Below are 87,887 nucleotides of genomic sequence, written 5' to 3'. Positions count from 1 at the left end.
GTGACGTCGGCCGCTGAGGCGTCCGACGTCACGGACATGTCCGCGACGTATCTGACCAGCTCAGGAGCGTTATGAATTCCTTGACGGTCGGTAAGCTGGAGCAGGACTACCTACGCCGGGTCGTGCTGCGCGAGCACGGCACCACCAGCACCCCGACGATGGCGCCCGGGTTCATCACCACGATGGTACGCGCCGCTCTGGCAGCGGGCTATCACGTCGTCCTGGAAGGGATCCTGCACACCGGCCAGTACGGGGCACTCTTACGGGAGCTGATCGCCGAGCATCCCGGACGCTCCGCCGTGTTCTGGATGGACGTGCCCTTCGACGCGACCGTGCGCCGGCATGCCGGCCGCCCCGGCATGGCCCACATCAGCGCGCAGACGATGGCGTCCTGGTACGTCGCCGACGACCTGCTCGGCGTCGACGGGGAGCAGAGGATCGCGCAAGAGTCCACCGTCGAGCAGAGCGTAGCGGCGATCCTGCACTGCAGCGGCCTGGCCGACGCCGCTGCCCTGACCCCCTGCCCCAGGTTGTGTCGACGCTGCGCCGAGAAACGCGACGCCGTCGACATCCCCGGCTCCGGGAAGGGATCTGGCGCCGTGACAACCGTCCAACGCACAGATCCACCGGGCGAGCGAACCGGCGGGGACGATGGTGATCCGGACGCGGAGATCTGGGCGGCGATCGCGGCGTCCCGGGCGTGGCTGGACGAGCACAACGGCACGGCAGAACCGGAACTGGGTCTACGGATCCTGAAGATCGTCGAGGAAGCCGGCGAAGCCGCCGCGGCGTGGATCGGCACCGTCGGCCAGAACCCCCGCAAAGGCGTCACCCACGATCGGCAGGACGTGGCCGACGAGCTCGGCGACGTGGCGGTCACCGCCTTGGTCGCCGCAGCCAGCCTCGGCTTCGACCCCCGCACCGTTCTCGCCGGGGTCGCGGCGAAAGTCGTCGGCCGGCTCGACCGGCCGTCGGCCGGGGAACCGGTCGATTCGATATGACCGGCGTCAGCCCAGCTCCAGCCATACCCGGTCAGGCGCCGCAGGCTGCCCTTAGCCGTAGCCAGGCGGGTAGGGCCGGTGAGCGTCGCTGCTGGGCGGCGTACGCCATCAGCGCGCTCGGCAGTGGCATCGGTTCGGGCGCGCTGCCGCTGGTGGCCATCCTGATGCTCGGTGCCTCGGACTGGCAGGTGTCGCTGCTGGCGGTGCTGGCCGGCCTCGCCGGGGCGGCCCTGGCCGTGCCGTTGGGGCCCTTCATCGAGTTCCACCACAAGCGACCCGTGATGATCAGCGCCGACCTGATCCGGTTCGCCGCCTTGGCCAGCGTCCCGATCACCGCCTGGGCGGGCATGCTGAGCTACGGGCAGCTGTGCGTGGTCGCCGTGGTGCAGACCGCCGCGACGATCGCGGCGAACGCCGCCGCCCAGCCCTACCTCAAGACCCTCGTCCCCGCGCCCGAGCGGGCCCGTGTGAACAGCCACCTGGAGACCACCACCTGGACCACCGGCGCGCTGGGCCCTCCGGTCGGTGGCCTGCTCGTCTCCGCCACCAGCCCGATCGCCTCGATCGGGATCGACGCGGTCAGCTACCTGCTCGCCGCTTGCGGCTGGCGGCGCATCCGCCACCACGAACCGCCACCACCACAACACAATGCCAGGCGGCGGCGGTGGCTGGCCGACACCGTCGCCGGCTGGCAGTACATCTACGCCCACCCCGGCCTGCGGCAGCTGTTCGCCAACGCGATGCTGTTCGGCGGGGTCATCATGGCTTCCTCCCCGTTGATCGCCGTGTACTTGCTGCGTGAGCTGCACTTCAGCCCGCTGCAGTACGGGATCGCGCTTGGCGTGCCTTGTGCCGCCGGGGTAGCTGGCTCACTGCTGGCCCCGGCTCTGATTCGCCGCGCCGGCCTGGGCCGGACCCTGCTGTACGCCGGAGTCGCCCGCTGCCTGTGGATGGCGCCGATCCTGCTCGCCCCACCCGCCACCGCCGGGCTCGTGCTGATCATCGCCTCCGACAGCGCGCTGCTGCTGTGCGCCGGGATCTTCAACCCGGCCTTCGCCACCTACCGCATGAACGTCACCGCCGACACCCACCTGTCCCGCGTCGTCGGCGCTTGGGCGATGTCCAGCAAACTCGTGCAGCCGGCCTGCATCGCCGCCGCCGGACTGCTCGCCGCCACCACAGGCATCCGCACGGCCATCGCTGTGCTGGCAGTCGTGCTGCTGGCTTGCCCGGTGCTGGTGCCCTGGACGGCACTGCGCCCGGCCAGCCGCCCCGCTTCCGGCCACAGCGAGGGTGACGCGCGATGACCACAGCACCCTTGGAGGTACTGACCGGCGAGCACGTCGTGGTGCGCCCGCCTGCGGCCGGCGACGAGCGCGCGCTGGTGGAGATGGCCATCGACCCGTTAGTGCGTCGCTATCTGGGTGGCCCCAAGGATCAGGCGACGGCTGAGGCCGACGCCGCCCGAAAGGTCAGCCAAGCGCGATGGGGTCAGTTCGTGATCGTCGACCGGGCCGCCGGCGTGGTGGCCGGCAGCGGCAGCGTGGCCCGCAAACGCGGGCCCTGGGAGATCTCCTACCAGCTACGCCGCGAGTTCTGGGGCCGCGGGCTGGCCAGTGAGGCCGTGGCGCTGGTCCGCGACTGGTTCTTCGCCACCTGCGAGGAGGACGTGCTGATCGCCACGACGCAGCAGGCAAACCTGGCCTCACAGCGCCTGCTCGAGCGCCTCGGCGCGGTCCGGGCGGGCAGCTTCGAGCAATACGGCCTGACCCAGCTGCGGTTCGACTTTCACCGACCAGGCCACCGCGTTCCCTGAGCACCGCTGCCGTGACCTCAAGGCCTGGCCGCCCAACCTCTGAGGAGATCGTCGTGACCGACTACACCGCGAGCCTGCCGCGCAAACGCATGGGCGCCGGCGTCGTGTTCACCAACCAGGACGGACACGTCCTGCTCGTCGAGCCGACCTACAAACCGAGCTGGGAGATCCCCGGCGGCGCAGTCGAGGCCGACGAATCACCGCGCACCACGGCGATCCGCGAGATCGAGGAAGAACTCGGACTCGACGTCACGCCCGGCCGGCTCCTGGTCGTTGACTGGGTACCTGCCCAGCACGGCCGCACCGAAGGGCTCATGCTGCTGTTCGACGGCGGCCACCTCACCCCGGAGCAAACCAGCACGATACGGCTGCCCGGCGAGGAGCTACGCAGCTGGGCCTGGTGCGACCCATCGCAGGCCCAGCAGCGGTTGTCCGGTCTGCTCGCCCGCCGCATCGCCATCGCGCTCGAGGTCCGCACCACCGGGATGACCGCCTTCCTGGAAAACGGATATCGGCAACGCGTCGAATGACGCCGCCGCGAGCAGGACTAACAGGAAACCGTCGCCGGAGCCAAAACCACCTCTTATGACGAATGGGTGACTTGCATTGCAGCGGATCGCGATTCTTGGTGCCAGCGGCGCCGGCAAGACCATCTTGGCCCGCACACTGGGCGCCCTGCTCGACCTGCCGGTCACCCACCTCGACCAGTTGCGCTACGACACCGACTGGAACGTAACCCCCGAACCGGACTTCGTCGCCGCACAACACCGGCTCGTGGCCGGCACGCGGTGGATCGCCGACGGCAACAGCCTGGCCAGCCTCCCCGTCCGCGCGGCCGCCGCAGACACGATCATCCTGCTCGACCCGCACCCACTGCGCTGCCTCACCGGGATCGCCTTACGACGGCTGCGCTACCGCGGCGGCCAGCACGCCGACGGGGTCTACGACCGGATCACCCTCGACGTCCTGCGATATGCGGCCACGTACCGCGCCCGACACCTGCCCAAAGTCCAGGACTGCCTGCGCGAGCACGCCACCCACGCGACGGTCGTGCATCTGCGCAGCCGCCGCGCCGTTACCCGCTACGTGACCCAGGTCCGCGCCGCCACCGGCAGGTCACGATGACCGACCTGCACCGCTACCTCGACGATCCGGCCTTCGCCACCACCCGATTCGTGATCATCGATTTCGAGGGAACAACGCCTGCGGGTTGCCCGGCCGAGCCGATCGAGGTCGGCGCCGTGATCCTGCGTCCCACCCCGCGCCGTATGGAGTGTGTCAGCCGGTTCGAGGCGCTGATCCGGCCTCCCGCGCACGCCCCGTTGACCGAGGCGGACACCCGGCAGACCGGGATCACCGCGCGAATGCTCGACGACCGGCCCGCCGCCCCTGCCGTCCTGGCAGGCCTGGACCCTCTGCTGACCGACCCGCCGTACCTGCTGGTCGCGCATCACGCCGCCACCGAGGCCGGCATCCTGCGCCGCTACGCGCACGCCTGCCCGAGTACCGCCGCCCCGATGCTCGATACCCTCGCCCTGGCCAAACGGTGCAGGCCCGGCCTGGCGTCCTACGCCCTCGACGCCCTGCTGACCTTTTATGGCATGGCGATCCCCGCGGGTCGGCATCGCGCACTCGCGGACGCGGAGGTGACCGGCCACTTGCAGATCCGGCTGTTGGCCGACGGTGCCCGAGCGCACCGCTGGTGCCGACTGGACCAGCTACGAGATCTCGCTGGCGAACCACCGGCCGCCGACCCGCACGCGCAGGAGTTCCTGTTCTGACCGCCGTGGTGACGCCTGCCAGTAGCCCGGCGTCCGAGGGGCAACCTCTCCGAACGGTGCACGGCAAAGACGCCGTACGTGAACGAGGGCGTCCTCACCGATGTGCAGCGAAGCCGTGACGGCCGCCATGGCCCCGCGACCGGCCAACCTCACCACTGTGAACAGGGAGAACCGTGAACCTGAGCGACGACACGATCGGCCGGGTGCCCGCCGACGTCTACCTGCACGACGCCCGGCGGGGGCCGACGCTGCACTTTTCCGACCCGGCCGCGATTCACCGGGACCTGGCCGCGTTGGACGTCCCCGACGGCGCCCGCGTCCTCGAGATCGGCACGGGCACGGGCTATTCGAGCGCGCTGCTGGCCGAGCTGGTCGGCCCGGCCGGGCACATCGTCAGCGTGGACGTCGACAGTCACCTGGTCGAAGCAGCGGCCCGGCTGCACCACGAACGCGGGATCCGCACCGTCACCTGCCATACCGCAGACGGCCTCGCCGGGCACCCACCCGGCGCCCCCTACGACCGGATCGTCGCCTGGCTCTGCCCGCCCCGGCTCCCGGCCGCATGGGTGCAGCAGCTGGCGCCCGGCGGCCGGATTGTGACCTGCCTACCGGTCGCCGAGCTGCCCTCAGCCAACATCATCACCACGATCACCGTGCACGCCGGCCAGCCGCACGCCGAACAGTTGGCCTTCGGTGGTTACGCCCAAAGCCACCAGGCCCCGATCGGCGACGTGCACACCATCCCGCCCCGCTGGGTCGACGCCACCACCGGCCAGCACGAGGCGTCCTGGATCGCGATCAGCTGGCGCGCCAGCGACCCGCACCGCGCCGGCGCCCGCGCCGCCCTCCGCCAGCTCCTGCACCCCGGCCACACCGACACGTACGGGCGTGCACCGCTGGGCTGGCGGTCCCTGACTGCCTTCACCGCCGCGCTCGCCGACCCGCACCTGACCGCTGTCTCCCTGCACGGCCACGGCCGCGGTATCGGGCACACCACACTGACGTCGGCCGCGGTCATCCTCACCGACGGCTCCATCCTCGCCGACGACCCACAATCGGTGTCCCTTCGGACGCTGCATACCTGGCTGCGGCGATGGGAACGTGCCACCCGGCCAGGCCCCGACGACTACACCACTACCCTGACCGCAGCTGAGCACAATGATCTGCCCGGCTGGGAGCTGCGGCTCCGGATCGGGCCGGCCCATACCCGTCAGGCGGTCCGACGATGAGGGTGCAGGCGAGTTCACAGGTGGAACGGTCCACCGCGCGGCCTGCCCCGCCGACAGTGCAGGAGGAGGGCGCTTGACATGGCGGTAGCCGATGACATCGCGGACTTCGTCGACGCCTCGGCGCCGGGGTTGGACCGAGCCGACCTGATCTTCGTGTTCGGCTCGACCCTGCCGGACGCCATCGCCCCTGCTGCCCGAGCATTCCACGACGGGCTGGCCCCACTGATCGTCCTGACCGGCGGCCCGAACCGCCGCAACCCCACGATCGTGGAAAGCGACGCGCACGCACGGCTGCTGCAAGCACAGGGGATCCCGCCGGACCGGATGCTCATCGAACGACGCTCCCAAACTTCCCGAGAGAATGTCCTGTTCGCCCGTCCTCTTATCGAGGAACGTTGTGACGCGCCGCGGACGGTGATCGCCGTGGTGAAGTGGTGGCAACGTCGGCAGATACACCAATTGGCAGCAGGACTGCCGTGCGTCGAACGCATCTACGCCGCCACGTGGAATCCACCCGCCCGCGCCGACGGGCGCGCCTACGACCGGATCACCTGGGCGTCCAGTTCCGACCGGCCACGCATCGAGGCCGAGTTCGACTACCTGACAAAGCTGCTGAGCGGTGGCGAGTTGCCTCCGCTCGACCGTACGGAAGCGGGCTGGACCTCGACGGCGCCGGACGCCCGCTGTTGGTCTTAGTCGTCCAGGTCGGTGAGGTACGCCCTGACGAAGAAGTCCCGGACCATCGCGCGGTGCAGGTGGCCGGCCGCGATGAGGTCCTCCCCGGCGAGGGTGACGTGGACGTGGACTTCTCCGTCGACGACTTCACCCGTTCCGGTGAGCTCGAAGGGCTGGTCGTAGGAGCGGAGTAGATCGTGTTGGGCGTCGTCTTTGCGCATCACCGAGACGGTGCATTCGTGGACGGCGCCGATGAGCGTCAGGCATCCGTGGCTGACCGGGGAGAGCTTGACCAGCTCGCGGAGCTTTTCCATGACTTCTTCGCCCGGATCCACCTGTAAGAGGTAGGTCGACATGAGATTTCCTAGAGGTTGATCGGGTTGACGCCGGCCAGCGCGGCGCCGATGATCCGCAGGTTCTCCCGGCTTGGTTCGGTGCGCAGCGCGGCGAGCAGAGCTGAGGTGGCTGCCGGCTCTCGATGACTGCGGGCGAGCATCAGCGCCGAGCAGTAGCGGGCCCCGGAGTCGGCCGGGTTGGACAGCTCGGCCGCGAGGTGTTGGAGCTGTGCGGGCTCGTGCAGCGGTTGGGTGCTTGAGGCCAGGTCGCTGGCGTTGTCCCAGGAGATTGCGAGGACGCGGTGCAGGACCGCGGTCAGGTACAGCTCTCTGACCTCGCCGTCGGTGTTCAGGACAGTGATGGCTTCGTTGTCGATGCTGGGTGAGCGGACCTTGGCCAGGATGCCGGTGGCGTTGACTTTCAGCAGGGGCTTGCCCCGATGCGACCACTTGACCAGGGACGCGATGGAGGGCGAGGTGCGTGACACCAAGGCTGCGACGGCGGTGTCGGTGGCGTGGGTGGTCTGCACGCCAGTCAACATCGCGGTCCGTCCGGCGTTGATGTCGTGGGCGATGGATACGGCCGTGTCCGGCGCCGGGGTGGCGGCCAGGATGGAGACGGATCCGAGTAGGAGTTGCCGTCGACGCAAGTCTTCTCCCAAGACGCTTTCGTACTGGGCGATGACGTCGGGGGTTACCGCTCTGACGCCGGTCTCTACATTGCCGAGGTAGCTGCGGCTGTAGCCAGAGCGTTTGGCCATGCCGGACAGCGAGAGCCCAGCGTGTTGCCGGGCTTGTCTCAGTGTCGCGCCTAGATCACTCACTCGGCCACCCTCGCGGGATTTTGGAGCAGGTTGGAGACAGCCAGGGTCTTCCCGTTGGGTGATCACGGCATGACCCTCGGTATGTTGAGATCGTACCGGGGTGGGGTGAGGCCAGTGCAGCCACGCGGACCAGGCGGACAACGCGAGATCGCCGGCGCGGTCCTGACCATCAGCACCATGGGCGGCTACAGCGTGACCCACGACAATGACTACGTGGGCTATTTGCATGCCACGGTCGGAGATCAGTTCAACGTCTACCGGCGCAAGGTCCATGACGCCGACGACTGGCTCGGGAAATTCCGGCTCGAGGACGGCGTGAAGGCGATCCTGCGCGCCTGCGACCGGCTTGTTCCGGGCCAGGACAGGGTGGCCTGATGCCCGGCCAGCGGGAGTATCCGGCTGCGCCGTTGATACACCGACCGGACTGCCCCGATATCCCGCTGGCATTCCGCGGGCAGGTTCAGTTGTCGGTCGAGGTCGCCCTGCAATGGCCGAACGGGTTCATGCACCACTGCATGGATCACCTAGCGAATCAGAGCTGCGTGGTGGAGGTCCGCTACTACCCGCCACACCGTCACCGGCCCTCAACCCGGTGGCCGAACGACGCTCCCGTGCCGACATGCGAGGTGTGCGGGGGAACCCACGCGGGTGAGCAACGTTCCGGGATCAAGGTGGCCTCCCCGCGACTGCACGTGGCGAAATCTCCAGCCGTCCACGTGGTGACGCCGCCGGTCATCCTGCCCGGCAACGCCAGGCCCGGCGAACACTGAACCCGGTGAACACGACCTCGCCGGGTGTGAGCCGCAGCGGCGCGAGGGCGCGGTGATGTCACCCGGACGGGGATCGCCGATGGTGTGGCTCGTGGGTGATGCTGGCGCAGTGAAACACGTGGGCTGGCGCGCGTTCGAGGACCACGACCCGGTCGAGGACAGCGAGTGGTATCGGCGCGAGCTCGCCGCGACGCTGCGCCGGGCCGCCATCGAACTGAGGGTGCAGCCGCAAGGTCTTCCGCAGTTCGGGTGGCGGGATCGCTCCGTCGGCGTGCGAGTCGACGACGACGGTGATCCGGCGTGGCTGCGGCTGGTCGTTGAGCGGGCTGACCGTGACATGGGCGTTTTCTGGGACGGCAATGCGACGGCCTCGGTGGCGTTGTCCGGCATGCGTCTTCCCCGGCTGTTGCGCAGCTGGGAGCGTGAAGAGGCGGGCCGTCGGTGCCGCGCCGACCTGATGACCTACATCGACCAGCCCGTGTGCAGCCCGACCGCTGCCCTGACCGGCCAGCCGGAACTGGCCGAGGCCTGGTGGATGTGGCTGGCCGGCACCCTTTCACGGCTGGCCGCGAGCAGCACCCGCCGGGTGGCGGTCGATCTCGATGACTTCGCGGGCCGGATCACGGTGTGGGATCCCGAGCTGCCGGTGACGGTCGATCGATGGGTGCCCGCCCACGGAGACTTGCACTGGGGCCAGCTGACCGGACCGGATTTCTGGATCTTGGATTGGGAAGGCTGGGGGTTGGCGCCGTCCGGGTTCGATGCCGCGAGCCTGTATCTGCACAGCCTGGCCGTTCCGCCGATCGCCGACCTCGTTCGGCTGCGCTACGCCGAGCAGCTGGACAGCCGCGACGGCATGCTCAGCCAGCTCTACCTAGCGGGCCGCATGCTCGACCGCGACGATTTGCCCGACCGGGCGGCCGAGGCTGCCGTGTTCGCCGAGGCCGGCAGGCTGCTCGACGCGCTCGGCGCCTCTCCACAGGCCTATGCGCATCTGCGAGGTCCCGAAGCCCGCCGAACATGAGCCACAGCAGCGGCGCCCGGGCGGGAGGGCTCATCCCGGTGTCGTTTTCGCCCGCAGTGCGCGGTGGGTGGTGCCGGAGCAGCATTGTGTCCGGACGGGCGGCGTCGTGACGCGGGTACCGCTGACGGCAATCAGCATGGTCGTCGCTGACGGCCGTACCGGCCGGGTGCCGCACCGGTCGACGGGTTAGCCATCCAGCTCGGTTTCGCCGGCGGCAGACGTGACGGATTGTCCACGCCGGTAGGCCGACCACTGGCCGGTCCAGGTCGCGAGGTCGCGCATCCACGGTGCATTGCTCTGCCGCGCCTTCGCCGACCATTTCGCGGCGTTGGACGACGCGAAGTGGTCGAGGGTTTCCGGTCCGGCCGCGTCCCACGCCGGGTGACGCGCCAGCCAGTTTTCGGCTTGTTGCGGGGTGTGGCCGCTGCCGATCAGCCATGCCACGAGCTGGGCCAGCTCGACCCACGGCGCGGCCTTGGTGGCCATTGCCCAGTCGACCACCCGGACACCGGCTGGAGTCACGATCACGTTGGCGGGGTTGAGGTCGGTATGCACCAGCGTGTCGCCGTGCATCGCGGGATGCTCGAACCCGAAACGGGCCGACGGGCTGAACAACGGCGCGTCCCTGGGCACGCGGGTCTTGGCGAGTTCTTGCAGCACCAGGTCGAGAAGGTCGAGATGAGCACTGGCCGAGGACAGGTCGGCGCGGACCCCGTCGACGTGCTCGAAGCCCACCACCAGCCAGCCGTCCGCCTCGAAGTCCCACACCACCGCGGGCGAGTAAGGCGTGTCGACGCCCCGGCCGACCAGCAGTTCGTACCGCAGAGAGCGAACGCCGAACTCGGAAACCGCGGCCTTGACGAACACACGGGCATCGGCTCCTGCGACAGTCGCCGCGATCTCGGCGTGGTCACCGTCCGAGGCCGGGATCACGTGGCTCCTACCGACTCTCTCTTCGATCTGCATCATCGCGGATTCGGGTAGAGCGGCCCAGTCTCTGCGCATGCGGTCATTCTGCGCGAAGACTCGGGGCTCGGCGGACAGGGTGTGGACCCTGCCGGGGCCGTACATACCATCGCCGGTGAGCGTGCCGGCCGGCAGGTTCAGCGAGGAAGCGATGAGGGCTTCGCTCGGCCGCCTCGCGACCCAGCTCGGCATCGACGCGCACGACGCCCGCCTGCTGCGGCTGACCGACAATGCAGTGTTCGCGTTACCGGCCGCCGGGCTGGTCGTGCGGATCACCGCTCACACACGCTGCACGCCCGAGCCGGCAAGAACGCCGCTCTCGGCGCCTGGTCCACGGTGATCAACGCGCCGACGATCCGCCTCGCCGACTCCTTCGCCCAACCCATCGCCGACGGGAACCTGCTGGCCACCGTCTGGGACTGGGTCCCGCCCGCACCGCCGCTCCCGCACGCGTACGACCTCGGCACTGTCCTGCGCCGCTTCCACGCCTTGGGCCTGCCACCCTTCGAGCTGCCAGGGTGAGATCCACTCGGCGACGCCCGCGCACGTATCGCTGACCCCCTGGACAACACCGACCGGCACTTCCTGCTCGCTGGTGCGGCCGGCTCGCACCCGGCTTGCCCGCGGCTTCAGGTTCACCGCCGCGAAAAAGCTGAGGACGAGCAGCAGTGAGCCCCGAAGTCCGAAACGCTGAAGGCCCTGTGAGCAGCTCCAACGTTCTGTCCTCTGGCTCGCGGGGCACTGCCTGTATACGAATGCGTGCGACGAGCCGACGTTCCACGCGTCGCGTGGATACGCCTGGTGGCAAACGTGAGCATCGCCAGGGTGTGAAGCGCTGCCGAAGGGCCATAACTTGAGCTGCCTGGTGTCGTTAGCTGCGAAGAGAGATCGCCTTCGGCGATGGCCCCGGCACGGCGCGCGGAAACGAATCTGCGAAGCCACCGGCACTCTCGCCGGGCGCGGTGCGACGGGAGCGGACCTGTTGCGACCACCCGGCACGCTCGCCGTCCCGCCTTATCACTGGACGGGCCCGTCAGCATCGAGAGAGTAAGCCGTAATGACTCTGTACTCCGCACTAGAGAACCGTGGCCGCCATCAAATCCTCGCAACGTATGTATCCGGTGATCGCTTGGTGACCAGCACAGTGACCCGGCTTCAAGAGCCCGATAGGGCCGGTGAATTGGTCAGTGTGCTAAACCGAGTGGTAGATGCCGCCCGGGCGCCTTTGACGGCTATGTCCGAATGGCTGGAACGGGATGGCCCTTACCCGGAAAGTCACATCGAAGCCCTTCTCGACCCTATGCGGCGCGCAGAATTGCTGGCCACAGGGCACTCATTGTGGTACGCCTATGCGACCGCGGAACTGTTCTATGCGCTCGAAGATCTTGACAAGATCGTCGCCACTGTGCCTGCCGCAATCAGGGCTGCCGTCCTGCATGAAGTAAAGGAAGTCGGCGCCAATCTCCAGAGGGCTTTTTCCTCGGATGAGCGAGGAGCTCGCAGTGTCTTTGGGCCGCGGCCGGTGGATCGTTACTGTACCGACTTGAACCCAAGCGGTCGCAATGCCTTTCAGCAAGCCGTCGGCGGTTACCAGCACGTGCCGCTAACCGAACTAGCTGCGGCGATGCGTTCCATGGTCGCGGCGATGAGACTGACCCGTAACCGGCATGTTCACCTAGACATGCCGTTCTGGACACTGGTCGTGGAGTACAACGACTATGCGCACTGCGTCCTCGACGTGTCGCCTGCGCCTTCCCAGCGCGATAATTGGAGGATCACGATCCGTCGCTGGGTCGAGGTCGGGAAAACCGACCCTGACTTGGAGTGGGTCTTGGAATGCGAACTGCCGGCGACGCCGCCGGTCGCCGAAGTAATTCATTTTCTCGATCTTGCTGCAGACCCAGAAGTAATCAACGGATGGTCCCAAACTCAAGTCGGGCTTGCCCTGGCGGGAACGTCATTTCTCGTCACAACCCGCAACGTCGGATAACACCACGCCCCTCACCCTTCACGGCCTGGCGTACGCCATTCGGACGTGTCGCTCAGCGATGTTCTTGCTGTAATTAGGCGCCGCCCGTCGAACTACCCGCGGTCGGCAAGGCCGGTCTTGGTCGTCAACCGCCAGTTCGGGTCCGTCAGCCATTGCAAGAGCCGCTTTCAGGACAGCACCCGGCCGAGTCCGAACTGCTGGGCGATCCGAGCGGGAGCGGCGCCGTCAGCGTGTCACCCGGCAGCGACGCGGCCTCAGCCACGGCTTACGGTCCGGCGCAAGCCAGCAATCGCCTCAGTGCTCTGGCCGTCAAGCCACTGCCGGTGCTCGCGGTCGTCGACCATGTCGAACAAGCTCTGGTAGACCCTTTGCTCGCGGGCGAGCCACAGAACCCGCATTGCCCTGTAACGGGGAAGCGATCCGCCAGCCTCGGCGACCTGGGCGCATCGCTGCTCAGCGCTAGGGTCGTGGCGGCCTAGCCACAGGCCGAGAAGCGCGAGGTCAGCTCCGGGCGGGTACATGCCGGCGAACTCGTAGTCGATGAAGATCAGCGGTTGACCGGCGCTGGCCAAGGCGTTGCTGGCCAGCGGGTCGCCGTGCCCGAAGACCAATGGGGCGCTGGTGACCGCTTGGAGCAGCGGTTGCTGAATGTCGTCGGGTAGGTCTCCGGCTGCGGTGTAGCGGCGGATCCGGGCCGGCCAGTCGGTGGCGGGCATGCTCAGCGGTCCTGGGGGAGGATGCCATGCGGCGAAGCCGGTCAGGGCCTCGATCATGCCCCTGACGATGCGCTCGGGCAGCTGGGGTGGGTAGCGGTCGGTGTGCGGGGATGCCCCGGGAAGCCGCTCGATGATCAGCACCCGGCTGCCGGCATGATGCAGTCGCGGTACCGGCCAGGGCGGCGGCGCGTCCGTAAACGCCCGGTAGGCGCTGACCTCGTGCGTGAAGCGTTTGACCCAGTGCCGTTCGGAGCTGGTCAGCTGCTTGGCGACCACGTCATGTCCGTGCCAGCGGCCGGCGATGGTGACGGCCTTGTCGGTTCGTCGCAGTTGCTCGCCCGGGTACCAACCGGGCAGGTGATCGAGGGTGTCGACGTCGGCGGGGACCTGGCTTGAAGCGCTGGCCGTCTCGTCCACACGACCATCCTGCTGATCGGGAAGGCGTACGTCGAGGACCCGCGCGCTCGAGTCGCCCAGGCCGCTTGATGAGTCATGTGGAGCGCGCCACTGACGCCCGCGGTGCGCCGGATCGCGGCTGCCGATCGGCTCCGCGTTCAGGCTTCGGTGACGCCGATGGCAGCCGGTTCCCGCCGCGCTGCGGGACAGCCCAAGACAGCGGTGGACAGCTATATCGCGGAGATCAGAGCGGGCAGTGTCGTCAAGGAAGCGATCGACACCCAGCCCCGGCCCGTCTTGCCCCGCACCGCATCCAGTAGCGCGGCCCTGCCGAGACGGCGGACACCCGTCGGTGCGGTCGCGGCCAGCGTAGGTGACGGCGTCACCGCATCACTGCTCGTGCCGCGGACCCGGGGGACCCACCACCCTTCCCGGAAAGAGGCAGTCATGAACAACACTCTCGCTCGTGCCGCCGCTGTTGCCGCCGCGGCGCTGGGCCTGACGTTGACGGTGGCCACGCCCGCGCTGGCCAGCGCGGACAAGTGCAAGGGCGACGCCTTCGCCAGCTGCGTGGCGGTCAACGGCAGCAAGCTGCACGTCAACTCGATCAAGAGCCGCGTCGCCCTGTACGCGAAAACGTGCCGGTACGGCCATAGCCAAGTGCTGATCAACGGCAAGCACTTCGCCGACTCCGACGGCGGCAAGGACAAGGACTACTGCTCGAAGTCGATCTTCGGGGCTGAGGTCACCACCGGCACCTGGAACGTCAACCGCAACTACGCCAAGGGCACCAAGATCTGCTCGAAGTTCTGGTGGAACAACGGCTCGACCAAGCCCGGCAGCGTCAACGGCTACACCAGCTTCGGAACCGCCTGCGCCACCGTCGGCTGACCGCAGTGGCCGGTGATGCCACCGGCATCACCGCGCCCCGAGCCGGCCCCGCACGCGAAGCCTCTTCGGCTGCCGCCGCGCCGCCCTGAACCTCTCGCGGAGAACCTCTTCATGACCCTCGCCCTGCAGACCCAGCCCAGCACGAACGCCGCCGTGCCCGATGTCCTGCGCCGCTACCGGCTGGCGATCAGCCTGATGTTCGGCATCGCCGGCATGACCATCGGCACCTGGACCGCTCGGATCCCCACTATCCAGCACAACATCGGAATGGCCGACAGCAAGCTGAGCATCTGCCTGCTCCTCCTCGCCGTCGGTGGCCTGCTCGGCATGCGCGCCGCCGGCCGGTTCATCGACCGGCACGGCAGCACCACCGTCATGGTCTGGCCCTCGCTGGGCCTCGGCGCCGCGCTGCTGCTCGCCGGGCACGCCCCGACCTGGATCATGCTGGCCGCCGCCCTGCTGACCTTCGGCGTCCTGCACGGCACCCTCAACGTCGCCATGAACGCCGCGGCCGTCTCATGCCAGACCGCGTACGGCCGCCCGATCATGACCTCGTTCCACGCGCTGTTCAGCATCGGCGGCGTCGCCGGGGCCCTGCTGTCCGCCGCGTGCGCCCACATCGGCCTCAGCGTTGCTGACGCCTTCGCCGCCGTGGCCGTGGTGTCCACCGCGGCGGCCGGATGGTCGATCCACCGCCTCATCCCCGCACCCGACTCGAGCCCCACCAGCCAAGAGCAGGCATCCCCGGCCGCCCAGGCGGCGCAGCGCCGCCCGCGGACCCGGGTCCTGCTGTTGGGCCTGCTCGCCTTCAGCGCGTTGATCAGCGAAGGCGCCGCCGCTGACTGGGCGAGCACTTACCTCACGCGCATCGGGGCGACACCCGCCATGGCCGCTACCGCCTACGCCGCGTTCGCGGCGAGCATGACCCTCGGCCGGCTCGTCGGGGACCGGCTCACCGCGGCCGTCGCCCCTGCCGCCCTGCTACGCGGCTGCGGCCTGATCGGCGGCGGTGGCCTCGCCCTCGGCCTGATCGGCGGCACACCTGCCACCGCGATCGCCGGGTTCGCCTGCCTCGGCGCCGGACTGTCCTGCGTCGTCCCGCTGCTCTACTCCACCGCCGGCGGCCTCGACCCGGCCCGACCCGGCGCTGCGCTGTCGCGCGTCGCCGCGCTGGGCTACCTCGGCTACGTCACCGGGCCGGCCATCATCGGCGGCGCCGCCATGCACATCGGCCTCGGCAACGCCCTGCTCATCCTTCCGGTCCTAGCGACGCTGCTGGTCATCGGCGCCCCCGTCGTGCACCGCAGCCGCGGCCGCCACCACCGACCGGCGAGAACCCGCAGCACTACCACGCTCGCCCTGACCTCGAGCGACGACACGACACGCCCCACCGGCCAGGTCCTCGCGCCAGAGTTCACCACCACCCACATCGACCATCCGGTCACCGAGCTCGAAGGAGCACTGCGATGAACACCACCCTGACCCGCACTGCCACCGCCACCCCGGCCGTCGCCGACGCCGCCGCGCCGCTTGCTCGGCACGGCACGACGATCAGCGCGACCCGGGTCACGGCACGGAGACGCCGGCGCATCCCGCTGCTAGTGATCGTCGCCGCCGCGATCGCCGCGGCCCTGCCGCTGATGGGTGCCACCCCCGCGCAGGCCGCCACCTACCGAGACCCGACCCCCGGCTCGGGCACGCTGTCGGCCCTGGCCGCGTCCGGCTGCCGGGCGTCGCCGTACTCGTTCCACTTCGAGGGTTACGGAAGCATCGCCTTCCCCGAAGACCCCACCGGCCAGTTCAACTACTCGGTAACGCCGGTGCTCAAGACCACCAGCCAGTGCCGCGACATCAACGTCAAGAACACGACGCGAGGCAAGATCCGCGTCTGCGTGATGTTCGGCAAGACCAGCAACAAGTGCAACTACTACACCACCATCGCGGCCGGTGCCTGGGCCAACGCGGCCACGAACGTCAAGGACGGCACGTACTTCCGGATGCGGGCCGGGATCTTGTACAACACCTCCGGCTGGGCGGACGGCGCGACCGGCGTGTCCGACTTCTGAGCCGGCGTACGCGCCAGCGGAAGTCCCTGTTCGGCGGCAGGGTGTCGTCGCGGTTCGCAGCGACACCCTGCCGTCCCGCCGAAATGGCGGCAACCCGGCCCACTCGGGCCCGGGCTAACCGGCCCACCCTCTCCGACGCCGCCCAGCTCGGCCAGCTCGCGCCGCCGCCCCCTCCGAGCGCGGCGGCGCACTCGGGCCACGACGCCGCCTTACCCCGATCGCACAGCCATCGGCAGAGTTCACTACTGGGAGGCACCCGCCACCATGCGACGACGCACCCTCATCACCGGCACCCTCGCCACGACCGCCGTCCTGGCCCTGATCGCGTGCACCGACACCAAGCAGCCCGAATCCCGCACGAGCACGCCACCGACGAAGACGCCCGCGGCCCAGCTCGCCGACGCCGCCGCCCGGCTCAAGAACGACACCTTCAAGATGACCATGACCGTCAAGGTCGACACCACCGATGCCCGGCTCGAGGGAGCCATGGACCCGACCAAGAAGATCGGCGCCTTCGTCGCCACGACCAAACGCAATGGCGACACCTCGATCATCGAATGGCGCATCCTGGGCAACGTCGTCTACCTCAAGACCAACACCCCCAGCCTGCCCGGCAGCACGAACAAGCCATGGCGGCGCATCAGCCAGGCCGAATCCGCCAGCCTCGCCGAGGGCTTCGACGGCGCCAAGATGGCCAACCCGCTCACCCAAGCCACCAACGTGCAGCGCCCCAGCGCCCGCCACTTCACCGGCACCTTCGACACCGCAGCGGTCGCCAAGGCCCTGAGCGTGCCGACCCCGAGCAGCAGCTCCAGCGCCGCACCGGCACCGAACGTGGCTTTCACCGCCGACCTCGACGATCGGGGGCGCCTTACCCGGTACCACCTCGACGTCCCCAGCACGAAAGGCGGCACGTACCCGCTGGACCTGACCTACTCCGACTTCGGCACTGCGGTCATCGTGCAAGCACCACCGGCCGACCAGGTCGCCGGCACCAGCGGCACCTGATTCAGACAAACGAGTCGCCAGGTCAGCAGCCCTGCACCTTAGGTGCGGGGCTGCTCCCTTCCCTGCGCGCCTGTGGGCATGGACTCCATGGATCAGTACAGCAGCGGATCGGGGTCCTGACATCCCATGCCGCGGAGTCCATCGTGGGCTACGGCGACTGCCTCAACTTCATTCCTTCGTTCGCTACGGACCCGACGGCGGCGTCCCATCCCCACGGGTTGGCATTGACGTACAGGCATGGCGCAGCGGTGCTGAGGTCGTCTCGCATGCGTGCCAGCTCCACGCCAGGAATGCAAATCTGCACCGTCGTGCCGTCGGAGACCGGCAGGTTCCAGGCGAACCAGCCATCACTATCGGCGTCGGGCGCGCGTACCGGGTTTCCGTCGATGCCGGCAACGCGATGCCGGATCGGAACCTGCTCCAGCTCAACAGCACGTTCGCGTACTGCGGTGAGGAAAACCTCGAGCGCAGCCGCGGCCAGGTCCTCGCGAGCGTCCGCGATTGGCAGCGCACCAGGGTAGATGGCACCGTGCGAGATCATCTTCCGACAGTACGGCTGACCAGCTGCTGGTATAGGCCACTTACCTCATGAGTCGCATCACGGGCGACAGCTTCCACCTCGTTCACACCGACGGCTCGTCCCAAACTCCGCCCTTCTACGGCGGGCGGTCGCTCCGCTACCCTGTGTGGACTCGCGACTCAGTTCGCACGTGCAGACGTACCCGGGGGTGCTTGGTGTCGCTGGCCGAAGATCGATCGGCGGCAGGAGGATCTGCAGCCGCCCCCGTGGCGGCCGCGGGCGCCGGAGTGATGACGGTGACTGACGTAACCGTGGGCCGTCGTCTGACGCCTAGGCAGGTGATCTTCTCGTACGAGCCGAGCCAATGGGAGGAGTTTGTCGAGGAGTGGGTCGCCACCTTGGCTCCTAAATACGCCAAGGTGGAACGCCTGGGCGGCGCCAACGACCATGGCGTCGACGTCGCTGCCTTCGTCACAGACCAGGGGTACGAAGGAGAGTGGGACTGTTACCAATGCAAGCGCTACAGCAAGTCTCTCGCCTTCGGAGATGCGTGTGTTGAAATAGCTAAAATCCTCAAGGGTGTAATCAACAAGCACTATATCCTTCCCCGTAAGTACCGGTTCGTGGCACCGCGAGGCTGTAGTACCGAACTGAGCAACAAATTAAACAATCCAACTCAGCTAAGGACCGAATTCATCGCCAGGCTGGCCGCGAAGCCACCGCTGCTGCCAGGTTTGGACGATGCCATGAAAGAGCGGATCCGCGAGCTTGCGGAAACGACAGACTTCAGCGTCTTTAAAACCGAAGACCTTAAAGAGTTAGTCGCCAGTCTTGAAGGCACTCCTTTATACGTCAGAGAGTTTGGCGGTGGTCTTCCCCGCAGGCCAACTGTGGCTCCACCTCCTGCCGACCCACACCCCAGCGAGAACCGCTATCTCGAACAGCTTGTAGAAGTACACCGCGAAAAATACGGAACCACGATCGCCTCCACAGCCGACGCCTTGCAGCACCCGCAGGCAAGTGTCCATATCCGCCGGCAGCGGGTCGCCTTCTACAGTGCCGAGGCGCTCCGAACCTTTTCCCGCGACAGTGTGCCTGGAGAAACCTTCCAAGGCCTCCAAGACGAAGTGTTCGACGGAGTAATCGACGTTCATGACGCGAACTACGATTCGGGTTATGAACGCATGGACGCAGTCCTCAAGGCCTCGAGGGAACTGCAGATAACCTCCAATGCGCTAATTTTGGTGGCAACAACCGTCGACCGACGAGGTATGTGCCATCAGCTCGCCAACGATGACAAGCTCACGTGGTGCAAGAGCGCATGAGAGGCCCGCTGAACAGCCCAGTCGAGGTCGGCTTACGAGCCGTCATCCTGCTGACGGCGTCATACCCCCGCACCGTCGATGTCGACACCCTGGTCCTACTCGACCACAGCCTCGTCCATAGCGGAGACCTTGGCGGACCGGCCAGCATCCACCCAGACATCCCCATGCGCTCCGGCGAACTCGGCCTCAAAAGAACCATTCTTGAGGACGGGCTACGTCTTATGATGCGCGCGCACATGGTAGACCTTGTAATGACCGCCGACGGCATCACATACCGAGCTGCAGACGATGCTGAAGCCTTCATCAATGTCCTGGAATCGCCATACGTCCTGCGACTTGTTGACACCGCACAATGGGTCGTGCAGGAGTTCGCGGCCGAAAGCCACCTCGCGATGCGACAGAGACTGCGTGCGGTACTCGGGCGCTGGACGGAAGAACTAGACGTACGCCCGCCAGTGACGAGTGAGGTCCAGTAATGGCCGGCCTGGCACTAACCCATCTGACGTTTGTCGGAACTGACGTCCCGCCCGCAACGGTCGATTTCAGCTCAACGCTCACCGTAATCTACGGCGCTTCTGACACCGGTAAGTCCTTCATCGTCGACGCGATCGACTTCGCGATGGGCAGCTCCAAATTACGCTCCATCCGCGAGTCGCAACCTTACTCGTCCCTCCTCTTGGGAATTAAGGTTGGCGAGGAGGAGCTCACTTTCATCCGAGCCTTGTCTGGCGGCGACATCGAGGTATACGAGGGCGCCTTCAAAGAAATCCCGACCAGCCCGGCTACACTGCAACTCAAGGCAAAGCACACCAAAAACCGCACCAATACTGTTTCGGCATTCCTACTTGACCGCATCGGCCTGTACGGAAAGCTGCTGCGGAGAAACGCTAAGAATCAAGTAAACGAACTGACGTTGCGTACCTTGGCGCCGCTATTCGTGGTGCATGAGGGTCAGATGGTCGCGCTGACACCGCCGTACCACACTGACAATAGGAGTGATGTAACGTTAGAGCTTTCACTCTTACGAGCCATGCTTGACGGCGAAGACGACGCCGGCCTGGAAGCCGCAATCGCAGACGACGCCCGCAAAGTCAGTAAAGGCAAATACGAGGTCCTACAGCAAGTTCTAAGCGGACTGTACCGGACTGTAGAAGGCTCCGCTCCTGCGCCAGAACTCCGCCGGCAACAGGAGGCGCTCACCGACACCATTGCCGAAATGACTCCCGCGATCGACGAAGTGCTCGCACGGCGTGATGCGTTAATCCGCGACCGAGATGAAAAGGCAGACGAACAGCGCGCGTTGGAACACCGCATCGGGCAGATGCAGGAAATCACGGCGCGCTTCGGACTTCTACAAGAGCAATACCAGTCCGACTTAGCGAGGCTGGAGGCCGTCCAAGAGGCGGGTACCGTTCTTGGCTTCTTCGAGTCCGAAGTCTGCATATTCTGTGGAGCACCCGCAGAGCACCAGTCCCCACCAGGTCATGCCGTCGCCGAGGCAGAAAACTTCGCCCAGGCAGTCGCAGCCGAGCAGCAGAAGACGAGCGACCTCCTGACCGACCTGCAGCTCACGCTGGCGGACCTGGCAGTGCAGGTCGAAATCACGCAGTCGGCTGCCGCCGACGCTTCCCGGCGGACAGGCGCAGCTCGTGCGGCCGTGATAGCACTCGAGGGAGAGGTCGCCCCACGTCAGCAGGAGCTCGCATCTGCGTACGCCAAGCAGGCGCAAGTGAATCAGGCACTCGCCACTTACGAGCAGATCGATGAGATTGAACGGCTCGCCTCCACATTCGCGGCACTCGGCGAACCAGAGGAGATCGCTGCTGCGAAGAAGTGGCCAAGCCCGGCATCTCTGCAAGCTCTCGCGGAGATCATCAAAGATTTGCTCGACAAGTGGGGAATCGAAACCAACGGCAGCGTGGCATTCGACATCGAGCAAGACGACCTTCTTGTGGACGGTCGAGCGCGGCACACGCGCGGTAAAGGCATGCGTTCGGTAATCCATGCCAGCTTCACCCTTGCGCTTGCCGTTTATTGCCGACAGAGAAATCTCCCGCATCCCGGCTTTACCGTTCTGGACTCGCCGCTCGTGACGTATCGCCAACCGGACGTTGCGGGAAGTAACGAAAACGAAGACGAAAACGAATACGTCAGCTCCGACGTTGCTGCGGCTTTCTACCGCTATCTCGACCAGGAAGCCGCAACACAAACCATCGTTATCGAGAACACCACACCACCCGCGCAACTTTCTGAGGCAGCGCTCGTATACCGCTTCACCAAGCAACACGGGCTCGGCCGGTACGGCTTCTTCCCGATGGCTGAAGGCCGAGAGGCCCTACAGCAAGAGGGGTGAAGCGCCGACGCCTTGCGCTTACCCAAGCCATCGCGGACCCTGTTCGTTCGATTGGGCAGCGCCCAGTGGCGGGCGGTAAGACAACCTCTGGACCGACCGCCGGTTACCTGTCCTTCGATGCCCTTGCCGGAGGCTCCTATCGCCGCTGACCGATACATCACCGAGGTCACCCGCCGGCGCCTGCTCGACGGCATGGCCTGGCTGCGCGCCACCGTGCCGAACGGCTTGCGGGAATTCATGACCCCGGCGCACACCTTCTGGAGCGGCGCGCTGCCGGAGACCGACTTCCTCGCCCGGCTCTACGATCTCGACGAGCTGCCCAGCCACGACAACCGGCACCCCACTGCGGCCGGGGACGTCTTCCAGCACCGCGTCATGAACGAGGACTGGGACGACGACTGGATCTTCAACGACTCGCGGTTCGGACTGGCCGACAGCGACAAGGCGCTGCTGCGGTTCCTCGCCGAGATGCTGCACCCCGCCGTACGCACCGACCTGGCCGAGGTCGAGCGGCTGCGCGAGTTCTTCAACGGCGTACTGGTGCACGACGGCTACGAGCTGATCCAGGTCGACGACATCAGCGGCGCCCCGCTGTTCGCCCACCGTCGCATCGGCGGCGGCGTCCGCGGAACCATGAAGAACCTGATCTTCGCCGCGATCGGGCCCAAGCCCGAGATCGTGCTGGTCGACGCGCTCAACAACGACCTGCGCATCACTCGCAACGTGGACAACTGCCTGGTCTATGACCGGCCGCTGGCGGCGCACGGGCTGACCTGGACCGAGTTGACCGGCTGGTGGGCCGACCGGGAAGGCATGACCGGCGCCGACGATCGGGCCGTCTCCTCAAGCCTGTACCGGCGGCTCGACAGCTCCCTAGGCGACAACAATGCCGAGCGGCGGGTCCTGCGCACCTACGCCGACCGCTACCTGCGTCTGGGCCCGGACATTCCGGCGCTGATCCCGCAGGTATACCTGCACTACGACCCGCACGTGCGCAGCCACTACCGGCCCGGCGCGGCGCCGCTGCCGCGCCAGCGGATGGACTTCCTGATGCTGCTGCCACACAGGGTCCGAGTGGTGATCGAGTGCGACGGCCGGCAGCACTACGCCGACGACAACGGCCGCGCCAGCCCTCGCCGGTACGCCGAGATGGTGGCCGAGGACCGCGAGCTACAGCTGACCGGCTACGAGGTCTACCGCTTCGGCGGCGCCGAACTGATCGACGGTCCCGACACGCCACGGCGGCTCAACGCCTTCTTCGACCGGCTCGCCGAGCGATACCCCGCCTGACCCCACTCGGCCGGGCGATTCGCTGAACCGAAGCGGCGGACCCCGGACCACATGGGTGAGTGTGACCTTCAGTGACTCATTGCTTCCGTGTGACCGAGCGCCCGCCGATCCTTCCACGATCGCTTCTGCCCAGCTCAGCAGCAATAACCTCGATCAAAGAACAGTGATGTAGTTCGGCCGCGGTCCAAGCGTGCGACCGGTACGAAATGGTCATTCCGTCACGCCGGGCGCACCATGATCGTTAGCTTCGGGAGGTGCTTAGCCCGCCCATCGAGCCGATGCGCTGCGTCGGAGTGGCCGAGCTACCCGAACCGCGGATGTGCCGCGGCGGCTGCGCGTATGAGGTCAAGTTCGACGGTTCTCCAGAGACACATGTGTGTCTCGCTAGCCCTCGAAGATCGGTCTAGGTGATACGGACGCTAGTCAGAAATAGCATTAGCTCCCCGACAGTACTCACTGCGCGGAGACCGCCGACTACGGTCTCGGTCGCCGCCCCAGGGAGGAGGAAAGGCGTAAACGGCACCACTACGACCCCGGCAATCGAAACTTCTTTCGGAATCCGAACCGGGAGACTATGTCGGTTATGGCTGATGGCCTCTATCCTGCGAGCCCAGTCGGCACTTGCTTTTTCGGCCTTTTGGCGTAGCGTCAGGACCGCCGAATATTCACCGGCTGCGAGCCGGTCAGTGTTCTTATAGGACTTACAGTCAATAAGCAGCAGTACGCCGTCGTAATATGCAACTGCATCGATGTCAGTGACTCGCTTGCCGTTGATGTTGATGTCACGGCGAATTAGTGTCCGGAAATCTTCCGGAGGTCGCCAGGTCGTCATGTCGATCAGTTGCTGCACCTCGTCTTCGAAAGCGCCGGCCCAGACGTTCGCCTCGCCACCCTCGGCTGGTCGGTGGAAGGAAAGAGCGAGTGCTGAGGACGCCATTGCTCCGTTCAGGATGAGATGCCGCTTCCCGAGTTCGAGGATCAGTTTCTCATTGAAAAGGTACTGGATAGCGTCGTTTAAGCTACCGGCTACCCATCCGTCAGAGAGAGCCGGGTGAACTGCGGCGGACTTGCGAAAAGCTCGCTCAAACTCGTGGCGAGTACGGACGGCGTATCCGAATCTTGACCAAGCATGGCGGGAGAACCGCAAGGCGGCTTTGTGGTTAATGACCAATTCGCTATAAGCGTTGAGGAACACAGCCACGGCCTGAGCCTCGGCCGTCAAGCCGGCACTACCTGGAAGGAATGCCGCGGGAACGACCTGCTTGAGGTTTGCCACCATAGGGAAAATCGGATCCCAGTTGCGGAGTGCCTGGTGCACCAGTGGCCCGCGCAGCGCGTCATCGAACAGCAACGATCCCCACATGACTATCGGCCACTCTCCAGCAGCTGTTCCGATCGACGCTCCGTAGGCACCGAGCATGGCGGCTTGCCCCTCCGGGCTGGCCCGGGCGCGAGCGTCGTATAGGTCGATCGCCGCCGCGACCGGCGTGTTTGGGTCAAACACTGGCGAGAATAAGGTCTCGTGATTGAGAGCGACTTCTTGGCCTTTGCCGATTCGGCGCTTAGCGGTCTCAACGTGAGACACTAGTAGGCCAAGAAATATCAGCCGACCGAGATCGTCCATCACGTTATGCGCCACTCGCCATGGAGCGGTGACGAAACCGATCAAGCTGGACCTGCGATGTGAGGCATAAGCCGCAGCTAGAATTTCGGGAATGGCTCGCCTGCATATATCCGCATGCTGCGTGAGCAAGATTGGCTCAGCCCGCTTGATGAGCGCATACCAGTATGCTGGGTCGTAATCGGCTGCCATCTGACGCATCATCACGCGAACAGCCTCAGCAAGATCCGCCAGGGTCCGCCAACCGTCCGGTCCGCTGAGCGGCTGCAGATGGCTGGCGCCAAACTGAGTAGCGGCAGCGCTGATTTGCGGTATCAGTTCCCATCCTGTGCGGAGTTGTAGTTCATTTCCCCCGCCGGTCAAATGCGCTTGAATAAGAAACGTCGCTGGGTCGCCGTCCGATCTCGGTTTGAGAACCTGCTCATAAGTGCGTAGCAGATGCGGGCCGACAAGCTCTCCCGGAGCAGGCTCGGTCAGAATGAGATGACTGGAGTCGGGCGGATAAGCTGGCCCACTGTGCAAAATCGAATGCGGCCAGCTTCGTCGCGACTTCGGCCTCGGCATGTATCGAAGATATCAAACCACCCCTCAGGGATCGTCTGGCGCGCATCCAGACAAAGCGGAGAACCCAGCAATATTTGTACGCAACTCGCCGTCCGGCCTCGAGGTGTTGGTTGAGCGAGTCCATCATCGCCAGTGCTGAGACGCAACGCCGGTAAACAGCTAGCTCAGCTGACGCATACGTAGCTGCTATGAGACACCGGCAGTCTGGAGAACGACGGCTGGAGGTGCCTGGCGTTCGTCCGGCCGAATGGGGTCTACCTGCAAAGCCGCCAGGCCAAGGACCTGACCCCATACTTTCCCGACGTCGTCGCCGCAGTGCGCGAGAGCCTGCCGCCGGGCACCGTCGTAGACGGCGAGCTGGTCGTCTCCGACACCGAGGCGGGCAGCACGATGTTCCCGGCACTACTGGGCCGGATCACCGCCGGGCGCCGCCTGGCGCGCGAAGCCGCAGCCCGGCCGGCGAACCTCGTGGTGTTCGACGTGCTCGCCGACGCCGGCGACGATCTCACCGACCTACCGCTGCGCCAGCGTCGCTCCCGACTCGAGAACCTGCTCGCCGAGGCGCCGCCCACCCTGACGCTGTGCCCACAGACCTCCGACGTCAAGCTGGCCCGCACCTGGTTCGACGAACTGGGCGTGACCGGCGCCGAGGGCCTGGTCGTGAAGGACCTGGCCGGGGTCTATCGCGTCGGCGGCCGGGGATCGTCCTGGTGGAAGTACAAGAGGAAGGTCACCGTTGAGGCGATCGTTGGCGGGGTCACCGGCGCCATCGAGGACCCGCGGACCCTGCTGCTCGGGCGCTTCGACGGCCGCGGCCGGCTGCGCTACGTCGCCGGGACCGTGCCGCTCGCGCTGAGCCAGCGCCAGGAGATCGGCCGAGTGCTCACCGCCGCGACCGGCGTCCACCCGTGGCCGCAGCCGTTGCCCGTCGCCTGGATCGGCCATCTCGACCGGCGCGAGCCGCGGCAATACCTACAGGTCGCTCCGCTGCTGGTGGTGGAGATCGTGGTTGACCAGGCGTACGACCGGGGGCGCTTCCGCCATCCCGTGCGGCACCTACGCATCCGTGCCGACCTGGCCCCCACTGACGTGGATCCGTGCCGACCTGGCCCCCACTGACGTGGATCTGTGGCGGCCGGCGTGAGCCGCGGCTCTTCCGCCGCGGCCCTGCGCCCCTTCGCTGAGCAGCTCAGCCAGGCGTCACCGTCCGACGTCGGCGTCACCGCCCGCCGCTCAGCCCGCGTCGAGCCCGAGGGACGACGCCATCAGGGGGTCCATGTTGCCGGCGTCCGGTCCGTGCTCGCGGCGTAGCCGGTCCTGCTCGGTCGGTTCGGTGAGCACCTGCCAGGCGGTGCTCAGCGCGTTGGCTTGCAGCGCCTCGTCGTTGATCTTGTACCGGACCACCGGCTTGCGGGCGTTTTCAGCCAGCTTCTTCGGGTCGCCGACCTTGCCAGTGCGGAAGGTCCGGCCCGCGGCGGGGATCTTGTCGACCAGCCGCAGGCGGTAGAGCATGTCGGCCGAGCGCCAGGTGGAGCGGTGCAGCCGGAAGAGTGTCTCCCGGTACCCGGAGGTGACGAACACCCCGGACTCCTCGTGCGTGCGTGGCCGGCGAGCCCGCATGTAGCGCAGCATCAGGTAGGTGGCGATCTCGGCGTCGGAGAGCACCCAGACCCAGAGGTTGGTGAAGAACTCCCGCGGCAGCGAAACCGCACCCCGGGCGGGGACCGTGTAGTCGGGGTGCTCGCTGCTGCCGACCTCCGACAGCAGCTGGAACTCGTCGTAGCGGCGGCCGCCCTTGGGCTGCCGGGGGATCTCGACTAGGTGCTGCTGCTCGAGTCGGGCTAGCGCCTCGATGATCTGCCGGCGCCGGAGCGCGGCCTTGATACCGGGTGGGGCGTTGTCGCCGCCGTAGGGCTTCGTGGGCCGCACGTCGGAGAGCACGAGCTCGCGCCAGCCGGCGTACCGGTCGTCGGCGCGGCGGACGATGTTGCGCGGGTTCCGTACCGGGGTGTCGGGACTGTGCCGGCACTGCGCGTCGAATAGCATCAGCAGTTGCAGGCGCAGTTGCAGGCCTTGGGTCTGCAATAGCAGCGGCGTCACCGGACCCCGCTCATCGTCTCGGCGGGCGTAGACGAACGGCGCTCGGATCCTGATGTGCGTGGGTCGGTACCCCATCGCGGTCGCGCCGTCCCGCCCGCCGGTGCGCCACAGGTGGTCCAGCCGTTCGGCAACCCCGTCGGCGAGCAGCCTGCGGCGGTCCTCGCCGTCGAGGGCCTCACGCAACCGCTTGAGCCGGGCGACGCGGGTGCCGGCCGCCTCGGCGACCGGCTCGGTCGCGGCGGTCACCGCGGGCCCCGCAGCACTCGGGCGAAGGTGGTCAGCGCGTTGAGCACGGCCAGCACATGTCGGCGGGTCGCGGGGCGGCGTGCCGCCAGCGACAGGATCGCCACGATGACCGCGGCGATGGTGATCAGGACGAGCGGCACGGCCGCTACCAGGGCCAGGATCAGCCAAGGCTGGTCAGGGACGTCCCACATGTGTCACGCTCCAGAGAGTTCAGCAGTGGAGGCTCGTCCACCGGATCTTTGTCAGGGATCCCCGGTGGCCGGGCCTTCGCCGTTTCGGTTGAGCCCAGAGTGACGCATCCGCGGGCACCTCCGGCGGTTTTGATCTTGCGATGGATCTCCCTCTTGCCGACCACAAAGCACTGTTACTGTGCGACGCTATGTGGTCGGCAAGAGGGGAGATTCAAGAGGTGGATTCCTTCCTCTAAGGTTCTCGTATTGTGAGACGCCGTCCGGTGTTCGCGTCAGTCGCTCGGCTGGCAGCGCCTGTCGTACGTTCTGCGCGACGGCTACCGCTGGTCGATCAAGGAGTGGAACAACGCGATCGCGGCGGCCGCAGCGCCGCCCCCGACGATCGTTGCCGCCGGTACGGGTTGGCCGGCTAAGGCGGCGAGCACGCCGGCACCGACACCGACGAGCGCCGCCAGCACCAGGATCACCGTGGTGCGCACGCTCAGGAGCGGCACTGGGCCGCCATTCCTGGCCGGGGATACAGCGTCGGGGTCTTGGCGTGAGGGTGCCGAGCGCAGCTCTGGCGTCGAGGTGCGCTCTGCTGCGATGGGCCGGTACGTGTCGTCGTGGTGCGGTGCGGTCATGGTCGGTCGTGCTCCTCGTCGGCTCGGTGGCGGATCTTCTCCTCCCTCTCCCTGAGCGCCAGATCCGCCCGCACAAGCACTAAATCCCAATCCGCAGCAAGATTTTTCGTGGCTCATGCCGCGCGTGGCGAGGGACCCTGCGCTGCGAGCCGGGCGGAGAGGCGATTGCCGAGCCGCAGCAGCTTGCGGCGTACTCGCTCGCCGAAGGCCTCCGGCTGGCCGCAGGCGCGGGCAGCGCCGCCCCAGGTGGTGATCGCGTCGTGCGCGTACATCATCGCCACGTCGCGCTCGTCGTCGCGCAATTGGGTCAGCACGCGCGCGATACGGTGATCGCGCCATCCGTCCAAGTCGGCGGCGTTCTGGTCCTCGGCGCCCACCGTGTCGGCCACGGTCAGCGCCTCGTTGTCGGTGACCACGCGAAGGGGACGGTCGAGCGCGTCGACGCGGCGGCCGCGAAGCCAAGTCTCGCCGATCGGCCGCCAGGCCCGGCGTTCCCTGAACGTGGCGCTGCGCAACCGCTTGACGACATCGGTGTCCGGGCTCCGGTCGTGCGGGTCCAGCGGTGCCTGCAGCAGCGCGTTGCCCGCGGCCTCGACCATCGCTCCGGTCGGGTTGAAACCCAGCCACTGCGACACGTAGCCGGCCACGACCTCGTGGCTGCTCTGCCCGTCGCCGCGGACCACAGCATCGCGCGCTTCCAGCGCTGCCCGGACAGCACGAGAGGCAACCCAACCCGCGGCCTGCGCAGTCTGGTCCTCCCACCACCTGGCGGGAAGGCTGTGTCTCGGCTTCGTGAACGTCAGCTCAACCCGGGTGACCGGCTGGCCGTCCGCCGTGTTTCTCCAGTGTTTGAGCATGTTGAGCAGCCGGCTGGTCTGGCCACCGCCCGGGAAGGTGTCAGCCGGCGGGGTGAGCCTGACAACCAGGTCGACATCGAGCTGCCCGGTGAAGGCGATGGCGGTCGAACAGGCGAAGCTTCCTCGCACCTGCCCAGCATCGTCATCGGTCATATACCTGGCCGCGACAGCAGAGGTGATCTTGGCGGCCCAGTCGTCCCCGACTCGCAGCTCCGAATCACCCCAGTCGACCGCGAGCGGCCAGTCGTTCCGAGTATCACCGTGCGGGACCAGGAGGAGCAGTTCGGTGCCGTCGTCGTGGCCGGTGCCCGGCTCGTCGCCGACATCGACGGTCTCGTCGGCGAGCACGTCGTCGTCGGGATCCGGGGTGGGGCTGTCGGTCTGCATGGGTAGGTCGTCCTTGGCGCTCGTCGGCTGTCTTACTCCTCAAGCGCCGGATCGGAGGGTTCCGGCAATAAATCTTGAAAAATTTCGAGCGGCCGGACCAAGTCAGGCCTTCGGTCGAGTATGCCCGGATCGTTACCTCGGGGCGCGTCGGCGCTACCCGTCACATCAGCACCTCCGGCAGCCGAGCTCCGGCAGCCGCGCCGTGATGATCTATGCTGGAGCCACATCTGGATACGAGCGCTAGACCGAGCAGGGCGTCTACCGGCACCGCGACATGCATCGCCGGGTCCCGAAATGGGCAACGAGACGAGGGGGCAGGTCGAACGGTGACCAGGCGACATGCCGATCCGAGCAGAAGCAGACCCACCAGGGGTCTCCTTCAGGCTTGGATCCGTAAGCCGTCAAGGAGCTCACCATGCTTCGTCGACTGCCTGCGCTGTCGACTCCCGCGCTGTCCTTCACCGGCGTACCCCTAATGGACGCCTTCACCGACCTGCCGACCTGGACTGTCGTCCTACTGCTCGTGCTGGCCACCATCATCAGCGGGCTGAGGATCGTCTTCCCCCAGCAGTCCAAGGACCGTCTCGCCTGGTGGCAGGGCTGGTGGTCGCGCCCGTCGCGGCGCGGTAACAGGCCCCGCAAACGCTGAAGCACGACGCCCGGTGGCGGCGAGGGGTGTGTACCGCCGCCACCGGGCGCATCCGGCCGCGTGGCCGTGCCGGTCGGCGCGCTGAACGCCGGCCGCACCTCGCGAGGCTGCGGCCGGCTTCGTCGGGGCCGATACAGCCGAGCTGGCGATGAGCAGCGCCCGCGCATGGTGGGGTTGGCCCCGGGCCGTCTCGCCTGGAGACGCCGCCGGTGACTCGGGGTCGGGCGAGCCACCGGCGGGCCGCCCGGCCCCGACGTCACGCTCCGGCAGCGAGCGTTCTGATGCTGTGGTGCCGGACGTGGGGGTCGCGCCTGCGATCACGGCCCGCGCCACGAGGCACCATCTTGGTGATCATCTGGGAGATGACGTCCTGGTGTCTGGCGGGCATGCCCAGGCCGGCGAGAGCACTGACGATCATGTCGTGGTCGAGCAGCTCCACGTCGCGGATCTCGTCGAGAGCGCGCTGAGCGCCGTCGCGTCCCCAGCCCCGGGCGTATCCATTGTTGCCGTAGAACAGGATGCTCTGCAGCGGCTCGTCCAGCCGCGGGTCGAGGGCCGTCACCTCGCCTGTCAACAGGTCAAGGGCGCCGACCGCGGCCGCCCAACCGTCCAGCCACCACGGGGCCGGAAGCAGCCCGACGACGGCCAGCGGTATCTCGCGGGCCGTCGTCATCGCCAGCTCGAGCGCGGTGTACGTCGGGTTGTGTGCGATCACTGCTCCAGGCTCGACGGTGAGCCGCGAGGACCGGGGCGTGATGTGCCGGCCGGCGTACCGGGTGAATGGTGCCGCGTGGGCGTACTCGCCCTTGAGGTCAGTGACCAGCACCGCGGGCAGACCACCCGCGGCCTGCTGCTCGGCCCACTCCATCGCCACCGCGGCAGCGTCTTGCAGGGTGATCGAGCTACCGGCGCTAGGCGGAATCCAGGCAAAAGCGTGCCGCCGAGCCGGCGCGCTGACTGCGCCGGTCACCGCGCGCCTGGCTGCGGTGTAAGAGATGCCGTTAGCGGCCTGGTATTCCCTGGTGGCGGCCTTGGTACGGCGGTTCCGGGTCATCATGCACTCCTTGATGGCGAGGACGCCCCACGTCAGCCTCACCGTCGGGTATGCACGACCACACGGACGGGAACGCGATTCGGAGAACCTTGGCCTCGACGCATCAGCCAACGTGGGTGGCCGACGCTCGGAACAGGCAGGCGTGACTGCCGTTCCACATGTTAGCGCAAGGGCTGGCGCATCTCGCGCCGCGACGCCGCCTACCTCTCGGGCCAGCTTCCGACATCGTCAAAGTGAGTGTGTACGTGGTGTCGGCGCCCCGGTTCACCGGTCCCGCAACGGTGATCAACTCGGTCGCTGAAAGCAGGTAGGCCGTCTCGCGCAGGCGCGAGCTCACCGGGCGGAAGAAGCCACGCTCCGCCGGACGCAGGGTAAGTAGATCGCTCTGCCCGAGGTCCGCATGCACAATGTCCGCTATGGCTTCTTCGCGGAAACGGCCGGGTCACCCGAACGGCTCCCGAGTTTCCGCTGTACCGCGCGTACCGCAGCGGAGCACTGGCGTGCGTTACGACGAGTTCGTGCGCGCGGTCCGCCGATACCGGCCCATCGCACTGCTGCGCCTGCTCGCTCGCACGTCGACCGCCCAGTTAAAAAGTCACCCCTTCGAGACCGTCGACGTCCGCGATCCGATCAAGCCATGGGCGGTCAGCCTCGTAGCCCGCGAAGCCCTCGCGAGTCGCGCCCACGTCACCGGACGAGAACAGCCCACCCTTCAGGCCCTGCGGGCCTTCGACGCCATGGTCATCGACCTGGAGGACCCGCTCTCGCTCAACGGCAACGCGAGCGTCGGGGAGGAAACGATCACAGGCTTCATGCTGCGCACCAGCTACCAGCAGTTTCCCTACCAACAACCGATCTTCGGGGACACCGCCCGGATGCGCCCCATGTTGAAACGAGCATTCCCGCGCCCGAAGTACCAGGTCTTGAGCGACGCGGTGATCGCCGAACTTCTCGGTGTCGACATTGACACGTACACCGACCTGGCCCCCTTCTTCTTGGCCGCGGTGATGACCAACGCAGGCACCTTCGATCCGACCTGGCTGGATCAACCTCACTTCGCGCCGATCCGCGAGACCGTGCCCAAGGAAGAAATCCTGCGGGTGTACGACACCCGGCTCAGCGCACCGGTTGCCTCGCTCCGAAAGCTGGCCAAGGCTGGTCGCCACCCACGTCCGGAGCTGCGGCAACACGACTTCAACCCGCTCGTCAACGCCCCGTTCATCACCCTGCCAGACGGTCACGGCCTGGCCCCGCAACCGGCCTTCGTCACTGGCCGGTTCTCCATGGCCGCGCTCTACTACGCCGGCTGGGAACGGTACGGCAACGCCTTCGCCACCGATCTCGGGCACGTGAACGAGGAATACACCGTCGAACAACTCAGCCTGCTCAACCAGGCGGGAGCTACCGTCTTCGGCGAAATTACCTACCGAGACGGCAAGGCAGAAAAATCCAGCGTCGATGGCATCGTCGTCTACCCCGACCAGGTGATCTTCGTCGAGGTCAAAAGCCTGCGTCCACGGATGGACCAGCGTCTCGACCCCATCAGCTACGCCGAGCGCCTGCGCCGTGACTTCGTCAAAGCCAAGGACCAACTCGTCACCACCTACCAGCTGTGGCGCAGCGCGCACGACGCCTTCGCAAGCCTGCCACCGCCATCAGAGGACCGGGCAGTCCGCGGTCTGATCGTCGTACCAGAGCCGCTATACCTGGCCAACCACACCATGTTCGGACAGGTGATCGGGGCAATGCCGTTCCCCACAGCGGTCGTCTCGCTCACCCAGCTGGAGAATCTCGTCGCTGTGGCCGCCGCGGAGCGAACCGGCCTCGTGTTTCAGGACCTCACCGCTGGATCACGGCACCTGATCGCTGACCCCACAGCAGCTCTGAACGCCGCGCAGCAACGCGCCGGCGTTGTCACCCCCCGCAACGAGATCCTCGATGCCTCATTCGGTGAGATCCGCTGGCCCAAGATCCGCAACCGGCAGGCGGGATAACCGCCCAACTCACCTTCCGGAACGGCATCGCAGGTCCATCATGATCACTGCGCCGACTGGCAAAAGACCCAACCGGCCCCGGTCCGCCGAGGCGGCGCTGACCACAAGAAAATGTCATAGCCTCGCGTCACTATGAGCCTATGGCCGAACCCGCCGTACCGATGCCACGCCGTCGTCGTATCGAACTGCCGATGCTCGAGGCGCGGAACCGGTTCATGCAGCTCCTACGATTGGCGTCCCTGACCGGCCAGGTCACGGTAGTCACCGATCAAGGGCGCCCCGCCGCCGCGATAGTCCCGGCAAGCGCGGTACTCAGCGACGAGCCATCCACGGCACCCAAGACCCACACGGAAAATGCCGCAGCCGGGTGGATGCGCCGTATCGAACAGGTCCGAGAGGCAGTCCGCCGCCAACACGCGACGCGAATCAGCGAACTGGAACACGCGCTGACCGCCGCCTGGGACGTCATCGACAGGGTCGCACCACGAGGAACAGACCGCGCTGCCGACGAGCTGCGCGTCGCCCAACGCGACGTACTGTCGATGCCACCACCAACTGAGGGCTCCCCAGCACGACCGAGCTGAAGTCCATGGCATCGACTACTCTCGTTGAGACGCCGTTGCGAGTTCTCCCCCCGTGGAATTCGCAACGGCGTCTCGTCTCCTCCGGCCCGGACAGCCTTGTCCCGCTGAGCTCAGCGAGACGCGTGAAATGCCTCGACGACACCAGTCGGGATCCGGCCCCGGTCAGAGACCTCGTGGCCGTTCTTCTTTGCCCACTCCCGGATCGCCTGGTTCTGATCACGGCTAGCCCTGCTGGGCTGGGCTGCGGCGGTGCGGGACGTGACACGGCCGGCTGCCGTCCCCCGGCCGATCCGGGTTGCCGCCTCGAGGTAGGGGTCGAGGACCTTGCGGAGCTTGCCGGCGTTCTTCTCCGACAGATCGATGGTGTAGTTCACCCCGTCGAGCCCGAACTCCACGGTGCGATCGGCGTCGCCGCCGTCGAGATCGTCCGTCAGGATGGTAATGACTTGCTTCGCCATGAATCAACACTCCTGTTTTCACGACCTGTTCGGTCGTTGCAGTATCAACATCAACCATAGTCGTGACGTGCCGACATTCAGTGGGCCGCCACCGGTACTGACCAGGAAAGAGGGCCCGAACGCGGCCGGGTGGCGACGTATAAGTCGCCGCCGCCCGAGATTCTGTAACCGCGGCAGACGCTGCCAGATGGGGCTATTGCAGAACACGCGCAGACGGCGGCGCAGACTGTGCCTGCCGTTGACGGCGCTGTTGAGCCACCGAAATCAGCGCAGAGCCGAGGCCGCTCGCCGCCACGGTGACCGGCACACCAGAACCGTAGACGCTGACGACGCCGCACCGGCGGCAGTACCACGACCGCCGCCAAAGCCCGACCGCCTCGTCGACCAGCGGACCCATCCACTGGAGGCGGCGCTGCCGTGCTCGCAACACCCATCCACTGCCAGCGGCCACGGCGAGAAAGAAGGCCAGCCCGAACCACGCCGTACCGTCAGCAGGATCCGACACCGCCAGCAGCAGGTTCCACATCACCAGCAGGGCGCAGCCGCCGAAGACGACGGCCGGCCCAGTGGCGGCACGTGGTCGCCTCGGCGCGGCCAAGGCACGAGCCAACCCACTGACCTGGGACACCCGACCGGTGACAGGAACGTCGTAGCCGAACCGGCCGGTCACGCTGCCACGCACCACTCCCGTCGAGTGACCGGCGCGTACCGCCGCCGGCACGCTCACCAACTGATCGAGGCGACGGCACTGCAAGCACACGGCGTCGTGTGCCCCCTGCCGCGGGAGCTGCTTACCGCTCATGCCCATACCTCCATTATGGAACCCGAAGCTCGTTCGGGCGCGCGCAATACCAACGAAGGGCCGAGTGAGCTGCGCGCAAGCCTGCCCGGAAAGATCGCTTACGTTGACCGGCCGGCGCGCAGCATCATTAGCCGCGACAAGTTCCCCAGAGGAGGAACTACGTCAAGCAGCCTCGCCCATCCCCTCGATGAAGGGCGAGATGTTGCCCTTCGACTTCTTCGCCCCTTTCTTGCGGCCCTTCTTCGCGCTCTGCATGTCCGTGACCTTCCCGTCGGTGAGCCGCTCGTCAAGAGCCTTCAGGCGGGCCTTGTCCCCGCGCGTCAGCCGGTGCCCGTAGACATCAAAGGTCGTCTTGATCGAGGCGTGCCCGATGTGGTGCTGGATGACGAAGAAATCCCACCCGGCGTCGATCAGGTACGCCACGTGCGAATGACGCAGGTCGTGGAAACGGGGCCGCTGATGCAGTCGGGTCGTGCATTCGCACGACGAAACGGCCAAGTCGCTGACTCGCCGCACCTTCTTGCCATTGCCGACCTTCGCCGGGGTCGGCGGATGAGCTGCGCACCGCTGAGCCGCCGCAACGGCCTTATCCCAGTACCTTGACCGGAAATTGTTCGCGTCCCACGGCTTACCTCCGGGAGCAGTGAAAACCAGATCACCGCGACGCTTGCCCTTGACCCGGTCGGCCAGCAACGCGGCAACCGTCTTCGGCAGCAAGATGGACCGCCTCGACCGCTCCGACTTCGGCTCAGCGAATGTGCCGCCACGGCGCAACGTCTGCTCGACGTAAATCACCGGCCGCTCGCCCCGCAGTTCCACAGAGCCAACCTGCAAACCGAAGATCTCGCCCATCCGCATTCCCGTACCCAACGCCACCCGCACGAGATCACGGATCGCGTCCGGGCACGCAGCGACAAGCAGACGGGCCTCCTCGGTCGACAGGAAGCACGCGTTGTACTTGTAGACCTTCGGCAGCCCATTGCTCCGATGCCCCGGCTGCCGGTCGAGCGGGTTGTCAGGTCGGAACCGCGGGACCGCATCTCGCATAACCATGCTCAGCACCGCCCAGTGCTTCTGCACGCCGGCCGGCATCAGATCCGCCGACAGATTCACCTTCCACGGGTCGATGTCCTCTTCCCGGCTGATCTCATCCACCCGCAGATCACCCAAGACGGGCACCACCCGCCCCCGCAACATGCGGGCGTACTCCTTATGGGTGCTTTCCGCAACGTCGACCTTCAGCGTCAGCCACTCATCCACCCAGGCGCCAAGCGTCGGACTGCGCTCCACCTCCTCCCTCTGCTCGTCATCCGGCTCGTCGTCGACCCTGTCGATGCCCAGCAGCGCGGCGTACACGTCTGTGTCGCTGATCCTGTGATGACGCGCCTCGGCGAGATCCTTGGCCGCTCGCGCCAGCTTCTCGGTAGCGAAGGTGCATGTCTGCCAGTCGCCCTTGCGACCCGCACGCCACCGAACCTCGTAAGACCGCCCACGCGGTTTCATAGATGCCATGCCCAGGAAGGTAGGCCGAACAGGTGTACGCATGCGAACACCGAGGAGGCATGTCGGCTCCTACTGAGCGTAAGAACCAGCACTTCAAAAACCCTCTGACCAGGCATTACCTACAAACGTGCAGGTCACAGGCTGTATAAGTTCGAACTGGCAGTGTGGGGGTCGGGGAGCGCGCGAAAGCCTCGTCGGAGCCCGTTGTCGATCTTGATTCAGTGCTGATTACGTCTCGATCCGAGAAGATACCGGAAGCGAGTTAAGGGCTCTGTCATTTGCTAAGCGACGCCGGAGCAGGCCCCTTGCGGGTCGCTTTGATGGCTTTGCTTCTCCATTCGGGCCCGCATTTAGTGTTTGCAACTCGTTGGCGGATGTTTAGGAGGCTATGGCGCGCAGCTGGCGTCGCCGGGCGGTGACGGTCTGGGTCGCGTTCGTGGACTGGTGACTGGCGCGGTGTAGGCGGGGCTGAGATCGGCGATGTCGTCGGCGCTCGCGCTGTTGCTGGGCAGCACCCCCTTCCTGGGTCTGCGGCAGCCGGCAGTCCGTGATGCTGCGCTCAATTGCCGGTTGACCGGGATGGGTCTCGCGTGGTGCCTGTTCGCCGGTGCAATGGCCGTCGCTGTCGTTATCCTGCTGTGACCTGGTGAACTTTCTCGGTAGGTACTCGACCGGCCGGTGGTCACCTTCTAACCTGACGTCTCGGAGAACGCCGGGTAACGGAAGGCCACCGCGATGACGACCGCCACGGTCGACGTCACCACCAGTGCCGACGGCACTCTTGTCATCCGTCCGCACGGCATCCTCGACGCTGCGGAGGCCGTCTGCTTGCGCCGCACGCTGGTGCGGGCCATCCGTCAAACTCGGCCCCTTCGTCTGATCGTGGAACTGGGCGACGTGCAGGGGTTGGACCCGATCAACGTGGGTACGCTCGCCGCGGCCTGCCATCTCGGCGACGACCACCACGTCGCTGTGTTCTTCGATCACGCTTCGATGCTCATAGCCGAGCGGCTGACCGCTGCCGGTGTTCCTTGGCACCGCCTGCGCCATATAACGTGAATCGCAGGCGCGGCGGCTTCAAGTTCGGCCGCTGGGAGCTGTACGTGCGGTTCGGTGACGTCCTGCGTCGGCTGTAGCGCAGTTTCCGCATGTGCCTGTCGGCAGGGCGGGAGCGGCGTGACTCCCAGAGACACCCTTCGTTCACCCGTAGGAGTAGTTGTGCGGTTACGGTGAGGTTGTGACCGGTGTTCTTGGCCCTGGGGGAGATGTTCACCGTGCCCGTGACCTCGCGCAGACGCTGCTGGTGGACCTTCCGGAGCGCTGGCGACACACGATCGGGGTGGCGCGGCGCGCCGAGCAGGTCCAGGACACGGTCGGCTCGGGCACCGACGGCGAGGCCCTGCTGATCGCGGCGTGGCTGCACGACATCGGGTACGCCGCCGAACTGCGCGACACCGGTTTCCATCCCCTCGACGGCGCCCGCCACCTGGCCGTGACCGGCTGGCCACCGCGGATCGCCGTCCTGGTCGCTCATCACTCCGCGGCCCGGTACCTGGCCGACACTCGCGGCCTGGCCGAGCAACTCGAAGAGTTCCCGTGTGAGCAGTCACCGGTGTCCGACGCGCTGATCTATGCCGATCAGACCGTCGGGCCCAACGGTGTGACCATGAATCTCGAGCAACGTCTCACTGACATGCTCCACCGGCACGGACCCGGCTCGCCCAATGCCGCAGCCCACGCCAGGCGGGCCCCTGAGTTGCGCGCCGCGGTGCAGCGGGTGGACCAGCGCCAGGCCGCGTTACGGCGGCCTTCCTCGGCGGCGTAACCGACGCTCCCGGAGCATCGTGGGTGGGCGATGGGTTCACGTCATGAATCGATGTGCTGCGATGGGCGACCAGTCGAGCAGTCCATTCGGCGGCGGGCTGAACGCATCGCTGCCGCGACGGCAGGGATCATGTGGGGATGGATTCCACCGCGGGGCAGCTGTTGCTGGGCGTGTTGCTGATCGCCGGCATGCTCCTCGCGTTTGGTCTTGGCGTCGCGCTGCTGGCCTGGATGCCGTTGAGCGGGCCAGAGTCGGCCACCGCTTTGGGACGGTGGCCGGTCAGGGCCGGTCGCCGGTTGCGCTCCGGGTGGCAGGCGGTGTGGGCAGTGGTGCGGCGGTTGCGGGCGCCGGGGCGGGTCAGGGCGTGGTGGGCGCAGAACTTCCGGCATCCGGCGCGGTTGGTGGTGCTCGGATTCGCCGCGGCGGTACTGATCGGCTCCGGGCTCTTGGCTCTGCCGTTCGCCACGGAAAGTGGTCGCAGCGCCGGTACAGTCACCGCTCTGTTCACGGCGACGTCCGCGGTGTGTGTGACGGGGCTGGTGGTAGTCGACACCGGTACCTACTGGTCGGCTTTCGGTGAGGCAGTGATCCTCGGACTGATCCAGGTCGGCGGATTCGGGATCATGACCCTTGCGGCGCTGCTCGGTCTGCTGGTCGCTCGTCGCCTGCGGATGCGGCTGCAGTTGGGCACCCAGGCCGAGACGAAGTCGATGGGGGTCGGGCAGGTCCGCCGGGTGGTGCTGGGGGTGCTGCGGATCAGCCTGGTGGTCGAGCTGCTCGTGGCTGTGGTGCTGACGTGGCGGTTCGCTGCCGGCTACGGCTACGACTGGCCGCGGGCGACTTATCTGGGGGTGTTCCACGCGGTGTCGGCGTTCAACAACGCCGGTTTCGGTCTGTTCTCCGACTCGTTAATGAGATTTGTCGGTGACCCGCTGATCTGCCTGCCGATCGTGGCCGCGATCATCATCGGCGGCCTGGGATTCCCGGTGCTGTTCGAATTACGCCGCGAGCTTCGTACTCCTCGCCGGTGGTCGCTGCATACCAAGATTACGGTGGGGATGACGGTGGTGTTGCTGGCCGGCGGCTTCGCGGCGATCACCGTCAGCGAGTGGTCCAACCCTGGGACGCTGGGTCCGCTCGGGGTGGCGGAAAAGCTGCTGGCCGGGTTCGTCACGGCGGTGATGCCGCGTACTGCCGGATTCAACAGCCTGGACGTGGCGCAGTTCAGTGACGTCACTCTGCTGATCCACAACGTGCTGATGTTCATCGGCGGCGGCAGTGCCGGCACGGCGGGCGGGATCAAGGTGACCACGTTCGCGCTGCTGGGGTTTGTGATCCTGGCCGAGATCCGGGGCGAGCCGAGCGTGCATGCGCTCGGCCGGAAACTGCCGGCCGGGGTGCAGCGGCAGGCACTGACCGTCGCGCTGCTGGGCGTCGCCGCCGTGGCGGCCTCGACCGTGGCCCTGCTGGCGCTGACCCCGTTCCGGCTGGATCAGGTGTTGTTCGAAGTGACGTCGGCGTTCGGCACTGTGGGTCTGTCGACCGGGATCACGGCCGATGTGGGCACGGCCGGGCATGTCATCCTGATCGTGCTGATGTTCATCGGCCGGCTCGGCCCGATCACCGCCGCGGCCGCGTTGGCGCTGCGGGAACGGACCCGCCGCTACGAGCGACCTGAGGAGCGACCCATCGTTGGCTAAGAAAGGCGCCACCAGCAACCGCATCGCCGTGCTCGGCCTGGGCCGTTTCGGCAGTTCCCTGGCCTTGGAGTTGATGCGCCAGGGATGGGAGGTCGTCGGCATCGACTCCAGCGCCTCGGTGGTGCAGAGCTACGCCGACCAGCTCACCCACGCCGCGGTGGCCAACACCACCGACGAGCAGGTGCTGCGCCAGCTCGGCGTGCACGAATTCGCGCACGCCGTCGTCGGGATCGGCACCGACCTGGAAGCCAGCATCCTGACCACCGGGCTGCTCGCCGACCTCGGCATCCCCAACATCTGGGCCAAAGCCATCAACCGTCAGCACGCGAGCATCCTGCAACGCGTCGGCGCCCACCACGTGGTGCTGCCCGAACACGAGATGGGCGAACGCGTCGCTCATCTGGTCACCGGGCACATCCTCAACTTCATCGAGTTCGAGGACGACTACGCGTTGATCAAGACCCGTGCTCCCGAGGAAGCCTTCGACAAGAGCCTCGCCGACGCCGCGCTGCGCTCCAAGTACGGGATCACTGTTGTCTCGATCAAACGACCGGGTGAGGACTTCACCTACGCCACCGCCGACACCACCGTCTATGCCGGCGACATCCTCATCGTCGCCGGTAAGACCCGTCACGTCGAAGCCTTCGCCAACCTCACCTGACATCAGTGGCTCGCGGAGAAGCAGCGGCGGCGGCCCGCATCCGCGGTAGCCGGGGTTAAGGTGACAACCGTGCAGGCAGGCCGGCAGTGATCGTTCTTCCCCGGGTCCGGCAAGGCCCGCTGCGTGCGCTGACCGTCCGGATGGCCGCTGCCCTGGCGTTGGTGCTGGTGACAGTTGCGGTGATCTATCTCGACCGCGATGCCTACAGTGACGCCAACGAGGACGGGCTGACCCTACTGGACTGCTTCTACTACACCGTCGTGTCTCTGTCCACAACCGGGTACGGCGACATCGCGCCGGTGACCGAACGGGCCCGGCTGATCAACGTCGTGTTCGTCACCCCCGCCCGGGTGGTGTTCCTGATCATCCTGGTCGGCACGACCCTCGAAGTCCTGACTGACCAGTACCGCAACAACCTGCGGATCGGCCGGTGGCGGAGAAGGTTGCGAGACCATGTGATCGTGTGCGGCTATGGCACCAAGGGCCGTGCCGCGGTCAGTGCCCTGCTGGAGAACGGCCACCACAAGGCGCGCATCGTCGTGGTCGAGAACCACGCGGCGGGGCTGCGGCAGGCCACCATGGACGGGCTGGTCGCGGTCGAGGGGTCCGCGACCCGATCCGCGATTTTGCTGGAAGCCGACGTCAAGAACGCCAGCTCGGTCATCATCGCTACCGACACCGATGAGGTGTCGGTGCTGATCACTCTCACGGTCCGGCAACTGACCGCCGGGCAGGTTCGCATCGTCGCTGCCGTGCGGGAGCAGGAGAACGCCGCCTTGCTCAAGCAGAGCGGCGCCCACCACGTCATTGTCTCGGCCGCGACAGCCGGCCGTCTCCTCGGCCTCACCACCACCGCCCCGCCCCTGGTCGACGTGGTCGAGGACCTGCTCACCCCCGGGCATGGCATGGCTCTGGCCATGCGCTCCGCACATCGTGACGAAATCGGACGCAATCCCCGGCAGTTGTCAGCGCTGGTCGTGGCGTTGATCCGTCGCGGCAAGGTAGTGCCCCTGGGCGGCGACGCCGCCATGGTGCTTGAGACCGGCGACCTGCTGGTTCACATCCGCAGCGAGTCCAGCGCACCATCCGATGGTCGTTTGGAACGCTCGACGTGACGGCATCGTCGCTCAAGGCGTACCCCGGTGTCAGGTGGTGCGAGCGTGCCAGCGTTCGATCAGGGCCGGCATCTCACTGAGCATGTAGGCGTAGAAGTCGCGCATGTCCGCGAGTCGGTGACCGGCGACGGTGTCCGGTCCGGCGACTTTGATGCCCTCATCGGCGGCCTCGGTCATCAAGGTCAGGGCCATATTCTGCTTCGACATCAGGATTGCCCAAGCGCCGTCACGGAAGCGGAAGTGGTCACGGCGGCTACCCGGCGCGGGAACCCGTTCGATCATGCCGAGCTCGGTCAGGTTCTTCAGCGCCCCCGACATGGCGCCGGAGCTGACGCCGAGCTGGGCGCCGATCTCGCCTGCGGTCATGGTGTCCTGCTGAGTGAACAGCAGAGCAGCCATGACGCGGGCGGTCATCCGTTGCAGCCCGTACTGGGTCAGGGTCAACGCGAAGTGCTCGGCGGCGCCGGTCAGGTCGTCGGTCACCTGACACACTTTACCCCTCGACTGAGAACTCTGATACTTCACAGATTTCTGAAACTTCAGTACGGTGACGGGTATGGACGACGACGCGATCGTGCTCGACAACCTCACCAAGACCTACGGCAGCCGCCGCGGCCTGGCCGGTCTCGACCTGCGCGTGCACACCGGTGAGGTGCTCGGCTACATCGGCCCCAACGGGGCCGGTAAGTCGACGACCATCCGGCTGCTGCTGGACCTGATCCGGCCGACCGCCGGCCACATCCGCGTACTCGGCCTCGATCCGCGCGCCGACGCGGTGGCCCTGCGCCGGCGGGTCGGATATCTGCCGGGTGACTTCACCGTCGACGGCCGCCAAACGGTCCGATCCTGCCTGCGGTTCCTGGCCGGCCTGCGCGGAGGCCGGCCAACAGCCCGCGTCGACGCCCTCGCTGAACGGCTCGACCTCGACCAGTCCGCCCGGATCAAAAGCCTGTCCAAGGGCAATCGGCAGAAGGTCGGCCTGGTGCAGGCATTCATGCACGAACCCGAACTGCTGATCCTGGACGAGCCGACCTCCGGCCTCGACCCGCTGGTGCAGCAGACCTTCCTCGAGATGGTCACCGAAGCTGCGAACCGCGAGGCCACGGTCTTCATGTCCAGCCATGTCCTGGCCGAGGTCCAGGCCGTTGCCGACCGTGTCGCCATCATCCGCGACGGCCACCTCGTCGCTATCGACACCGTCACCGCGCTGCGCTCGACCGCCGTACGCACGGTGGAGATCACCTTCGCCGAGCCGGTCACCGCCACCGAGTTCGCGGACGTGCCCGGCCTCGACGAGCTCACCGTGACCGGAACCGTCCTTCGCGGCCGCCTCACCGGCTCCCCGGACGCCCTGCTGCGTGCCGCCACCAGCCGGCACACCGTCACCGGGATCCTGGCCACCGAACCTGCCCTGGAAGAGCTGTTCCACACCTACTACGCCGGAGCCGACCGTGCCGTCTGACGTGTTCACCAAAACCCTGTCCGACGACCGACGGGTCCTGATCGGCTGGTCCGTCGGCGCCACGCTGGCCGGGGTCATGTACGCCTCCTTCTACCCCCAGCTCGCCGACGGGCAGATGGCCCAAGCCGTCGCCAACTACCCCGAGGTCATGCGCGAGGCGTTCCGGCTCGACGACCTCACCTCCGCCGCCGGCTACCTCGGCTCCTCCGTCTTCGGGCTCATCCTCCCGCTGATCGCCATGTTTTACGGCGCAGCCACCGGCGCCCGCGCCACCGCCGCCGACGAAGAAACCGGCCGCCTCGACCTGCTGCTGGCGTACCCGATCGGCCGTACCGCGTTCCTGCTGCAACGCTTCGCCGCCCTGACCGCCGGGGCATTCGGCCTGGCCGCGCTCGTGTGCGCCGGCATGCTGGCCATCCGCGGCCCGGCCGGACTGGACAGCATCTCGGTCACCCAGTTCGCCGCCCAGTGCCTGCAACTGGCGCTGCTGGCCGTCACCTTCGGCGCGCTGGCGATCGGTGTCGGCGCCGCCACCGGCCGCCGCGCCCTCGTCTTCATCGTGACGGCGGTGATCGGCGTGCTCGCGTATGCGCTGTACGCCTTTGCGGGTCAGCTCGGCATCGGCGGCGCCCGCCGCGTGTCGCCGTTCCATTACTACATCGGCGGTGAGCCGCTGCGGCACGGCGTGCAGTGGGCCGACGCCGCGATCCTGCTGGCGACTGCCGGCTTGTTTGTCGCCGCGGGCGCGTTCTGGTTCAACCGCCGCGACATCAATCGGTGATCGTGCGACGCCGACATCCAGGGGAAAACCGTCTCAGCGGCTCGACTGCTACGACTCGATGCAGCAGGTGGATGGCTCAGCGCGGTAGGCGCTGAACGAGCGGCAGGTGACGCCTGACTACGGCCATCAGGGAAAGGCCTGTCTTCGGTCAGCCGGCCTGAGGCGGCACCCCGGGTCATGGTAGCGGGCAGCGAAGTCCTCGACGACGAGGGCGGCGCGGACGAGTAGCCACATAATCCCGGGGCCGGATCATATGCGGGATTAAGGATGTTGCTGCTCCCGCTGCAGAGGTCGTTCAGTTGGCCGGTTCAGAGAGCCGCTTCCCGGAGACCTCAGGATCCCACGTGAATTCCGGGGCGGCGGGACTGGTCGGGCTCGTGTTTGCGGATGATCTCGCGGGTGACCGGCGCGGTGTCGCCGCGTCCGAGCAGGAAGTAGCGGACCATGTGGACGAGAGGGCTGCCTTCGGCCCAGGCGAAGTAACAGTGCGGGCGTACGCCGGTGGCGTCGCGCAGGGCGAGCAGGATCGCGGCGATGGCGTTCGGCGCGGCCGGCGCCTCGGTGCGCAGGATGCGGTAGCCGCCGATGTCGATGCCGCGCACGATCAGAGTGTCGCTGAAGTCGGACGGGTCGACCACGTCGACTTCCAGGAAGAGGATGTCGTTGGCGCCGGGGACGGGGTTATCTCCGCGCTGTTCGAGTTCCTTGCGTTCGTACTCGGTGGCGTCGCCGGTCTGCCGGCGGTGGGCGACCAGGTCGAGGGCGCCGTCGAACTCCAGGGACTCGGTGATGAGCCGGCGAGCGGTCTCGTCGAACTCGATGCTGTCCACGCGCAGCTCGGTGGTGCGGCTGACCCGCGAGATCAGCGAGACGACGATGATGGCGGCGATGAACAGGCCGGAGATGGCGATGCCGTCCGGCTTCTCGATGATGTTCTCGACCAGCGCGTACCCCAGGATGACGGTGAGCACGGCGAAACCGGCCGCGGCCCGGCGGCGGCGGTTGCGCAGGGCCCAGACGGTGACGGCGAAGGCGCCGGAGACCATCATCGCCAGCACGCCGGTAGCGTACGCCCCGGCCTGGGCGTTGACGTCAGCGCCGAACGCGACCGTGATGATGATGGTCAGGATCGTGTAGACGAGCACGACCGGGCGGACGGCCCGGCCCCATTCCGGAGCCATGCCGTAGCCGGGCAGGTAGCGCGGCACGATGTTGACCAGGCCGGCCATCGCTGAGGCGCCGGCGAACCACAGGATCAGGATGGTGCTGATGTCGTAGGCGGTGCCCACGGCTTCGCCGAGCTGTTCGTGGGCCAGCCAGGCCAGCGCGCGGCCTTCTGCCTCGCCGCCGGGCCGGAACTGGTCGGCCGGGATGAGCACGGTGGTGACGAAGCTGGCGGAGAGCAGGTAGACGCTCATGGTGAGCGCGGCGGTGGTGAGCAGCTTGCGGCTGTTGCGGATGCGGTTCTCCAGCTGCTGCCGGGCATCGGTGCCGGAGGCGGCGACCAGCGGCATCATGCTGACTCCGGTCTCGAAGCCGGACAGGCCCAGCACCAGCAGGGGAAAGGCCACCAGGGCGGGTTCGAGCAGCCCGCCCACGCCGCCACCGCCCACGTCGCCGAGGGCTGCGGTCCACGTCGACCAGGCGCCGGCGTCGGTGATCACGTGAACGAGGCCGGTGCCGATGACCAGGGCGTTGAGCCCGAGGAACACCGCGACCAGGGGGATGGCGACGCTGACGGCCTCGCTGAAGCCGAGCAGGAAGACGAAGCCGAGCAGCAGGAGCAGGATCACGGTCAGCGTGACCTCGTGCCCGTGCAGCAATGACGGGAAGAACGGGTTCTCCACCACGTGCACGCTGGCGTCGGCCGCGGACAGGGTGATCGTGATCAGCCAGGACGTGGCGACGAAACCGAGCAGCACCAGGACGAACAGTTTGCCCTGCCAGAACGGCAGCAGCCGCTCGAGCATCGCGACCGAGCCGGCGCCGTGGGGACTCTCGCGGGCGACCCGGCGGTACATCGGCAGCACTCCGCACAGGGTGAGCGCGACGATCAGCAGGGTCGCCAAGGGCGAGACGGCCCCGGCCGCGGCGACCGCGATCGCCGGCACGTAGGCCAGGCTGGAGAAATAGTCCACCCCGGTCAGGCACATCACCTTCCACCAGGAATGCTGCTCGGTGTGGCCCTCCCCGGCGGCGGGCCCGACCGGCTGCACCCGGTGGCGCAGCAGCCACCCGGCCACACCGACCGCCGGCGGGCCGGCCTGGGCGGGGGAGTCCATGACGGCGGGTACGGCGTACTCGGCCGGCGCTTGGTCCGCAGCGGGTCGATCATTCACCGGACCAGGGTACGGGTCGTCACCATCATCGGTGCTCGTGACAGCGAACGGGGCTGTCCGTGCCGCCGACGACCACGCAGGGACGTCGACGGCCGCAGCCGTTAACAAACCGTCAACGTTCGGCGCGGCCGCGTACTCGATCCGTTAACGGCAGTTCCGGAACCCTCTCGCGCGAGGTGTGCTTGCCCCGGCAACAACCGCACACCCCTTGTCGAGGAGTTCTGAAGTGGCTGATCTCGTGTTCGTCGGGCTCACGGTGGTGCTGTTCGCAGCGCTGTCCGTGCTGATCCGGGCGGTCGAACGCCGGTGAGCGCGGTCAATCTGATCGGCCTGATCGTGGCCGTCCTGCTCGGCGGCTTCATGGTGGCCGCCCTGGTGTTCCCGGAGAAGTTCTGATGGCCGGTTGGCTGTTCGTCATCACGCTGGTGGTGGCGCTCGTGCCGGTGTACCGGCCGTTCGGTGACTACATGTTCCGCGTTGTCAGCGGGACCAAGCACAACGTCGCCGAGCGCGGCGTCTATCGGATGGTCGGGGTCGACCCGGCGGCCGAGCAGACCTGGGGTGTCTACGCCCGCAGTGTGCTCGCGTTCTCCGCGGTGTCGATCCTGTTCCTGTACGCGTTTCTGCGGCTGCAGGACAAGCTGTGGCTTTCGCTGGGGTTCGACCCGCTGCCTACCCATCTTGCCTGGAACACCGCGGTCAGTTTCACCACCAACACCAACTGGCAGGCATACTCGGGTGAGTCGACCATGGGTCACCTGGTCCAGATGGCCGGTCTGGCGGTGCAGAATTTCGTCTCGGCCGGTGTCGGCATCGCGGTCGCGGTGGCGCTGGTCCGTGGGTTCGCCGCCCGCAGGTCGTCGACGCTGGGCAACTTCTGGGTCGATCTGACCCGGATCACGCTGCGGGTGCTGCTGCCGGTCGCGGTGCTGGCCACCGTCGTGTTCATGGCCGCGGGCATGGTGCAGAACCTGTCCGGCGGCGTCGACGTGACCACGCTGACCGGCGCGACGCAGCACATCACCGGCGGTCCGGTGGCCTCCCAGGAGGCGATCAAGGAGCTGGGCACCAACGGTGGTGGCTTCTACAACGTCAACGCCTCGCACCCGTTCGAGAACCCGACGACCTGGACCAACTGGATCGAGCTGTTCCTCATCCTGCTGATCCCGTTCAGCTTGCCGCGGGTGTTCGGCCGCATGGTCGGGCAGAACCGGCAGGGGTACGCCATCGCCGCGGTCATGGCGATCCTGGCCATCGCGAGCATCGGCTTGACGATCGCATTCGAGGTGCACGGCGCGGGCACGGTGCCCCAAGCCGTCGGCGCCGCGATGGAGGGCAAGGAGACCCGGTTCGGGGTGCCGAACTCCGCCGTTTACGCGGCCGTCACGACCTTGACGTCGACCGGATCGGTCAACTCGTTCCACGACTCGTACACCGCACTCGGCGGCATGATGCCGATGATCAACATGATGCTGGGCGAGGTCGCGCCGGGCGGTGTCGGCGCCGGCCTGTACGGCCTGCTCATCCTCGCGGTGATCACGGTGTTCGTGGCCGGTCTCATGGTCGGCCGCACTCCCGAGTACCTGGGCAAGAAGATCGGCGCGAGGGAGATGAAGATCGCGTCGAGCTATTTCCTGGTCACGCCGGCGCTGGTGCTGATCGGCGCTGCGGCCGCGTTCGCCACCGGCAACAACTCGACCGCGCTCAACGTGGGCCCGCACGGCCTCTCCGAGGTCCTGTACGCCTTCACGAGCGCGTCGAACAACAACGGCTCGGCGTTCGCCGGCATCACGGTCAACACCCCGTGGTGGGACACCGCGCTCGGGCTGGCCATGCTGCTGGGCCGGTTCCTGCCGATCGTGCTGGTGCTGGCCCTGGCCGGCTCGCTGGCCCGGCAGAAAGCCACCCCGGCGTCCGAGGGCACCCTGCCCACCCATCAGCCCCTGTTCGTCGGGATGGTCGTCGGTGTCACCGTCGTGCTGGTCGCGCTGACCTTCCTGCCCGCCCTTGCTCTTGGTCCGATCGCGGAGGGCCTGTCATGACCGACTGCACCGAGCGGCACCCAGCCGCACCGACAGACGGCTTCGCAGGTGAGGGCCAGGAGAGCATGACGAAGGAAGGCACAGCATGACCACCCCCACCCTCGACAAACCTCAGGCCGAAACGGCGGCGCCGGCCGGTGACCGCAAGGTCGGCGGCGGTCTGCTCGACCCGAAACAGCTGTGGCAGTCGCTGCCAACCGCGGTCATGAAGCTCGACCCGCGGGTCATGTGGCGCAACCCGGTCATGTTCATCGTCGAGATCGGCGCGGTCTTCACCACCGTCCTCTCGATCGTAGACCCGAGCGTGTTCGCCTGGATCATCACGGTCTGGCTCTGGCTGACCGTCGTGTTCGCGAACCTGGCCGAGGCGGTGGCCGAGGGCCGCGGCAAGGCCCAGGCCGCGACCCTGCGTCAGGCCAAGCAGGACACCGTCGCCTACCTGCAGGACGGCCGCGAGGTGGCGGCCAACGAGCTCACACTGGGCGATGTGGTCGTGGTCGAGGCCGGCCAGATCATCCCGGGCGACGGTGATGTCATCGAGGGCATCGCCAGTGTCGACGAGTCGGCCATCACCGGTGAGTCGGCGCCCGTGATCCGGGAGTCCGGCGGCGACCGGTCGGCCGTCACCGGCGGCACCAGGGTGCTATCCGACCGGATCGTCGTGAAGATCACCCAGAAGCCGGGGGAGAGCTTCGTCGACCGGATGATCGCGCTGGTCGAGGGGGCGAACCGGCAGAAGACGCCGAACGAGATCGCCCTCAACATCCTGCTGGCCGCGCTCACCATCATCTTCCTGCTGTCGGTCGTGACGCTGCAACCTCTCGCGATCTTCTCCAAGGCGTTCCAAGCCGCCGCACCCGACACCATCGCTGTCGACGCCAACGGGGTCACCGGCATCGTGCTGGTCTCGCTGATCGTCTGCCTGATCCCGACCAGCATCGGGGCGTTGCTGTCGGCGATCGGGATCGCGGGCATGGACCGGCTCGTCCAGCGCAACGTCCTCGCGATGTCGGGCCGCGCGGTCGAGGCCGCCGGCGATGTGAACACGCTGCTGCTCGACAAGACCGGCACGATCACCCTGGGCAACCGGCAGGCGGCCGATTTCGTGCCGGTCGACGAGGTCGACCCGCGTGAGCTGGCCGAGGCGGCCCAGCTGTCCAGCCTGGCCGACGAGACCCCCGAGGGCCGCTCGGTCGTCGTGCTGGCCAAGAACGAGTACGGCCTGCGCGAGAGCGAGCCGGGCCTGATGACCCAGGCCACCTTCGTGCCGTTCACCGCGCAGACCCGGATGAGCGGCGTCGACCTTCCGGGCCGGCAGATCCGCAAGGGCGCCGCCGCGGCGGTCATGAAGTGGGTCCGGCAGAACGGCGGCCACCCCACCGAGGCGGTCGGCGAGATCGTCGACACGGTCAGCGGCACCGGCGGCACCCCGCTGGTCGTCGCCGAACAGCTCGACGGGCAGCCGGCCCGCGCGCTGGGCGTGATCCACCTCAAGGACGTCGTCAAGGCCGGCATGCGCGAACGGTTCGACGAGATGCGCCGCATGGGCATCCGCACCGTGATGATCACCGGCGACAACCCCCGTACGGCGAAAGCCATCGCCGACGAGGCCGGCGTGGACGACTTCCTGGCCGAGGCCACCCCCGAGGACAAGCTGGCCTACATCAAACGGGAGCAGGACGGCGGACGGCTGGTCGCGATGACCGGCGACGGCACCAACGACGCGCCCGCGCTGGCCCAAGCGGATGTCGGTGTGGCCATGAACACCGGCACGTCGGCCGCGAAGGAGGCCGGCAACATGGTCGACCTCGACTCCGACCCGACCAAGCTCATCGAGATCGTCGAGATCGGCAAGCAGCTGCTGATCACCCGCGGGGCGCTGACCACCTTCTCGATCACCAACGACATCGCCAAGTACTTCGCGATCATCCCGGCCATGTTCGCCGCCGTGTACCCGGGCCTGGACGCCCTCAACGTGATGCGGCTGCACTCGCCGGGCTCGGCGATCCTGTCCGCGGTCATCTTCAACGCCCTGGTCATCATCGCGCTGATCCCGCTGGCCCTGCGCGGGGTGCGCTACACCCCGTCCGGCGCCAGCACGCTGCTGCGCCGCAACCTGCTCATCTACGGCCTGGGCGGCGTCATCGCCCCGTTCGCCGGCATCAAACTCATCGACCTGCTCATCCAGTTCATCCCCGGGATCTGAGAATCATGCGACTTCCTTCCTGGCTGGCCCAGCACCTCGCCGCGCTGCGTGCTCTGCTCGTCCTGACGGTCCTGCTCGGTCTGGCTTATCCGCTGGTCATGGTCGCGGTCGGGCGGCTTCCCGGCCTGTCCGAGCGCGCTGACGGTTCCCTGGTCACCGTGGCCGACCGGACCGTGGGCAGCCGTCTGATCGGCCAGGCGTTCACCGACGCCGACGGCAACCCCGATCCCCGCTACTTCCAGAGCCGCCCGTCAGCTGCCGGCGACGGCTACGACCCCACTTCGACGAGCGCGTCCAACCTCGGCCCGGAGAGCGTGGTCGACACCCTCTCCGGCAACCCCGACGACGCGGCGCCAAGCCTGCTCACCCAGGTCTGCGCACGTAGCGCCGCCGTCGGCAAGCTCGAGGGTGTCGACGGGCGGCGCCCGTACTGCACCGACGACGGCGTCGGCGCTGTCTTGGCCGTCTTTCACCGCGACGGCTTCACCGGCCCGGTCACCCGGGTCGTGTCGGTCAACCAGACCGGCCCGCCGTTCGTGGCCACCTACGAAGGGGTCAGCGTCGAGCCGGCCCGCACCGGCGAGGACTACCGCGCGCTGGGCGCGGTGATCACCCCGATCCGCGGCGACGCACCAGCCCACCCCGTGGTGCCCTCGGACGCGGTCACCGCCAGCGCCAGCGGACTCGACCCGCACATCAGTCCCGCCTACGCCCAGCTTCAGGTGCCGAGGATCGCCCAGGAACGCGGCCTGAACGAGAACCGGGTGCGCGCCCTGATCGAGGACCACACTGAGGGGCGGACACTGGGCTTCCTCGGTGAGCCTCGCGTCAACGTCCTGGAACTCAACCTCGCCCTCGACGGCAGATAACAACAAGGAGGGAGCGGCGCTATGGCACGCGGAGAACTACGCATATACCTGGGCGCCGCTCCCGGCGTCGGCAAGACCTACACCATGCTCGAGGAAGCCCACCGCCGGGCCGAGCGTGGCACCGACGTGGTCATCGCGTTCGTCGAGACCCACGGCCGCAAACACACCAGCGCGATGATCGGCGATCTGGAAGAGCTGCCCCGCACCGAGATGCGGTACCGCGGGGCCGGATTCACCGAGATGGACCTCGACGCCGTGCTGGCCCGCAAACCGGAGCTGGCCATCGTCGACGAGCTCGCGCACACCAACGTGCCCGGAGCCCGCAACGCCAAGCGCTGGCAGGACGTGCAGGAACTGCTCGACGCCGGCATCTCGGTGCTCACCACCGTCAACGTGCAGCACCTGGAATCTCTCAACGACGTCGTCACGCAGATCACCGGCACCCAGCAGCGCGAGACGGTGCCCGACGCCGTGGTCCGCGCGGCCGAGCAGGTCGAGCTGGTCGACATGACCCCCGAGGCGCTGCGCCGCCGGATGGCCCACGGCAACATCTACCAGCCGGAGAAGATCGACGCCGCGCTCGGCAACTACTTCCGCACCGGCAACCTCACCGCTCTCCGCGAACTGGCGCTGCTGTGGCTGGCCGACAAGGTGGAGGACCAACTCGACAAGTACCGCGCAGACCACAAGATCGACGCCACCTGGGAGACCCGGGAACGCGTCGTGGTCGCGCTGACCGGTGGACCCGAGGGCGACACCCTGATCCGCCGCGCCGCCCGTATCGCCGCCCGCAGTAAAGGCGCTGACCTGATGGCCGTCCACGTCACCCGCAACGACGGCCTGGCCGGCGCCGACCCGGCCGTCCTGGCCCGGCAACGAGTGTTGGTCGAAAGTCTGAGTGGCTCCTACCACCAGGTCGTCGGGGCCGACGTGCCCCGCGCTCTGCTCGACTTCGCCCGCGCGGTCAACGCCACCCAGATCGTGCTCGGCGCCTCCAGCCGCGGCCGCCTCGCCCAGATCTTCTCCGCCGGGGTCGGCGTCACCACCACCGCGCTGTCCGGCTCGATCGACGTGCACCTGGTGACCCACGAACTGGCCGGACGGGGCCGCCGGGCCCGCCGCACACCCGCCGCGCTGTCGCGCCGCCGCCGCATCATCGGCCTGGTTACCGTGCTGGCCGGTTTCCCGGCCCTCACCGCCCTGCTCAAGCTCGGCGGCGGGTTGTCACTGACCAACGACATCCTGCTGTTCCTGGCCGCCGTGGTCGGTGTCGCCCTGATCGGCGGTCTGTGGCCCGCCCTGCTGGCAGCCGTGGCCGGCTCACTGCTGCTCAACTGGTTCTTCACCCCGCCGGTGGGCCGGTTCACCATCGCCGAGGGTCAGAACTGGCTCGCTCTGGCCATCTTCGTGGTGGTCGCCCTCGCGGTCAGCTGGGTCGTCGACACCGCCGCCCGCAAGACCCGCCAGGCCGCCGAGGCCGGCGCCGACGCCCAGACCCTGGCCACCGTCGCCGGTGGCGTCCTGCGGGGCGAACGTCCGCTGATCGCGCTGCTCGAACGTCTGCGGGAAACCTTCACCCTCGACTCGGTCACGCTGCTGGACTCCGGCGTCGTGGTCGCCGAGGTCGGCCACCCAACCTGTACCCGCCCGGCCGAGGCCGACGCCGAGGTCAAGGGCGACGACGACATCACCATGCTGCTCAAGGGCCGGCCGCTGGAGGCCAGCAACCGGCGCATCGTCGAGGCATTCGCCGCTCAGGCCACCCTCGCCCTGCGGCAGGAAAGGCTGAGCGCCGAGGCCGCCACCGCCAGGCCCCTGGCCGAGGCCGACCGGATGCGCACCGCGCTGCTGGCCGCGGTCAGCCACGACCTGCGAACACCGCTCGCATCGGCCAAGGCGTCGGTGGCCAGCCTGCGCAGCGCCGACATCGACTTCGACGACGACGACCGGGCCGCGCTGCTCGAGACGGCCGACGAATCACTCGACCGGCTCACCCGGCTGGTCACCAACCTGCTCGACATGAGCCGCTTGCAGGCGGGCGCCCTGGGTGTGGCCGCCATCGACATCGGCGCCGACGAGATCGTGCCGCACGCCCTGGACGAACTCGGCCCGGCCGGGCGCAGCGTGCGGCTGCACATCCCCGAGGACCTGCCCGACATGCGCGCCGACCCCGGACTGTTGGAGCGCGTCATCGTCAACTTGACCGCCAACGCCCTGCGGCACGGCCCGGCCGACCAGCCGCCGGTCATCACCGCCAGCACCCTCAACGGCTATGTTGAAATCAGGGTCGTCGACCACGGCCGGGGCATCTCCGCAGACCGCTGGGACGACGTCTTCCTGCCGTTCCAGCGCCTCGGCGACCGCGACAACCACACCGGCGTCGGCCTCGGCCTGGCCCTGTCACGCGGCCTCACCGAGGCGATGGGCGGCACCCTGACACCCGACGAGACCCCCGGAGGCGGCCTCACCATGATCATCTCAATCCCCGTCGCCGACGCGTCGTGACCCGGATCCTGGTCGTCGACGACGAGCCGCAGATCGTCCGCGCGCTCAGCATCAACCTGCGCGCCCGGAAATACGAGGTCGACGCGGCGCCCGACGGTGTCTCCGCCTTGCGGGCTGCCACCCGCGTACGCCCCGATCTGGTGGTCCTTGACCTTGGCCTGCCCGACATGGAAGGCAACGACGTCATCCGCGGCCTACGCGGCTGGACCACCGTCCCGATCATCGTGCTGTCCGGCCGCTCCGGCAACCAGGACAAGGTCAGCGCGCTCGACGCCGGCGCCGACGACTACATCACCAAGCCATTCAGCATCGACGAACTCCTGGCCCGCATCCGCGCCGTCACCCGGCGGGTCCAACCGGCCGACGAGGCCCCGATCACCGCCACGATCGGCGACCACACCATCGACCTCGCCGCCCGCAGCGTCACCGGCGGCGACCGCGACGTACACCTGAGCCCCACCGAGTGGCAGCTGCTCGAGCACCTGCTGCGCCACCCCGACAAGCTGCTCGGCCGCACCGCCCTGCTCCAGGACGTGTGGGGCCCGCAATACGCGACCGAGACCAACTACCTGCGCCAATACATGGCCCGGCTACGCCGCAAACTCGAAACCGACCCGGCCCACCCTCGTCACCTGCTCACCGAGCCGGGCATGGGCTACCGCTACCGACCCTGACGTCACGACCACGTGATCGTCGGGGTGTCCCAGGCTCTCGCCGCTCGTCGGCCGCCGCCGTCTGGGCAGCTCGGCACCCGCCGACCGGCGAATGGGACACCGAGATGTCGACGCCGCCCGCGGCGGTCGGACTCGCGACCTCGACACCTGCGCGCCCCACTTCGCTTTCTCAAGGCGCGTGGCCGTGTAGCACCGTCGGGCCTACCTTCCTTCGACCCGGCGTGCGGTCAAAATCAGGTGGAATCGCTGCTCTCCACTGCCTGAGGTAAACCGGCGCACGGAGCCCGGCATGCGTTGAGTTCGCGGGCGGCTTCAGGGGAGTCCGGACGTTGCCCGGTTCTTCCGGGCTCAAGGAGAAGTGGCCGCTGCGGCGCCCTAACCCTTCAGGCGCGTGATCGCCGCACCGAGATCAGCGCCGGTGGCATCTGGTGCCGGCCAGAGCGGCAGCGATCTACGCCCACCTCGCGCGACGAACGCCGTGCGCATCCCGATCGCCTGAGCTCCGGCAATGTCCCAGTCGTGCGCTGCCACCATCACCGCCTGATCCGGGTCGACGCCCTCGCGCTGTAGCACCATCCGGTAGGCGGCAGGTGACGGCTTGAGCGCCTGGACATGCTCGACGGAATAGACGGCCGCCAGCCTCGGAGCCAGGCCCGCGTGGGTCAGTTGCGCCTCGACCACCGCTTGCGGCGAGTTGGCCAGAGCCACCAGCCGGTGTCCTTGCTGTCGCAGCAGGTCCAGCGAGTCCGCGACGTCAGGGTGGGCGGGCAGTTGCCGCATCGTCGCAGCGAACTCGGCCAGACCCGCATCGGTGAGCGGTGTGCCATGAGCCTCGGCGACCGCCCGAGCGCACGCCCCGCCGATCTGACTGAAATCTCGGTACTGCCCGGCCGCGGTTGTCGCCAGGGCCGTGTGGATGACCAGGTCGAACCAGGCGGTACGCAATGTCGGTTCCCCGGTGTGCCGGGCGAACACGGCGTCGAGCGGAGCAAGATCGAGCAGGGTCTCGTTGACGTCGAACACCCAGAGCATGAAGCCTCCTCGAGGGGTGAAACCTTCGGCACCGGCCACCAAGGTACTATCAAACTCGTACCTGAAGGGGGTTTCATGCCCGGCGACTTCTCCGTGCCGCCGATCGACGATGTCGATCTGGACGACGTGCTCGCCGCACTCTCCGACCGGTCCCGGCGAAGCGTGGTGCTCGACCTCATGGAACGCGCTCCCGGTGAGTACCCGTGCAATTCCTTCGTCCTTCCCAAGGCCAAGTCGACTCGCACCCACCACTGGCGTGTCCTGCGCCAGGCCGGCGTCATCCACCAGCGCGACGCCGGCAACGGCAGCTTCGTGCGCCTGCGGTCCGAGTTCACCGAACGCTTCCCCGGCCTCCTCCAGGCCCTCAGAGCCAGCGACCGCCCGCCGTCGACTCCCGTGCAGAATCACGGTTGACCGCGGGCAGTCGGCTCTCCCGAACTTACCGGTGCGCCGCGGCGAACTAACTGTGCGCTTGCCAGCGCCTGGCCGGGCACCTCTACCTCGGCCCGTTACCCGCGAGCATCCCTGCTACGACGTTCGGGTGGGCGCCACCGCGACGCTCACCGATCCCCGGTCGCTGTGGCCACCTGCGCCAGGCGGCCCATCACCACGTCCATGGTGTCGACGAACTGCTGCACCTGCTCGTCCGGAAGGCCGCCGAACAGGTAGGCCGAGTGCCGCTCGTACTCGGTGGCCAGCCCCGCGGTCACCGCGCTGCCCTGGTCCGTCAACTGCACCAGCAGCGCCCGCCGATCTTCGGGATGCGGGACCCTCCGCACGAACCCCGACTCCTCGAGCCCGTCGACCAGGGCGGTGACATTGCGCGCCGTCACCCCGATCGCCTGTGCCAGCGCTCGTTGCGTGTGCGGGCCGCCGCGATGCACCAGCCACACCACCGTGGCCCGGGCGCGGCTCAATCCGTGCTCGGCCAGCCCCGCTTCCATGTACTGCTGCACCGAAGCCGCGAACGCGAACACCCGCTCCAGCACTTCAGGGGCCGGCGGGCATTCGCTCACATTATTGTGTATGTCGTTCACTATGTATATCCTCCGCTAAGAGGGTACCGACCTCGAACCGCTGGAGACGAGCCGATGCGACATCCGATCTTCGCCCGCGTCTACGAGAAACTCAGCGTCCAGATGGACCGCGCCGGAGCCGCCGAACACCGCCACGCCCTGGTCGCCGGTCTGCATGGCCGGGTGATCGAGATCGGCGCCGGCAACGGCCTGATGTTCGCCCACTACCCGGCCACGGTCACCGAGGTTCTCGCCATCGAGCCGGAACCCCGCCTGCGCGCCACCGCGCAAGCCGCCGCCCGGTGCGCGCCGGTGCCGGTCCGCGTCGTCGACGGTCTCGCCGACGCCCTGCCTGCCGGCGACGGCGAGTTCGACGCCGCCGTCACTGCCCTCGTGCTGTGCACCGTGCCCGACCAGCAGGCCGCGCTCGCTGAGATCGGTCGGGTGCTGCAGCCCGGGGGTCAACTGCGGTTCCTCGAACACGTCCGCGCCGAACAGTCCGCAGCGCTGCGCCGAGCCCAGCAGATCGTCGACGCCACGGTGTGGCCGCTACTGCTTGGTGGCTGCCGCACCAGCCGCGATACCGTCGCGGCCATCACCGCCGCCGGCTTCGCCCTCGACGACCTCGACCGGTTCCCGTTCCCGCCGAACGGCCCGACCAGCCCCGCCTCACCACACATCTGCGGCAGCGCCACCCTTCCCGCCGGCGGCACGCCGTGAGCCAGGCCGAGGTGACGGTCTACAGCCGGCCCGGCTGCCCGTACTGCTACCTACTGCGGCGCGGACTGCGCCGCCGCGGTGTCGCCTTCACCGAGATCGACATCTGGCAGCACCCGCAGGCCGCCGCCCAGGTCCGCGCCGTCGCCGACGGCAACGAGACCGTACCCACCGTGCATGTGGCAGACAAATGGCTGGTCAATCCCCGCGCGAGCCACGTTCAGCAGATCTCCTCGGTCCGAGACTGAGCGTCGCGCCCCGGGCCGTGACGCGCCAATTGCCCGGGACGGGGCAGGCAGGTAGCGCAGAGGGCACGGGTCTGCGCGAGTCGCGTGCTGACGCGGCGGCAAGGTGTCAACTTCCCGACAACGCTAAGGGCGTGTGGGCCTGGCCCGGCGCCTCAGCGTCGGGGCACGCGGACCCGCCCTTGAGCTGGACACCCATGCTCCCGCCGGCAGCAAGTCCTCGCACCGCCGCTGGCGCCCTCGGTTCCCCTTGGGTAGAGCTCTGCGCCTGCGACTGATCGCAGATGGCCGGAAGTGTCGCAGGGTGCTGTGATGATGACGCGACAGGTGCGCCCGATGGGGAGGAAGTCCATGGCGAACCCACCGCGACTGTGGTGGCAGGACATCGATCCCGTGGTCTGGCGGTGTTTCGGCCAACCGGACGATCTCGCACGAGAACGCAACACCGCGGTACTCGCTGCTCTGGAGGAACTCGCCACCCGAGCCCCGATGTCGGCGTTGAACGACATCGAAGCGCAGATGCGAGAGGTCGGTTTCCTCGACACGATCACCGCCCACGATCTCCGCGACGTGCTCGATTACCTGACCGGTGCCCGCCTGGTCGAACCGTTCCGCGACTACGCCGCTCTGAACTCAGGGCTGGACGCGGTGATGCGCCGCCAGGAGGCGTGGGCGCTGACCAAGGTGGGCCGGGCCGTGGTCGGCGCCGTTCGCTCCGCCGTTGTGGACTCACGGCGTGCCTTGCAGTTGCCGACCCGGCTGCTCGACGGTGTCGACCGTACGCTGCGCGCGCTGATCGAACACGCGGCGCACGATCCAGGGCTGCTGCCCACCGATCTTGACGACGTACGGACCCGCTTGGAGGAGATGCAGCGCGTCACCGCGGACTTCTACGCAGCTTTGGCGCAGATGGTGCAATCCGATGTGACCGATGACCTGATCTTCGGTGAGAACCGCGACCGGGTTGTCGAGGCGCTGCGTCAGTTCCCCCGCGAGTCCGAACGCGCGCTGCGCAGGGTGGAGTCGACCCTGGCCGAGCTCGACACCGCGGGGCCAAGGCTTCTGGTGGAGGCGGCGGCAGCGCATGCCGGTCTGATCGATCCCGGCGAGCAGCAGCATTGGATCGACGAGCGGGTGCGCCGGCTGACGGACCTGCAGGCGTGGTTCGGCACCGACGGGTCGGTGCAACGTCTGATCTCGTCGGCCGCCGGTGCGGTCCATACTTTGCTGGTCGCGATCGACCGCCGCTACACCGCCTTGCGCCGGGGCTCTGATCTGGCCGCTGACTTCCGGGAGTTGGCCTACAGCCTGTATGCCCAGCCCGACGACGCGCAGGCCCGGCGGGTGTACACGGCGGCGTTCGGCCGGTGGCCTTCGGTACACGCCGCCGTTCCCACCGCCGAGGAGGACGTTGCCTTCGCCACCGCTGCTAACGCGGGCGTCAGCCGCCACCAGGTCGAGGTGGTGCTGCGTGAACACGAACGCAGCGGCCCGGCCGGTGGCCGGCCCCGTAAAGTCCCCGACGCCGGCGAAGCCCGGACCGCGGCGCTGCAACGCGCGGCCGCCGAATCCGCTGCCCGGCGCCGTTTCACGGCGCTGCTGCTCACCGACGGCGAGGTCCGCCTGACCCACTTCGCCGGCCTGGAGACGGCGGCGCTGGCCATCCTCCTGGGCGCCGTCGAAACCGCCCTGCACACCACCGACCCTCTGACCGGCTACGGCGAGGCCCATGCCGAGGGCGCGAGCGTGGTGGTGCGCGTGCGTGTCACCCGACCCGGCGCGACCGTGGCGGTCCGCTTCGCCGAGGGTGTGCTGTGGGCTCCCGACCTGCTGATCAATGTCAGCCCCGCCGACGCCGGTGTCATGCCGGCGCGGGCGGAAGGGGCGGCATGACCCCGCGGCCCCTCGACCCGGACCTCAGCGAAGCCGCCCGGCATCTGACGGTGACCTGCCGCATCACCGCCAGTGAGGATCCGGTGCGCTACCGGCACGTGCTGCGCGGCCGCCGCGAACTGACCGAGTTCTTCCGCGCCGAGCTCGGCTGGAGCCTGCACATCCACGACGTGTCCGGGGTGGTCCGGCTGCACAAACGCCGCGACGACGTGCCCCACGACCGGGGGCCACATCTACCGCGCCGGACCGGCCGTGGCGAACTGGCCCCGGCCCATGTGCTGGTGCTGGTGGCGCTGGTCTGCGAGCAGCTGTGGCGCCGTCCCCGCATCAGCCTGCGCGAGTTACTGCAGTCGGTTGCTCAGGTGTGCGCCGCTGAGGCGGCGACCGGACGACTTCCCACGTTCCGGATCGTCGCTGCGGACGGGGTCAGCAAGAGAGAGGCGCAGACCGCCCGTGAGAACATCGTCGACGCCATCCGGCTGCTGCAGGCCGAAGGCGAGATCACCGTCGATGCCGACCTGGAACGGGCGGTGACCGATGAGGACGCCGAGGTGTTCATCACCGCCGACCGTGACAGCCTGGCCAACAAGTTCGCGTCGCTGTCGCCGACCCTGCTGGCGCTCAACGACCGGCCACCCGAGCAGCACGTCGAGGCCCTGACCGCGGTGTCATTGCCCGACGCCGACCCGGGCGCTGCCGCGCAGCGGCGCGCCGGGGTGGAGGGCCGCCGGCTGACGGCGCTGCGACGCGTCGCTGACGACCCCGCCGCAGACCCCGGCGATGATCCGAACGACGTGGGTTATCTCGCCACCCTGACCGGCCGGGAGCGGGCCCTCACCGCCGCGTCGGCGTTGGGTCTGGTCAGCACCGTGCGCCGCGACTGGTGGGAGATCACCGACCCGGCGGCATCGGCCACTACCGGTGCTTTCCCGCAGGGCCGGCGCATCGAACGGCAGGCGGCGCTGGCCCTGCTGGCCATGCTGCCCGAGCACCCCGACCGATACGTCACCGTCGCTGACATCACCACGATGGTGGAACGTATCCGGGCCCAGACGCCGCGGTGGGCCGCCGGCTACGCCGAACGCACCACAGCCCTGGCCCACGCCGCGGCCGCCGAACTGGTCGCCGCCGGACTGCTGCACGCCGCCGACCAGGACGGCCGCTGGCAAATCACGCCCGGCGTGCACCTGTGGCGCGTACGCGTGCGGCACCGCGAGAAACCACGCACCCGCACACCGGCGGCACCGGAGCCGGACAGCCTGTTCGACATGACCACCACGGCAGGGGAGCAACAGCAGTGAGCGTGATCCCGCACCAGGTCCGCCGCCTGCCCGAGCCGGCCGTCGAGGACGTGGCCGGCCTCGGCGTCCCGCAAGTTATGGGCAGGTGGCAGCCCACCCGGGCCGGTGCGGTCAACTCCTGGGCCTGGACCGACGAGGTGTTCCTGTTCGCCGACGGCTGGCTGGCCCTGGCCGGGCCGAACGGCTCCGGTAAATCCCTGACCGCCTCGATGCTGGTCACCATGCTGCTGGACGCCGACACCTCGCAAAAGGCACTCTCGGTGTCGGGTGAGGCGGCCGGCACACTCATCGATCGGCACACCGACCGCACCACCACCGAGGACCGCACCGGGGCCTGGTGGCTGGAGTACGGCCTGCGCACCGCCGGCTCAGAGGACGTGCGCTACCTGACCACCGGGCTGTGGCTACGGTCGCAGGGCGGCAGCCTGCAACGGGCGTTCTTCCTCACGCCCGGCCGGGTCGGCATCGACGTGCACCTGCAGCGCGACCGCGATCCGGTCGCCGTCGAGGACCTCGCCGCGCAACTGGCCGCCCTCGACGGGCGGCTGTTCACCTCCCACGACCGGCTCACCAGCAAAGCGAAACCGCATCTGCACGTCGCGGACGAAGACCAGTACCGCGACGCCGTGCGCACCACGTTGTTCGCCCCGCTGGACACCGTGCAGTTCGATGCGCTGCTCGGTGTGCTCCGCAGTCTGCGCAGCGTGCGCACCGCGGAGGCCATCTCCCCGAACGCCATGCGGACGGTCCTGACCGAGGCCCTGCCCGCGCTGGATCCGCGGGCGTTGCAGTTCATCGCCGACACCATGGAACGCATCGCCGACCTGGAACGCCAGCTGCAACAAGCCCGGTCCGAGACCCGCCAGCTGGAGCAGGCCGAGCAGCAGTACGGACGCTACCTCGACACGGTCACCGCGGTGGAGGCCGCGCAGCTCTCGCACGCCCAAACGGTCTTTGACGATCACGCTCGTCAGGTGCGCGCCGCCGAGGACAAGCTGAACGAGGCGACACGAGCCGCGCAGGCCGTCGCCGCGCAACGTGCCAAGCTGCGGACCACGATCACCGAGCTGAAAGGCAAGCTCCAGGCAACCGACGCGGCCCTGCGCGACCACGCCGGCGCGGAACTGCCTCAGCTCGAGGAACGCTTGACCGAGCTGCACAAGCTGCACGACGCGGCGCGGCAGCGACGAGACGACTTGGACGACAACGCGCAGCTGACCGCCGCCGCAGCCCAGGAAGCGCTGGAACAGGCCGCCAGCGGGCAGCGTCATCTGGGCGAGCTGGTGGCCCATCTGCTGGCCGGCGCCGCCGAGGTGGGTGCGCAGGCGTTCGTCGACCGGATCGCCGACACCAGTGCCCAGCTCACCAGCAGCAAGCCCGGGTCACCGGTGACGCTGACCGGAATGGGCCAGCTGGCCGGCACTCCCCACAGCTGGGTGCAGGCCCGCCTGGACGTCCTGCAGCGCATCGACGCTGCCCTGCGGGAACTCGACATCGCCCGCGAGGGCCAGCGCGGCGCCGCTGCCCAGGTACGGGCCGCCGAAGACGACCGCGACCGCTACGACCAGGCCGCGGAGCAAGCCGTCACCGCGCGCCACACCAGGGAAGCGGAACTCGGCACGGCGGTGCAGCAGTGGGACAGCCACCGCGTCGAGCTGCCAGCCGTACCCGCACACCTGCTCGACACCGGCGAGAGGACCGACCCGGACGCCCTGGTGACCTGGCTGCACGGCGCCGGCACCAGCACCCGGCAACGGATCGCGCTCGCCGCCCGGGAACAAGACGTCCTCAACGCCGGCCGCAACGTCACCACCGCGGAAACCGCCCTGAGCGTGGTGGCCGGCAAACGCGAAAAGGCGGCAGCGGCGGCGGTCGAGGCCGAACGCGGCCTGGCCCGAGCCCAGCAGCAAGCCGTCGCCGATCACGAGGCCGCCGACGACCGGGCCCGGCAGGACCACGCCGCACACGAGGCCGCGGTCGACGCCGCGCAGCAGATCACCACGGACGCCGAACAAGCACTCGCCGCCGGCGGGGCCGCCGCCACCGCCGCCACACGAACCTGGGCCCACGACGTCGCCGCATGGCGGAGCTCGCTGGTCCACCTCGACCCGGCCGCCGTCGTCCTGCCCGGCGACCTGGACACTGTCGACCTGCACCAGCCGGCCCGAGCCGTCCAGCAGGCACACGCCACGCTCACCGCGCGGCTGCAGCGCAGCATCGCCGCCGCCGAACACGACCGCGACCAAGCCCAGCACACCGTCGACGACCTCGAAGCCGAACTGCGCACCGCCCGCCGGCGATCGCCGATACCCGCTGCACCGCCGTGGCGGGCCGTGCGGCCCTCGGACGCAGGCGTCCCGTTCTGGGCAGCGGTCGCGTTCGCACCCCGCACAGACTCAGGCCACGCCGACCGGCTGGAAGGCGCCCTGCTGGTCTCCGGCCTGCTCGACGCGGTGATCACTCACGACGGGCATCTCATCGGCGACGGTGACCTCACCCTGTCCCCCCATCACCCCGTTCCCGGTCGCAGCCTCGCCGACCTGCTGACCGCCGAACCGGACTGCGGCATCGACCCCCACCGCATTACCACCCTGCTGCGCAGCATCACCATCGACGACCACGACAGCGACACCACCGCCGGACGTCTGCGCGTCGGACCGCTGATCGCGACCGCGCCGCGCGACTACCGCGCCGCGTTCATCGGCCGCACCGCCCGGGAACGCGCCCGCCTCGCCCGGGTCACCGCCCTCGAACAGCAGCTCGCCGCCGCCACCGACATCCTCACCGGCGCGCAGCAGCATCTGCAGTCGCTGCACCAGGCCACACAAGCCGCCCAAGACGAGGTCGACAGCTTCCCGGCCACCAACGACATCACCCGCGCCCGCGACACCCTGGTGCAGCTACGCCTCGCGCTCGCCGCCGCGCAGCAGCGCACCACCAAAGCCGTCGCCGAGGCCGACACCGTTCTGGCCCGCGCGCTGGCCGCCATCGCCGCTACCCGCACGGCCATCGACCGCAGCGTGCTCGACGCCCGCCAACGGCTCGATTCCGCCGGTGACGCCCTGCAGGATGCCCTTGAGGCCGAGACTGCCGCCACCGAACACCTGGACATCATGCGCGCTGAACTGGCCACCGCGGTCGACCACCGTGATCAGGCCAAAGCCGCCGACGGCCGGTGCGCTGACGAAGAACACGCCTTTCCCGACCTCGACGACCTACGACACGCCCTACGCGACGAGGACGCCGCGGAACAGGCCGCAATCGCCGCCCGAGCCCGCGTCACCGACCACGAACGCCTGCACCGCGAGGCCAGCACCCGCGTCGTGCAGGCGCAGCAGGCCGTCAACACCGCTGCCACACAACCCGACAGCACCATGCTGCCCACCAGCGCCCAACCATTGAACCGGCACCGGCAAGCGGTCGAAAACTTCGACCGTCAGCTCGCCACCTGGTCCAACGCCGCCCAACGCACCCTCGACCTGCTCACCACCGCCCACGCCAGCGAAAAAACGGCCGGCCGCGCCGCCGCCCAGGCGCAGGCCGCCGCGACCGAGGCGGGCAACCTGCAGCAGAACGCCGTCAGCCTGCAGGCCCGCGTCGAACAAACCCGATCCCTGTACGGCGCTGAGTACATCCACCTGCTGCGCACCCGCGAGGCCCTCGACGCCGAACACGACGCCCGGCAGGCCGACGACGAAGCACTGGGCAAGCAGCACGGCAAGCATGAGGTCGCCGAAGCCGAAGCCCGCCTGACCCTGACCAACCTGGCCCCACAACGAGCTGAGACCGAGCAGGCCCGGACCCGATACCACCACCGGATGGCTCTGCTGGCCACCTATGGCTTCGCCGACGTCCCGGACGACATCCCGCACGAGAGCGACGGCACCCCGGCCAACCTCACCGCCGCGCTGAGCTGGGCCCGCCGGATCCTGTCGCAGCGCCAGGGAAGCACTCGCCTGGACACCCTCATCGGCAACCGTGACCGGATGCTGCGCCAGCTCGAGAACACCACCCGCACCGTCAACCAGGCCCTCGCCGTGTTCGACCAGCAACTCGACATCACCACCCTGGAGAACACCGACTGGCGCCGCGTGACCCTCGCCGCCCCCAACGCCGCTGTCGGCGACGACCTGCGCCATGCCGCCGCCACCCTGCGCACGACCGTCGCCGGGCTGGAAGCCGACCTGCGCCACGACATCAAAGGCATCCTGAAGACCTCGACGTTCATCCAGCTGCGCCGCGACATCCAGCAACGCCGCGAAGCCGCCCAAGAGCTGGTCCGCCAGATCCGCGCCACCCTGCAGAACGTTCGCACCGGTGTCGCCCGGGTTGGCGTGCAAGTCGACTGGAAAGTCCGCGAGGACGACAACGCCCGCCAAATGGTCGACCTGCTCACCGCCCCGCCTTCCGACGAGGTCTTCGAGACGATGTACGACGTCCTGCGCCGACGGATGGAAGAAGCCGGCGACGAAACCTGGACCGACCGCGTCGCCCACACCTTCGACTACCGCTCCTGGCACGAGTGGCACATCAGCGTCACCCACAGCAGCTTCGGCGCCGACCAGTTCAAACCCGTCAACGCCCGCTCCAACCCGCTCAAGAGCCTGTCGACCGGCGAATCACGCCTGGCAACCATGCTGCCGCTGCTCGCCGCCGCCTGGTCCATGTACTCCGGCACCACCTACCGGGGCCCCCGCCTGCTGACCATCGACGAGATCGACGCCGCTTTCGACGACAAGAACCTGCGCCAAGTCCTGGCCCTGCTACGCACTTGGAAATTCGACGTGCTCGCCACCACCCCGTCGATCGCCCCACTGATCAAACGCGAATCCCGCGACGTCGTCATCCACGAAGTCATCACCACCGCCGGCCGGCACCGCGTCACCATCCCCTGGCTGTGGAACGGCGCCGGCGAAGCCACCCCCATCACCCTGCCACTACCGACCGCCGTGCCCACCGAGAGCTGATCGGCCGTGCCCACCGACCTGACCTACCTTGCCACCGACATCGACCTGCACCCGCTCTGGCAGGCGATCCACGACCGGCTCTGCGCAGGCACCGCCCCCGAAACACTCACCACCGTCCGCGTCACCGACATGAACCACGCCGGCCTCGCCCAGCTACGCACCTGGCTCGACACCACCACCCGGCGCCGACGCAGAACCTCAGCCGTCACCGCCACCGGCACCACCATCACCGTGCCCGTCCGCGACCTGCTCAACGTCCTGAACCTCACGCCCGGCCAGCTCGTCACGATCGTGGAACTCGCCATCGACGCCCCGATCGTCGACCGCAGTGCCACAGCCCGCACCGCCGCCGCCCACCGCGACCAGCTCTGGCAACACGCCGCCGACCAGTTACCCGGGCTCCCACAGCTGGTCACCCGCATGCGCACCGCCGGCCTCGGCGAAGACGACACCGACATCCGCACCACCATCACCGCCCTGGCCACCGTCGTGAAACAGCTACCCCTCACCCCGCCGAAACCGCTGGCCAAACTCGCCCACGACACCGTCGGCAACCCGCACTACTTCGACCTCGACCGCCTCGCCGGCCGACGACTGGTAGCCGCCATCGCCGAACACACCGGCCAGCCCACACCAACCCGACCCGACCTCGTGCGGGCGCTGCTGGCCGAATCCGGCATCGTGGCCGACCGGCTGTCGGCCACCGTCCTGCTGTTCAACGTCCACACCACCGGCGACGGACCCATCGACCGGCGGCTGCGCGACAGCCACACCCCCGTCGCCCTCACCCTGCTCGACCTGCTGGACCAGCCGCCGACGCTCGGCGCGCAAACCCTCACCGTCGTCGAAAACCCGTCCGTACTGGAAGTCGCCTACCTCACCGGCTCCACACAGCCACTGGCCTGCACCAGCGGACAACTGCGCGCCGTCGACCACACCCTGTTCCGGCTCGCCGTCCACCGCGGCGTCCACCTGCGCTACGCCGGCGACATCGACCCCGCCGGCCAGCACATCGCCGCCATCGTCGCCGACACCTACGGCGCCGAACTCATCGCCATGGACACCGCCACGGCTCAGCAGGCCCAGCAGAGGCCACCAGCGGTCAAACCCGCAACGGCCACACAGAACGGCCCGCCGCCGATCTATCAAGAACACGACGTCCTGCTCCACCGCATCCTGCAGTAAACCCCTGAGCCAACCTACATCCGGCCCTTACGTCAACTCGTTCAACCGCGCTCACAACGCCGACGCACGCGCGCACTGCGGGCTTACGGCCGCCGGAGACACGACGCGGCCCGGGTCGCCCGGCAGTTGCTCATCCAGGGCCGCCAGCCGTGACGATTCGCCGTAGGGTAAGAGGTGGCCGTAGACATCGAAGGTCGTCTTGATCGACGCGTGCCCCAGCCGCACCTGGATCGAGAGCAGATCCCACCCGGCCGCGATCAGGTACGCCACGTGGGTATGACGCAGATCCTGCAACCGCGGCCACGTCCCTACCCTGCCTGGGCAGCGGCACATCGATGCTGACATCCGGTTGCCGGCCGTATCCGCGGGCGCCGGATGCCGCGGACAGCGTCGCGCAGCGGCCACGGCGGGCCGCCAGTAGCGGCTGCGGAGCGTACCCGCGTCCCACGGCCTGCCACCCGGTGTGGTGAACACCAGCTCATCGGGATGGCGACCGGCGATCAGCCGGGCGAACACCGCCGCAGTGCTGGGCGTCACGGCGATCGTGCGCCGCGACCGTGACGTCTTCGGCACGCCGAACGTGCCGTCGCGGCGCAGAGTCCGCACGACATTCACCACCGGCATCTCACCCAGCCGGACGTCGGCGACCCGTAGACCGAGCAACTCACCCAGGCGCATGCCCGTGGCCAGACCGATCACCAGGAGGTCGCGGATCGGCGCGCGGCAGTGTGCCAGGAGTACACCGATCTGATCGGCGGTGAGAACACACGCCGGGTGGCGCAGGAGGCGGGGCAGACCGTTACCGCGATCTCCGGCACGTCGGCGCAGCGGATTGTCGGATCGCAGGTGCGGCACCGCGTCGCGCATGACCTGACTCAGCACCGTCCAGTGTTTGCGCACCCCGGCCGGCATCAGCTGCCGCGACAATGCCGCCTTCCACGGATCGAGATGCTCGTGCCGGCTGATCTCGGCCACCCGTACGTCCCCGAGGTCCGCGGCGACACGCCCACGCAAGATTCCCGCGTACTCCGCGTGCGTGGCCGCCGAGACGTCGACCTTGACTGCAAGCCACCGCTCGATCCAGTCGCGCAGTAAGGGACTGGGCCGGCCGCGCGACGTTGTGCAACGGTCCGGATCGATCGCCTCGTACACCTGGGCCCGGGATACCCGAGCGCCGTGCGCTTCGATGAACTGCTTGGCCGCGGCTGCCTTGAGGTTCGAAGGGCCGCGAAATGTGCAGCATTGCTGCCGTCCGCCGGCCGCTCGCCACCGGACACAGAACGAATTTCCTCGTGCATACATGGAAGCCATACATCGACCGTGACGCGCTCTACCGGGCGGTCGTGTAAACCGAACGGGGAGGGTTCCTTCGCACAGGTGGCATGACGGACGCCCCAATGTTCCTAGGATGCTCGAAGCGATGTGAGCCGCGCCGCTGGCGACCTCCACGATTCCAGGGCCAAGGCGTACGAGCACCAACTCAAGTGGAACCACTCGAACAGGGGATCTCGCCCCAGGGCTGGGTGACAGAGCTATCAACTGCGCAGTGCAACCTGATCACGTCGGCGAGCCGCGCAACCCGGTCTGTTGAGGCCGTAGGGGTGGTGTCGAGGCCACAGGGACTGGTCGGCAACCTGATCACCTGTTCTCGGTGGACCGCCCCAGCGTCGTGGCCAAGGAGCCCTACCTCATGCGCGCTCGGATAGGCCCGGATCAGGTCGGTGGCGATCTATCGCGACGCGAGAAGGCGGTGTTGTAGCCAGCGGTCGCTGGCTGCAGCCATCTCCGCAAGATGCGGCGCGTCGGTGCTGGCGTCGCGTAGTCGGCGGGACAGCTTGGCGAGCGCGGCGGCGAAGGCGTCGACCGCATTCGGGGTGACGCTGCCCCAGGCCGGTAGCCGCGCGGCCCAGCATTCAGCCTGTTCTGGACCATGCCCGGCGCGGATAAGCCGGACCAGCATGCGGGCGGTGTCGAGCCATACCGCACCGCGGCACGGCATCGACCAGTCCACTACCTGCACGCGGCCGTCGCAGATCAAGAAGTTGTTGTGGGTCATGTCGGTGTGCAGCAGCGTGTCGCCGTCGACCAGGGCGGGATCGATCAGGCGACCCCACCGGGCGGTGGCCGGCTGGATGGCGACCGGTGGGCACGGCGTCAGCGCTGTGGCCATACGGGTGAGGGCGTCGGCGATGAGGGGGAGGTCCGGCGAGCCGGGACGCAGGTCCGCGGCTACGCCGGGAGCGTGATCGAAGACGGCGATCAGCCATCCCGCTGCCTCGACATGCCAGCGCAGCCGAGGAACGAGGTCGGCGGGTAGGTGACGGTTGAGACGAATCTCGTTGCGCAGGAAACCGACTCGGCCGGTGTCGAGCTGAGCGCCTTTGCAGAAGATGCGCCCGGCGGTGCTGGTGTCGAGCGTGGCGGCGAAGTCGCCTACGGAGCCTGCGATCGCATGGTCGACCCGGTCCAGAAGTCCCGACCGGGCGGTGATCGCGTCGCGGACCGCCGTGGGCAGGTGTTGCCACAGGTGCCGAGCTAAGGTGGTCTCCGTCCACACGTCGGTGCCGGAGCCATCGTAGGTCCCATGACTCGACGCTGAGACAGCGTCGGAAGCTGACCTGCCATCGCGGGCTACTCTCCGGACAGATCGCTGGACGCTAGAAGCGCTCGGATGATCTGCCGCACGCTCTGCTCGCACCGGTGAGGTCATTTGTCACGGTCGCTGCTGGCGGGCCGCCCAGTCCGACGCCATGGCAGCGTGGAGCGGGATCCGGCTGAGCAGCTCGGCCAGCGTGCTGCAGTGCCGACCTGCACCGGGTTTTGCCAGGTGCTGATAAAGGTGTCGAAGAGCGCTGGGCTGGTGGCTCGCAGCTGGGCCAAGATCTGCACCGTGTCAGCGGCGAGGGTCTGAGCCAGCTCAGCACGGCGCAGCGCCGTTGTGGTCGCCCCGGTTATGGAGAAGCACTCCTCCAGGTCGCCGAAGCTGCGGTCGGCGGCGGCGATCAGGCTGGGGAGGGGTTCGTCGGGTTCGGCGGCCAGCGCGGTCAGGTCGGTGGAGTTCAGGACGACCTCAAAGCCGTCGGGTCCCTCGCTCCAGGTGTCGGCCCCATCCGGGCTGGCTGACATGAGCGCCAGGACGTCCGAGTCGAGGTCGGCGAGATACGTCAGGTACTTCAGGGCGTAGACGAGAAGATCGGTGGCTGTATCGATAGCGTTTTCGTCGGTGGTTCCGACCGCGCCGGTGGTGGCGAGGATGTTGAGTCGGTCGATCTTGCGGGCGATGTTGGCCATGATCGAGATTTGCTCGCCGCGGCGCTTCCATGAGTCTCCGTACGCGGCGTCTTTGCTGCGGTGCAGCGTGGCCACCGCGGCGCGGAAGGCGTCCGTAGCCGTGTGGTGCGGTGGTGCCGGGGGTTCGGTGTCAGCCTCGATTACCCGCAGGTTCTGGGTGTCGAGGTCGAGGTGGACGGTTCCTCCGGCGAGACGGCGCAGGGTTCGCCAGACGTCGAAGCCGGTGAGGATGGCTTTCTCCCAGTCGGCGGCGCGGTGGGCCGAGACTTCGAGGTGGGCGACCATGCCCTGGATGGTGTCGAGGATGTCGTTGTCGACGTGCGTTTTGCCTTCGAGGTATTGGTGGCGGCTGGCATAGCCGAAGACCAGGGCGACGATGCCTTCCTCGATCGCGATGGCGCGGCCGCCGTCCTCGGCCTCATCGGTCTGCGGGTTGCTGCGGCGTTTGCGGCCGAGCAGGGCGCGGATGACCGGGGACCAGCCGAGTACCGCGGCGTAGGACAGGTGAAAGGCGTCGTGGAAGTGGTAGCCGTCGGTGACGTGGGAGGCGTCGGTGATGGGGTCGCCTACCTGTTGACCTTCGCAGGTGAGGACTGAAACTTCGCGATTGTCGTCGCGGGTGAGCGTGAACGTGAAGTCGGCCTGCCGGGGCAGTTGCTCGTGCGGCTCGTGGTCGGTGTCGAAGGGGATGGCGTGGGAGGGTGTTGGCCGCCACCGGTCTGTGATCTTGGTGAGGTTGGCAGTGGCGATGTCGTTCAAGTCGAGGTTGAGTTGGTGCGCCACCGTGGACAAGTACCAGAGGGCGTCGCCGAGCTCCTCGCGCATGCGTGTGCGATAGCCCGGGTCGGCTGCCCCGTCGCGCAGTTGCTTCTTGTAGGCAGTCAGGACTGCTCCGGTTTCCCCAGCGAGCCCGAGTAGGGCAACGACCAGCTGGTCGTTGTGGCGGGGGAGTGGTTGAAGGGTCTTGGCGGCAGCGTGCTGGTAGGACGTCATGTCCACGGGCGGAGACCTTCCCAGTGCTTGTTGGATCTTCCGACAACATGGCGGTTCCTGTTTGAACATCCCACATCAGGCGGTGTATCGTCCAGCACAATGACGGATTTCCCGACAGCTGCGAGGTGTCTGATGCGGGTTGCTGGTCCCACGGTCGAACAGATCATCGACGTGGTCGTCGGGCTGCTCGCCGATGAGCGAGGTCAGTCCGAGGCCGATGTGCGCGACGACCTGGAGCAGGGCGGCTGGGAACTGCCGATCGACTCTTTGCGCATCGTGGAGATCCTGGCCCGCGTTCAGCAGGAGTTCGGTGTGGAGATCCCCGCTGACGTCGACTCGGCCCGGGCCTTGCGTTCGGTGCGCGCCTTCGCGGAGGTCGTGGAATCCGTCTGCACAACCAGCGACAGGAGTTCATGATCATGGCACTTACTTCCGGCCCCGAGGCCGACGGCATTGGTGAGTCGACGCTGCTCAGCGAGCGGCTGAAGAATACCCGCGAGTACCTCAACCTCACTCAGCAGCAGGTCTCCGAGCAGACCGGGATTCCGCGCACTGCCATCAGCGAGATCGAGGGCGGGCGCCGCAAGGTGGACAGCCTGGAATTGAAGAAGCTGGCCCGTCTCTACCGCTACCCGGTCGCTTACTTCCTCAACGAAGACCTCGATGCGATTCCGGCCGAGCACGCCCTGGCCGCCCTGCCCCGCAAGGTGGCCGGCCTCAACCTCAAGACGGAGCAGATGAACCAGGTGATGAAGTTCGCGCAGTTCCTGCAAATGTCCTACCAAGCCGACGCCGAAGCTGCTCGAGACGAGGATCGTCAGGTGCTCGAGCATCGAGGAGAGCCTTCGTGAACTGGCTGATGGCCCACCGCACCGCCGGAATCGCTGCGACCAATCTGCGCACCCGCCTGGGCATCTCCGAGGACAGCTACATCGACGTGTTCGAGGCGCTGCGCCGCTGCGGTCTGGCGGTTCGAGGAGATGACGAACCGGGCCTGTTCGGCTTGTATTTCCCCGCAATGCCCGGCCGCTACGGCGGTATCTTCCTCAACAGCACCATGAGTGAAGCGACCATCCGGCACACCGCCGGGCACGAGCTCGGCCATGCCGAGTTCGGCCACCAGCGTTGCGTGGCCGAAGGACTGGACCCGTTCAGCGGACTGGCGCCGGAGAAGTGGCCGGACGAGGAAAAGCAAGCGGAGGCGTTCGCCGCTTGGTTCTTGATGCCGATCCGCCTGGTGAAGGCAACACTGCTGCGTCTGGGACTGGACATTCCGCGCGAGGCGATGGACGTCTACCAGATGTCGTTGCACCTGGGCGCCTCCTACCGGGGAACGCTGCGGCATCTACGACACCTGCGGCTGGTCGATGCGAGGACCGCGGGCGGATGGGCGAACGTCCAGCCGGCCCGCTTGCGCGCTCGGCTGAGTGCCAAGACTGAGCCGACCCCGCCACGCATCTGGGACCTGACCGGTCTGACCGAAGGCAGCCGTCTCGCCGTTGAGGAAGGCGATCGGCTTATCGTTCGGGCGCCCTGGCTGGGATACGATCCGGAATTCGCCGGGCCGGCCCCCGTGCAGATGCGTCCCATGCCGTACGCCGTCGCGCCCGGCGAAGGCGCCGAGTTCGACATCGGCGGCCCGATCGTCAGCGAATCGCCGCTGACGGTCACCGCACGCGCAAGTGGTGAAACCTGGTCGGTCACGCTGGTGCCCACCCCGCGCAACCACTGCGGCCCGCTCGCTGCTGGGCGTCCTGACGTCCTAGTCGGTCCGGCGAGCGGAGCACGGCGGTGAGCCTTGTCAGCGTAGAGGGATCCAATGTCTCGACCGCGTGGTTGGCGGCCGCGCAGCGACTTAACCGCGAGCCGAAACGTAAGGCGATCAACACGGTGACCAGGATCGCGGACCCGGTCGGCGAGGACCCGGCGGTGCGCCAGGCGATGGACGAGCTGCTGGACAGCGGCAAGAACCTGCAGTGTGTCGACACGGTCGCCAACACGATCTTTCCCGAGGCGATCGCCCGTTCGAGCCGTGACCATGAGGAGCTGGTCGAGCGGTACGTGCGGATGTACCCGATGCTGCGCAAGAAGTTCACCAAGAATGACCGCGGTACCTACTTCGGTCGGCTGATCCAGTATCCGTCCGCTAAAGGTCCCTTCGATCAGGTCGGCGCCGTGATCAAGCGGATCAATGTGCAGCGCAGGAGCGCCGGAGGCACGCTGCAGGCCGCCCGTTACGAGGCGCTCGTCGAAGCGCCGGGAGACGGCGGCCCTGACGCCCTGGCGGTCTACGTTCCGGGTACCGACAACAGCCCGATGGGTTTTCCGTGCCTCAGCTACTGCGCGTTCCAGCTCGACACCGAGCAGCGCGTCCATCTGCTGGCCACCTACCGTAGCCAGTTCCTGGTGGAACGCGGCTACGGCAACTATCTCGGGCTGGGGCGGTTGCTGGCCCATGTCGCACGGCAGACCGGCTTAGAAGTCGGGCATTTGACCGTCGTGGCGGGTCTGGCCCACCTGGAATCGCCCATCACCAGGGTGCGCTTGATGCTGGAGCGGTTCGGCTACGACGCGTCGCTGCCCTGACAGGGCCTTCAGGCCTTCTGCTGCTGGGTTCTTGCTGCCGCGAGGGCACGGACGACGATCGGGTTGTCCAGCACGGTGAGGCACTCGTCGGTGTAGGCGGAAAACTCGGTGAGCGTGTCGGTCAGCTTCGAGTCTTCGGGCAGGTGCAGGTAGCTGCTCTCGACGTGCACGTCTCGGTAAATCCGGGCGCCGAGCTCATCCAGTGCGGTGGCCAGGACCGTCACCGCGTCGGCGTAGGTCGCGTCGGTGCCGGTTGGGGTCTCTACTGACATCGGGCGTTCCTTCAGGTCGAGGGGCAAGGCTGAGATCATGCCGTATGGGCTGGCACGGTTCTGAGCCGGTCGTTGATGCCCGCCTTCGGGGGCCGGCAGTTACATGGGTCGGGCCGTGCTGCTTGGTCCGGGCGCCGCCACTAATTTCGGCGATGAGGGCGTGAGTCAGGCGTGCTTGTCGATTTCGCAGAGCAGGTTCCGGCGGTCGATGAGCGGCAGCCGTTGTCCTCCCGCTGGGGTAAACGACAGGCCCAGCCGAGCGAAATGCTGCTCCTGGGTGTCGGTGATGCAGCGGATGCTGTCAGCGGCGGGGCGGAAGGATTTGCGGATCGCTTCGCTAGCTCCTGGTCCATCGTCCGGCGACCGCACATCATGATCGCCGGAGCGTCAGCGTGGAACCGCCTGTCTCGACAACCAACCGTCCAAGCCATGTATCTAATATATATTAGATACATCATAAGCGGGAGAGGCAGGACGCTGCGTGGTTCTTCTGAAAGATGCGGAACGACGCACCACCTCGGTGCAGTGGCCCATCGAAGTCGATGACCGCCTCGACCTGCTGGTCCGGGTCGCGGCGGACGAGGGGATCCCGGTCAGCCGGGCGCAAATGTTGTCGGCACTCGTCGCCGCAGCCAGCCTCGATCAAGGCAACCCCGCCGACATCGCCCGTCGCTATCTGCGCACCCGCGAAGGCGAACTCGCACGCAGCACACCAGCCGAGGATCTACCGGTGGTGAAATACCGCGGTCGTCGGCGTGCTCAGCCACCTCAGCCGGAGCCAGCATGACGATCGCCCAGTAGCCGACGCTGCCCGGGCGCAGCGATCAGCTGATGGCACCGACCCGGGCGGCGAGACTCCGCAAGCCGCTCGGGGTGATCGTCGGCGAGTACAGCATCCGGGTGATCAACTCATGCGACGACGGTCGGCGCAGCTCTTCGGGTGCCACGGCCTCGGCCGCAGCCAAGGCCTGAGTAGCGCGATCGGGTCGGCCGTGCAGCTCCCATGCTCGGGCGGTGTCGATGCAGTACCGGGCGTAGCGCTCCGACGTCCCCAGTTGGCGCACGTCGACACGGGCAGCATGGTCGAGCGCGGCGGCGCTGTCACCCAGACTGGTGAAGACGCTGATCTGATAGCCGGCCACGTTAGTGGCACTGAAGGTGATCTCCCCAGCGTTGACAGGCGCGCTGAGCCGGCCGGCGGCATCGACCGCTTCGGACAAGAACGTTTCGGCATTGCGTCGCGCGCCGGATTGGGCGCTGGCGTAGGCCGCTGTGCACAGCAACGCCCCGTAGGTGGCCAGATCCGCGTCGGTCGCGTCGGTACCTGGGTGCAGTTTCTCGGCGTTGTTCGACAGCAGAGTAATCGCGTCGGTGTGGTGACCGGCGCGACGCATCGCGATCGCCACTGACCTGCTGGCGTGCGCAACTGGGGCATTGCGTCCGGTGGCCTGCGCCGCTGACAGCGCCCGGTCCGCCAAGACCCAGGCGAGAGCATCGTCGTTGCGTTTGACAGAAAGCTCCGAGGCCAGCCGGTAGCCGGCGGCCAGGACGACCATGACCGACTCGCGATCCTCCGCGCGCCCATCGCGCCGGCCCGCAGCGGCACCCGCGATCAAGGCGAACAGCAGGCGGGTGAGTTCGTCATACCGGCTCGCGCCGAACGCCTGTCGTGCCTCTCGCAGCTGCCGGGCCAGAACGGATAGCTTCGGTGGGGCGACGACGGTGGTCTCCGCCTGGAGCAGATCCGCCAGGCCCGGCCGGCCGGCGGCCGATTGATGCTCCGGCCACGGCAAAGCTGTGGCCGCAGCGCTCGCGGCCACGCCAGACAGCAGGTCACGTCGTCGCATTGGATCACCTCTCCCGGGCTCGGTCGCAACGACCCTAACCCCGGGGTGACCGATTGGTGTGCTGTCCACGCTGGAAGGTTGAACGGATCGGCCCTCGGCAAGGGGAGCGAGGCCAAGAAACTCCATAGGAATGCCCAAGGCCTCCCCGATCCGCCGGCGAACGTGAACGTCCTGACTCGGCGGCTGGCCGCGTTCGATGCGCGAGATTGTCGAGGTTGAATAGCCACACTGCTGGCCGAGCTGGGTCTGGTTGAGCTGCGCCCGCAGGCGCGCCAGCCGGATGACCGCACCTACATCGTCGGCGGCCACCGCGGCCCGCATCCGCGCCGACGCCCAGAACGCCTCGTCGGTCCCCATGATCGCCCCACAGACACACGCCGCTGTTACGGACAGTGTGCGGCGATCGGCGCGTGCGGTCGAGACCTGAAAATTGATTCTCGCTGATAGACAAAAGGCTTCCGCCGGCCGTCCGGCTGCGAGCTGATGGGTGTACCGGGTCGCGATCGTCGCGGCCTGTGATCACCAAGCAATCAACCGGAAGAGGGACGCAGCGATGGATCTTCAGGATTACCAGCGCCGCACCGAACAAGTCCGCGCCCAGGCCGGCGAGACATCACCGGTGCCGGTGCAAGGATGCCAGCTGACCGCCGCAGCCGGCACAGTAGCCACCGCCGTCCTGCATGGGCAGCACGGGCTGCTGACCGACGGCGGCTACCGCGACGCCCTCCGCGCCGGGCTCGCCGACCTGCTGCACCGGACGGCCTCATTGGCCACCACAGCGGGGCTCGACCTAAGCGAGATTGCCACTACCAGCCTCGCCACCCTCGACGACCTCGACGCCGCCTGCACCCAAGTCGCCTACACGGTGCTGCCGGCGTTCGACGCGGACTATCCCGAGGCCGAGCAACTTCCGCGGCGGTTGACCATCAGATTCGACGAGGAAATCGGCCCGAGTGGGCGGCGGATCGTGACCGCGACCCTGACATCGACACAGCCAGCGACAGCAGGCGGGTCGGCCGCCCGCACCGGAGCGCAACCTCTGCAACCTGGTGACCGGTTGGGAGACCCGCTCACCGACAATGCCCACCGCCCCGACGGCTATCGCTTCCACGATGCCATCCACTTCGGCTTTCTCGCCGTCCTGGGCTGGTCGCCGAACCTGCGAGCGTTGCTGCGCCGCAAACGCAAGTCCGACCCGATGGTCGATGAATGTGAAGACGGCGCCCGGGCGATCTTCACCGAGGAAGGCCTGGCGGCAATCCTCGCCCGCCTCGCCGAAACCCGCATCGGATTCCGTCGGTATCACGCGGTCACCTCAGACATCGTCGACCTCGCCCGCGCCGCCACCGCCGGCCTCGAAGTAGCGCGAGCGCCCGGATGGCTGTGGCGACAAGCGATCTGGCAGGGCTTCAGAGCGATGGACCAACTGGTCATGCACGGCGGCGGACTGCTGATCGCAGATCTCGACGCCCGCGAGCTCACCTTCCAGGCCGTCGACGCCGTGCACGAACCGCACCCGGACATCCAGTCGTCGCCGATCGCAGCCTGAAGGCAACGACGACGTCCAGCATCGGCGCCTCGCCCGCCCCTCGGTCAGTAGGCGCCTGATCGACATCGAATCAAACGCGAACCAGGAGGAGCGGCATGCGACCCGAAGACTTCACCAAGCTGGCCGACGACGTCGAGGCCGAGCTACTGCACGGCGCCATGAGCGTGGCGATCCTCGGCGCAACTCCCACCGCGCTACGGCTGCTGGAACGACTGGCCAGCACCGGACTCGACCGCTGCGTGCACGGCATCTACACCGCCACACCACCGGCAGCAGCCCTGCACGCACCCACCCGATCCCTCGAGGACCTGGTAGATCACCCGATCGACGTGATCGCCGTCGCCGCCGATGCGGACAAAGAAGACCTGCTGACCGGCGCGCTGCCCTTCATCCAGGGCGCACCGAAAGTCGTCGTGGCCGGCTACGGCCACCTCGCCTACCGCGACCCCGGGTACCGCCAGGAACTCGACGACTTGCTCGTACCGTCACTCGCCAATGGATACCCCAACTCCCTGGTCCACCTGCACCAATGCCTGACGAACGCGGCACTGCTCGGCCTGCAGGGCGTGGTTGCGGAGTTCGGCATGTTCAAGGGCGGCACCACCATGTTCCTCTCCCGCACGATCGAACGTCTCGGCGCCGACTGGCCCGTCATCGGCTTCGACACGTTCGCCGGGTTCCCCGCCCGGCGCAGTCCGCTCGACATGTACGACCATCCGGACTGCGTCTTCACCGACATCGACTCCGTACGCCGCTACCTCGCGCACCGTCGCGTCGAAATCGTGCCCGGCGACATCGCTGCCACCGCCAGCCGTCTCGCCAGCGAGGACCTGGTCTGCACCTTCATCGACACGGACAACTACACCCCGGCCAGCGCCGCCGTCACCGTCGTGCAAGAGCGCACCCTGGTGGGCGGCGCGATCGTGTTCGACCACGTCACCGGCGTCGACCGGTTCCGATACACCCTGGGTGAGCGCATGGCCGCACGACCACTTCTGAGTGACTCTCGGTATTTTCACCTGCACGGAACGGGCGTTTTCTACCGGCAGCGGTAACCGCAGGTCTTGCCACGTCCGTTAGGTTGGCGTGATGACCCGGCGGCCGCCCACACCACGAGCAGGCGTCTACGACCTGTACTGGTACTACGCCAGCCAGCGGCAAGCCATGTTCGAACGGCGCGTCGCCGGCCAGCCGGGTCCGTGGACCGACGATCCGATCCTGTCCACCTTCAAGTTCTGCAACGTGTACCGCGCCGCCGACCGCGTCAGCCAGTACATGATCCGCGACGTCTGCTACCACGACGAAGACTGCACCCCGCAAGATCGCATCTTCCAAATCGTCGCGTTCCGGACCTTCAGCAAGATCGACACCTGGCGAAGCGTCCGCACCTATCTCGGCCGCTACCCGACGCTCGACGACCTCGCCGACGGCCGATTCACCGCAGCCCTTACTGCTGCCGCCGTCGCGAACTCAGGCCTCTACACCGGCGCCTTCATCCTCTGCGCCACCGACGCCTACGGCCAAGGCCGCAAACACCTCAACCACGTCGAACTCTGGCGACACATGTTCCTCGCCGACGACCTCGCCGACCGCATCCTCGAAGCGGGCAGCCTGCGGCAGATCTACGACCTGCTGCACGGCTACCCCCTGATGGGCGACTTCATGTCGTACCAGACCGCCGTCGACCTCAACTACTCCGCGCTGGTCAACTTCAGCGAGAACGACTTCACCCAAGCCGGCCCCGGTGCGCTACGCGGCATCCGCAAGTGCTTCGAGGACCTCGGCGACTACAAACCCACCGACGTGATCATGTGGATGCTGGAACACCAGGCCGAAGAGATGGAACGACTCGGACTACCGTTCCAGGGCCTGTTCGGCAGGCCGCTGCACGCCATCGACTGCCAAGGGCTGTTCTGCGAAACCGACAAGTATTGCCGTGAAGCAGTCCCCGAACTGGCCAGCGCCCGCAGCAGGATCAAAGCGCGATTCACTCAGAACCCCTCGCCGGTCCCGCTCTTCTTCCCACCGAAGTGGGGGATTAACTCAGCGCTACCGACCGTGGCTGTTCCCACCTCGGCACACTCAGCGTCGTTGACTGGGCAGCTCGCCATCTTCTAGTGCGGCACCCGCCAGCTCGCATAGCACCTACATCGTGATGGGCTCCGCCACCGGTGATCCCAGGTGCGGGGTAGGGGAGCCACAACTCCGCGGCTGGTAAGTCTCGACTACACCTTACGTACCGATAAATACTATTTGAGAGGTTTGCGTCTAGCGCGATCCATAGAAAATGTCGTACCCCCATGGCATTGTGGGATCAGTCGAACGGGTGAGGAGGACGTCTTGTGCAAGCCCTCAACCAGCACGGAGAACCGACGCCGCCCAATGGCTGTCGATGGTGCGGCATAGCCGAACGTGATCATGTTCAGCTATGGACCGAAGGACGCGGATGGCACGGTTGGGAGGAACCGACACCCGCGCAACGCCGGACGCGTATGTTGGCTCGCCGCGCCGAGCAGGCAGGTCACTCATCAAGCGCGGCCAGTGCCGTGATCTTGGCGAAGATTTCCTGAATCTTTGGGGGGACCGCGGATCCATCGCGAAAAGTACGGACCAGACCCGCCATGGTAGCCGGCTTCCCGCTCGGCCCCTCCTCGCTGTTGACCCGGAAGGCATTCTCCAAGGCCGCGCTGAACTTCGGGCCGCTGCGTAACTCGGCGATGTCGGCCGCCGTCCAGGGAAGGCCGTCGGTGCGCTTCCAATGGGTGTTGCCAGCCAGCGCCCATTGGTCGTCGGAGAACTCGTGCTCGAACTCCTTGCCTGGACTGCCGAGCAAGTGCACATGATCACGCTTCGTGAGCCCGGCATTGGCCAACCGCGTTTCACTGTAAAACTTCTTGTCGTACACGTCGCCGTCAACGATGAAGGCGACGCGTCTGCCGTGCTTGACCAGGTGCCCAGCGAAGATGATGGCACCTTCGTCTTTGTTGCAGGGCACCAGCACGATGCCTGCGGATTGCAGGGTCCGCCCGGTTACTAGGCGGAACAGCGTCGGGAAGGCGACCATCTCGGTGTCCCCCTCGACGCCGAGGAAGAACCGTTCGTGGAGCAGGATCGTGTTGCGCAGACCGAGGGCTGCGGCGATCTGCATCAAGTGCTGACTTTGCGCGGCATGAGAATCGGAGGTGAGGATGCTGTCGACCTCAGTGCGTTTTCTGCTGACTTGCAGCCGAAGATGGACGATGTCGCCCGGTTCGGCGCCGTCGATGAGATTCATCGAGTGAGTGGCGACAACAACTCCGATGTGCTCGTTGGCGCTCTGTTCGCGGATGACCTTCATGATGCGGCGCTGCTGCAGGTAGTCCAGATGCGTGTCCGGTTCGTCATAGATGACGATGCAATCGTGCTGTCGATCTTCATTGCCGGCTGCGACGTCCGGCCGATGTGCGGCCAGAGAGTCGCGGAGGGCTTCACTTGCCCACTCCCAGACGGCGAGGCTGACCCGCCGGGCTCGTCCTGCTCCGGAGCGTCCCACTCCTACGCCTTCACCATCGGCAGTGGCCAAGTTGAGATGCGTGGCCTTCAAGACCTTCGTGAAGCTGATCTCGGGTTCTACCTCGACCCAGGTTAGCTCCTCGCATCGTCCTTTAATGTGCTCGACCAGGCCCTGCGCGTCCTGACGGACCCGCGCACTCAGCTCCTGCTGGAGAACAGAGACCTGCTCACTGAGCTCGGGATCCTCCAAGTGCTGCTGGAACCGGGCGCTGAGTGCCGATTTGACGGCGGATTCGGCAGACTCATGATCACCGAAGCGGAGCACTCGTGGTAGGGCGTCGCGTACCGGCACCGGAAGTGTGACCCAGTCCTTAACGGTTGGCTCGCCCTTAGCGAAGTCTTCCAACGCCTGCACAATGTCGTCTTTACGGGACTTGCCCTGCAAACTGACCAGGTGTTCTTTGGCGATACGCCGGAGCTCGTCTACCTTCTTGCCTGCCAACCCGCGCAGGGTTTCGTCCTCGGCTACGTCAAGTTCGAGCGAGGCCTCGGTCTTTCCCGACGCGAGCCGGCTCCTGCGAATGCGGACCAGAGATGGCAGGACGAGCGCGTCCTGTTCGTGCGTGGAGAGCAGGAACTCGCCAGTCACCGTCGTCTCTTCGACGCGCGGACGCGTCAACGAGTCCTCGGCATCGGGCCGCGCATCAAGGTAGGTCCGGTCCTCGTCGGACAGCGTGTACGTGCCCAGCAGGAACGCTATGGCGTCGAGAAACGCCGTCTTCCCGCTGCCGTTGTGCCCGACCAAGATCATCGGTTGGCTGATCTCCAAGGGGCCAATGTCGCCGAGGCTCCGGAAGCCCTGTACTCGGATCGCAGCGAGACGCACGTATCAACTCCAGTCGTCTAAGGCCCGCCAGGCATTCGAGCGCCGCGTCAACCGTCGTCCACTAACGAACGGCATGCCCCCACCGGGCCCCACAACATACCTGCCACCTCAACCAGAGGACCGACGACTCGCGGTCACCCGGCTCCGACGCCCACGCGGTCACAAAGTGTGGTACTCGCGACCCAGCGCATCGCAAACCCGCTGGCTCGTCCGGGAACCTCCTTCGCTGAGGACCGTGACCGGACCTGTGAGTCGCTCGCGCAGTCGACGACGATGATGAGTTCGACTACGCTGCGAGCGCGCAGGCGCTCCCCCAGCAAGGGTGACTCAGGTCTTGCCGCAGTCGTTACCCCGAACGAAGGGTGGCGGCAAGGTGCGGGAGATGGCAATCTGACTCGCAGCATTCGTGTCGATATTGATCAACTCCTGGGTAAGCGGGGACTACTTCTTGGAATCGTGGTTCGAGAGGATGGCCGCGGTTCCAGGCATCCGCTTCGATGGCAGTCCCGGTATTGATAGGGCCCTCTTGCCTGAATCTCGGATCCGGCCCAGGGCAAGCATGGGATACCTCATGTGGCCTGCAGCGGACGGCGCGACTACATCAGCTTCACCAGCAAGCCGGCATCTGAGTTCCGACGTAACACGCCTCCGGCACGAGGATCTTGTACGGTCGGTCTGGGAGGGACTGGAGCTTCCCGGCACGACATCGGATTACCACTTCCTATTACAAGGCGCCGTAACGGAGCTATGGTCGCGTCGGCGGCGAGAGCCGGTCGGGCTGCGGATGGCCGAGACCTTCGGGTATCTCGATCTGGCCCTACTCGAAGCCGTCCCGCGAACTGCATGGCGAAACGACGATCACCCCAATGACGGCTTCCTGCGCATCACCAGCCTGGAACGCCTAGTCAGCTTGCTGGAACGAGAGGGAGCCCTGCGCGAAGCCTTGGCGCTGAGCCGCCGCGCAACGCGCTTCGGTGACCTCTACCGACGTGAAGACCTGGAAGCAAAGGTCGCCGCACTCGACGAGGAGTTGCGGTGATCGGCTCCCGCCTCGTCGATCTAGTCCCAGGGCAGTCATTCCTGGAAACAGCGTTTATTAGGTGGGTGCTGGCCGCCGCGGCGACGCCCGGCATCGCGGGGTGCGTGATCGCGCAGCACCCTGTAGCTGTAGCAGACCGGACCTACCGCCTGGACTACATGCTGGCTGGTGCGCGACTGAGAGTTGTCGTCGAGCTCGACGGCTTCGCATTCCACAGCAGCAAGACAGCGTTCGTCTATGACCGGATACGGCAGAACGACCTGACGAGCCTTGGCTTCGTCGTCCTGCGGTTCTCCTACGATGCCATCCGGGACGACACGGCGCGGTGTGTTGCGCAGCTGCAAGCCGTCCTACGCGACGATCCGACCTTGGCCGCTCATCTCATCGCCAACCCGATCGTGCCTGTCCCGGACGACATGACGCCGAACCTTCTCGGTTTGGCAACACCGCCAGCACAGGCTGTTCGACCGCAGCCCGACTACTTCGACCTCGTGCGCCAGCGCATGGACCTTGGGCCGCTGCGGCTCTGTCAGCGTGAGGCGATGGCAAGCCTCGCCAACTACTACCGGCGCGGAGGCATCAACGCCGCCTGCGTGATGTCGGTTGGTGCTGGCAAAACCGCCCTGGGCGTCGCCGCCACACTGGCGTTCACCAGGCGTAGGGCATTGATCGTGACCCCCGGTCGGGTTATCCGCGGTACGTTCGCGACAGCTCTCGATCCTGACACGGCCGGCAACGCGCTGTATACGCTGCGCGGAGGCCCCCTCATCGCCGGCTGCCGGCCGCCCAGGGTCAAGGTGCTTGACAGCGGCGCCGCTCCCATCCGGTCCGTCAGCCGAGACAAATTGCTGTCCGCTGAGATCATCGTGACAAACTTCCACGCCCTCAGCGCCAACGGTGGCGACAGCGGGCTGCTCTCCAAGCTGAATCCCGACGACGTCGACTTCATCGTGATTGACGAAGCACACATTGCGGCCGCTGAGTCCTACCAGCAGCTCTTCGACCACTTCCCACACGCCCGCCGGCTGCTGATGTCCGCGTGCTTCACACGCGCAGACGGCAAGACCGTGGCCGCCGACGTGGTCTACCGCTACCGGCTCATCGACTCGATCGCCGACGGACACGCCAAACACCTCCGCGCCCACCGATTCACACCGGAAGTCGAACAGACAATCTACGAAATCGTCTGGCCGAGCGGCGACCGTGAGGAGATCATCGGTAAGCAAGCGCTGTTGGAGGTCATGCAGGATGAACGCAAACTCGCCCGCATCACAGCGACTTCAGAGGAACCCATCCGGCGCGTCATGCAGACGGTTCGCCAATGCCTGAACATGCAACACGGTGTGCTCGCACCAGTCCGGCCACGCGTCCTGTTCGCTGCCCTCGGACAACGTCACGCCGAGCAAGTCGCTCGCATCGCCAATGACCACGGCATCCCCTGCGCCACCCTGCACCACTCGATGAGCGACGCGTCGATCGCCGCGACCAGGGCCCGTTTCGAAGCCGAGTCCGGCAACCTGCAAGGCATCGTCCAACTCAAAATGCTGGGACAAGGCTATGACCTGCCTGCCATCACCGTCGTAGTGCCGATGCGACCCTATGGAAGCTTCGGCGAGTTCTACCAATTCCTCGGCCGCGGTATCCGCATCATCCACCATCCCGCCCTGATCGGACGGGACGATCGCCAGCACCTCGATGTCGTTTACCACGGCGAGCTCGGGCTCGATGATCACTTGGAGACGCTTCGCCTCGAAAACGACATGGACCCGCGCCCGACCGACGCTGACCAGTTCGGCGACGCCCCCGTGCCCGACCTTTCAAAGTTTGGCACGACTCCTAGCGGTAATCAGTCAGCGCAGAACCCCGACGCGGTCGTCCTCGCCGAGCAAGGGGACACTCCCCAGCAGTTCCTTCACGACCTCGAGCAGGTCGAAGCTCGACGCGAAGAACGCGAACTGCACACCCTCGCCCAGCGGTACGCCGACTACGCCGCTACCAGACCGAACCCACGCTCGTTCGAAGAATTCGTGGCCGTCATCCGGAGCACCCATGGCTGACCTGGGCTATGCGCACGCCATCGCGGCCGCCGCACCCGAGCAGTTCCTTCGCCTGGAACGCGACGCTGGACACTCGAGCCGTTTCACCGACGTCGACCAGGTCCTCGCCAACCTCATCGCAGCCGCCCTGGCCGGTGCGAAGATCGCGGACATCAAGCCCGGCCCGCCAAGCGACAAGAACAACGACACCATCACCCTGACACCGCTCAACGCAGCCGACAGAGCCTACGTCAACACGACCTTCTCGCTAACCGCGCAGCAGGCCCGCGGCGCCTGGTCCCTCCCGGAGCAAGGCTCCCTCAAAGCCGGAATCATGAACCTGCCCGCGTACATCCGGCACGACCCGTGGTACGCCATAACCCGCAGCGCCGACGACGTCGCCCGCGTCCAGTTCGCCTCCACCGCCGACGCTGTCGCAGCCTGGTCACTTCTGATACCGCTCTTCGAGCGCCTGATGGCGCCCGTGCACACCCGGGCGGCCGGATCGACGGACACTCCTGAGGAGCAAACGGCTACATGGGAGGCGATCACCAACTCCTTCGACCGCCTCGGGCTCAACACGCGAGCGACGCTGTCTGTTCTCACCTACCGAGGCGGATGGAGCAGCTTGGACCGAACCGGGCAAGCCCGAGCCCGAGCCGGTCTGCTCGACGTCCTTGCCGGAAGCGACCTGCAGCAGCTCGCCGCTCGTTACCGCGCCGAACGAGTCCAAGCATTAGCCGCTGCGACGGGAAAGAAGGCGAAAGCCGGCACACCTCTGGCCCGCAAAGTCCTCACCCGATCGCTGCAGCCCGTGCTCAGCGCATACTTCGCAGGCGACTGGTTGGCATTCCTGGACTACCTCGGCATGCCGCCCAACCCGAACGAAGAAGTTGTGACAGCTCTCCCGACACCGAAGCTCTACGTTAGTGGCGCGGCCAAAGCCGCGACCGTCGCCGCCGACCATGGGCTCGACGTTGACGACGTGCATGCCATGCTGGCGGCCTTCATGGGCCAAGACACGTCGGTCTCCGCAGTAGACAAGCGTGTCGAGGTGATGAGCCGGTGGTGGACGCAGTTCGATGCACTGCACGCCAAACAGACCGCCGGTATGCCCGCACTGTGGGGGCTGCGCGAAGAAGGCGGGATATTCGTTGGCAGAAGGAACCGACATGTCGAGCCGATCTACCGAACGCTTCTGACAACCGACCTGGTCGCCGACGTCGACCAGCTCTGGGACGGCATCGTCCTTCCCCGCTGGCCCGAAACCATCGTCAGTGAGCCGTACCCACACAGGCTGATGGCCGAGACGTTTGGCCCAGCAGTGAAGTTCTGGGAGGGCGTGGCGCTCACAGCCTGGTACATCTGCGAAGGTCCATACTCCCGGACAAGCCTTGAAGGACTCCGCAACTACCACCAGCGAGACCTCCGAGCCCTGGAGGAAGCCGGCACCCCCATCCACCAAAGTCTATTTGAAGAGCTGGCCAACGCCGAGCAATACCTTGGCCCCGCCCAGGAGATCGGATCAGAATCCTACGAGACTGACATCGCGGAGGTGGAAGGCGTACGTCTCAGCCTTCGCATCTCGAGTGGTGGCCAACGGCGGGACGGATTCGAGATTCTCCGCGACATAGTCACCCGCCATCGCCAAGGCTGGACTCGACGATATCTGGGGGAGTACCTCCAGTTCCGTTGGAACAACGAACTCTCAACCGTGGCGCGCGAACTTCACCGCCTTATCGCTGTCCGAGGAAAACCGCCGACCTTCCGCCAATTCGCTAAGCTGGCAGCCGAAGCAGCGAACCACTGGTTCAACGGCGACCTCTCCAAGTTGTACACCACCATCGGCGAGAAGGCTCCGGCCGCGCCTCGCAGAGTTGACCTCCTGCCCACTAGAGCGGACGAATTCGTCAATGCTGTGTACCTCGCGCTTGGAGGGCAGTACTACGACGACGAGCTACATACAAGCGACCCAAAGGCAGTGGACCGCTACCGGGAGATTGCCAGACTCGCCGCCCGCGGCATCTACTACCTGCAGATCGCTGAGGCTACCGGACAGCGACCGGAGCCTGCCCAATTTGGCATCAAGGAATACGAATGGAATTGGGCAGGAGGTATCGATCGAGGCTGGCCCGTTTTTGAGCAAGCGATCGACCAAGCAATTGGTGGATTCCCGTCCCTCCTACGCGACCGGCCTCAGTAACGTCACCCGGGTCGCGCTAGTTGGGTCCTGAATGGGCTTCGCCATCGAGGTCGGCGCCCTCCGATTGGCGGAGCCACCGGAACCCTCAGAGAAGACCGCTGGCGGAACAGCCCTGGTAAAATGCGAGGTCAGGTACCCGGCGATGACTCCCGGCGAGGAGATTCGTTGGACCCCTTTACTCGGCCGAGTATACTTTCAAGTGACCTGGTAAAACGTTTGTTAGCACGTCGCTGGGCCCTCTAAATGCTGGGGGTCAAGGGGTCGCAGGTTCAAATCCTGTCAGCCCGACAGTGTGATGTCTCAAGACATTGGAAACCCCTGAACCCACGGTTGTGGGTTCAGGGGGTTTTTCTTTTTCGGTGCGGGTCCGGGTGGTCGGCCGGTGGGCTGGTAGCGCTTGGTGGGGTCGAGGGTGAGCTCGCGGAGCAGTTCACCGGTGGCGGCGTCGATGATGCGGATGTTGAGGTCTTGGACCAGGATCAGGACGTGGGTTCCGGTGTGGGTTCGGCCGAGGCCGATGGAGTAGAGCTGCCCGCCGTAGCGCAGGGT

82 protein-coding genes are annotated in these 87,887 nt (G+C 67.3%); 56 read left to right on the top strand and 26 right to left on the bottom strand.

Annotated elements, in window-relative coordinates; translation table 11 throughout:
- The first annotated feature begins 71 nt into the window (after positions 1-71).
- From AB0K03_RS35935 to AB0K03_RS35900, 8 genes are all read left to right on the top strand, one after another.
- Positions 72-1,001: a hypothetical protein gene (locus tag AB0K03_RS35935; protein ID WP_364694796.1), complete on the top strand. Its 930-nt coding sequence runs from the start codon at positions 72-74 to the stop codon at positions 999-1,001.
- Entirely contained in the window at positions 998-2,308 is a 1,311-nt protein-coding gene (locus AB0K03_RS35930; protein WP_364694793.1) for an MFS transporter, read from the top strand. Before AB0K03_RS35935 ends, AB0K03_RS35930 begins: the two co-directional genes overlap by 4 nt.
- The gene (locus AB0K03_RS35925; protein WP_364694790.1) at positions 2,305-2,817 is read left to right on the top strand and encodes a GNAT family N-acetyltransferase; all 513 of its coding nucleotides are present in this window, start codon (positions 2,305-2,307) and stop codon (positions 2,815-2,817) included. The genes AB0K03_RS35930 and AB0K03_RS35925 overlap by 4 nt, the downstream gene beginning before the upstream one ends.
- Before the next feature lie 53 nt (positions 2,818-2,870).
- Positions 2,871-3,347, top strand: coding sequence for an NUDIX hydrolase (locus AB0K03_RS35920; protein ID WP_364694788.1), 477 nt, complete (start codon positions 2,871-2,873; stop codon positions 3,345-3,347).
- Positions 3,348-3,423: 76 nt separating this feature from the next.
- Positions 3,424-3,942: a topology modulation protein gene (locus tag AB0K03_RS35915; RefSeq protein WP_364694785.1), complete on the top strand. Its 519-nt coding sequence runs from the start codon at positions 3,424-3,426 to the stop codon at positions 3,940-3,942.
- Complete coding sequence (locus AB0K03_RS35910; RefSeq protein WP_364694782.1) at positions 3,939-4,598, top strand: 3'-5' exonuclease; 660 nt, start codon at positions 3,939-3,941, stop codon at positions 4,596-4,598. The genes AB0K03_RS35915 and AB0K03_RS35910 overlap by 4 nt, the downstream gene beginning before the upstream one ends.
- A 173-nt stretch (positions 4,599-4,771) precedes the next feature.
- Entirely contained in the window at positions 4,772-5,827 is a 1,056-nt protein-coding gene (locus AB0K03_RS35905) for a methyltransferase domain-containing protein (RefSeq protein WP_364694779.1), read from the top strand.
- Between the two features lie 78 nt (positions 5,828-5,905).
- Positions 5,906-6,523 carry a YdcF family protein gene (locus AB0K03_RS35900; RefSeq protein WP_364694776.1) on the top strand — a complete coding sequence of 206 codons (618 nt, stop codon included), beginning with the start codon at positions 5,906-5,908 and terminating at the stop codon, positions 6,521-6,523.
- On the opposite strand, the gene AB0K03_RS35895 is transcribed toward AB0K03_RS35900, so the two are convergent.
- Both AB0K03_RS35895 and AB0K03_RS35890 read right to left on the bottom strand, forming a co-directional pair.
- Positions 6,520-6,858 carry a PCC domain-containing protein gene (locus tag AB0K03_RS35895; protein WP_364694773.1) on the bottom strand — a complete coding sequence of 113 codons (339 nt, stop codon included), beginning with the start codon at positions 6,856-6,858 and terminating at the stop codon, positions 6,520-6,522. The genes AB0K03_RS35900 and AB0K03_RS35895 overlap by 4 nt on opposite strands.
- 8 nt (positions 6,859-6,866) lie before the next feature.
- Positions 6,867-7,661, bottom strand: coding sequence for a helix-turn-helix transcriptional regulator (locus AB0K03_RS35890; RefSeq protein ID WP_364694770.1), 795 nt, complete (start codon positions 7,659-7,661; stop codon positions 6,867-6,869).
- 177 nt (positions 7,662-7,838) lie between these two features.
- Here AB0K03_RS35890 and AB0K03_RS35885 point away from each other — a divergent pair, with 177 nt between their 5' ends.
- Both AB0K03_RS35885 and AB0K03_RS35880 read left to right on the top strand, forming a co-directional pair.
- Positions 7,839-8,036, top strand: coding sequence for a hypothetical protein (locus AB0K03_RS35885; RefSeq protein WP_364694767.1), 198 nt, complete (start codon positions 7,839-7,841; stop codon positions 8,034-8,036).
- Between the two features lie 474 nt (positions 8,037-8,510).
- The gene (locus tag AB0K03_RS35880; RefSeq protein WP_364694764.1) at positions 8,511-9,455 is read left to right on the top strand and encodes a hypothetical protein; all 945 of its coding nucleotides are present in this window, start codon (positions 8,511-8,513) and stop codon (positions 9,453-9,455) included.
- A gap of 186 nt (positions 9,456-9,641) precedes the next feature.
- On the opposite strand, the gene AB0K03_RS35875 is transcribed toward AB0K03_RS35880, so the two are convergent.
- Positions 9,642-10,697 (bottom strand): phosphotransferase, encoded by a 1,056-nt coding sequence (locus AB0K03_RS35875; protein WP_364694761.1) that lies wholly within the window; start codon positions 10,695-10,697, stop codon positions 9,642-9,644.
- Between the two features lie 60 nt (positions 10,698-10,757).
- On the opposite strand from AB0K03_RS35875, the gene AB0K03_RS35870 reads away from it, so the two are divergent.
- Both AB0K03_RS35870 and AB0K03_RS35865 read left to right on the top strand, forming a co-directional pair.
- A complete protein-coding gene (locus tag AB0K03_RS35870; protein WP_364694758.1) occupies positions 10,758-10,943 on the top strand; it encodes a hypothetical protein in 186 nt (61 codons plus the stop codon).
- A gap of 712 nt (positions 10,944-11,655) precedes the next feature.
- Positions 11,656-12,411 carry a hypothetical protein gene (locus AB0K03_RS35865; RefSeq protein ID WP_364694755.1) on the top strand — a complete coding sequence of 252 codons (756 nt, stop codon included), beginning with the start codon at positions 11,656-11,658 and terminating at the stop codon, positions 12,409-12,411.
- A gap of 254 nt (positions 12,412-12,665) precedes the next feature.
- Here the strand turns inward: AB0K03_RS35865 and AB0K03_RS35860 are convergent, their stop codons facing one another.
- The gene (locus AB0K03_RS35860; RefSeq protein ID WP_364694752.1) at positions 12,666-13,544 is read right to left on the bottom strand and encodes an aminoglycoside phosphotransferase family protein; all 879 of its coding nucleotides are present in this window, start codon (positions 13,542-13,544) and stop codon (positions 12,666-12,668) included.
- A gap of 426 nt (positions 13,545-13,970) precedes the next feature.
- Between AB0K03_RS35860 and AB0K03_RS35855 the strand changes: the two genes are divergently transcribed.
- The 4 genes from AB0K03_RS35855 (at position 13,971) to AB0K03_RS35840 (ending at position 17,488) form a co-directional block, all read left to right on the top strand.
- Positions 13,971-14,414: a hypothetical protein gene (locus tag AB0K03_RS35855; protein WP_364694750.1), complete on the top strand. Its 444-nt coding sequence runs from the start codon at positions 13,971-13,973 to the stop codon at positions 14,412-14,414.
- 111 nt (positions 14,415-14,525) lie between these two features.
- Complete coding sequence (locus AB0K03_RS35850) at positions 14,526-15,884, top strand: MFS transporter (RefSeq protein ID WP_364694747.1); 1,359 nt, start codon at positions 14,526-14,528, stop codon at positions 15,882-15,884.
- Entirely contained in the window at positions 15,881-16,480 is a 600-nt protein-coding gene (locus AB0K03_RS35845; RefSeq protein ID WP_364694744.1) for a hypothetical protein, read from the top strand. Before AB0K03_RS35850 ends, AB0K03_RS35845 begins: the two co-directional genes overlap by 4 nt.
- Positions 16,481-16,744: 264 nt before the next feature.
- On the top strand, positions 16,745-17,488 hold the full coding sequence (locus AB0K03_RS35840; RefSeq protein ID WP_364694741.1) for a hypothetical protein: 744 nt from the start codon (positions 16,745-16,747) through the stop codon (positions 17,486-17,488).
- A gap of 148 nt (positions 17,489-17,636) precedes the next feature.
- Here the strand turns inward: AB0K03_RS35840 and AB0K03_RS35835 are convergent, their stop codons facing one another.
- Positions 17,637-18,029, bottom strand: coding sequence for a hypothetical protein (locus AB0K03_RS35835; protein WP_364694738.1), 393 nt, complete (start codon positions 18,027-18,029; stop codon positions 17,637-17,639).
- Between the two features lie 275 nt (positions 18,030-18,304).
- On the opposite strand from AB0K03_RS35835, the gene AB0K03_RS35830 reads away from it, so the two are divergent.
- From AB0K03_RS35830 to AB0K03_RS35815, 4 genes are all read left to right on the top strand, one after another.
- Positions 18,305-19,333 carry an ABC-three component system protein gene (locus AB0K03_RS35830; RefSeq protein WP_364694735.1) on the top strand — a complete coding sequence of 343 codons (1,029 nt, stop codon included), beginning with the start codon at positions 18,305-18,307 and terminating at the stop codon, positions 19,331-19,333.
- Positions 19,318-19,809, top strand: a complete 492-nt coding sequence (locus AB0K03_RS35825; protein WP_364694732.1) for an ABC-three component system middle component 2 — start codon at positions 19,318-19,320, stop codon at positions 19,807-19,809. The genes AB0K03_RS35830 and AB0K03_RS35825 overlap by 16 nt, the downstream gene beginning before the upstream one ends.
- Positions 19,809-21,686 (top strand): hypothetical protein, encoded by a 1,878-nt coding sequence (locus AB0K03_RS35820; protein WP_364694729.1) that lies wholly within the window; start codon positions 19,809-19,811, stop codon positions 21,684-21,686. Before AB0K03_RS35825 ends, AB0K03_RS35820 begins: the two co-directional genes overlap by 1 nt.
- A 117-nt stretch (positions 21,687-21,803) precedes the next feature.
- Positions 21,804-22,976, top strand: coding sequence for a hypothetical protein (locus AB0K03_RS35815; RefSeq protein WP_364694726.1), 1,173 nt, complete (start codon positions 21,804-21,806; stop codon positions 22,974-22,976).
- 403 nt (positions 22,977-23,379) lie between these two features.
- On the opposite strand, the gene AB0K03_RS35810 is transcribed toward AB0K03_RS35815, so the two are convergent.
- Positions 23,380-25,161, bottom strand: a complete 1,782-nt coding sequence (locus AB0K03_RS35810) for a hypothetical protein (protein WP_364694723.1) — start codon at positions 25,159-25,161, stop codon at positions 23,380-23,382.
- Between the two features lie 204 nt (positions 25,162-25,365).
- On the opposite strand from AB0K03_RS35810, the gene AB0K03_RS35805 reads away from it, so the two are divergent.
- A complete protein-coding gene (locus AB0K03_RS35805) occupies positions 25,366-26,280 on the top strand; it encodes an ATP-dependent DNA ligase (protein WP_364694807.1) in 915 nt (304 codons plus the stop codon).
- A 114-nt stretch (positions 26,281-26,394) separates the two neighbouring features.
- Here the strand turns inward: AB0K03_RS35805 and AB0K03_RS35800 are convergent, their stop codons facing one another.
- The 4 genes from AB0K03_RS35800 to AB0K03_RS35785 form a co-directional block, all read right to left on the bottom strand.
- Positions 26,395-27,507, bottom strand: coding sequence for a hypothetical protein (locus AB0K03_RS35800; protein WP_364694720.1), 1,113 nt, complete (start codon positions 27,505-27,507; stop codon positions 26,395-26,397).
- Positions 27,504-27,698: a hypothetical protein gene (locus AB0K03_RS35795; RefSeq protein WP_364694718.1), complete on the bottom strand. Its 195-nt coding sequence runs from the start codon at positions 27,696-27,698 to the stop codon at positions 27,504-27,506. Before AB0K03_RS35795 ends, AB0K03_RS35800 begins: the two co-directional genes overlap by 4 nt.
- A gap of 317 nt (positions 27,699-28,015) precedes the next feature.
- The gene (locus tag AB0K03_RS35790) at positions 28,016-28,321 is read right to left on the bottom strand and encodes a hypothetical protein (RefSeq protein WP_364694716.1); all 306 of its coding nucleotides are present in this window, start codon (positions 28,319-28,321) and stop codon (positions 28,016-28,018) included.
- Positions 28,322-28,434: 113 nt separating this feature from the next.
- Positions 28,435-29,565, bottom strand: coding sequence for a hypothetical protein (locus AB0K03_RS35785; RefSeq protein WP_364694714.1), 1,131 nt, complete (start codon positions 29,563-29,565; stop codon positions 28,435-28,437).
- 415 nt (positions 29,566-29,980) lie between these two features.
- Between AB0K03_RS35785 and AB0K03_RS35780 the strand changes: the two genes are divergently transcribed.
- Positions 29,981-30,214, top strand: a complete 234-nt coding sequence (locus AB0K03_RS35780) for a hypothetical protein (protein ID WP_364694713.1) — start codon at positions 29,981-29,983, stop codon at positions 30,212-30,214.
- A gap of 256 nt (positions 30,215-30,470) precedes the next feature.
- On the opposite strand, the gene AB0K03_RS35775 is transcribed toward AB0K03_RS35780, so the two are convergent.
- Positions 30,471-31,088, bottom strand: a complete 618-nt coding sequence (locus tag AB0K03_RS35775; protein WP_364694712.1) for a hypothetical protein — start codon at positions 31,086-31,088, stop codon at positions 30,471-30,473.
- A 680-nt stretch (positions 31,089-31,768) separates the two neighbouring features.
- Here AB0K03_RS35775 and AB0K03_RS35770 point away from each other — a divergent pair.
- A complete protein-coding gene (locus tag AB0K03_RS35770; RefSeq protein WP_364694710.1) occupies positions 31,769-33,262 on the top strand; it encodes a hypothetical protein in 1,494 nt (497 codons plus the stop codon).
- A 140-nt stretch (positions 33,263-33,402) separates the two neighbouring features.
- Positions 33,403-33,846 carry a type II toxin-antitoxin system prevent-host-death family antitoxin gene (locus AB0K03_RS35765; protein ID WP_364694708.1) on the top strand — a complete coding sequence of 148 codons (444 nt, stop codon included), beginning with the start codon at positions 33,403-33,405 and terminating at the stop codon, positions 33,844-33,846.
- Between the two features lie 110 nt (positions 33,847-33,956).
- Here AB0K03_RS35765 and AB0K03_RS35760 read toward each other — a convergent pair whose 3' ends face one another.
- The 3 genes from AB0K03_RS35760 to AB0K03_RS35750 form a co-directional block, all read right to left on the bottom strand.
- A complete protein-coding gene (locus AB0K03_RS35760) occupies positions 33,957-34,304 on the bottom strand; it encodes an Lsr2 family protein (protein WP_364694707.1) in 348 nt (115 codons plus the stop codon).
- A 193-nt stretch (positions 34,305-34,497) separates the two neighbouring features.
- Positions 34,498-35,106, bottom strand: coding sequence for a hypothetical protein (locus tag AB0K03_RS35755; RefSeq protein WP_364694705.1), 609 nt, complete (start codon positions 35,104-35,106; stop codon positions 34,498-34,500).
- Between the two features lie 162 nt (positions 35,107-35,268).
- On the bottom strand, positions 35,269-36,618 hold the full coding sequence (locus tag AB0K03_RS35750; protein WP_364694703.1) for a site-specific integrase: 1,350 nt from the start codon (positions 36,616-36,618) through the stop codon (positions 35,269-35,271).
- Between the two features lie 471 nt (positions 36,619-37,089).
- On the opposite strand from AB0K03_RS35750, the gene AB0K03_RS35745 reads away from it, so the two are divergent.
- The 6 genes from AB0K03_RS35745 (at position 37,090) to AB0K03_RS35720 (ending at position 41,910) form a co-directional block, all read left to right on the top strand.
- Complete coding sequence (locus AB0K03_RS35745; RefSeq protein ID WP_364694701.1) at positions 37,090-37,251, top strand: hypothetical protein; 162 nt, start codon at positions 37,090-37,092, stop codon at positions 37,249-37,251.
- Between the two features lie 93 nt (positions 37,252-37,344).
- Positions 37,345-37,668 carry an STAS domain-containing protein gene (locus AB0K03_RS35740; RefSeq protein ID WP_364694700.1) on the top strand — a complete coding sequence of 108 codons (324 nt, stop codon included), beginning with the start codon at positions 37,345-37,347 and terminating at the stop codon, positions 37,666-37,668.
- Positions 37,669-37,846: 178 nt separating this feature from the next.
- Positions 37,847-38,434 (top strand): HDIG domain-containing metalloprotein, encoded by a 588-nt coding sequence (locus AB0K03_RS35735; RefSeq protein ID WP_364694698.1) that lies wholly within the window; start codon positions 37,847-37,849, stop codon positions 38,432-38,434.
- 137 nt (positions 38,435-38,571) lie between these two features.
- Complete coding sequence (locus AB0K03_RS35730) at positions 38,572-40,134, top strand: potassium transporter TrkG (protein ID WP_364694696.1); 1,563 nt, start codon at positions 38,572-38,574, stop codon at positions 40,132-40,134.
- A complete protein-coding gene (locus AB0K03_RS35725) occupies positions 40,127-40,795 on the top strand; it encodes a TrkA family potassium uptake protein (protein ID WP_364694694.1) in 669 nt (222 codons plus the stop codon). Before AB0K03_RS35730 ends, AB0K03_RS35725 begins: the two co-directional genes overlap by 8 nt.
- A 140-nt stretch (positions 40,796-40,935) precedes the next feature.
- Positions 40,936-41,910 carry a potassium channel family protein gene (locus tag AB0K03_RS35720; RefSeq protein ID WP_364694804.1) on the top strand — a complete coding sequence of 325 codons (975 nt, stop codon included), beginning with the start codon at positions 40,936-40,938 and terminating at the stop codon, positions 41,908-41,910.
- A gap of 30 nt (positions 41,911-41,940) precedes the next feature.
- Here the strand turns inward: AB0K03_RS35720 and AB0K03_RS35715 are convergent, their stop codons facing one another.
- Positions 41,941-42,393 (bottom strand): MarR family transcriptional regulator, encoded by a 453-nt coding sequence (locus AB0K03_RS35715; RefSeq protein ID WP_364694693.1) that lies wholly within the window; start codon positions 42,391-42,393, stop codon positions 41,941-41,943.
- Positions 42,394-42,466: 73 nt separating this feature from the next.
- On the opposite strand from AB0K03_RS35715, the gene AB0K03_RS35710 reads away from it, so the two are divergent.
- The gene (locus AB0K03_RS35710; RefSeq protein ID WP_364694691.1) at positions 42,467-43,372 is read left to right on the top strand and encodes an ABC transporter ATP-binding protein; all 906 of its coding nucleotides are present in this window, start codon (positions 42,467-42,469) and stop codon (positions 43,370-43,372) included.
- Positions 43,362-44,153: an ABC transporter permease subunit gene (locus tag AB0K03_RS35705; RefSeq protein WP_364694689.1), complete on the top strand. Its 792-nt coding sequence runs from the start codon at positions 43,362-43,364 to the stop codon at positions 44,151-44,153. The genes AB0K03_RS35710 and AB0K03_RS35705 overlap by 11 nt, the downstream gene beginning before the upstream one ends.
- 332 nt (positions 44,154-44,485) lie before the next feature.
- Here AB0K03_RS35705 and AB0K03_RS35700 read toward each other — a convergent pair whose 3' ends face one another.
- Positions 44,486-46,435 carry an amino acid transporter gene (locus tag AB0K03_RS35700; protein ID WP_364694802.1) on the bottom strand — a complete coding sequence of 650 codons (1,950 nt, stop codon included), beginning with the start codon at positions 46,433-46,435 and terminating at the stop codon, positions 44,486-44,488.
- A 363-nt stretch (positions 46,436-46,798) separates the two neighbouring features.
- Between AB0K03_RS35700 and AB0K03_RS35695 the strand changes: the two genes are divergently transcribed.
- The 6 genes from AB0K03_RS35695 to AB0K03_RS35670 all read left to right on the top strand — a co-directional run bounded on the left by AB0K03_RS35695 (position 46,799) and on the right by AB0K03_RS35670 (position 54,788).
- On the top strand, positions 46,799-46,888 hold the full coding sequence (locus AB0K03_RS35695; protein WP_364694687.1) for a potassium-transporting ATPase subunit F: 90 nt from the start codon (positions 46,799-46,801) through the stop codon (positions 46,886-46,888).
- Positions 46,888-48,534, top strand: coding sequence for a potassium-transporting ATPase subunit KdpA (gene kdpA, locus AB0K03_RS35690; RefSeq protein WP_364694685.1), 1,647 nt, complete (start codon positions 46,888-46,890; stop codon positions 48,532-48,534). Before AB0K03_RS35695 ends, kdpA begins: the two co-directional genes overlap by 1 nt.
- An 85-nt stretch (positions 48,535-48,619) precedes the next feature.
- Entirely contained in the window at positions 48,620-50,740 is a 2,121-nt protein-coding gene (gene kdpB, locus AB0K03_RS35685) for a potassium-transporting ATPase subunit KdpB (protein WP_364694682.1), read from the top strand.
- A gap of 5 nt (positions 50,741-50,745) precedes the next feature.
- Positions 50,746-51,609: a potassium-transporting ATPase subunit C gene (locus tag AB0K03_RS35680; protein ID WP_364694679.1), complete on the top strand. Its 864-nt coding sequence runs from the start codon at positions 50,746-50,748 to the stop codon at positions 51,607-51,609.
- A 21-nt stretch (positions 51,610-51,630) separates the two neighbouring features.
- Positions 51,631-54,114, top strand: a complete 2,484-nt coding sequence (locus AB0K03_RS35675) for a DUF4118 domain-containing protein (protein WP_364694676.1) — start codon at positions 51,631-51,633, stop codon at positions 54,112-54,114.
- Entirely contained in the window at positions 54,111-54,788 is a 678-nt protein-coding gene (locus AB0K03_RS35670) for a response regulator transcription factor (protein ID WP_364694673.1), read from the top strand. The genes AB0K03_RS35675 and AB0K03_RS35670 overlap by 4 nt, the downstream gene beginning before the upstream one ends.
- Before the next feature lie 375 nt (positions 54,789-55,163).
- On the opposite strand, the gene AB0K03_RS35665 is transcribed toward AB0K03_RS35670, so the two are convergent.
- A complete protein-coding gene (locus AB0K03_RS35665; protein ID WP_364694670.1) occupies positions 55,164-55,820 on the bottom strand; it encodes a haloacid dehalogenase type II in 657 nt (218 codons plus the stop codon).
- A gap of 75 nt (positions 55,821-55,895) precedes the next feature.
- Here AB0K03_RS35665 and AB0K03_RS35660 point away from each other — a divergent pair, with 75 nt between their 5' ends.
- Positions 55,896-56,234, top strand: coding sequence for a helix-turn-helix transcriptional regulator (locus AB0K03_RS35660; protein WP_364694667.1), 339 nt, complete (start codon positions 55,896-55,898; stop codon positions 56,232-56,234).
- 146 nt (positions 56,235-56,380) lie between these two features.
- Here the strand turns inward: AB0K03_RS35660 and AB0K03_RS35655 are convergent, their stop codons facing one another.
- Positions 56,381-56,857, bottom strand: a complete 477-nt coding sequence (locus tag AB0K03_RS35655; protein WP_364694664.1) for a MarR family transcriptional regulator — start codon at positions 56,855-56,857, stop codon at positions 56,381-56,383.
- A 54-nt stretch (positions 56,858-56,911) separates the two neighbouring features.
- Between AB0K03_RS35655 and AB0K03_RS35650 the strand changes: the two genes are divergently transcribed.
- From AB0K03_RS35650 to AB0K03_RS35625, 6 genes are all read left to right on the top strand, one after another.
- Complete coding sequence (locus AB0K03_RS35650) at positions 56,912-57,556, top strand: methyltransferase domain-containing protein (RefSeq protein WP_364694661.1); 645 nt, start codon at positions 56,912-56,914, stop codon at positions 57,554-57,556.
- Positions 57,553-57,801, top strand: a complete 249-nt coding sequence (locus tag AB0K03_RS35645) for a glutaredoxin domain-containing protein (protein ID WP_364694658.1) — start codon at positions 57,553-57,555, stop codon at positions 57,799-57,801. Before AB0K03_RS35650 ends, AB0K03_RS35645 begins: the two co-directional genes overlap by 4 nt.
- 348 nt (positions 57,802-58,149) lie before the next feature.
- Positions 58,150-59,691, top strand: coding sequence for a DUF2397 family protein (locus AB0K03_RS35640; protein WP_364694655.1), 1,542 nt, complete (start codon positions 58,150-58,152; stop codon positions 59,689-59,691).
- Positions 59,688-60,992 carry a DUF2398 family protein gene (locus tag AB0K03_RS35635; RefSeq protein ID WP_364694652.1) on the top strand — a complete coding sequence of 435 codons (1,305 nt, stop codon included), beginning with the start codon at positions 59,688-59,690 and terminating at the stop codon, positions 60,990-60,992. Before AB0K03_RS35640 ends, AB0K03_RS35635 begins: the two co-directional genes overlap by 4 nt.
- Complete coding sequence (locus tag AB0K03_RS35630) at positions 60,989-65,959, top strand: SbcC/MukB-like Walker B domain-containing protein (RefSeq protein ID WP_364694649.1); 4,971 nt, start codon at positions 60,989-60,991, stop codon at positions 65,957-65,959. The genes AB0K03_RS35635 and AB0K03_RS35630 overlap by 4 nt, the downstream gene beginning before the upstream one ends.
- Before the next feature lie 6 nt (positions 65,960-65,965).
- Positions 65,966-67,144: a TIGR02679 domain-containing protein gene (locus AB0K03_RS35625; RefSeq protein ID WP_364694647.1), complete on the top strand. Its 1,179-nt coding sequence runs from the start codon at positions 65,966-65,968 to the stop codon at positions 67,142-67,144.
- Between the two features lie 51 nt (positions 67,145-67,195).
- Here AB0K03_RS35625 and AB0K03_RS35620 read toward each other — a convergent pair whose 3' ends face one another.
- The 3 genes from AB0K03_RS35620 to AB0K03_RS35610 all read right to left on the bottom strand — a co-directional run bounded on the left by AB0K03_RS35620 (position 67,196) and on the right by AB0K03_RS35610 (position 71,428).
- Positions 67,196-68,455, bottom strand: coding sequence for a site-specific integrase (locus AB0K03_RS35620; protein ID WP_364694644.1), 1,260 nt, complete (start codon positions 68,453-68,455; stop codon positions 67,196-67,198).
- Positions 68,456-68,873: 418 nt separating this feature from the next.
- Positions 68,874-69,701: a hypothetical protein gene (locus AB0K03_RS35615; RefSeq protein WP_364694642.1), complete on the bottom strand. Its 828-nt coding sequence runs from the start codon at positions 69,699-69,701 to the stop codon at positions 68,874-68,876.
- 149 nt (positions 69,702-69,850) lie between these two features.
- Positions 69,851-71,428 carry a nucleoside triphosphate pyrophosphohydrolase family protein gene (locus AB0K03_RS35610; RefSeq protein WP_364694799.1) on the bottom strand — a complete coding sequence of 526 codons (1,578 nt, stop codon included), beginning with the start codon at positions 71,426-71,428 and terminating at the stop codon, positions 69,851-69,853.
- 99 nt (positions 71,429-71,527) lie between these two features.
- Here AB0K03_RS35610 and AB0K03_RS35605 point away from each other — a divergent pair, with 99 nt between their 5' ends.
- Genes AB0K03_RS35605 through AB0K03_RS35590 form a run of 4 tightly spaced genes read left to right on the top strand, consistent with a single transcriptional unit; the run spans position 71,528 to position 74,014 of the window.
- Complete coding sequence (locus AB0K03_RS35605) at positions 71,528-71,845, top strand: acyl carrier protein (RefSeq protein ID WP_364694639.1); 318 nt, start codon at positions 71,528-71,530, stop codon at positions 71,843-71,845.
- Positions 71,842-72,279 (top strand): helix-turn-helix domain-containing protein, encoded by a 438-nt coding sequence (locus AB0K03_RS35600; protein WP_364694636.1) that lies wholly within the window; start codon positions 71,842-71,844, stop codon positions 72,277-72,279. The genes AB0K03_RS35605 and AB0K03_RS35600 overlap by 4 nt, the downstream gene beginning before the upstream one ends.
- Complete coding sequence (locus AB0K03_RS35595; RefSeq protein ID WP_364694633.1) at positions 72,276-73,223, top strand: ImmA/IrrE family metallo-endopeptidase; 948 nt, start codon at positions 72,276-72,278, stop codon at positions 73,221-73,223. Before AB0K03_RS35600 ends, AB0K03_RS35595 begins: the two co-directional genes overlap by 4 nt.
- Positions 73,220-74,014 (top strand): hypothetical protein, encoded by a 795-nt coding sequence (locus AB0K03_RS35590; RefSeq protein WP_364694630.1) that lies wholly within the window; start codon positions 73,220-73,222, stop codon positions 74,012-74,014. The genes AB0K03_RS35595 and AB0K03_RS35590 overlap by 4 nt, the downstream gene beginning before the upstream one ends.
- A gap of 8 nt (positions 74,015-74,022) precedes the next feature.
- On the opposite strand, the gene AB0K03_RS35585 is transcribed toward AB0K03_RS35590, so the two are convergent.
- Together AB0K03_RS35585 and AB0K03_RS35580 are read right to left on the bottom strand one after the other, a co-directional pair.
- Positions 74,023-74,286, bottom strand: coding sequence for a hypothetical protein (locus AB0K03_RS35585; protein ID WP_364694627.1), 264 nt, complete (start codon positions 74,284-74,286; stop codon positions 74,023-74,025).
- Positions 74,287-74,451: 165 nt separating this feature from the next.
- Positions 74,452-74,655: a nucleotide kinase domain-containing protein gene (locus AB0K03_RS35580; RefSeq protein ID WP_364694624.1), complete on the bottom strand. Its 204-nt coding sequence runs from the start codon at positions 74,653-74,655 to the stop codon at positions 74,452-74,454.
- Between the two features lie 112 nt (positions 74,656-74,767).
- Here AB0K03_RS35580 and AB0K03_RS35575 point away from each other — a divergent pair, with 112 nt between their 5' ends.
- On the top strand, positions 74,768-75,073 hold the full coding sequence (locus AB0K03_RS35575) for a hypothetical protein (protein WP_364694621.1): 306 nt from the start codon (positions 74,768-74,770) through the stop codon (positions 75,071-75,073).
- Between the two features lie 37 nt (positions 75,074-75,110).
- On the opposite strand, the gene AB0K03_RS35570 is transcribed toward AB0K03_RS35575, so the two are convergent.
- Complete coding sequence (locus AB0K03_RS35570) at positions 75,111-76,490, bottom strand: helix-turn-helix transcriptional regulator (protein ID WP_364694618.1); 1,380 nt, start codon at positions 76,488-76,490, stop codon at positions 75,111-75,113.
- A gap of 196 nt (positions 76,491-76,686) precedes the next feature.
- On the opposite strand from AB0K03_RS35570, the gene AB0K03_RS35565 reads away from it, so the two are divergent.
- The 3 genes from AB0K03_RS35565 to AB0K03_RS35555 all read left to right on the top strand — a co-directional run bounded on the left by AB0K03_RS35565 (position 76,687) and on the right by AB0K03_RS35555 (position 79,800).
- The gene (locus tag AB0K03_RS35565; RefSeq protein ID WP_364694614.1) at positions 76,687-77,682 is read left to right on the top strand and encodes a hypothetical protein; all 996 of its coding nucleotides are present in this window, start codon (positions 76,687-76,689) and stop codon (positions 77,680-77,682) included.
- Between the two features lie 95 nt (positions 77,683-77,777).
- Positions 77,778-78,737: a TylF/MycF/NovP-related O-methyltransferase gene (locus AB0K03_RS35560; protein WP_364694611.1), complete on the top strand. Its 960-nt coding sequence runs from the start codon at positions 77,778-77,780 to the stop codon at positions 78,735-78,737.
- A 34-nt stretch (positions 78,738-78,771) separates the two neighbouring features.
- Positions 78,772-79,800 carry a nucleotide kinase domain-containing protein gene (locus AB0K03_RS35555; RefSeq protein ID WP_364694608.1) on the top strand — a complete coding sequence of 343 codons (1,029 nt, stop codon included), beginning with the start codon at positions 78,772-78,774 and terminating at the stop codon, positions 79,798-79,800.
- A gap of 403 nt (positions 79,801-80,203) precedes the next feature.
- Here the strand turns inward: AB0K03_RS35555 and AB0K03_RS35550 are convergent, their stop codons facing one another.
- Positions 80,204-82,060 (bottom strand): AAA family ATPase, encoded by a 1,857-nt coding sequence (locus AB0K03_RS35550; RefSeq protein WP_364694605.1) that lies wholly within the window; start codon positions 82,058-82,060, stop codon positions 80,204-80,206.
- A 784-nt stretch (positions 82,061-82,844) separates the two neighbouring features.
- On the opposite strand from AB0K03_RS35550, the gene AB0K03_RS35545 reads away from it, so the two are divergent.
- The 3 genes from AB0K03_RS35545 to AB0K03_RS35535 are packed head-to-tail and all read left to right on the top strand — an operon-like array spanning position 82,845 to position 87,338.
- A complete protein-coding gene (locus tag AB0K03_RS35545; protein WP_364694603.1) occupies positions 82,845-83,099 on the top strand; it encodes a hypothetical protein in 255 nt (84 codons plus the stop codon).
- Positions 83,096-85,156, top strand: a complete 2,061-nt coding sequence (locus AB0K03_RS35540) for a DEAD/DEAH box helicase family protein (RefSeq protein WP_364694600.1) — start codon at positions 83,096-83,098, stop codon at positions 85,154-85,156. The genes AB0K03_RS35545 and AB0K03_RS35540 overlap by 4 nt, the downstream gene beginning before the upstream one ends.
- On the top strand, positions 85,149-87,338 hold the full coding sequence (locus tag AB0K03_RS35535) for a hypothetical protein (RefSeq protein ID WP_364694597.1): 2,190 nt from the start codon (positions 85,149-85,151) through the stop codon (positions 87,336-87,338). The genes AB0K03_RS35540 and AB0K03_RS35535 overlap by 8 nt, the downstream gene beginning before the upstream one ends.
- A 300-nt stretch (positions 87,339-87,638) precedes the next feature.
- On the opposite strand, the gene AB0K03_RS35530 is transcribed toward AB0K03_RS35535, so the two are convergent.
- Positions 87,639-87,887: hypothetical protein (locus AB0K03_RS35530; RefSeq protein WP_364694594.1), on the bottom strand; the 249-nt coding region annotated here is incomplete at its 5' end.

Source organism: Actinoplanes sp. NPDC049316, assembly GCF_040677315.1.
In the GTDB taxonomy this organism is placed as follows: domain Bacteria; phylum Actinomycetota; class Actinomycetes; order Mycobacteriales; family Micromonosporaceae; genus Actinoplanes.
The sequence above is the reverse complement of the archived record's forward strand: the minus strand, read 5'-3'. Positions and strand labels throughout refer to the sequence as shown.

Bases quoted from the DNA above. Each gene is read 5' to 3' on its own strand.
- AB0K03_RS35935 (WP_364694796.1), top strand. From the start codon at position 72: ATGAATTCCTTGACGGTCGGTAAGCTGGAGCAGGACTACCTACGCCGG.
- AB0K03_RS35930 (WP_364694793.1), top strand. From the start codon at position 998: ATGACCGGCGTCAGCCCAGCTCCAGCCATACCCGGTCAGGCGCCGCAG.
- AB0K03_RS35925 (WP_364694790.1), top strand. From the start codon at position 2,305: ATGACCACAGCACCCTTGGAGGTACTGACCGGCGAGCACGTCGTGGTG.
- AB0K03_RS35910 (WP_364694782.1), top strand. From the start codon at position 3,939: ATGACCGACCTGCACCGCTACCTCGACGATCCGGCCTTCGCCACCACC.
- AB0K03_RS35900 (WP_364694776.1), top strand. From the start codon at position 5,906: ATGGCGGTAGCCGATGACATCGCGGACTTCGTCGACGCCTCGGCGCCG.
- AB0K03_RS35895 (WP_364694773.1), bottom strand. From the start codon at position 6,858: ATGTCGACCTACCTCTTACAGGTGGATCCGGGCGAAGAAGTCATGGAA.
- AB0K03_RS35885 (WP_364694767.1), top strand. From the start codon at position 7,839: ATGGGCGGCTACAGCGTGACCCACGACAATGACTACGTGGGCTATTTG.
- AB0K03_RS35880 (WP_364694764.1), top strand. From the start codon at position 8,511: ATGGTGTGGCTCGTGGGTGATGCTGGCGCAGTGAAACACGTGGGCTGG.
- AB0K03_RS35865 (WP_364694755.1), top strand. From the start codon at position 11,656: ATGTCCGAATGGCTGGAACGGGATGGCCCTTACCCGGAAAGTCACATC.
- AB0K03_RS35855 (WP_364694750.1), top strand. From the start codon at position 13,971: ATGAACAACACTCTCGCTCGTGCCGCCGCTGTTGCCGCCGCGGCGCTG.
- AB0K03_RS35850 (WP_364694747.1), top strand. From the start codon at position 14,526: ATGACCCTCGCCCTGCAGACCCAGCCCAGCACGAACGCCGCCGTGCCC.
- AB0K03_RS35845 (WP_364694744.1), top strand. From the start codon at position 15,881: ATGAACACCACCCTGACCCGCACTGCCACCGCCACCCCGGCCGTCGCC.
- AB0K03_RS35840 (WP_364694741.1), top strand. From the start codon at position 16,745: ATGCGACGACGCACCCTCATCACCGGCACCCTCGCCACGACCGCCGTC.
- AB0K03_RS35835 (WP_364694738.1), bottom strand. From the start codon at position 18,029: ATGATCTCGCACGGTGCCATCTACCCTGGTGCGCTGCCAATCGCGGAC.
- AB0K03_RS35820 (WP_364694729.1), top strand. From the start codon at position 19,809: ATGGCCGGCCTGGCACTAACCCATCTGACGTTTGTCGGAACTGACGTC.
- AB0K03_RS35815 (WP_364694726.1), top strand. From the start codon at position 21,804: ATGCCCTTGCCGGAGGCTCCTATCGCCGCTGACCGATACATCACCGAG.
- AB0K03_RS35810 (WP_364694723.1), bottom strand. From the start codon at position 25,161: ATGCCGAGGCCGAAGTCGCGACGAAGCTGGCCGCATTCGATTTTGCAC.
- AB0K03_RS35795 (WP_364694718.1), bottom strand. From the start codon at position 27,698: ATGTGGGACGTCCCTGACCAGCCTTGGCTGATCCTGGCCCTGGTAGCG.
- AB0K03_RS35790 (WP_364694716.1), bottom strand. From the start codon at position 28,321: ATGACCGCACCGCACCACGACGACACGTACCGGCCCATCGCAGCAGAG.
- AB0K03_RS35785 (WP_364694714.1), bottom strand. From the start codon at position 29,565: ATGCAGACCGACAGCCCCACCCCGGATCCCGACGACGACGTGCTCGCC.
- AB0K03_RS35780 (WP_364694713.1), top strand. From the start codon at position 29,981: ATGCTTCGTCGACTGCCTGCGCTGTCGACTCCCGCGCTGTCCTTCACC.
- AB0K03_RS35765 (WP_364694708.1), top strand. From the start codon at position 33,403: ATGGCCGAACCCGCCGTACCGATGCCACGCCGTCGTCGTATCGAACTG.
- AB0K03_RS35760 (WP_364694707.1), bottom strand. From the start codon at position 34,304: ATGGCGAAGCAAGTCATTACCATCCTGACGGACGATCTCGACGGCGGC.
- AB0K03_RS35755 (WP_364694705.1), bottom strand. From the start codon at position 35,106: ATGAGCGGTAAGCAGCTCCCGCGGCAGGGGGCACACGACGCCGTGTGC.
- AB0K03_RS35750 (WP_364694703.1), bottom strand. From the start codon at position 36,618: ATGGCATCTATGAAACCGCGTGGGCGGTCTTACGAGGTTCGGTGGCGT.
- AB0K03_RS35745 (WP_364694701.1), top strand. From the start codon at position 37,090: ATGTCGTCGGCGCTCGCGCTGTTGCTGGGCAGCACCCCCTTCCTGGGT.
- AB0K03_RS35740 (WP_364694700.1), top strand. From the start codon at position 37,345: ATGACGACCGCCACGGTCGACGTCACCACCAGTGCCGACGGCACTCTT.
- AB0K03_RS35730 (WP_364694696.1), top strand. From the start codon at position 38,572: ATGGATTCCACCGCGGGGCAGCTGTTGCTGGGCGTGTTGCTGATCGCC.
- AB0K03_RS35720 (WP_364694804.1), top strand. From the start codon at position 40,936: ATGGCCGCTGCCCTGGCGTTGGTGCTGGTGACAGTTGCGGTGATCTAT.
- AB0K03_RS35710 (WP_364694691.1), top strand. From the start codon at position 42,467: ATGGACGACGACGCGATCGTGCTCGACAACCTCACCAAGACCTACGGC.
- AB0K03_RS35700 (WP_364694802.1), bottom strand. From the start codon at position 46,435: ATGGACTCCCCCGCCCAGGCCGGCCCGCCGGCGGTCGGTGTGGCCGGG.
- kdpA (WP_364694685.1), top strand. From the start codon at position 46,888: ATGGCCGGTTGGCTGTTCGTCATCACGCTGGTGGTGGCGCTCGTGCCG.
- kdpB (WP_364694682.1), top strand. From the start codon at position 48,620: ATGACCACCCCCACCCTCGACAAACCTCAGGCCGAAACGGCGGCGCCG.
- AB0K03_RS35680 (WP_364694679.1), top strand. From the start codon at position 50,746: ATGCGACTTCCTTCCTGGCTGGCCCAGCACCTCGCCGCGCTGCGTGCT.
- AB0K03_RS35675 (WP_364694676.1), top strand. From the start codon at position 51,631: ATGGCACGCGGAGAACTACGCATATACCTGGGCGCCGCTCCCGGCGTC.
- AB0K03_RS35665 (WP_364694670.1), bottom strand. From the start codon at position 55,820: ATGCTCTGGGTGTTCGACGTCAACGAGACCCTGCTCGATCTTGCTCCG.
- AB0K03_RS35660 (WP_364694667.1), top strand. From the start codon at position 55,896: ATGCCCGGCGACTTCTCCGTGCCGCCGATCGACGATGTCGATCTGGAC.
- AB0K03_RS35650 (WP_364694661.1), top strand. From the start codon at position 56,912: ATGCGACATCCGATCTTCGCCCGCGTCTACGAGAAACTCAGCGTCCAG.
- AB0K03_RS35640 (WP_364694655.1), top strand. From the start codon at position 58,150: ATGGCGAACCCACCGCGACTGTGGTGGCAGGACATCGATCCCGTGGTC.
- AB0K03_RS35635 (WP_364694652.1), top strand. From the start codon at position 59,688: ATGACCCCGCGGCCCCTCGACCCGGACCTCAGCGAAGCCGCCCGGCAT.
- AB0K03_RS35620 (WP_364694644.1), bottom strand. From the start codon at position 68,455: ATGGCTTCCATGTATGCACGAGGAAATTCGTTCTGTGTCCGGTGGCGA.
- AB0K03_RS35610 (WP_364694799.1), bottom strand. From the start codon at position 71,428: ATGACGTCCTACCAGCACGCTGCCGCCAAGACCCTTCAACCACTCCCC.
- AB0K03_RS35605 (WP_364694639.1), top strand. From the start codon at position 71,528: ATGACGGATTTCCCGACAGCTGCGAGGTGTCTGATGCGGGTTGCTGGT.
- AB0K03_RS35600 (WP_364694636.1), top strand. From the start codon at position 71,842: ATGATCATGGCACTTACTTCCGGCCCCGAGGCCGACGGCATTGGTGAG.
- AB0K03_RS35585 (WP_364694627.1), bottom strand. From the start codon at position 74,286: ATGTCAGTAGAGACCCCAACCGGCACCGACGCGACCTACGCCGACGCG.
- AB0K03_RS35570 (WP_364694618.1), bottom strand. From the start codon at position 76,490: ATGGGGACCGACGAGGCGTTCTGGGCGTCGGCGCGGATGCGGGCCGCG.
- AB0K03_RS35565 (WP_364694614.1), top strand. From the start codon at position 76,687: ATGGATCTTCAGGATTACCAGCGCCGCACCGAACAAGTCCGCGCCCAG.
- AB0K03_RS35560 (WP_364694611.1), top strand. From the start codon at position 77,778: ATGCGACCCGAAGACTTCACCAAGCTGGCCGACGACGTCGAGGCCGAG.
- AB0K03_RS35555 (WP_364694608.1), top strand. From the start codon at position 78,772: ATGACCCGGCGGCCGCCCACACCACGAGCAGGCGTCTACGACCTGTAC.
- AB0K03_RS35545 (WP_364694603.1), top strand. From the start codon at position 82,845: ATGGCCGAGACCTTCGGGTATCTCGATCTGGCCCTACTCGAAGCCGTC.
- AB0K03_RS35535 (WP_364694597.1), top strand. From the start codon at position 85,149: ATGGCTGACCTGGGCTATGCGCACGCCATCGCGGCCGCCGCACCCGAG.